The following is a 112,855-nucleotide window of genomic DNA, read 5'->3' as shown; positions in this document are numbered from 1 at the left end:
GTCGGCGAGCACCGCCTCCGCCACGGCGTCGAAGCCGCGGGGCGGGGTCGGCTTGGGATCGAGGTCGATGCCGGTGCCGGCACCGTGCACAACCTCCGGGTGCGGTGCGGGCGTCCGGGGACGAACCGGCTCCGGGCTGCCCGGTATCCGGTCGGCCAGGGGGAGGGGAGACGCCGGAAACCCCGGGGGTGCGGGTGGGATCCGGGAGAAGCCGTCGGCTTCGAGGGCGGGGTGCGGCCGCCCGTCCATGGACGGGGGCGGGCCGAACTCACCCGTCGGGGGCGCGACCGTTCCCGGAGGTGTCGCTCCCGCCGCCCCGGGCGCCGGACGCAGCCGGAAGGTGGGGGTGGAGTCCCGTAGGAGGTCGGGTGCCGGGGCCGGGGCTGCGGAGAAGGGCAGGGCCTCGTCGTGCGGCGCGGCCACCGGCCGCTCCCGGACCACGCCCCGGCCCGGCGCCTGTGCCGACTCCGACGCGGACTCCGACGCGGACTCCGACGCGGGCCTCTGCTCCGGCTCCGGTGTCATCGGCGCCGGCTCCCCCGTGAAGCGGCTGGCGCCGTCCGGGTCGACCTGGAGCGGGACGACGTAACCGATGCGTTCGTCGTGGATGGTGGCCAGGACGGTGTGTCCCGAGGCGACGGCGATGCGGTGGAGCCGGTTCAGCACGGCCTGCTGAACCTCCTCACCGGGTCCGGCGACCACCAGTGCCCCGCCGACGAACGCTCTCCGCGTGCCCGCGCCACCCTCCATGGCGACGGGTACATGGACGTCGATCGGCACTGCCGCAAGATTCGCCGCGTGTGCGGCCTGCTGCTGTTCCCGCTTCTTCTCGCGGCTGAGTCGCGCCATCGTTCCCTCATTCGGGTCGTGAACCTACCGACGAGTCTGTCCGCTGGGCCCCGTTTCTCACGTCACCGCGTTGTCACAGACTCGTCCCAACGGCCCTCCCACGTCCGGCGCCCTCCCCCGCCCCTCTCCTGCCCCTCTCCCGTGTTCTTCTCCTCATGCCCGCTGTCCGCTGTCCGCTGTCCGCCGGGATGAGGACCGGGATGGCAAGGCAGGAGAGTGGGCATGCGTACAGGCATGCGACAGGGACCGGAGATCTGGACCCGAGGTCCGGTGGGAGTACCGGAACCGGGCCCGCCGAAGCCCTCCCACGCCCGTGCGGCAGCCCGGCGCTTCTCCCGGGCCGGCGTTCATGGCGGCGCCGGGGTCTCCACGCTCGCCGCGGTGCACGGCGGTCATGACAGCGACCGCGTCTGGCCCGGACCGGGCGATCCGCGGTCGGTGCTGCTCGTCGCCCGGACACACGCGTCCGGGCTGGAGACCGTCGTCCCGGCCGTGGAGATGTTCCGGCGCGGGGAGGTCCCGTACGGTCTCGATCTCGACGCCGTGGTCCTGGTGGCGGACGCGCCGGGCCGCCTCCCGCGTCCCCTCTCCCAGCGGATCCGGCGCATCGAGTCGGTGATCGACGTCTACCGCGTGCCGTGGGTGCCCGAGTGGCGCCTGGGCGGCCTGGGCGGCCGTCTGCCGCGCGAGGCCGGGCCACTGGCCCGCCTGACGGGATCGGCGGGCTGAAACGCTGAGCGGGGAGGGGACCGGGGCCCGGACGTCCGCCTCGGCGGCGGAGATCGCCTCCGCGGTACGCGCGAGGAGGGTGCGGGCCGTCGATGTGGTCGCGGAGGCACTGGAGCGGATCGAGCGGGCCGATCCGGCGCTGTGCGCGTTCACCGAGGTGTGGGCCGAGGAGGCGCTGCGACGGGCGGGTGAGGTGGACACCCTGATCGAGGCGGGTCCGCCGCGTCCGTCCGGTCCGAACGGGGGCGAAGGGCCCGGGACTCACGCGTGGCTGCCGCTGGCCGGGGTGCCCGTCGCCGTGAAGGGGCGGCACGGGCTGCGGGCGGCGGTTCCGCTGCTCGCAGCCGGTTGTGTCGTGCTGGGGGCCACCGCGGTGCCCGGGCCCGGCACCGCCTGGCAGACCTGGGGTCTCGGGGCACGCGGACGCACCGTCAATCCGTGGCGGGCCGACCGTACGCCGGGCGGTTCCTCGGCCGGGGCCGCGGCCGCGGTGGCAGCCGGTCTGGTGCCGCTGGCGACGGGCAGCGACGGCGCGGGATCGGTGCGCATCCCGGCGGCGTGGTGCGGGGTCGTCGGTCTCAAGGTCACCAACGGTCTGCTCCCGTCGCGCGACCGCACGGGTCTCGCGGCCCCCGGGGTCCTCGCCCGTACGGCGGCCGACGCGGCGGCCTGGTGGCGGGCGGTGTCGCCGCCGTCCGCCGCCGTCGACGCGCGGCCGTCCCTCCCCCGCACCGCTGTCTGGTCCCCCGACCTCGGCTTCGCCGGTCCCGACCCGGAGCCCGTCGCGCTGGCACGGGCAGCGGTCGACCGGCTCGTCGACGCCGGAGCCGTACGGCTCGTACGGCCGTCGGCGCCGCCGCTGCTCCTGGACCCGGCCCCGGCCTGGCCGGCCCTGCGCGCCCCCGGCACGGACCCCGCCGAACTCGCCGACGCCCACCGCGTCCGGGCGGAGAACGACCGACGTCTGGCCCACCTCTTCGCCGGCGCCGAGTTGCTGCTGACACCTACGGCGCCCACCGCGCCGCACGGCCACGAAGGGCCGGGCGATGTCTACTCCACCGCGCTCACCTGGGCGTTCAACCTGAGCGGGCACCCGGCGCTGAATCTCCCGGCCGGGTTCGGCACCGACGGCTGCCCGGCCGGGCTCCAGCTGGTCGCACCGCACGGACGGGAAACACTGCTGCTCGCCGTGGCGGAAGCGGCGGAGAAGCCGAGCGGATGGAAGGGCTGAAGGGCATCCCTCGGAGCCGGGACCGTCGCCTGAACCGTCCTGGACATCCACCTGCATGCGCATATGGCGCCTATGCCTGCAATTGGCATACATCGGTCATATGGGGGTGATCACGACACGCCGTTTCCTCTTCGTTCCGGGAGTGCCCGACGCGACGGCAACTCCGCGTTGCCGGCCCGCTTCCCCTACGAGGCCGGGGCTACGCGGTGATGTCCTTCGTCGTGAATCTCGCCCAGGCCGCCGAGCCGAACACCAGCGCGTACAGGGACTGGAGGCCGAGGTTCCTCGTCAGGTCGTCCCAGTAGACCGGTTCGCGCATCAGGTCGGCGAAGGACAGCCAGTAATGGGAGAAGAAGTACGGGTGGAGGGCGTCGAGCTGCGGTATCTGGTCGAGGATCTGGACGGTGATCAGTAGCCCCACCGTCGTCGCCATCGCCGCGATGCCGCTGCTGGTCAGCGTGGACACGAACAGGCCGAGTGCCGCCACCCCGATCAGCGACGCGGCGACGACCAGGGCGATCAGCAGGGCTCTGCCCAGTCCCTCCGCGAAGCCGATCCGGGTGCCGGAGATGGTCGTGAGGTCGCCGAGCGGGAACAGGAGCGCCCCCACGGCCAGGGCGGAGAGGGCCACCACGAGAGTGGCGGCCAGGCAGAAGGCGAGGACGGTGGCGTATTTGGTGAGCAGCAGCCGGGTACGGCCGGCGGGGGCGACGAGGAGGTAGCGGAGGGTGCCGGCGTTCGCCTCGCCGGCAATGGAGTCGCCCGCGACCACACCGATCGCCATGGGCAGGAAGAACGGCAGCGTGGCCGCCAGTGCGGTGAAGACCAGGAACAGGCCGTTGTTGGTGATCTGCGAGATGAAGGCCGGCCCCGCGCCGCCCCCTCCCCCGCCGCCGGCCGCGGAACCGTCACCGGTCTCGATCTTCACGGCGATCCCGACCAGGACCGGCACGGCGGCCAGGACCCCGAGCAGGGCGAGGGTGCGCCAGCGCCGGAAGGTGATCAGCAGTTCGCTGCGGAAGAGACCGAGGGCCCCGAGGGCACGCACGGTCCGCGTCCGCGTCCCCGGCCTGTCCGGTTCACCCGGTGCTCCCCGTGGCTCCGGCCCCGCTGTCCCCTCCGGCTCCCGGACCACCTCAGCCCGCGACATCGAAGCCCTCCCCGGTCAGCGCCACGAACGCGTCCTCCAACGAGGCCCGTTCGACCCCGAAGCCGCGCACCCGGACACCGCCCGTCACCAGCGCGGTGTTCACCTCGGCGAGGTCGCGCTCGGGCACCTCACCGGTCACCCGGTCGTCGGTGACCACGACGTCGCCGATCCCCTGCTCCTTCAACACCCGCGCCGCGTCCGCCGGGTCCGGTGTGGTCACCACCAGCCGGCCGCGGCTGTCCGCGGCCAGGTCGGCGACGGGTCCCTGGGTGAGCAGCCGGCCGCGCGCCATCACGGCGGCATGCGTGCACACCTGCCCGATCTCGTCGAGCAGGTGCGAGGAGAGGAAGACGGTCGTGCCGTCCGACGCCAACTCCCTTATCAGGGCACGGATCTCCCGCATTCCCTGCGGGTCGAGTCCGTTGGTCGGCTCGTCCAGGACGAGCAGTCGGCGGGGCTGGAGCAGGGCGGCCCCCAGCCCGAGGCGCTGCTTCATGCCGAGGGAGTACGCCTTCGCCTTCTTGCCCGCGGCGGCCGTGAGGCCCACCCGGTCCAGGGCGGCGGCGACGCGGGCGTGCCGGGTGCGCGGATCGGCGGTCGGGTCGGCGGCGTCGTAGCGCAGGAGGTTGTCGCGGCCGGAGAGGAAGCCGTACAGGGCGGGGCCCTCGATGAGGGCTCCCACCTGCGGGAGCACGGCGCGTGCGGAGCGCGGCATGGGCCGGCCCAGGACGTGCGCCGTGCCCGAGGTGGGCTCGATCAGGCCCATCAGCATGCGGATGGTGGTGGTCTTGCCGGAGCCGTTGGGACCGAGGAAGCCGAAGACACTGCCCGACGGAACGGTCAGATCGAGACCGTCGACGGCGAGCTGCCCGCCGCGGTAGCGCTTGGTGAGCGCACGGGTGACGATGACGCCGTCACCCGTACTCCGCGTGGCGGACGCCTCGCCCATCGGCTCCCTCGTTCCCTTCGTGCTGTCCCCCTGGCGCCGTTCCCCGGGTTACTTCCCCTCGTTGGCCGCCTTCACCAGCGCGTCCTTGGTGACGGCGCCCACGTAGACCTTGCCGTCCTCGGTGAACAGGGCATTGACCAGGCGGGTGCTGAACACGGTGCCCGTGCCGAACTCGCCCTTCACCTGGTCGCCGAGCGAGCCGAGGAAGCCGTCGAGGTCACCGCCTCCGGAGCCGGTCGGCAGACCGCCCTCGCCGCCGGTGTCGAAGGTGGCGACGGAGTTCCAGCCCTCACCGAGCACCTTCAGCCCGTCGAGGCCCTTGGCCAGGTCCTCCTCGGACTTCGGGGCGCGCTCCGGCTTCCCGTGCTCCCTGCCCTTCTCAACGCTGCCCTTCTCACCACGCTCCAGCTCACCCTCCTCGGTCACCTTGGCGCCCTTGGGCGGGGTGAAGTCGAAGGTCGACGCGGCCGGCCGGTCGAAGTCGACCTTGGTGAAGCCGACGTCCACGACGGCGGCACCGCCACTCGCCGGGGTCAGCGTGAACTTCAGCGGCGTACCGGTCCTGTGGTCCACCGCGATGCTGATGGCACCGACCGTGGAGCCGGACTGCTTGGGCTTGACGACCAGCTTGTACGCGTCCCGGCCGGCCACCTGCGCGGTGCCGTCGACGGTGACGGACGTGGTGTCGTCGACCGACTTCAGCGCCTCCTCGGCGAAGTCCTTGGGCGTGGCCGGGGGCCGGCGCTCCCGGTCCTTGTCCCCGGCGGACTCCTCGGTGGTGCTGTGGAAGACCTCGTTGGACTCGCTGTCGTAGCCCCAGACGTCCTTGCCGTTGCGGATCAGGCTGTACTCGGAGGCGTTCCCGAGCAGCGACACCTTCTGCCGGTCGGGGCCGTCGGCCGCGATGCGCAGGGTGTGCGTGCCGGAAGCCAGCTCGGTGAGCTTGGCCGTCGGGTCGGCGGAGGAACCGCCGTCCTCACCCTGGCCCATGGCGCCGGAGGTCAGGCTGCTCTCCAGGCCGCCGAGGTCCGGCAGTCCGAGGTCAGTGGTGATCTTCACGGTGCCGGAGAGCTGCTCGACATCCGACTGGGCGATCTTCTCGATCAGCTGCGCTGCGGTGATCTTCGGCAGGTCCGGGTCGCCGGAGTCGGCGAGCGCGGGGACGAGCCCGATGGTCGCGGCCGCCACTCCCATCACCGTGACCGGGACGATGTACCGCGCGGCCCTGCTCCGGCGTGCGCCCGGCTCGCCGGCCTCACGAGCGGTCGTCGTGTCGTCGGATTCGTACGGTGCCATGTGTGCCCTACCTCCGTGGTCGGCGGCGGCCTGCGTCTCGTGTCGCTCGCACCAGTCACACCCTGAGCCGCCATTCTCACCCGAATCGGTGAGGAGTGGTGATGTCCGTCGTGTTCCATCTGACCAAACCAGACGGGCAGATGCGTCAGACCCCGGACTCAACTCCGTGTACTGCTGCGGTATGACACGGGGCGATGTTCCGCCTCCCGACCAGTAGGGGTCGGGGGGAACTGCGGTAAGGGCCGGCGACGACCGATGCGGGTCGATGGCGGGGGAACCCGAAGCGGCGGACAGGGACGGCAGGCGGGTCAGCCTGCCCGGTGCACCACCGCGTCGCACAGCTCGACCAGGGCCGTCTTCGACTCGCACTCCGGCAACGGAGCCAGCGTCGAGCGCGCCTCTTCCGCATAGCGCACGGTGTCCCGGCGGGCCTGCTCCAGCGCGGGGTGGGCGCGCAGCAGCCGCAGCGCCTCGGCGTGCCGGTCGTCGTCGGTGAGGTCGGAGTCCAGCAACTCGCACAGGGCGATGTCCTCGGCCAGTCCCAGCCGGGCCGTCCGCTCGCGCAGCCGCAGCACGGGCAGGGTCGGGATGCCCTCGCGCAGGTCGGTGCCCGGGGTCTTGCCGGACTCGTGGGAGTCGGAGGCGATGTCCAGTACGTCGTCGGCGAACTGGAAGGCGACCCCGAGGCGCTCGCCGTACTGGGTCAGCACGTCCACGACGGTGTCGTCGGCCCCGGCCATCATGGCGCCGAACCGGCAGGAGACGGCGACCAGCGAGCCGGTCTTTCCGCTGAGGACGTCCAGGTAGTGGTCGACCGGGTCCCGGCCGTCCTGCGGCCCCGCGGTCTCCAGGATCTGACCGGTGACCAGTCGCTCGAACGCCTCGGCCTGCACCCGTACGGCCTCCGGTCCGAGGTCGGCCAGGATGTGCGAGGCGCGGGCGAAGAGGAAGTCACCGGTGAGGACGGCGACGGAGTTACCCCAACGGGTGTTGGCGCTGGGCACCCCACGCCGTACGGCGGCGGCGTCCATCACGTCGTCGTGGTACAGCGTGGCCAGGTGGGTCAGCTCCACGACCACGGCGGACGGCACGACGCCGGGCGCGTAGGGATCGCCGAACTGGGCGGAGAGCATCACGAGCAGCGGCCGGAACCGCTTGCCCCCGGCCCGCACCAGGTGCTGGGCGGCCTCCGTGATGAAGGGCACCTCACTCTTGGTGGCCTCGAGCAGCCCCTCCTCGACAGCCGTCATCCCGGCCTGGACATCGGCTTCCAGAGCCTGGTCCCGCACGCTCAGCCCGAACGGCCCGACGACGGTCACGAGAGGTCTCCTGTCTGCTGGTGTCCACTGGCGCTTAGACGTCTTGCACAGTCTGTCGATAGGTCGCTGACATCACTCGAGTCAGCGTATCCGGTCATGTTTCGATCACCGCCAGCACCCACATTCCCCAGACTCACCTGCGCACGCGTGCACGGCGTCTCACGGCACCCTCCGATATCGGATCACAACCAGATCGTTTCTGATCAGTTGGTAACAAAGGATATTCCTCGCCTTTCGGGCGTGACGACCCACCCTCGGGACGCACCCCGAACCACGATCCGAACCATGATCCGACACGCGATCCAGCACGCGGTCCGACACCCGGACCATCCTGCCCGCCCAGGCGCACGATTTGCCGCAATTGCCAAGTAAATCCCTCCTGGTGGCAAATGCGAACGCGCCGTGCGGCCAGTGAAGTGAGTCACGCACCCCCCGGCACACCCACCCCTCACACCCGTCGGCGATTCCCCTTGCCCCGAAAGCGAGTTGACTCTTGGCATCCGCAAAGGGCCAAGTGCCGCAAACGCCCGGATACAAGATCAAACAGCGTGATCCGTGACGGTTGCACTTGTTTCCGACAAGTGCACTCGCATACGTTCCCGGCCTGTCGGGCGGACGCCGAATCCTGCCACCGCCCGCGCCACCCATCGATGAACTCACGCACGGCAGGAGCGGGGGACCCAGGTAAGCCGCCGGACCGGTTCGCACCCGGAACGGCTCGGGGTGAAGCCATGCCCGCAGGGGCACGGCCGGGCACTCTCCCGCCCGAACCCGACAGCTCACCTCGCAGGCGTAGGAGAGGAACACAGACATGACCGCATCCGGTTCGCCCCGCCGCTTCGGCCGCTCCCGCCTCGTCCGCTCCCTCGCCGTCGCCGGCGTCGTGGCAGTCGCCCTCCCGCTGTTCGGCGCCACCGCCGCCTCCGCCGCCACGCCCGCCGCTGCCGCGACGTCCGGCGCCGGCTCCGTGACCGCGTACCCGGACAACCTCGACGGCTGGATCCGCGAGTCGCTGTCCGTCATGGCACAGCACGGCATCCCCGGCAGCTACGACTCCATCCACCGCAACATCCTGCGCGAGTCGTCCGGCAACCCGCAGGCCATCAACCTGTGGGACTCCAACGCCGTGGCCGGCACCCCGTCGAAGGGCCTGCTCCAGGTCATCGACCCGACCTTCCAGGCCTACCACGTGCCCGGCACGACCTTCGACCCGTTCGACCCGGTCGCGAACATCACGGCGGCCTGCAACTACGCGGCGGACCGCTACGGCTCCATCGACAACGTCTTCGGCGCCTACTGAGACACCCGGGCCCATCGGGACGCCGGAACACCGACGGCACCGAGGCCTACCGGGACACCCTCCCGGACCAGGGGCGGGGCAGCACGTGCGGGTGCACGTGCGGCTCCGTTCCGCCGAACAACCGCTCGAGGACGACGGCCACGCCGTCGTCCTCGTTCGACGTGGTGACCTCGTCGGCCACCGCCTTGAGCTCGGGGTGCGCGTTGGCCATGGCGACTCCGTGGGCCGCCCAGTCGAACATCGGGATGTCGTTGGGCATGTCGCCGAAGGCGACGGTCCGCCCGGCTTCCAGCCCCAGGTGCTCGGCGGCCAGCGCGAGACCGGTCGCCTTGGTCACACCGCACGGCTGGAGTTCCACGGTGCCCGGACCCGACATGGTGACCGTGGCCAGCGAGCCGACCACCGAACGGGCCGTCGCCGCCAACTCGTCGTCGGTCAGGTGGGGATGGCGCAGCAGCACCTTGCTGATCGGCCGGACCCACAGATCGTCCCGCCGTTCGACCCGCACGGCGGGCAGCGTCGGGTGCGGCATCAGATAGCCCGGTTCGATCAGGGTGAGTCCGTCCACCCCGTCCTGGTCGACCGCGGCGTACAGCTCCCCGACCTCGGCCTCGATCTTCCCCAGTGCGGTCTCCGCCAGTTCCCGGTCCAGGGTGACCGACCACAGCAGCCGGTCCGTACCGGCCTCGTACACCTGCGCGCCCTGTCCGCACACCGCGAGCCCGGTGGCCCCCAGGTCGTCCAGGAGCGGCCGCACTCTGGGCGCCGGGCGCCCCGTCACCACGAGGTGCCGGGCACCGGCCCGCGCCGCCAGCGCCAGCGCGGCGAGGGAGCGGTCGGAGAGGGTGTCGTCGCCGCGCAGCAGCGTCCCGTCCAGGTCGGTGGCGATGAGCGAGCAATCGGTGGGTGCGGCCATGATCAGAGAATACGGATACCGCACCCGCCCGACTCACCACGCCCGAGCCCACCCGGCCCGGTTCACCCGGCCCGGCCCGCTCCACCCGGCCCGCTCCACCAGAGGCGCGGGTGCCCGAGGCGCGGGTGCCCCGGGCGCCATCTGCGGCCTCTGCACCACTTGGCAACAACATGCTCCGCTACCTACCGCCCTCGTGGTCTTGGGCGGTACCTTCCAAGTGTCCAGGGGGGACTTGATCGGGGGGTCAGGTGAGCAGTGGACGCACGCGTGTGCTGAGGCTCGAGGAGCTCGGCGAGGGAGAGCGGGAACGGTGGCGCGAGCTGCGCGCCGCGACGGAGGCGCCGCGCAGCCCTTTCATGGAACCGGAGTTCGCCACCGCCGTGTCGCGGGTGCGGCCGCAGGCCCGGGTCGCGGTGCTGTACGAGGGGGCGTCCGCCGAGCCGGCCGGATTTCTGCCGTACGAGCGGGGTGCGTTGGGGCAGGGCCGGGCGATCGGGCTCGGCGTCTCGGACTGCCAGGGCGCCGTCCTGAGGCCGGGTCTGGCGCCGGCGACCGATGAACTGCTGCGTGCCTGTTCGGTGTCGAGCTTCGCCTTCGACAACCTGGAGGCGGACCAGGCCCTGTTCGTCCCGCACGCGGCCGAGGAGCACGCCACCTTCGTCATCGACGTGGAGAAGGGGTACGAGACCTACGAGACCGTGCTGCGCGCCCAGTCGCCGAAGTTCCTGAAGACCACCCTGGCCAAGGAGCGCCGGCTCGGCCGGCAGGCCGGACCGGTGCGGTTCGTGTTCGACGAACGCGACCCGGCCGCGCTCCGCGCGCTCATCGGGTGGAAGTCGGCGCAGTACCGCAGGACCGGGCGCCGCGACCGGTTCGCGCAGGAGTGGATCACCCGGCTCGTGGGCCATCTGGCCGGGACCCGGGCTCCGGAGTGCACGGGCACGCTGTCCGTCCTGTACGCCGGGGACCGTCCCGTGGCCGCCCACTTCGGCCTGCGCTCGGCCTCGGTGCTGGCCTGCTGGTTCCCGGCGTACGAACCGGAGTTCGCGAAGTTCTCGCCGGGACTCGTGCTGCATCTGCGGATGGCCGAGGCGGCGGCCGGCGAGGGCATCGGCCTGCTCGACATGGGCCGCGGCCCGGCCGAGTACAAGGACTCCCTGAAGACGGGCGAACGCGCCGTCTACGAAGGGGAGGCGACGCGTCCGGGCCTGGGCGCCGCACTTCAGTTGCTGCGCCGCGAGCCCGCCCGCCGCGCGCACGGCTTCGTCGTCGCCCGGCCGCGTCTCGCCTCGCTGGCGTCGCGGACCTTGAAGGGGACGGCGCGGCTGCGCCGGCCGTGAGGGGTCCCGGCCGCGAGAACCGCTGGGGACGGCAACGGCAGCTCGCGACAACCGTTCGCCGGTTCGATGGTTCAACCGTTCGTGAGGAGGGAGGGCTCATGTCCCGCACAGCGCGTACGCAGGAGGAGATACGGCGGTTCCTGGACATCGGCGCGGTTCAGGTCGCCGAACTGGACCTGAACGGTGAGGAGACCGTCCTGAAACCCGGTCCGGGCAGCCCGCCGGTGACGCACGGCGAGGTGTTCCTGCTGGTCAGGAGAGACGGCCTGCCGGTGGGCACACTGCTGGGAAGGGTCCCGGAGGGGGCCGATCCGACGACGGTCCTGGCGGCGCTCGCACGGCAGGCGCAGGTCCAGGCGCAAGTCCAGGCGCAAGTCCAGGCGCAAGGGCGAGGTCCCGGCACGACGGAGGCGGCCGTGGAGAGCACCGTGCCGCCACCCTTCACCTCGGTCGTCGTGGCCACCCGGGAGCGGGCCGGACAGCTCGCCCGCGCCCTCGACTCGCTCCTCGCGCAGGACCATCCGCACTTCGAGATCGTCGTCGTCGACAACACGCCCGTGACGGACGAGACACGCGACCTGGTGCACCGGAAGTACGGGGAGCGCGTGCGGTACGTGTGCGAGCCGGTCCCCGGGCTCGCGACCGCGCACAACACCGGGCTCGCCCACGCCCTGGGCGAGGTGATCGCGTTCACCGACGACGACGTCGTCGCCGACGCCCGCTGGCTCACCGGGCTGACCGCGCCCTTCGCCACCGACCCGGAACTCGGCTGCGCCACCGGCCTGATCCTGCCCGCCCGGCTGCGCACCCCGGCCCAGGTCCTGCTGGAGAGCCACGGCGGCTTCGCGAAGGGGTTCACGCCGACGACGTACGACCCGCGGAACCCGCCCCGCGACGAACCGCTGTTCCCCTTCACCGCGGGCCGGTTCGGCTCCGGGGCGAACATGGCGTTCCGTACGGAGGTGCTGCGCGCGGTCGGCGGTTTCGACCCGGCCACCGGCGCCGGGACACTCGCCCGGGGCGGCGACGACCTGTACGGGTTCGTCCGGGTCCTCGCCCAGGGGCACCGGCTCCACTACACGCCCCGGGCGCTGGTGTGGCACCACCACCGGGAGACCTGGGCCGATCTGGAGAGCCAGGCGTTCGGCTACGGCGCCGGCCTCACCGCCTACCTCACCGCGATCCTGGTCAACCGGCCCGCGCTGCTGCCCGCGTTCCTCGCCCGGCTGCCCCGCGGCCTGTCCCACGCCCGCGGCCTCACCGCCGTACGGGAGACCGGGGACGCCAGCGACACCGGGCACACCGGGGGCGGTTCAGCCGCTCCGGGCGACCACGACACCCGCACCACCCACCCCTGGCCGCGCCGCCTCTCACGGCTGCAGCGCAAGGGGATGCTGTACGGCCCCATCGGCTATCTGCGGGCCCGGCGGGCGGCGGGCGGTACGTCGGGGAAGGTGTCCCCCGACGGCCGGACGACCAGGGGTGCGCGATGACGGCGTCGTCCCCGCAGGATCCGGCGATGCGAAGAGCCCGGGACGGATCGGGGGACAAGGACGGCGGGGAGGACACGAAGCGTCCGGCCATCCCGGTGTTCCTCTACCACGCCGTGATGGACGACCCGCCCGACTGGATCGCCGAGTTCACCGTCACGCCAAGAGAGTTCGCGGCGCATCTCGACGCCCTCGAAGACAGTGGCCGCACCCCCGTCACCATCAGCACCCTCGCCGGCCATCTCGCCGGGAGGGCGCCCCTTCCGCCCCGGCCGGTGCTCCTCACCTTCGACGACGGCTTCGCCGACCTGCCCGGTCCCACCGCAGACCTCCTGGCCCGGCGCTCCCTGCCGGCCACCGCGTACCTCACCACCGGCGCCATCACCCCGGGCGGCCGCAGCCTGCTGCCGCCGGCGCCGATGATGACCCTGGACCGGGTGACGGAGCTGGAGCGTTCCGGTATGGAGATCGGCAGCCATACGGTCAGCCACGCCCAGTTGGACACGCTGACCGGGAAACAACTGCGCGCCGAACTATTCGATTCCAAAGCCGTGTTGGAGGACGCCCTCGGCCACCCGGTGCCCCATCTCGCCTACCCGCACGGCTACAACAGCCCCCGGGTGAGGGCCATGGCGTCCCGCGCCGGGTACGAGACGGCGACCGCGGTACGGCACGCGCTGAGCTCGGAGCGGGACGAGCGCTACCGCATCGCCCGGCTCATCGTCCGCCGCGGTCACACCGTCGCCGACGTCAGGGCCTGGCTGGCGGGCAACGGCGCCCGCGTCGCCCCCTACCGCGACGGCCCGAAGACGATCGCCTGGCGGTGGTACCGGTACACCCGGGCAGCGGTCCGTGGGCCGGAGTTCGCGGGCTGACTCACGGGCCGATACGGCAGAGCGAACGGATCGGGCGGGTGGGCGTGCGGGCGGGTAGGCGTGCGGGCGGGCAGGTGGGCGGGCGGTCGCGGCCGCCCGCCCGGTCACTTCGTCGGCTGGTTCAGGTACGGGTCGGCCGCCACCTCGCGCAGGCTCTCCCACGCCGCCTCGTCGGCCACGGCCAGGTTGCAGTGCGGCCCGGGGTCGCGGTAGTTCCACTGGAGCGCGGCCTTGACGCCCTCCAGCCCTTTCAGCACGGGCGGCACCTGTGCGTACCACTCGGCCTGCCGCTGCGGCCGGGTGGAGTCGACCGCGCTGCCGAACTCGGAGAGCATCAGCGGCTTGTCGGCGGAGATGTTCTCGCGTATCCACTCGTGCGTGGCCGTCTGGGTCTGCTCGAAGGTCAGCCACTCCGTCTTGTGGCAGCGGTAGTAGTTGTACTGGTTGTAGCCGATCCAGTCGACGTACTCGTCCCCCGGATACATGCCCTTGAACAGGTCTCCGTGGTTCAGGTAGCCGGTGATGATCCAGGTCCACACCACGTTGTCCACGCCGAGCTCCCGGAACCGGTCGTGGATGTGCCGGTACGCCTGCACGTACTGGGCCGGGGTGCCGTTGGCCGGGGTGCGCGTGTCCATTTCGAGGTCGAAGGAGAGGAAGACCTTCTTTCCCGTGCGCTGCCCGTAGTCCTTGATGCGCTGTGCCTGGACGTCGATCACGGTCGCGTCCAGGTCGCCGGCGGCTATCTCCGCCCACCTCGGCTGCTGCCCCTTCGTGCCGCCCCACCACTTGCTCTCCCAGGACAGCAGCAACATGTGATCCTCACCGACCCGTTGCTCCTCCGGACTCAGCAACCGCCCTTCCCTGCGGGTTCCTTCGGACAGGGACATGTCGTGGTACGTGTAGACGATGTCGAGTTTGCGGCCCACCTTCTCCTCGTAGGCCTTCACCTTCTCCTCCAGGTTGGCCCGTTCGTGCGGCACAAAGGCTCCGAACCAGGCGCCGCAGGGTGGTTCGAGCAGTTCCGTGGGCCGGCATTCCTCGTCCGTCCCGGAGGTCTCCGAGGCGTTCCGCAGCGCGAGTACGGCGACCAGTACCGCGCAGACGACCGCGGCCGAGGTGATCAGCGCCCGCCGGCGGCTCGCGGCCGGCCGCCCGTCCTTCGGCTTGCGGCGCCGGCCGATTGCCGTGCTGCCGGCGCCGCCGGTGCCGCCCGTGTCTGCGCGGAATTCGGGGCCGGCAGGAGGGCCGGTGGTCGAGCGGCCGGTAGTCAACGGGCCGGTGGTCGGGCCGGTTCCCTGGCGAACACCGCGCAGGGCGGCGGTGATGCGGCGGAGAGGGCGGGCGAACCTCACAGGACGGAACCCTTCGGTGTCCTCGACGGCGGGGAGGCACGCAGCCGCGGGCAGAACGCGGCGAGCGTGGTCAGCAGGGTCAGGGCCAGCAGTACCCGCTGGGCGCTGAAGGTGTGCGTGGCGATCAGCACCGTCGCGACGATCATCACCGCGGCGACGCTGACGAAAACGGCCAGCATCATCCGTTCCAGCAGGTCGGAGTGGCGGACAAAGCCGGGGTCGCGCCGCTCGACGGGACCCCGTGCGGACCGCACGCGCAGCACGGGACCACAGAGACCGACCAGGGCCGTGCCCGGCCCCGCCGCCAGGAAGACGACGACGGCCGCCCCGCGCAGCGGCGAACCGCCGGGCAGGGCGAGCGCGGCGAGCGCCAGCCAGCCGGCGAACGGCGGGAGCATCCGGATCACGAGATCCTGCGGTGTCATCGCTTCCCTCCCCCTTCTTCTACCTCTGTCCCCTCTGCTTCTTCCGGTTGTCTCAGTTCGTAGACCGCCCCCGCGCTGTTCTCTGTCACCAGCCGGAACCGCGGGGACGCGGCGACGGACTCCAGAACGCTGTTCAACTGGGTTCCGGTGAGCTGACCGTTCATTTCGGAGTTCGCCAACTGGCCCTGGGTGAAGAGGAAGTAGGCCCGGCTCGGGCGGTCCACTCCCGCCATGTCGGTGGCGAGGGTGCCGGCCGGGTCCCGGACGATCTCGTCGACGTGGCTCCGGTCGTCCTCGAGGAACCAGTAGTGGTCGATGCTTCCGTACGAGGCATAGGCGAGCGGGTAGTTGCGGTTGGCGGCGACGACCAGCGAGCCCTCGGGGGCCTCGTCGAAGAGCTGCCCCACCAGGGCCACCTCCTGCGGTGGGAAGTAGTTGATCCGGTCCTTGCCCGAGTAGCTCGGGACGAACGCCAGGGTCCCGGCGAGCAGCACGGGCAGTGGGCCCCAGAACCTGATGCCGAAGCCGGCGCGGAACCGGGCGCCGATGCCGCGGCGCGCGGGCGGCTCGGCCCTCCGGCGGACTCTGCTCTCCGCCGCCGCCTCCGCGGCGGCGAGGGTACGCACCTTGGGCGACAGTGCGGCGGCGGCGAAGAGGGCGACGCCGGGCAGCATGAACATCAGGACCCGGAAGATCATCTCGCTGCCATAGCTGCTCGCGACGAACATCGGCAGCGGTGCCGCCGTGATCACCAGCAGCGGCATCGCGCGGTACCGCAGTACGGGCTGCCGCCAGAGTCCGGCCGCCGCCAGCAGCAGGACGGAGCCCGAGAGCAGCCTCGCCGCCCACGAGGTCGCGATCGCGCCGGCACCGGTCGGGGTGGCACCGTACCCCCTCTCGACGTTGCCGCCGACGTCACCCACGGCGCGGATCATCTCCGGCAGCGCGGCGGACAGGAAGGGCAGCGCGGCCGTCGCGCACCAGGCCAGGAAGATGACGACCGTGGTGGCCACCGGCACCCAGTCCCGGTGGCGGCGGAGCAGGACCAGCGCGAGCAGCGACACGACCAGCATGGCCGGGGTGAGCTGGTGCGAGATGACGATCGCCATCACCAGCACGGTGAGCACGATCGTCCAGACCGCCTGCCCCCGCCGCACACTGCCGCCACCCGCGCCGGAACGGCCGTACCGGCGCAGCACCACGGCCAGCACTCCGAGGTGCAGCGCGAAGGCGACGGACTGCGGGGAGAAGTAGTCCTGGCCCACCCAGTTGGCGACGAAGAAGAGCCAGACCGCGGTCCAGATCAGCCGTCGGTCCTCGGTGAAGGTGCGGTAGATCAGCAGCAGCGGGAACAGCAGCAGCAGACTGGACGCCAGCGGCCACCACGCCATGTACATCGCGGCCGAGTCCACGCCCAGCAGCCGCACCAGCGCCGCCTGCGCGGCGAAGAAGCCCGGCCACTGGTCGTAGACCGCCATGTCACCGATCTGGTCGGCGGTCTGGAGCCCGCCGGCGGTCAGCAGGTGGTCGATGACACCGTCGTGCTTCCACGCCCAGGCGTACAGCGGGGTCGGATAGAGCACGGCCTGCGTGGCCCGCTCCATCACCAGCAGACCGACCACGTACGCCGCCGACCAGCCGCCGGGCCGGCGACGGTCCCGGACCGTGAACCAGAAGCCGGTGGTGAGGACGGCGAGGCCGGCCCAGAAGCTCGGGTGGAGCGCGGTGACCAGGCCGTAGTCGTCGAGCCGCGACACATCGGTGTGCCGTACCGCGTACAGCCACAGTGCGAGCGCCGCGAGCAGCGGCAGGGTGGGCCAGAGCGCGAGGGTACGGCGCGCGGACCAGAAGGGCGGCAGGTCGGAAAGATCCGTCACGGGTTCATGGGCCGGGGTCGACGACTCCGAGGAGGGGTGGGTCCGCGACTCCGTCCGCGAAGGCGGTTCCACGGGGGTGCCCACAGAGGTACCCCCGGAGGTGTCCGCAGGGGTGACGGGCGCCGATGTGCTCTCTGGTGCGGGCGCGGACGCGGATCTCTCGCGTGGAGTGGCTGGCGGACGCACGGTGGTTCCCCCCTGGCGGTTCGGCTCCAAAAGCTTGGTTCGTTCGCTGGTTCAGCCGTTCGGTTGTCTGTGGTCGGGCAGCCCCGCCGCCGGTACGGCACGGCGGAGCGGCGGAAGTCGGAGAAGGAGCAGCAGCAGAAGCAGTGCGGCGAGCAGCGGCGGTGACACGGAGGCGAGCGCGTCCCGCCATACCCAGCCGGCCACGGCGAGGAGGTACAGCGCCCCCCAGCGCCCCGGCCAGGACAGCCGGCCGCCGCCCACCCGCTCGAGCAGCAGCCACAGCGTGACGAGGCACAGCAACTGACACACCGGCGGCGTCCAGCGCAGCAGCGGCTCCGGCCCGTCTGTTCCCACCGCGTCCGCGAGGAGTTCGGCCGCCCGGACGTACCACGCCCCGCCCACCGGCGAGGGTTCCCGGCCGAGCGCGACCGGTGCGGCATACAGGGCGAGCAGGGCCGAACCCAGCGCGGTACCGGGGAGCCAGGGGTCGGGCGCCGTGCACAGCGTCACCGCGGCGACGAAGACCAGGAGCAGCACGCCGCCCGCCGCGAGCGCCACGAGCGGCAGCTCTTCCAGCAACTGCCGTCCCGTCAGTTCGCCCTGTCCCTCCGGCGACGGTCCGCCGAGCCGGTGCAGTGGGCGTGCCGACGCCCAGAAGGCGACGGTGGCGAGTCCGAACAACCCCCAGAGGACGTCCCGCAGCCGTCGGTCGGACCCGTGACCGGCCGGCGACGGGGCGACACGGCCGGCCGTGCTCGCGGACGCTTCGGCGGCACCCGCCTCGTCCCGGCCCCCGCCCTCTTCACCCTGTTCGTCCTGCCCATCGCGCTCGCCGCGTTCGTGCGGTGCCTCGTCCCGGACCGGTGCGTGTGCGTGTGCGTGTGCGTCCCGTGGAGTGGGCCCCGCGTGCTCGCCGGCCTCCTGACCGCCCTCGGTCGCGCGCTCGTGCGCGTCGGCACCCGGGTGCCCCCCGTGCTCGGCGTTCGGACCGACGCCCGCACCGGCGCCCGCGTCCGTAACCGGCTCGGAGTCCCGGTCCGGTCCCCCACCCGGCTCGGGGGCCGCGTGCGGCTCGGGGGTCACGTCCATGGGGCGGGGCCGGACGATGAACGCCATCGTGTCCGTCTGGAGGGCCTCCCGTTCGTAACCGGGGCGGCCGATGAACAGTGTGACGGTGTCCGCGTCGTCCTGTTCCCGGCCCTCGTCCTCGTAGGCGGCCCGGCGGGCCCAGCCCGTGCCGTACCCGGCGGTGGCGTTCAGCTGCGCCCAGCGCGTGCCGTACGCGGGACCGGCCGATACGCCCCCCGTCCGCCCCGTCCCGCTCGTCGTACTCGTCGTACCGTCCTTGCCACCGGCCCCACCCGTCCGGTCGACGAGCCCGCCATGCCCACCGAACCCACCGAGCCCGTCGCGCGTGTCGCGCAGCGCCGAGCGCAGGCCGAACACCGAGACGACGGCGACCACCGTCATGCCGATCAGCACCGCCCACCCGGCGCCCGCGATGCCCGCCGGAGTGAACAGCACGGTCGCGCTGCCCAGGACCAGCACACACATGCTCCCTTGGAGCATCGCGAGCACACCGGTGCGCCCCTGCACCCGCAGCACCCCGATGTACAGCTCCACGACCACCCGGGGCAGCGCCCCGAGCGCGAGCAGCCGCAGCACCATCGAGCCGTGCTCGGCGTAGTCCGCGCTGAACGGCGTGAGGATCAGCGGCGCGAAGACCACCAGCACCAGAACCACCGGCACCAGCAGCAGCGTCATCCGGCGCAGCGCCCCGCGGACCCCGTCCGCGAGCCGGCGCGGGTCGTGCGAGGCGTGGGCGGTGAGCGACGCGGCCATGTTGATGGCCATGAACTCCATGGTTCCGCCGACGGTGTACGCCACGTAGAAGTAGCCGTTCTCGGCGGCGCTGAAGCGGACCGCGACCATCACCGGCAGGAGGTTGATCATCGCCAGGCTGAACAGCGCGCCGAGCGAGTCACCGGCGAGGAAACGGCCCATGTCACGGATCCTGGGCGGTTCCCGGTCGCGGTCGGCGGCGGCCTGACGCGGAATGAGCCGGCGGAAGATCAGCCAGCCGAGCGGCAGCGTGGAGAACGCGATCGCGACGGCCCAGGACACGAAGATGCCCAGCACGGGCAGCGCGCTCGCGAAGACGGCCAGCAGGACCAGCTTCCCGGTGGAGAAGACGGCGTTCCCGACGGGCACCCACGCGGTCCTGCGCAGGCCCGTGAGCACTCCGTCCTGCAGGGTGAGCAGCGCCCACGCCACGCACGCCGCGACGAACAGCGCGCCCGCCAGCGGGGCCCCGAGGGGCTCGTACGACGCGCCCCACAGGTCGAGCGTGAGCAGGAAGACACCCGCGGCCAGCGCGACGACCACTGAACTCGCCCCGTACACGCCCCACACCAGGCGCCCGGTCTCGCGCCCGGCACGCGGCACGAAGCGGACCACGGCACCGATCATCGTGGTCGCGGTGATGCTGGCGAGCAGCCGCATCGCGGCGATGGCCGCGGAGCCCTGGCCGACCGCGTCCTCGGAGTAGTAGCGCGCGGCCACGAGCCAGAAGCCCAGCCCGAGGACGGCGGACACGCCGGTGCTGAGCATCAGGAAGTAGGCGTTCTTGAACAGCGAGTCGGAGCTGTCGGAGCCGGGTTCGTCGTCGGCAGGTCCGGGTCCGCCGCCTGTGCGCACCGCGGCGGGCTCGTGCACCTGGATCTCAGCCACGAGGCGGCCCCGGTCCTCTCGCCGCGGCCCCCTTCGGCGGCTCCGGTGGCTGTGACGCCGATGCCTCCGGTGGCTCCGGTGCCTCCGGTGGCTCGGCCGGCTGTGCTCCGGACCGTTCCAGCGCCTCTGCCGCCTCACGCGCCCGCAGCGGGTCCACCGGCAGCGCGTGCCGCGCGAACCAGCGGGCGTTCCCGGGGGCGGGCGACGGGTCCGTGAACGCTGCTCCCGCATAGTCGTCCAGGGGCGGGTCGTAGAGGTAGCCGACCACGATGCGGCGCCGGGCCAGTGCCGCGATCGCCGCGTCCCGGTCCGCCACCAGCAGGGGCACCCGGAACAGCGGTTGTACCGTGCCGTCCGCCGGCGGACGGGCCCACGGCGTCGACAGCAGCAGTTCCGTGCCCGCCCGTGAGGCCCGTAAGACGTCGTCCAGCCGCCCGAGACTGCGGTGGACACGGCGCAACCGTACGGGGCCGGGCTCCAGCCGGTAGTCGTGCATGTCGACCCGCACCCAGGGGTCGTGCGCACCCAGGTCCGGCGCGGAGCGCACGGCACCGGCCAGCGCGTCCGGACGCAGCGGCATCCGGATCCCCTCGCGCTCCGTCAGCCCCAGCAGCCCCATCGTGGCCCAGGCGGCCCGGCGCAGCCCCAGTCGCCGCACGGCGGCTTCGGCGTACGGCCGTACCGCGTAGGCGAGTTCGGATGCCGTGCGCCGCGGGACGAGCAGTTCGGCGCAGGCCTCCCGCACCGCCGTGCTCCGGTCCGGGTCGGCCAGCGCGAGGATGCCCCCCGTCTGGGCGCCGGCATGCTTGGAAAGGCTGAAAACGGAGGCGTCACCCCAGGCCCCGACCGGCCGCCCGCCGACCTCGCTGCCGATGGCGTGTGCCCCGTCCTCGAACAACGGGATGCCCAACGCATCGCAGCGGGAACGCAGTTCGGGTGCCGGATCCGGGTTGCCGTACAGGTTCGTGGTCAGTACGGCGGACAGCGATCCCCATGTCTCGTCCGGCACCGCGTCGATGTCGATGGACGCGTCGAACGGGTCGAGCGGCGCCTGCACCGGACGCAGGCCCGCCGCGAGCACCACGAAGAAGATGACGTCGTCGTTGACCGGCGACATCAGCACCCTGCCGCCCGGCGGGCACCAGTGGCGCAGCGCCACGAACAGCCCGAACCTGCATGACGGCACATACACACATTCCCGGCCGAGCCGGTCGCGCATGGCATCTTCCAGCCTCTTCGGCCGCATGCCGGAACGCGCCGATCCCGGACCGGCCTCCCCAATGGCCATCCGTCCCCCTGTTGTGCCATCGGAACGCCCCCTCCCCGAGGCCTTCCGGCACCCGCCCAGAGTCGCCCTGTTCGCACCGCTCCGTCAAGATTGCGTATCCGCCCTGTGGACGACTTCCGGTACGCGAGGGGGAGCAGCGCGCGCGTCGGGCCGTCCAGGACGCACACGCCTCCCGCACCCCGGACCTGCCCTTCCGCCTCTGCCCAAGACCACCGCGACACCCGTAACGTGTGGCACGACCACGGATACGTGGAGCACCTGCGCACACGAAAGTGAGGCAGCACCCGATGCCCCCCTTCGATGCCCCCGAGGGCGATCCCTTCGGTCCGCACAATCTGCCGTACGGCGTGTTCTCGCCCCCCGGCTCGTCGGAGCGGAGGGTGGGCGTCCGGCTCGGCGACCACGTCCTCGACGCCGGCGCGGCCGCACACGCCCTGGGTTCCCCGTACGCCTCCCTGCTCGCCCGTCCGACGCTCAACCCGCTGCTGGCGGCGGGCCGTACGGCCTGGTCGGACATCCGGCGCGCCCTCACCGCCTGGGTGACCGTGCCGGCGCACCGGGAGACCGTCGAGCCGCTGTTCCACCCGCTGTCGTCGGTGACCCTGTACCTCCCCTTCGAGGTCGCGGACTACGTCGACTTCTACGCCTCCGAGAACCACGCCCGGAACGTCGGCCGGATCTTCCGCCCGGACGCCGCCGACTCCCTCACCCCGAACTGGAAGCACCTGCCGATCGGCTACCACGGCCGCTCCGGCACGGTGCTGGTGTCCGGTACCGATGTCGTACGCCCCTCGGGGCAGCGCAAGGCGCCCACCGATCCCGCCCCGGTCTTCGGCCCGTCGGTGCGGCTGGACATCGAGGCCGAGGTCGGCTTCGTGGTCGGGGCGCCGTCCGAGCTGGGCCGGCCGGTGCCGCTCGGCGGCTTCCGCGATCACGTCTTCGGCCTCTGCCTCCTCAACGACTGGTCCGCACGCGACGTCCAGGCCTGGGAGTACGTCCCCCTCGGCCCGTTCCTCGGCAAGTCCTTCGCCACCTCGGTGGCGGCCTGGATCACCCCGCTGGACGCCCTGGAGGAGGCCCGGGTGGCGCCGCCGGAGCGCACCCACGCGCTGCTGCCGTACCTGGACGACACGGACGAGGAACCCGGCGGTTACGACCTGCGGATCTCCGTGGCCGTCAACGGGCACGTCGTCTCCGAACCCCCCTTCTCCACGATGTATTGGACGGCTGCCCAGCAGCTCGCCCACATGACCGTGAACGGCGCCTCCCTGCGCACCGGCGACCTCTACGGCTCCGGCACGGTGAGCGGCCCCGCCGAGGGACAGCGCGGGTCCCTGTTGGAACTGACCTGGAACGGTCGCGACGCCCTCGAACTCCCCGACGGCAAGAGGACCTTCCTGGAGGACGGCGACGTGGTGACCCTGTCGGCCTGGGCCCCGGGCCCGGGCGGAGTCCGCGTCGGCCTCGGCGAGGTCACGGGACGGGTGACCCCACGGGCCGACCCCGTGAGCTGACTCCACGAGCCGTTCCTCGGAGCCGACCTGACGGGCCGGCCCCGAGGGACGGCCCGCGGGCTACGTCGTCGAAGCCGTCCGGTCCACACCCGCCCCTGCCTCGCACCGTCCTTCGCCGTCATACTTATGTGGTGTCGAGCGGTGTGCGGCTCCCGCACGTCCCGCACCGCACATTCCGCTCCACACGTACCCCGCACGTTGCGCAGCACGCGGCGCGCGCCTCATGCCCTCCGCACGTCATGCCGGGCCCGCACCGCACGCACGTCCCGCACACACGTTCCGCACGTACGTCCGAAGCTTCCCTCTTCTCACAGGATCCGGAGCCCGTGGCATGACCCTCTGCCTGCTCCTGCTGAGCATTGTCGCCGTGACGGCCGCCAGGCCCGTGCCCCGTGCGCTGACCCGGGCGAAGTGGCCGGAGCGGGAGCCGGTGGTCGCCCTGTGGGTCTGGCAGTGTCTGGTCGCCACGGTCCTGTTGTGCTGCGTGACCGCCCTGGCCCTGGCCGCCGCGGCCGTCTTCGGCACGGTCCGCGCCCAGCTCTTCGCCCCTGCCCCGCCCGCGGTGACCGCGGCGTACGACCTGTCCGCCGCCCCGCCCTGGACGGCCGCCCTCACCGTGCTGCTGGCCTGCGGCGCGGCCTGGACCACGGCCATGCTCGGACGTGAACTGGTCGACGCCCGCCGGCGCCGGGCCCGGGCACGGGCGCATCTGCGGGAGCGCGCCCCCGACCTGCCCGCCGGACTCCCCGCGGCCCGCGGCCCCCTGCTGGTACTCGAGGACGAGTACCCGGACGCCTGGTGGATGCCGGGCAGCCCGCCCCAGCTGATCGTCACCACCGGCGCCCTGCGCCGCCTCACCGACCACCAGATCGATGCCGTCCTCACCCACGAACACGGCCACGCCCGCGCCCGTCACAACTGGCTGCTGCACCTCTCCACCGCCCTGGCCACCGGCTTCTCCCGCGTCCCGCTCTTCGCCCACTTCTGCGACCAGACCCACCGCCTGGTCGAACTGGCCGCCGACGACACCGCCTCCCGCCGCTGCGGCCACCTGACCACGGCCCTGGCACTGATCGAGCTCAACCAGCACCGAGGCGTCCTGTCCTGCGCCTCCAGCCACCGCCTGCTCGGCGAGCGCGTCGACCGCCTCCTGAAGCCCCCGCCCCGCCTCGGCCGCCGCGACCGCGCCCTGACGACGACAGCGGCAGCCCTGGTCCCTCTCCTCCCCCTCCTGATCACCTTCGCCCCGGGCCTCACCGCCCTGCCATAGCCGTCAGAAGCCGGACAGCCGGCGCCTGACGGCTGACAGCTGACGGCTGACGGCTGACGGCTGACGGCTGACGGCTACATCCAGTCCTCGGGCTCCGGCTCGGCGTCCATCTCCGGCCAGTCGTCGTCGGACACCGACCCTGCGCGCTCCCGCCCGGCGCTCCCGCTGCCGGCGCCGCTCCCCTCGGCCGGACCTGAGCCCTGCGTCCCGGCCGATGATCCAGCCGGTGCTCCACCCTGCGGCCCGCCCAGCGCCCCGAGCACCCCCAGCACGCCCTCCCCGTACGTCGCGAGCTTCTTCTCGCCCACTCCGCCGATCCCGCCGAGCTCGGCGACCGAGCCGGGCCAGATCGTGGCGATCTCGCGGAGCGTGGCGTCGTGGAAGATGACGTACGCGGGGACGCCCTGCTCGCGGGCCTGTTCGGCACGCCAGGCGCGCAGCGCCTCGAAGGCCGGGAGGAGTTCCTCGGGCAGCTCGGCCGCCGCGGCCTTGGCCTTTCCCTTCCCCGAGCCCGAGGACCCGGAGGCTCCCGACCGGGAGGTCGCCGGCTTCTTCGGCTCCTTGCGCAGCGGCACCTCCCGCTCGCGCCGCAGCACGGTACCGCTGGCCTCGGTCAGCACCAGCGTGCCGTAGTCCCCCTCGACCGCGAGCAGCCCCTGGGCCAGCAGTTGCCGGACGACGCCCCGCCATTCGCTCTCTTCCAGATCGTCGCCGATCCCGAACACGGAGAGCTGGTCGTGGTCGAACTGGATGACCTTGGCCGTGCGCTTGCCCAGCAGGATGTCCACGATCTGCACCGCGCCGAACTTCTGCCCGCGCTCCCGCTGCAGCCGGACCACCGTCGAGAGCACTTTCTGAGCCGCGACGGTGCCGTCCCACGTCTCCGGCGGGGTGAGGCAGGAGTCGCAGTTGCCGCAGCCCGCCGGGTCGGGGTTGTCCTGGCCGAAGTAGGCCAGGAGCTGTCCTCGCCGGCACCGGACCGTCTCGCACAGGGCGAGCATCGCGTCCAGGTGCTGGCCGGCCCGGCGCCGGAAGGCCTCGTCGCCCTCGCCCGACTGGATCAGCTTGCGCTGCTGGATGACGTCGTTGAGGCCGTACGCCATCCAGGCCGTGGACGGCAGACCGTCGCGGCCCGCACGGCCCGTCTCCTGGTAGTAGCCCTCGACGGACTTGGGCAGGTCGAGGTGGGCGACGAAACGGACGTCCGGCTTGTCGATTCCCATGCCGAAGGCGATGGTCGCCACCACGATCAGGCCGTCCTCCCGCAGGAAGCGGGACTGGTGCGCGGCACGCGTCCCCGCGTCCAGTCCCGCGTGGTACGGCACCGCCTCGACGCCGTTGCGACTGAGGAACTCGGCGGTCTTCTCCACGGAGTTGCGGGAGAGGCAGTAGACGATGCCCGCGTCGCCCGGGTGCTCCTCTCGCAGGAAGCTCAGCAGCTGCTTCTTGGGGTCGGCCTTGGGAACGATCCGGTACTGGATGTTGGGGCGGTCGAAGCTCGCCACGAAGTGCCGGGCGTCCGGCATGGCCAGCCGCTCGGTGATCTCCTGGTGCGTGGCGTGCGTGGCCGTCGCGGTGAGCGCGATCCGGGGCACGTCCGGCCAGCGCTCGCCGAGCAGCGACAGGGAGAGGTAGTCCGGCCGGAAGTCGTGCCCCCACTGGGACACGCAGTGCGCCTCGTCGATCGCGAAGACGGAGATCTTCCCCCGCGACAGCAGCTCCAGCGAGCTGTTCAGCCGCAGCCGCTCCGGCGCGAGATACAACAGGTCCAGCTCACCGGCGAGGAACTCGGCCTCGACGACGCGCCGCTCCTCGAAGTCCTGCGTGGAGTTCATGAACCCGGCGCGCACGCCGAGCGCCCGCAACGCGTCCACCTGGTCCTGCATCAGCGCGATCAGCGGCGAGACGACGACCCCCGTACCCGGTCTGACCAGGGCCGGAATCTGGTAGCACAGCGACTTGCCGCCACCGGTCGGCATGAGCACCACGGCGTCCCCGCCCGCGATCACATGTTCGATCACCGCCTGCTGCTCACCACGGAAGGCGTCAAATCCGAACACCCGGTGCAGCGCCGCCAGCGCCTCGCTCTCCATCACTGCCATCCCACCACTACCGCCCGTCCCACCCATCGTCCCGCCCCGTACGACCACGTGCGGCCGCCGCGTCCACTGCGGCCGCTCTCGACCACTGCGTCCACGATAGGCGCCTCCACCGACATCCCCGGCGTTGTCCACAGACCGCCACCCCGGACGTTTCCACAGGGCCCCGCATCAATCACATCGGCACATCGGCGTTCACGGGCCTGTCACCCTCCGAACAACCGTGACCGACCGCCACGACCGACCACACCCCACCACGACCGAGCACGACCGAGCACGGCAGGGCACGACCGAGCACGACAGGGCGGCCCGGCACCCCCCGAGCGGGTGCCGGGCCGCCCTGTCGTCGGCGGGCGCCGGGTCAGCGCACGAACACTCCCGCGTTGCCCGCCAGCTCCAGGAAGTACTGCGGTGCCACGCCCAGCACCACCGTGACCACCACGCCCATCCCGATCGCCATCATCGTCAGCGGTGACGGCACCGCGACGGTCGGGCCCTCGGGCTTCGGCTCGCTGAAGAACATCAGGACGATCACCCGGATGTAGAAGAACGCCGCGATCGCCGACGCGATCACACCGACCACGACCAGCGGTACCGCGCCGCCTTCCGCCGCCGCCTTGAACACGGCGAACTTCCCGGCGAATCCGGACGTCAGCGGAATGCCCGCGAAGGCGAGCAGGAACACCGCGAACACGGCCGCCACCAGGGGCGAACGGCGGCCGAGCCCCGCCCACTTGGACAGGTGCGTCGCCTCACCGCCGGCGTCCCGCACCAGTGTCACCACCGCGAACGCGCCGATCGTCACGAACGAGTACGCCGCCAGGTAGAAGAGGACGGACGAGACGCCCTCCGGCGTGGTCGCGATGACGCCCGCGAGGATGAAGCCCGCGTGCGAGATCGCCGAGTACGCCAGCAGCCGCTTGATGTCGGTCTGGGTGATCGCGATGATCGCGCCGCCCAGCATGGTGACGATCGCGACGGCCCACATGACCGGCCGCCAGTCCCAGCGCAGGCCGGGGAGCAGGACGTACAGCACCCGCAGCAGGGCACCGAACGCGGCCACCTTGGTCGCCGCCGCCATCAGGCCCGTCACCGGCGTCGGCGCGCCCTGGTACACGTCCGGCGTCCACATGTGGAAGGGGACGGCACCGACCTTGAACAGCAGGCCCATGATCAGCAGACCCGCGCCCACCAGGAGCAGCACGTCGTTGCCCATGGTGTTGACGAGCGCCGGGTCGACCTCCTGGATCGTGCCGTCGACGACCTGCGCGATCGTCGCGTACGACATCGAGCCCGCGTAGCCGTACAGCAGCGCGATCCCGAAGAGGAGGAACGCGGAGGCGAACGAGCCGAGCAGGAAGTACTTGACCGCGGCCTCCTGCGAGATGAGCCGCTTGCGGCGGGCCAGCGCGCAGAGCAGGTACAGCGGGAGGGAGAGGACCTCCAGCGCCACGAAGAGCGTCAGCAGGTCGTTGGCCGCGGGGAATACGAGCATGCCCGCGACCGCGAAGAGCAGCAGCGGGAACACCTCGGTGGTGGTGAACCCCGCCTTGACGGCCTTCCTCTCTCCCTCACTGCCCGGCACGGACGAGGCCTGTGCGGCGAAGGAGTCGACCCGGTTGCCTTCTGCTTCCGGGTCGAGTCTGCGCTCGGCGAAGGTGAACAGGCTGACCAGCGCCGTCAGCAGGATCGTGCCCTGCAGGAACAGGGCGGGGCCGTCGACGGCGATCGCGCCCATGGCCGCGATGCCCGCCTTGGTCGTGCCGTATCCGTCGGCCGCGAGCGCCACGACCGCGGCGAACGCGGCGACGAGCGCGACCGAGGCGACGAACAGCTGTGCGTAGTAACGGGATTTGCGTGGGACGAAGCCCTCGATCAGGATCCCCACGACCGCCGCACCGACGACGATCAGGGTGGGCGCGAGCTGCGCGTACTCGATCTTCGGCGCGTCGATCTTCGCGATCGGATCGACCGCGTTTGTCCACAGGCTGTGGACGGCTGATGCGCTCACTTGGCCGCCTCCACCTCGGGCTGGGGGTCCTTCTGCTGGACGTCTGACATGGTCTGCTTCACCGCCGGGTTCACGATGTCCGTGACGGGCTTCGGGTAGACGCCCAGGAAGACCAGCAGCACGATCAGCGGCGCGGCCACGGCGATCTCACGCACCCGCAGGTCGGGCATCTTGGCGAGCTCGGGCCGCAGAGGGCCCGTCATCGTCCGCTGGTAGAGGACGAGGGTGTAGAGCGCGGCGAGCACGATGCCGAAGGTGGCGATGACGCCGATCACCGGATAGCGGGTGAACGTGCCGACCAGGACCAGGAACTCGCTGACGAACGGAGCGAGTCCGGGCAGCGACAGCGTCGCCAGGCCACCGATGAGGAACGTGCCGGCGAGTACCGGCGCGACCTTCTGCACCCCGCCGTAGTCGGCGATGAGCCGGGAACCGCGCCGCGAGATGAGGAATCCGGCCACCAACAGCAGGACGGCGGTCGAGATCCCGTGGTTGACCATGTAGAGCGTCGCCCCGGACTGGCCCTGGCTGGTCATCGCGAAGATGCCCATGATGATGAAGCCGAAGTGCGAGATCGACGCGTACGCGATCAGCCGCTTGATGTCGCGCTGGCCGACCGCGAGCAGGGCCCCGTAGATGATGCTGATGACCGCCAGCACCATGATCACGGGTGTCGCCCACTTGCTCGCCTCCGGGAACAGCTGGAGGCAGAAGCGCAGCATCGCGAAGGTGCCCACCTTGTCCACGACGGCCGTGATGAGCACGGCGACCGGGGCGGTGGACTCCTGCATGGCGTTGGGCAGCCAGGTGTGCAGCGGCCACATCGGCGCCTTCACCGCGAAGGCGAGGAAGAAGCCGAGGAACAGCCAGCGTTCGGTGCTCGTCGACATCTCGAGCGAGCCGTTGGCCCGCGCCTCGGCGATCTCGGTGAGCGAGAAGTTCCCGGCGACCACGTAGAGCCCGATCACCGCGGCCAGCATGACCAGACCGCCGGCCAGGTTGTAGAGCAGGAACTTGACCGCCGCGTACGACCGCTGTGTCGCCGCCGCCTGCTCGCCGTCCTGGTGGGCCCGGTCCCCGAAGCCGCCGATCAGGAAGTACAGCGGGATCAGCATGGCTTCGAAGAAGATGTAGAAGAGGAAGACGTCGGTGGCCTCGAAGGAGATGATCACCATCGCCTCGACGGCCAGGATCAGGGCGAAGAAGCCCTGCGTGGGCCGCCACCGCCCCTCAGCGATGCTGGTGAGAGGCTCAGTGCCGGCTTCCTTGGGGCCTCCCCCGCTCGAACGAAGTTGAGAGCTTGGGGAAGGATCGGCGTCGTGCCAGCCCGCCAGGATGATGAACGGGATCAGCAGGGCGGTCAGCGCGATCAGCGCGACCCCGATACCGTCCACCCCCAGCTCGTAGCGGACTCCGAAGTCCGCGATCCAGGCATGCGATTCGGTGAGCTGGTAGCGGTCGCCTCCCGGGTCGAAGCGCACCGCAACGACGACCGCCAGCGCCAGGGTGGCGATCGAGACCAGCAGGGCCAGCCACTTGGCGGCGGTGCGTTTCGTGGCCGGTACGGCGGCCGTGGCGATCGCCCCGAGGGCCGGGAGCACCGCCGTCGCTGTCAGCAGAGGAAAGGACATCGGATCAGACCGCCCTCATCAGCAGGGTCGCGGCGACCAGGACGGCCGCGCCGCCGAACATCGAGACCGCGTAGGACCGCGCGAAGCCGTTCTGCAGCTTGCGCATCCGCCCGGACAAGCCGCCGAACGAGGCGGCCGTTCCGTTGACGACCCCGTCGACCAGGGTGTGGTCGACGTACACCAGCGAGCGCGTGAGGTGCTCGCCGCCGCGTACCAGGACCACGTGGTTGAAGTCGTCCTGGAGCAGGTCACGGCGGGCGGCCCGGGTGAGCAGCGACCCGCGCGGGGCGACGGCCGGGACCGGGCGGCGCCCGTACTGGCCCCAGGCGATCGCCACGCCGATGACCATGACGGCCACCGTGGACAGCGTGACCGTCAGGGCGCTGATCGGCGCTTGGCCGTGGTCGTGCCCGGTGATGGGCTCCAGCCAGTGCACGAACCGGTCGCCGATACTGAAGAACGCGCCGGCGAACACGGAGCCGAAGGCGAGCACGATCATCGGAATCGTCATGCTCCTCGGCGACTCGTGCGGGTGCGGCGGAGCGTACGCCTCGCCCGTGCCCGCGGTCGGCTCCACGCCGGGCGCCGAGGACGGGAACGGCTCCGGGGCCTTGCGCCAGCGCTCCTCGCCGAAGAACGTCATCAGCATCACGCGCGTCATGTAGTACGCGGTGATCGCGGCGCCCAGCAGGGCCACGGAGCCGAGGATCCAGCCCTCGGTGCCGCCCTTGGCGAACGCCGACTCGATGATCATGTCCTTGGAGAAGAAGCCGGACAGGCCCGGGAAGCCGATGATGGCGAGGTAGCCGAGTCCGAAGGTGACGAAGGTGACCGGCATGTACTTACGCAGTCCGCCGTAGCGGCGCATGTCGACCTCGTCGTTCATGCCGTGCATGACCGAACCGGCGCCGAGGAACAGCCCGGCCTTGAAGAAGCCGTGCGTCACCAGGTGCATGATCGCGAAGACGTAGCCGATGGGGCCGAGGCCCGCCGCGAGCACCATGTAGCCGATCTGCGACATCGTCGAGCCGGCCAGCGCCTTCTTGATGTCGTCCTTCGCGCAACCGACGATCGCACCGAACAGCAGCGTGACCGCGCCGACGATGGTGACGACCAGTTGCGCGTCCGGGGCACCGTTGAAGATGGCACCGGAGCGGACGATCAGGTAGACACCCGCCGTCACCATGGTCGCGGCGTGGATCAGGGCCGAGACCGGGGTCGGACCCTCCATCGCGTCCCCGAGCCAGGACTGCAGCGGCACCTGGGCGGACTTGCCGCAGGCGGCGAGCAGCAGCAGGAGGGCGATCACGGTGAGCTTGCCCTCACTCGCGGCGCCCGCCAGCCCGGCTTCGTCGTGGCTGCCGAGCACCGGACCGAAGGCGAAGGTGCCGAACCACAGGAACATCAGCATGATCGCGATCGACAGGCCCATGTCGCCGACGCGGTTGACCAGGAAGGCCTTCTTCGCCGCGGTGGCGGCGCTGGGCTTGTGCTGCCAGAAACCGATCAGCAGGTAGGAGGCGAGACCGACGCCCTCCCAGCCGAGGTACAGCAGCAGGTAGTTGTCGGCGAGGACGAGGATCAGCATCGCCGCTAGGAACAGGTTCAGGTAGCCGAAGAAGCGGCGGCGCCGCTCGTCGTGCTCCATGTACCCGATCGAGTACAGGTGGATGAGCGAGCCGACGCCGGTGATCAGCAGGACGAACGTCATCGACAGCTGGTCGAGCCGGAAGGCGACGTCGGCCTGGAATCCCTCCACCGGGATCCAGCTGAACAGGTGCTGCGTCAGGGTGCGGTCGTCGGCGGCCTCGCCCAGCATGCCGGTGAAGAGGACGACGCCGATCAGGAAGGACGCGGCGGCGAGCGCCGTGCCGATCCAGTGACCGACGGCGTCCAGCCGGCGGCCGCCGCACAGCAGGACCACCGCTCCGAGCAGGGGCGCCGCCACCAGCAGCGCAATCAGATTCTCCACGATTCAGCGACCCCTCACAGCTTCATCAGGCTGGCGTCGTCGACCGAGGCCGAGTGGCGGGAACGGAACAGGGACACGATGATCGCCAGCCCGACCACGACCTCCGCCGCGGCGACGACCATCGTGAAGAAGGCGATGATCTGGCCGTCGAGGTTGCCGTGCATACGGGAGAAGGCGACGAATGCGAGGTTGCAGGCGTTGAGCATCAGCTCGATGCACATGAAGACGACGATCGCGTTGCGCCGGATGAGGACACCGGTGGCACCGATCGTGAACAACAGGGCCGCGAGATACAGATAGTTGACCGGGTTCACTTCGATGCCTCCTCGGTCCGCCTCGACGGCGGCGGCTCGATCTCCGTGCGCTCGAGCCGCTCCTCGGAGCGCTGTTCCAACGCCCGCAGGTCGCTGAGCGCCTCCTGGGACACGTCCCGGATCTGGCCGCGCTCGCGCAGCGTGCTGCTGACGGTGAGGTCGGACGTCGTACCGTCGGGCAGCAGGCCCGGAATGTCCACCGCGTTGTGCCGGGCGTACACACCCGGGGCCGGCAGCGGCGGGAGGTGCTTGCCCTCGCGGACGCGCTGTTCGGCCAGCTCCCGCTGGGTCATGGCGCGTTCGGTGCGCTCGCGGTGGGTGAGCACCATGGCGCCGACGACGGCCGTGATGAGCAGGGCGCCGGTGATCTCGAAGGCGAAGACGTACTTGGTGAAGAGGAGAGCGGCGAGGCCCTCCACGTTGCCGTTCGCGTTCGCCTGGCCGAGACCGTTGAACTCGGTGAGCGCGGCGTTGCCGATGCCGCCGACGAGCAGGATGCCGAAGCCCAGCCCGCACAGCAGGGCGAGCCAGCGCTGTCCCTTGATCGTCTCCTTCAGGGAGTCCGCCGCGGTGACACCGACCAGCATCACCACGAACAGGAACAGCATCATGATCGCGCCGGTGTAGACGATGATCTGGACGACGCCCAGGAAGTAGGCGCCGTTGGCGAGGTAGAACACCGCCAGGACGATCATGGTTCCGGCCAGGCAGAGCGCACTGTGCACGGCCCGCCGCATCAGGATCGTGCCCAGGGCGCCGATGACGGCGACCGTGCCGAGGACCCAGAACTGGACGGCCTCTCCGGTGGAGGTGGAGTAGGCGGCGAGCTGCCCGGTCATCCCCGCACCCCCTTGTCCGAGGCCGGTTCGTCCTCGCCGAAGGTCGAGTCCGCCTTCTGGACGACCTCGCCCTCGGAGTGGCCGGCCTGCCGTTCCGTGCCGGGGGCGGCCTCGGTCACCAGGCCCCGGTAGTAGTCCTGTTCGTCGGTGCCCGGGTACATGGCGTGCGGGCTGTCCACCATGCCCTCCTCCAGACCGGCGAGCAGCTGCTCCTTGGTGTAGATGAGGTTGGCGCGGCTGGAGTCGGCCAGTTCGAACTCGTTGGTCATCGTCAGCGCGCGCGTGGGACACGCCTCGATGCACAGGCCGCACAGGATGCAGCGGGCGTAGTTGATCTGGTAGACGCGGCCGTACCGCTCGCCGGGCGAGTAGCGCTCCTCCTCGGTGTTGTCCGCGCCCTCGACGTAGATCGCGTCGGCGGGACAGGCCCAGGCGCACAGTTCGCAGCCGATGCACTTCTCCAGACCGTCCGGATGGCGGTTGAGCTGGTGCCTGCCGTGGAAGCGCGGGGCCGTGGTCTTCTTCTGCTCCGGGTACTGCTCGGTCAGCCGCTTCTTGAACATGGCCTTGAAGGTCACGCCGAAGCCGGCCACGGGGTTCAGGAAACCGGGCTTGGTCTCCTTGGGTTCCTCAGCCATCGGACGCCTCCTTTCCATCCAGAGATCCGTCACTGTGAGTATCGGAGCCACCACTGACAACGAGCTCCCGCTCCTGGCGCGAGCGGCGTCGCGGCACCGGCGGAAGTTCCTGTCCGGGCAGCGGCGGTACGGGGAATCCGCCCGCCATCGGGTCGAAGGCGGCCGGTGCCCCGCCCGGCCCCCCGACCCCTTCGGCCTCCTTGCCGTCCTTACCGTCCTTGCCCTTCGACCGGAACATGTCCGCGACGAAGGACAGCAACAGCAGGACGAGCACTCCGCCGGCGATGTAGAGGGCCGTGTCCGCGAAGCCGTAGCCCTCGTTCCTCAGGGCCCGCACCGTGGCGACGGCCATCAGCCACACCAGGGAGACCGGGATGAGGACCTTCCAGCCGAGCTTCATCAGCTGGTCGTACCGCACGCGCGGGAGCGTGCCGCGCAGCCAGACGAACATGAACAGCAGCAGCTGGACCTTGACGATGAACCAGAGCATCGGCCACCAGCCGTGGTTCGCGCCCTCCCAGAAGGTACTGACCGGCCATGGAGCGCGCCAGCCGCCCAGGAAGAGGGTGACGGCGACGGCGGAGACGGTCACCATGTTGATGTACTCGGCGAGCATGAACATCGCGAACTTGATCGACGAGTACTCGGTGTTGAAGCCGCCGACCAGGTCGCCCTCGGACTCGGGCATGTCGAAGGGGGCGCGGTTGGTCTCGCCGACCATCGTGACGATGTAGATGATGAAGGAGACCGGCAGCAGCAGGATGTACCAGCGGTCGGCCTGCTGCTCGACGATCGTCGACGTCGACATCGACCCCGAGTAGAGGAACACGGAGGCGAAGGCGGCGCCCATGGCGATCTCGTAGGAGATCATCTGCGCGCACGAGCGCAGTCCGCCCAGCAGCGGGTACGTGGATCCGGAGCTCCAGCCGGCGAGGACGATGCCGTAGATGCCGATGGAGGCTACCGCGAGGATGTAGAGCAGCGCGATCGGCAGATCGGTGAGCTGCATCGTGGTCCGCTGGCCGAAGATCGAGATCTCGTTGCCGGCCGGTCCGAAGGGGATCACCGCGATCGCCATGAAGGCCGGGACGGCCGCGACGATCGGCGCGAGGACGTACACCACCTTGTCGGCGCGTTTGACGACGAGGTCTTCCTTGAGCATCAGTTTCACGCCGTCGGCGAGCGACTGGAGCATGCCCCAGGGGCCGTTGCGGTTGGGGCCGACGCGCAGCTGCATCCAGGCGACGATCTTGCGTTCCATCACGATGGCGATCAGTACCGTCACCATGAGGAAGGCGAAGCAGAACACCGCCTTGACGACGACCAGCCACCAGGGGTCGCGGCCGAACATCGAGAGGTCTTCAGCGGCGAAGTACGGGCTCATGCCTCCACCTCCTTGAGGGCCTCGCCGGCGAGTCCCGCCGGGCCGATTCGGACGAGGGAGCCGGGCAGCGCCCCGGTGTCGGAGCCGACACCGCCGCCGGCGGAGTTCAGCGGAAGCCACACCACGCGGTCGGGCATCTCGGTGACGCTCAGGATCAGTTCGACCGTCCCCGCGGGGCCGGTCACGGCGATCGGGTCGCCGTCCTTGACACCGACCTCGGCGGCCGTGGCGGCCGACACGCGCGCGTACGCGGCGTGCCGGGTGCCGGCGAGCGCCTCGTCGCCCTGTTGCAGGAGCCCCTGGTCCAGCAGCAGGCGGTGCCCTGCGAGCACCGCCTCCCCGCCGGCCGGCCGGGGCAGCGTGCCCGCGGTCTCCAGCGGTCCGGTGGCCCGCGGGCCGTCCCAGGCGCCGAGCCGCTCGAGCTCCGCGCGGACGGTGCGCAGGTCCGGCAGGCCCAGGTGTACGTCCATGGCGTCGGCGAGCATCTGGAGCACGCGCGCGTCGGTCGGCGGGAGCGTGCGGGTCAGCTGCTCGGGCTTGAGCGCCGACTCGAAGGGCCGGACCCTGCCCTCCCAGTTGAGGAAGGCACCGGCCTTCTCGACCACGGCCGCCACCGGCAGCACCACGTCGGCGAGTTCGGTGACCTCGCTGGGCCGCAGCTCCAGCGAAACCACGAACCCGGCCTCGGCGAGTGCCGTCCGCGCGCGTGCGGGGTCGGGCAGATCGGTGACCTCCACGCCCGCTACCAGCAGCGCCTGCAGCTCACCGGTCGCGGCAGCCTCGACGATCTCGCGGGTGTCGCGGCCGTAGCGGTGCGGCAGGGCGGCGACGCCCCAGACGGCGGCGACCTCCTCACGCGCGCGCGGGTCGGTCGCCGGGCGCCCGCCCGGCAGCAGCGACGGCAGCGCGCCCGCCTCGACGGCGCCCCGCTCCCCGGCCCGGCGGGGGATCCACACCAGCCGGGCACCGGTCGCGGTGGCGATCCGTACGGCGGCGGTCGGGCCGCCCTCGACGGCGGCGATCCGCTCGCCGACGACGATCACCGCGCCCTCGGCCCGCAGCGCTTCGGCGGCTCTGGCCCCGTCGCCCTCCAGGCCGGCCCCGCTCGCGAGCGCGTCGAGCCATTCGGTCTCGGTGCCGGGAGCCGCCGGCAGCAGCGTGCCGCCGGCCTTCTCCAGTCCGCGCGTGGCGTGCGTGGCCAGCGAGAAGGTCCGCTGCCCGTGCGTACGCCAGGCCTTGCGCAGCCGCAGGAAGACGCCGGGCGCCTCCTCCTCGGCCTCGAACCCGACCAGCAGGACGGCGGGCGCCTTCTCCAGCGAGGAGTACGTGACCCCGCCGGCGGAGTCCGTGCCGGACGCACTCCCGAGGTCATGCCCGCGGCCCGCGACCCGCGCGGCGAGGAAGTCGGCCTCCTCGGCGCTGTGCACACGCGCGCGGAAGTCGATGTCGTTGGTGTCGAGGGCCACGCGCGCGAACTTGCTGTACGCGTAGGCGTCCTCGACGGTGAGCCGGCCGCCGGTCAGGACGCCGGTGCGGCCGCGGGAGGCCAGCAGGCCCTGGGCCGCGATCTGCAGCGCGTCGGGCCAGGAGGCGGGCTCCAGGTCACCCTCGGCATTGCGCACGAGCGGGGTCCCCAGCCGGTCCCGCTGCTGTGCGTACCGGAACCCGAAGCGGCCCTTGTCGCACATCCACTCCTCGTTGACCTCGGGGTCGTCGGCGGCGAGCCGCCGCATGACCTTGCCGCGCCGGTGGTCGGTGCGCGTGGCGCAGCCGCCGGAGCAGTGCTCGCACACCGACGGCGAGGAGACCAGGTCGAAGGGGCGGGAGCGGAACCGGTAGGCCGCCGAGGTGAGCGCGCCGACCGGGCAGATCTGGATGGTGTTGCCGGAGAAGTACGACTCGAAGGGGTCGCCCTCGCCGGTGCCGATCTGCTGGAGCGCGCCCCGCTCGACCATCTCGATCATCGGGTCGCCCGCGATCTGGTTGGAGAACCGGGTACAGCGGGCGCACAACACGCACCGCTCGCGGTCCAGCAGCACCTGGGTGGAGATCGGGACGGGCTTCTCGTAGGTCCGCTTCTTGCCGTCGAAGCGGGACTCGGGGTTGCCGTGCGACATCGCCTGGTTCTGCAGCGGGCACTCACCGCCCTTGTCGCAGACCGGGCAGTCCAGCGGGTGGTTGATGAGCAGCAGCTCCATCACCCCGTGCTGGGCCTTCTCGGCGACGGGCGAGGTGAGGTGGGTCTTCACCACCATCCCGTCGGTGCAGGTGATGGTGCAGGAGGCCATGGGCTTGCGCTGGCCCTCGACCTCGACGATGCACTGGCGGCAGGCGCCGGCCGGGTCGAGGAGGGGGTGGTCGCAGAACCGGGGGATCTCGATGCCGAGCTGTTCGGCGGCCCGGATGACCAGGGTGCCCTTGGGCACGCTGATCTCGGCACCGTCGATCGTCAGCGTGACGAGGTCCTCCGGCGGGACCGCCGCCCCTCCCCCTCCCGAAGGAGTGTTGGTGGTCACGGTCATGCGTGCACCTCCGTACGGTCGGCCCAGGCCGTCGTCCTGGCCGGGTCGAAGGGGCAGCCACGGCCCGTGATGTGCTGCTCGTACTCCTCACGGAAGTACTTCAGCGAGGAGAAGATCGGCGAGGCGGCGCCGTCGCCGAGGGCGCAGAACGCCTTGCCGTTGATGTTGTCGGCGATGTCGTTCAGCTTGTCGAGGTCGGACATCCGGCCCTTGCCGGCCTCGATGTCGCGCATCAGCTGCACCAGCCAGTACGTGCCTTCGCGGCAGGGCGTGCACTTGCCGCAGGACTCGTGGGCGTAGAACTCGGTCCAGCGGGTGACGGCCCGTACGACGCACGTGGTCTCGTCGAAGCACTGGAGGGCCTTGGTGCCGAGCATGGAACCGGCGGCGCCCACTCCTTCGTAGTCGAGGGGGACGTCGAGGTGCTCGTCGGTGAACATCGGCGTCGAGGAGCCGCCCGGCGTCCAGAACTTCAGGCGGTGCCCCGGCCGCATGCCGCCGCTCATGTCGAGCAGCTGGCGCAGCGTGATGCCCATCGGCGCCTCGTACTGACCGGGGCGTACGACGTGGCCGCTGAGGGAATAGAGCGTGAAGCCGGGTGACTTCTCACTCCCCATCGAGCGGAACCATTCCTTGCCCCGGTTCATGATGGCGGGAACCGATGCGATCGACTCGACGTTGTTCACCACGGTCGGGCACGCGTAGAGGCCCGCGACGGCGGGGAAGGGGGGACGGAGCCGCGGTTGACCACGGCGGCCTTCGAGCGAGTCGAGCAGTGCGGTCTCCTCACCGCAGATGTACGCGCCGGCGCCCGCGTGCACGGTGAGTTCGAGGTCGAGTCCGCTGCCCAGCACGTTCTCGCCGAGGAGACCCGCCGCGCGGGCCTCGCGCACGGCCTCGTGCAACCGCCGCAGCACGGGGACGACTTCGCCCCGCAGATAGATGAAGGCGTGGGACGACCTGATGGCGTAACAGGCGATGACAATGCCCTCGATGAGGCTGTGCGGGTTCGCGAAGAGGAGCGGAATGTCCTTGCACGTTCCGGGTTCCGACTCGTCGGCGTTGACAACTAGATAATGTGGTTTTCCATCTCCCTGGGGAATGAACTGCCATTTCATTCCCGTCGGGAAGCCGGCGCCGCCGCGCCCCCGCAGACCGGACTCCTTGACGTACGCGATGACGTCGTCCGGTGACATGGCGAGCGCCTTGCGGAGCCCCTCGTACCCCTCGTGCCTCTTGTAGACGTCCAGCGTCCAGGACCTGTCCTCGTCCCAGAAGGCCGACAGCACGGGTGCCAGCAGGTTCTCCGGGCTGGTGTCCTTGAGTTCGGGTGCCAAGGTCATCACTCCCCCTCCTCGGCGGTGGGTCCGGCCGGATGCGCCGGATCGGAGGCCGCCGTGTCCTGCGGCGCGTCGTGCGAGCTGAGGTGCTCCGCCGGTGACGGGTCGTGCGGCGGGGTGTCCTGGGGTGCCTCGCCCCGCGGGTGCACCACGCGCGCGGGGGCGGTCTCCCCCTTGGCCAGCTTCAGGCCGGCCAGGGAGGCGGGTCCCGCGCTTCCCGTGGCGTCCACGGCACCGTCCCGCTCGTCGGGGAAGCCGGCCAGGATCCGGGCGGTCTCCTTGAACGTGCACAGGGGCGCCCCGCGCGTGGGCGACACCGGGCGGCCGGCCCGCAGGTCGTCGACGAGGTGCTTGGCGCTCTGCGGGTCCTGGTTGTCGAAGAACTCCCAGTTGACCATCACGACGGGCGCGAAGTCGCAGGCCGCGTTGCACTCGATGTGCTCGAGGGTGACCTTGCCGTCGTCGGTGGTCTCGCCGTTGCCGACGCCCAGGTGCTCCTGGAGCTCCTCGAAGATGGCGTCGCCGCCCATGACGGCACACAGGGTGTTGGTGCACACCCCGACCTGGTAGTCGCCGCTCGGCCGGCGCCGGTACATGGAGTAGAAGGTGGCGACGGCGGTGACCTCGGCCGTGGTCAGGCCGAGCACGTCCGCGCAGAACCGCATCCCGGTGCGCGTGACGTGGCCCTCCTCCGCCTGCATGAGGTGCAGCAGCGGCAGGAGAGCGGACCGGGAGTCCGGGTAGCGGGCGATGATCTCGCGCGCGTCGGTCTCCAGCCGGGCCCGGACCTCGTCCGGGTAGGCGGGTGCGGGCAGTTGGGGCATGCCCAGACTGACGCCCCGCTCCGAAGGTGTGGTGGTCACCGGTCGACGCCTCCCATCACGGGGTCGAGGGATGCCACGGCGACGATGACGTCGGCGACCTGGCCGCCCTCGCACATCGCCGCCATGGCCTGCAGGTTGGTGAAGGACGGGTCGCGGAAGTGGACCCGGAAGGGGCGGGTGCCGCCGTCGGAGACGACATGCGCCCCGAGCTCGCCCTTGGGCGACTCGACGGCCGCGTACACCTGTCCCGGCGGTACGCGGAAGCCCTCGGTGACCAGCTTGAAGTGGTGGATCAGGGCCTCCATGGAGGTGCCCATGATCTTCTTGATGTGGTCGAGGGAGTTGCCCAGTCCGTCCGGCCCCATGGCGAGCTGGGCGGGCCAGGCGATCTTCTTGTCGGCGACCATGACCGGTCCGGGCTGGAGCCGGTCCAGGCACTGCTCGACGATGCGCAGCGACTGGCGCATCTCCTCCAGCCGGATCAGGAAGCGGCCGTAGGAGTCGCAGGTGTCCGCGGTGGGGATCTCGAAGTCGTACGTCTCGTACCCGCAGTACGGCTGCGCCTTGCGCAGGTCGTGCGGCAGGCCGGTGGAGCGCAGGACCGGGCCGGTCGCTCCGAGGGCCATGCAGCCGGCCAGGTCCAGATAACCGACGTCCTGCATACGGGCCTTGAAAATGGGGTTCCCGGTGGCGAGGGCGTCGTACTCCGGGAGGTTCTTGCGCAGCTTCTTCACCAGCTCGCGGATCTGGTCCACGGCGCCGGGCGGCAGGTCCTGGGCGAGTCCGCCGGGGCGGATGTACGCGTGGTTCATCCGCAGGCCGGTGATGAGCTCGAAGGCGTCGAGAATGAGTTCACGATCACGGAATCCGTAGATCATGATCGTGGTGGCGCCGAGTTCCATGCCTCCGGTGGCGAGGCACACCAAGTGGGAGGAGAGCCGGTTCAGCTCCATCAGGAGCACGCGGATGACCGAGGCGCGGTCGGGGATCTGGTCCTCGATGCCGAGGAGCTTCTCGACGCCGAGGCAGTACGCCGTCTCGTTGAAGAACGGCGTCAGGTAGTCCATGCGCGTCACGAACGTGGTGCCCTGGGTCCAGGTCCGGTACTCGAGGTTCTTCTCGATGCCGGTGTGGAGGTAGCCGATGCCGCAGCGGGCCTCGGTGACTGTCTCGCCGTCGATCTCCAGGATCAGCCTGAGCACGCCGTGCGTGGACGGGTGCTGCGGGCCCATGTTGACGATGATGCGCTCGTCGTCACTGCGCTGCGCCGTCTCGACGACCTCGTCCCAGTCGCCTCCGGTGACGGTGTAGACGGTGCCTTCCGTGGTCTCGCGCGCGGAGGCGGCGGAGGCCGCGGATGCGTTCGAGGTGCTCATGAGTACGACCTCCGCTGGTCCGGAGCCGGGATCCGGGCGCCCTTGTACTCGACGGGGATGCCGCCGAGGGGATAGTCCTTGCGCTGCGGATGGCCCTGCCAGTCGTCGGGCATCAGGATCCGCGTCAGGGCCGGGTGACCGTCGAAGACGATGCCGAAGAAGTCGTACGTCTCGCGCTCGTGCCAGTCGTTCGTCGGATAGACGGGGACCAGCGACGGGATGTGCGGGTCGCCGTCGGGAGCGCCGACCTCCAGGCGGATCACCCGGTTGTGGGTGATCGAGCGCAGGTGGTACACGGCGTGCAGCTCGCGGCCCTTGTCGCTGGGGTAGTGCACGCCGCTGACGCCGGTGCACAGTTCGAAGCGCAGCGCGGGATCGTCGCGCAGGGTCGTCGCGACCCGGACCAGGTGCTCGCGCTCGATGTGGAAGGTGAGTTCGTCGCGGTCGACGACCGTCTTCCCGATGACGTTCTCGGGGAGCAGGTCCTGCTCCTCCAGCGCGCCCTCCAGCTCGTCGGCCACCTCGTCGAACCACCCCCCGTAGGGGCGGTTCGACGCTCCGGGGAACCGGATCGAGCGGACCAGGCCGCCGTAACCGGAGGTGTCGCCGCCGTTGTTGGCGCCGAACATGCCGCGCTGGACGCGGATCTCCTCGCCCCCCTCGCCCCGCCGGCCGGGGAGGTTCTCGGCGGAGAGGTCCTTCTCGGGGTTCACGCCCTCGCCCGCGGTGCCGTTCGCGTCGCTCATCGCAGCAGCCCCTTCATCTCGATGGTGGGCAGGGCCTTGAGCGCCGCCTCCTCCGCCTCGCGGGCCGCCTCCTCGGCGTTCACGCCGAGCTTGGAACCCTGGACCTTCTGGTGGAGCTTGAGAATGGCGTCCAGCAGCATCTCGGGCCGGGGCGGGCAGCCGGGCAGGTAGATGTCGACCGGGACGATGTGGTCGACGCCCTGCACGATCGCGTAGTTGTTGAACATGCCGCCCGACGAGGCGCAGACCCCCATGGAGATCACCCACTTGGGGTTCGGCATCTGGTCGTAGACCTGCCGCAGCACGGGCGCCATCTTCTGGCTGACCCGGCCGGCCACGATCATCAGGTCCGCCTGCCGCGGCGAGCCGCGGAAGACCTCCATGCCGAAGCGCGCCAGGTCGTAGCGGCCGGCGCCGGTGGTCATCATCTCGATGGCGCAGCAGGCGAGTCCGAACGTGGCGGGGAACATGGACGACTTGCGCACCCAGCCCGCGGCCTGCTCGACGGTGGTCAGCAGGAATCCGCTCGGCAGTTTTTCTTCGAGTCCCATGGTCAAAGGCCCTTCAGTCCCATTCCAGCCCGCCGCGTCGCCATACGTAGGCGTACGCGACGAAGACGGTGAGCACGAAGAGCAGCATCTCCACGAGCCCGAAGATCCCCAGGGCGTCGAAACTGACGGCCCAGGGATAAAGGAAGACGATCTCGATGTCGAAGACGATGAAGAGCATCGCCGTCAGGTAGTACTTGATGGGGAAGCGCCCGCCGCCGGCCGGCGTGGGGGTCGGTTCGATACCGCACTCGTAGGCCTCGAGCCTGGCGCGGTTGTACCGCTTCGGACCGATCAGCGTGGCCATGACCACGGAGAAGATCGCAAAGCCTGCCCCGAGGGCTCCCAGTACGAGGATGGGCGCATACGCGTTCACCGCTCCTCGCTCCTCTCAGTCGGCACTGACTGCTGGCGAGTCGGACTCACTTGCGCCCCACACGTCCCGCGAACCACGCCCGCCCCGGCGAAGATCGAGAACATGTGAAGCAGGTCACAAGCCCAACCGCTCCGCATCCTATGCCCGCCGGTCTGTGATCTGCGACACGGGGCATTGCACAACCTTTGTGATCTCCACCACCTGACGAACGATCATGAAGCCGGAGAAGCGGTGATCTTCGCACGCGAAGCGTCCGAGCGGTCACCAGAAGTGACATTCTGTCGCGTCAGTGCAGGTCAGAGGGATCGCCCCCCTATCAAGAGGGTTCCTCTGCATGCAAATTGGTGCTGGACGTGATCACTTGCTAGAAGCCGCGTTCACACATCGGAGGGATGCGGGGCGCGAAGTGGACGTGTGCACGCGTTCACGAACTCCGCGCGGGGCCGCGGGTCCGCCGCCGGTCGGCACACAAGCCCGAGCCCGGAACCGAGCGTGAGCCCGGCCGGAAATCGAGCGGCGACCTCGCTGACCACTTCGACCGCAAGCCGGCCTCGAACCGGACGCCCTCCGGACGTGATCCACGACAACCCGGATGCGAACCGTCACGACCCGGACGCGCACCGTATCCATTCCGACACTGCCCATACGCGGGCCGTCGCGCCCCGCATTCATTCCGACGCCGCCCACGCGCGGGCCGACGCGCCCCGGAGCGCGGTCCGGGCACACCCCGAACCGAACCCGGCGCAGCCCCCGGGCCCGGATCGGCACGCACCCCCGAACCGGACCCGCAGCCCACCCCGAACCCGACCGGGCCGCACCCCGCATCCGCCCCATGGCCCACCCCGAACCCGTCCCTGGGGGCGCCCCGGGTCCGGCCCTCGTTGCGATCCGGCCGCGCCACCGTCGCAATCCGTCCGCAATCCGCCCGTGGCTCGCACACCGGACGCGACGACAGGGGTGACCGTTCCGTGACCTCCGCCACATCTGACGCGAGGACACAAAAGGAGGGCTTGGCCAATCGTTTCAACCGATGCTAGGTGCGGGGCAATTCGGACGTAAAGACGAAAGGCCGTGATCACGGGCCCATCGCCTCGCGCCCGCAATGTCCGTTACGGCGTCAATAAAGAACGACGCGCCCGGGGTTCGGCGCCACGATTGAACAATTGTGGCGCAGCACACGTTTCTTGTGGATATGAAGGAGCCCCTGGTACCGGTTGTTCCCATGTCCCACACCGCTCACATACGAAGCCACCGGAAACCCCGCCGCACCGCGCAGACCACGATGGCGATGCGAGCCGGAGTTGCCGGTGGCGTCCTCGGCACTCTGGCAGTGGCCGGGGCGTCGGCCTCGGCGGTCGCCGCAGAGCCGGTGACCCAGACCCTCTCACTGCCCACCCTGACGGCCGACCTGTCCACTCAGGTCGCCCAGTCCGCGGAGGCCACCCAGCAGGCCGCCGCGAACTACCAGCTGCAGGCCGAGCGTGACGCCGCCGCCGCCAAGGCCGCCAAGGCGGCCAAGGCCGACCTCGCCGAGGCCAAGGAGAAGGCCGAGGCGAAGAAGAAGGCCGCCGAGGAGGCTCGCAAGGCCGCCGCCGAGCGCGCCACGCGCGACGCCGAGCGCGCCACCCTCACCGCCGACTCGGGCGCCACGAGCACGGCGGCCACCACGACCACCACGACCACCGCCTCCGCGCCGGCCAGTGGCAGCGTCGGAACGGTGATCTCCTTCCTCAAGGCGCAGGTGGGCGATGCCTACGTCATGGGGGCGACGGGCCCCAACGCCTGGGACTGCTCCAGCCTGGTGCAGGCCGCGTTCAAGCAGGTCGGCGTGGACCTCCCGCGCGTCTCGCAGGACCAGTCGACGGTCGGCACCGACGTCTCGCTGTCCAACCTCCAGGTCGGCGACATCCTGTACTGGGGCGGCAAGGGCTCCGCGTACCACACGGGTGTCTACATCGGTAACGGCCAGTACCTGGACGCCGCCAACCCGTCCAAGGGCGTCGTCATCCAGGACCTCTCCGGCTACCCCGCGTCGGGCGCCGTGCGCGTGCTCTGAGCGACGCCCGCACGAACCCGGACAAGGACCCGGACCCATAGCGGTCCGGGTCGTCGGGCCCGGTGCGCACGAATCCGGTGCGCACCGGCCCGGCCGGAATGGGCCGAGGGGCCGCTGCCGCTCGGGGGCAGCGGCTCTCTCCGTCCGCGCTCACGCTCCCCTGCTCACGCGCTTCCCCTCGCGCGCCATCCGCCCGCGCGCTTCCCCCCTCACTCCGGCCGACCGCCCCGGTCGGCCGAGATCGCCCGCATGCCCGAATTGTCGGCTGCTTCGCGAGGATTGACGGGTCGGCACGCGCCGACCGGGCCGCGTACAGCCGCGTGGCGGGCCTTCACGGCGCCCCGGACACGCATCGGCGGCCGCGAGCCCCTCCATCCGGCCCCGGCCGCCCACAGCGCCCCTCACGGCTCTCGCGGCACGGCTCACGCATACGCGAGAGCCGTGATGCGGAACGCATCACGCCTTCGGCGCCACCTTGCTCAGACCGTTGATGATGCGGTCCATCGCGTCGCCGCCCGTGGGGTCCGTCAGGTTGGCGAGCATCTTCAGGGTGAACTTCATCAGCATCGGGTGCGTCAGCCCGCGCTGGGCGGCGATCTGCATGACCTTCGGGTTGCCGATGAGCTTCACGAACGCGCGGCCGAGCGTGTAGTAGCCGCCGTAGGTGTCCTTCAGGACGCGCGGGTAGCGCTGGAGGGCGATCTCCCGCTGGGCCGGTGTCGCCCGCGCGTGTGCCTGGACGATGACCTCGGCGGCGATCTGCCCGGATTCCATGGCGTAGGCGATGCCCTCGCCGTTGAACGGGTTCACCAGGCCGCCCGCGTCACCCACGAGCAGCAGTCCGCGCGTGTAGTGCGGCTGACGGTTGAAGGCCATCGGGAGCGCGGCGCCGCGGATCGGGCCGGTCATGTTGTCCGGGGTGTAGCCCCAGTCCTCGGGCATCGACGCGCACCAGGCCTTCAGGACCTCGCGCCAGTCCAGCTCCTTGAAGGAGTCCGAGGTGTTGAGCACGCCGAGGCCGACGTTGCTCGTCCCGTCGCCCATGCCGAAGATCCAGCCGTAGCCGGGCAGCAGCCGGTCCTGCGGACCGCGCCGGTCCCACAGCTCCAGCCAGGACTCCAGGTAGTCGTCGTCGTGGCGCGGCGAGGTGAAGTACGTACGGACCGCGACGCCCATCGGGCGGTCCTCGCGGCGGTGCAGGCCCATGGCCAGGGACAGCCGCGTGGAGTTGCCGTCGGCGGCCACCACCAGCGGGGCGTGGAAGGTGACTTCCCGCTTCTCCTCGCCGAGCTTGGCCTTCACCCCGGTGATGCGGCCGGTGCGGTCGTCGACGATCGGCGCGCCCACGTTGCAGCGCTCGTACAGGCGCGCGCCGGCCTTCTGGGCCTGCCGGGCGAGCTGTTCGTCGAAGTCGTCCCGCTTGCGGACCAGGCCGTAGTCGGGGAAGGAGGCGAGTTCCGGCCAGTCGAGCTGGAGGCGGACCCCGCCGCCGATGATGCGCAGGCCCTTGTTGCGCAGCCAGCCCGCCTCTTCGGAGATGTCGATGCCCATCGACACGAGCTGCTTGGTGGCGCGCGGGGTGAGGCCGTCGCCGCAGACCTTCTCCCGCGGAAACGCGGTCTTCTCCAGGAGGAGCACGTCGAGACCGGACCTGGCCAGGTGGTACGCGGTGGCGGAGCCGGCGGGCCCCGCGCCCACGACGATCACATCGGCGGTGTTTTCGGAGAGGGGCTCGGTCACGGCGGGATCTCCCCCAGTTCGAAATCTGCGTGCCGACCGGCACTGGACACGGGCAGTCTATGCAGGACAATTGATCACCCGGCTGAAGGGCTGCCTCAATGCACCGAGCTCTGCCCGCTGTACGGCTCCGCGTACCCACTCATGAGGACGCCTTCACCTGGCACCGGCTCTTCGCCGACCCGGACGTCATGGAGTTCCACGGCGGCAGGGCCGCGGAGTTGTCGGTCTACGAGGAGCTCACCGCCCGCCAGCGGCGGCACGACGCCGAACTCGGCTTCTGCCTGTGGACCATGGTCGACGGGGCGGACCGCGTCGTCGGCTTCACGGGCGCCCAGCCCTGGGAGCGGGACTGGGGCCCGACGGGCGAGATCGAGATCGGCTGGCGGCTGGGCCGGGAGCACTGGGGCAAGGGGTACGTCACCGCCGCGGCGCACCAGACGCTGGAACGGGTACGCGCCACCGGCGTGCGGGACGTGGTCGCGATGGTCGACGCCCGCAACACCCGCTCGACGGCGGTCACCCGGCGGCTCGGAATGCGCCTCGCCGAGACGTTCCTGATCCCGGCCTCGCGCCGGGAGGGCCACTGCTACCGGCTGGCTCTCTGAAAACGGAAACGGAATCAGAAACGCTCACTTGAGTCACCCACTGTGATCGATTGTCACAGTAAGCCACGGAGTGCTTCCTTCCGGTGCGTGGTCGTGCCTACGCTGCCGGTACCGCTGGGGGTGACATCCGTGCGTATACAACCCAGAACGCCCGAGGTGCGCGTTCCTCGCCTGGTCGGCCTGATGGCCGTGGACGCGCGCGAGTCGGCCCGTGCGCGCGGCCTGTCCCTCGAGGCGCCGGACCGGCCGGACTTCCACCTGACCGTCGTCGAGTACGTCGTACGCCAGTATCCGCAGCCCGGCACCGAGGTGCCGCGGGACTCCGCGGTGCACGTGTGGTTCGACCTCGGGGAGGGGGACGGCGGAGGAGGAGTGCGTGAGCCGCGCGGAGCGGCACCTCCCGGCGGCGGCCTCCGGCGGGAGCTGGACGAACCGGGTGCCCCTTACTCGGCCGCACCCCGCACGGCGACGGCGACCCTCGGCCCGCCCTGACCGGTCAGTGCCTTCCCCGGCTCATCCTGACCGGTCAGGGCCGCTTCCCCCGGTCCGCCCTGGCCGACCCCGGTCCGGCGCCTCTTCAGGCCCGGCCCGCCTCGCCTCAGCTCGCCTTGAAGCCCCGGTGCAGCGCGACCACGCCGCCCGTGAGGTTGCGCCAGGCCACCTTCGTCCAGCCGACGTCCTGGAGCCGCCCGGCCAGGGCGGGCTGGTCGGGCCAGTCCCGGATGGACTCGGCGAGGTAGACGTACGCGTCGGGGTTGGACGACACCGCGCGGGCGACCGGCGGCAGCGCGCGCATCAGGTACTCGGTGTACACGGTGCGAAACGGCGTCCAGGTGGGCTGCGAGAACTCGCAGATGAGGATGCGCCCGCCGGGCCGGGTCACCCGGTGCATCTCGCGCAGCGCGGCGTCCGTGTCCTGGACGTTGCGCAGCCCGAAGGAGATGGTGACGGCGTCGAAGACGTCGTCCTTGAAGGGCAGCCGGGTCGCGTCGCCGGCGGTGCAGGGCAGCCAGTTCCGGCGCTGCTTGCCGACCCGGAGCATGCCGAGGGAGAAGTCGCAGGGGACGACGTAGGCACCGGCCTGCGCGAAGGGCAGCGAGGACGTCGCCGTACCGGCCGCCAGGTCCAGGACCTTCTCCGCGGGGCGCGCGCCGACCGCCTTGGCCACCTCCTTGCGCCAGAGCCGGTCCTGACCGAGCGACAGCACGTCGTTGGTCAGGTCGTACCGTTCCGCGACGTGGTCGAACATCGAGGCGACTTCGTGCGGCTGCTTGTTCAGGGATGCGCGGGTCACGGTCCCATTGTGGCAGGACGGGCCCGCCACGGCCCCGGAGCCCCCTGCGCGCCGGGCAGCAAGCGGTAGGCGCCGGGCGGCAGGTCCGGGCGCCGGGCGGCAGACAGCGAACGGCGAGCCGGGCTACCGGCGCCGGTACACCAGTCGTCCCGCCAGGACCGTCGCCACGCACGTGCCGGCTCCCCGTTCGCCCAGCGCGGCCTCGTCGGGGACCTCGAAGACGGCGAACGTCGCGTCCACGCCACCCACGCCGTCCGGTGGGAGCGGCAGCAGGATCGCCTCCGCGAGGCTCCGCCCCGCGAGCGGGTCGAGGGTCACCGGGCCGGCCGGGCGCTCGAAGCGCTGTTCCACGCTCAGTCCCGCCCGGTACACGGCGTCCACGACGGCGGGCCTCCACAGGTCTCCCGCCACGGCGACAACTCCGTGCGCCAGCAGGCGCTGCACACCGCGCCGCGCGCTGGCACCCCGGCGGACGTCGGTCATGGCGAGCCCCGCGAGCGCTTCGCCGGTGAGCGGCTCGCCGCCCAGTTCGCCCGCCTCCCGCGGGTCCGGATGGTAGGCCTGCTCCAGCAGTTCGGGCCCGTACGGGTTCAGGAGTCCGGGGGTGAGCAGGCCCGGCCAGCGTCGTACCCGGGCCGTGGGATGCGCGGCCGCCAGTTCGCCGTACGGGCCGACGGCCGCGACCGTCCGCCCGTCGACGAGTACCGCACCCTGCGGCACCGACGACCGCCCGTCTCCCGTGATCAGCAGGTCGGCGGCGTGAAGTGTCGGCACGCGGACCCTAGTTGGAGGCCAGGAGCTTCAGCTCCGGGTGGGCCGTGCCGCCCTCGATGGCCGTCGACGAGATGTGGGAGGCCACCCGGTCGTCGACGGGGTCGTTGGCCGGGTCGTCGTGCACGACGAGGTGTTCGTACGTCGTGGAGCGCTGGGCGGGGACGCGTCCCGCCTTGCGGATGAGGTCGATGATCTCCAGGCGGTTGGAGCGGTGCTTGGCACCGGCGGAGGAGACGACGTTCTCCTCCAGCATGATCGAACCGAGGTCGTCCGCGCCGTAGTGCATGGAGAGCTGGCCGACCTCCTTGCCGGTGGTGAGCCAGGAGCCCTGGATGTGGGCCACGTTGTCGAAGAACAGCCGGGCGATGGCGATCATCCGCAGGTACTCGAAGATCGTGGCCTGGGTGCGGCCCTTCAGGTGGTTGTTCTCGGGCTGGTAGGTGTACGGGATGAAGGCGCGGAAACCGCCCGTGCGGTCCTGCACGTCCCGGATCATGCGCAGGTGCTCGATGCGCTCGGCGTTGGTCTCGCCGGTGCCCATCAGCATGGTGGACGTCGACTCGACGCCCAGCCCGTGCGCGATCTCCATGATCTCCAGCCAGCGCTCGCCGGACTCCTTCAGCGGCGCGATGGCCTTGCGCGGACGCGCGGGCAGCAGCTCGGCGCCAGCCCCGGCGAAGGAGTCGAGACCGGCCTCGTGGATCCGGGTGACGGCCTCCTCGACCGACACCTTCGAGATCCGGGCCATGTGCTCGACCTCGCTCGCCCCCAGGCTGTGGATGACGAGCTGCGGGAACTCCTTCTTGATGGCGGAGAAGTGCTTCTCGTAGTACTCGACGCCGTAGTCCGGGTGGTGGCCGCCCTGGAACATGATCTGCGTGCCGCCGAGCTCGACGGTTTCGGCGCAACGCCGCAGAATGTCGTCGAGGTCGCGGGTCCAGCCCTTGGCGGTGTCCTTCGGCGCGGCGTAGAAGGCGCAGAAGCGGCACGCGGTGACGCAGACGTTCGTGTAGTTGATGTTGCGCTCGATGATGTACGTCGCGATGTGCTCGGTCCCGGCATACCGGCGGCGGCGTACGGCGTCGGCGGCGGCGCCCAGCGCGTGCAGCGGGGCGTCCCGGTAGAGGTCGAGCGCCTCTTCGGGGGTGATCCGCCCACCGGCGGCAGCACGGTCGAGGATGGGCTGAAGGTCGGCCTTCTCGGTCACCGGGCGTCCCTTTCGTCAGGTTCGTAAGGGTTGTGGACGGGCTGGACCAGCCTACGCCAGCGGCCCGGGGCGCCCGACGTCAGGCCGATGGGCACCCCGTCGCACCTGCCCAACCGTCACATCGTGTACGCGTCGGCGGCGGCCGGAGTGCGTCACACCGCTGCCGGATGTGCGTTACGCGGCGGCCCGGCACGCGGTGGGCCGGGTACCCGTCGGAGGGGGTACGCGTCGGAGGGGGTACGCGTCGGAGGGGGTACGCATCGGCCCGGGCACGCACCCGGTCGGTGACACCGGACGCGTCACGCCGTGTACGCGCCGATCAGCAACCCGGCGAACGCCCCGGCGATCAGGAACGGCCCGAACGGGATGGCCGTCCCGCGCCCCGCCCGCCGCGCGACGACGAGGGCACCCCCGTACAGCGCCCCGAACAGGAACCCGGCGAAGGTGCCGAGCATCACCGTCGGCCAGCCGTACCAGCCGAGGACGGCCCCCGCGCCGAGGGCCAGCTTCACGTCGCCGAAGCCCATGCCGGCCGGGTTGATGAGGAACAGGACGAAGTAGCCGGCGCCGAGCGCCAGGGCACCCAGCAGGGCGGTCGTCCAGGTGCCCGCGTGCTCGGGGACGAGGGCGACGACGCCGAGCAGGGCGAGGGCGGCCGCGGCGAAGGGGAGGGTGAGCGGGTCGGGCAGCCGCTGCACCCTGAAGTCGACGACCGCCAGCAGCACGCCGACGGGCGCGAGCAGCAGCCAGACGGCCAGCTCGGGCCGGGTCCCGGTGGCGGCGGCGAGGGCGGCGCACACGAGCACGGTGGCGGCTGCGGGGGCGACGGGCCCGGTGCCGTACGCCGTCCCGGCAGCCTTTCCTCCGTCCCCGTCCCCGTCTCCATCTCCGTCCCCGCGCGAGGCACCCTCCTCGTGCCCGGCGCCTTCTTCACGCCCGGCACCCTTTCCGCGCGGGGCGCACTGTCCGCACCGGGCCCGTCCGAGCCACCCGCGCAGCGGATGCCCCTCGGGGCACCGGGTGTGCCACGCCTCCCCCGCCGGGACGGCGAACCGGTACGCCGCGCGGGGCAGCAGCGCGCCCGTCACCACGCCCCACACCACGGCGACCAGCACCACGACCACGTCCGGCACCGGACCGGCGACCACCGCCGCCGGAAGGCCGCTCACGTGTCCCTCATCCCGCGGCCGCGGCCCCGACCGCCTCGCGCCAGGCCGGCAGCAGTTCGTCGAGCAGTGCCTCGGTGCGCGGCGGTGGCGGTGGGCTGCTGGTTCCCCTCGATTCCCTGCCCCAACTGCGAGAGCCCCGGCGTGAAGCCCTCGGCGGCGGCGCCGACGAGCAGCAGCGCGGCGACGAGTTGACGCGCGAGCGGCTGACTGGGGCCGACCCCGGGCACCCGACCCGGTACCCCGACTCCGGACAGCGCGGCCTTCATCTCGACGAGCACGCAGGCGGTGAACTGGGCCCAGGCGAGCCAGACGAAGAAGACCAGGATGTTCTGGAAGGTCTCGACGGAGACGTCCGCCTTGAGCCACTTCATCAGCTCGAACGTGCGCGGCAACGGCCGGCCCGCCACCGTCGCGAGCACGGCCGACACCCCCACCACCAGGACGAACAGCGCCACGAAAGCAAAGAACGCCTTGCCGAAGTCCCCGAAGGTCCGCCTCCGTATCCGCACCGGCTGAGGCGTCCGGTTCCTCGGAGTCACGACGGAACCCCGCTGCGGTCTCCCGTCGCGCTGGACGAGCTTGAGCTACGGCGTCGTGGCATGGCGGGTGTCCCGGGTCGTGTGGTGGGAAAGGAGCGTGGTGACGGCGTGGGGTGAGACGGGATCAGGTGATGGAGGGCGCACTGAGCGTACTGAGCCCACAGAGATCCTAGGGACTCGCACCGCCCCCTTCGAAGGGCCTTCCTCCCCCTCACCACGCCACACTTCCCGCACAGCCCTCGAGCACCTTCAAGCGCCCGACGTGACAAGGTCACACCACACGTACTCGCCCCGGCTTCCGTCCCTGGCCAGCGGCTGTCAGCCCCAGAGGTCTGCGCAGGCACGGACCAACGCGAGCCCTCGCCCCTCCTCCGCCTCGGCAAGCGGCTCCGGCTTCCCCGGGGGCTCGGGCGAGACGGAGGCGCCCACACCTGCGGTGACGCCGATGTTCCCGGCCTCGACGTGGCCCCCGAGGGCGCGCGGTTCGGCGTGGCCCCCGAGAGCGAGGTTCACGGCGGCACCGGCGCCCGCCTGGCCACCGGAGACGAAGACCAGGTCGGCATCGGGGGTTCCGGTAGTAGTGACCTGGAGGCGGGAATCATGGTGGGCGTTACCCTTCGTAACGGAGCATGAGGATCCTGCCTGTCGGTACGGCGCGCTGCCAGATATCCGTGAGCGCGGGATGATCGTCACCGTGCACGGCCAGGGGGACCTTGAAATGATCCGCTGCCGGAGCCGAAGGTGCCCGTCGGCGGATGATCGCATGCCACGCGGTGACCAGGATCAGGAATGGTCAGCTCCGGCCGGTCGAAAGCACGGTCGGTTGCGCCCCGGCCAGCCATAATGCGGGCAGGAGGTGAGCTGCCGTGTCTGTGATGAGTGAACTGATCGAGCGGGGTGCCATCCCTGAGGGGTACAAGGTCGAGGTGTTCGACGGCAGGGTGATCATGACGCCACAGAGCCCGGAGCAGGACTGGACCGTTTCCGACGTCAAGGATGCGGTCAAAGCCTCCGGTATCGCGCGAGAGCGTGTCTTCGGCGATGTACTCATCACCTTCCCCGGGGAGAACGACGCAGCGCCGGATCTCACGATCATCGACTTCGACGCCGATCGTCGGAGGAACAGTTACTCGTGTCTCGACGTGCTCGCGGTGCTCGAAGTGCCGTCCGAACCGAAGGACGAGAAGGACTACGTTCGGAACGTCCAGAAGTACGGTCGCTTCGGGATCGACTTCTACATGATCGCCGACCCCTTCACGACGACGGTCACCCTGATGTCCGAGCCACACGCCGCGGGGTACGGGCGGGTCGTCGAGATCCCGTACGGCGAGCAGGTCACCTTTACTCTGGCCACTGGGGAGCGGGTCGAGATCGACACAGGCACCTTCCCGACGCGCGACGCGGGCGGAGCGTGACCTCGGACCTACGCACATCAGGTGACGTAGCGGTACGCGGTCTTGGTTCCGACGCCGAATCCGGCCGCGAGTTCGGCCATCCGTGCCTCAGACCGCCGGCAGCGCGTGGATCTCCGGCCCGTGCGTTACCAGCAGCCGGTTTCCGAAGGTGGTGACCTGCCACGGCTCGCCGACGGCCTTGCTGTCTCTGTAGGTCCAACGGAGCTTGCCCGTCTTGACGTCCAGGGCCACGATGCCGCCGTACAGGGATCCGGTGGCGCCGTACAGTGCCGTCCCGGCCCGCAGGAACGTCTCGGGCCCCTCGACGTCCAACTCGTCGCAGAGCCACGTCCGCTTGCCGCTCTTGACATCCACGGCCCACACGCCGTCGTCGTGGTCGCTGGTGCAGAGCAGACCGTCGATGACCGTCGGGTTGTTGAAGCCCCGGCGGCCGTTGGGGGACAACGTCCAGACGGTGCTGCCCGTGTCCGCGTCCACGGCTACGAGTTCATCCCCCGGAAGGAAGACGAGACCTCCCGCGACCGTGGGCCGCCAGGCCCATTCGTCGCCGATCTTCTTCGTCAACAGTTGACCGCCGTGGCGGTGTCCCGGACGGTGAGGTTGCAGTTCGAGTGGAGGGCGCGACGAGCCGCTTCTCCGTGACCTGCTTCAGGGTGAGTACGTCGTCGCAGACGTCGCCGAAGATGTCGGTGTGGCGGAGCGTGGCCGCCTACTCGCCCGCCTTCGCCTGCTTCACCGCCACCCGGAACGTGCCCAGCGGAATGGCGATGCCCTCCCGTGAGTTGGCCTGGCCCTCCCAGGTGCCGAGGTAGACGGTGGGGCGGCGGCCGGGGGCTCGGAGGAGGAGGAGGCGTAACTCACGCTGTTACCTTCGGAGTTGCCCGGCAAGAGGCCCAGGGCGAACACCGTGCCGACGGTCAGGTCACCTCGGCCAACGCACCCGCCACGGCGAGGGCCACCGTGCAGCTCATCCGTCCGACCCGGCCTCCCTCGCCCTGCCCTGGTCGGACGTCGCGGCAACGGAGACCGAGAGCCTGCCGGGACGGGAGGAGCGAGGGGAGCGAGAGGAGCGGGAAGTGCCGGCAGAACGGGGGTCGCCGACGGGCTCGGTCGGCGGGTGCGGGCCCCGGGGGGCGAGGACCGCGGGGGCCGACATGTCCGCCGCCGTGGACACCGGCATCACCGGCGGCGGGCCGAACGCCCCGGCACCGGACGCCTCCGCGGCGTCCGTCAGGGTTGGAGCAGGTCGATCTTCACGTCCGCCGGGAAGCCCGTCGTCGGTCCCACCCTGCGCGCGAACTCCTCGACCGCCGCCAGCTGCGGCGGGCCGAAGCTGAAGTCGAGGGTGGTGAAGTACTGGGCCAGCGTCTTCTCGTCGAAGGCCTCCCAGCGGGACGCCTGCTCGGCGACCTTGCCGACCTCCTCCAGGGAGAGGTCGCGGGAGGCGAGGAACGCCTCGTGCACCTTCCGGGTGATGACCGGCTCGCGCTCCAGGTAGTCGCGGCGTGCCGCCCAGACGGCGAAGACGAACGGCAGCCCCGTCCACTCCTTCCACAGCGCGCCCAGGTCGTGCACGTCGAGCCCGAAGCGTGGCCCGTCGATCATGGTCGCGCGCAGGGCCGCGTCGCCGATAAGGACGGCCGCGTCGGCGTCCTGCATCATCAGGCTGAGGTCCGGCGGGCACGTGTAGTAGTCGGGCTGCACGCCGTACCGCTCGGCGAGCAGGAGCTGGGCGAGGCGTACGGAGGTCCGTGAGGTCGACCCGAGGGCGACCCGGACGCCGTCCAGCCGGTCCAGCGGGACCTGCGAGACGATCACGCACGACATCACCGGGCCGTCGCAGCCGACGGCGATGTCGGGGAAGGCGACCAGTTGGTCGGCGTGCTTGAGGAACTCGACCAGGGTGATCGGCCCGATGTCGAGATCTCCCTGCACGAGCTTCTCGCTGAGCTTCTCGGGGGTGTCCTTCGACAGCTCGAAGTCGAGGAGAGTGCCCGTTCTCGCAAGCCCCCAGTAGAGGGGCATGCAGTTCAGGAACTGAATGTGCCCGACGCGCGGCCGGGTGCGAGAATTGTCCACATCGCGAGGCTAGCCCTCACGCCGCGGGGCGGGTTCTCCGGGCCCCGCCACCGGCCGACTGTCGCGTCGGAGCACGAGGCGGAAGCGACATTCAAACTTTCGGGTGACGTGATCTTGGCCTCTATTGCACGCGGGTGGTCGCGTGCTAGTCTCGTCCGCAAGTTGCAGTTTGGTTTCCCTTGCAGTACAGAGCCTGCGGAGCATGTGACCGCGGGCTCTCGTCGTTCTCAGACGGATGCGATTGTGCAGAATTGGTCTTCACACTTGCTGGGTTCTGGAGCAGGGCAACCCTTTGGGCCCAAGGAGGGCTTATGGCTACCGGAACCGTGAAGTGGTTCAACGCCGAAAAGGGCTTTGGTTTCATCGCCCAGGAAGGCGGCGGCCCCGACGTCTTCGTCCACTACTCCGCGATCAACGCGAGCGGCTTCCGCTCGCTCGAGGAGAACCAGCAGGTGTCCTTCGACGTCACGCAGGGTCCCAAGGGCCCGCAGGCGGAGAACGTCACCCCGGTCTGATCCTCTCCGATCCGGGAACGACTAGCAGTACCCAAGGAGCCCCCCGCCGCCAGGCGAAAGGGGCTCCTGCCTTTTCCCGTCACGGGCCCGCAGCGAACCACCACGGACCCATCACGGCCCCACCGCGAATCCGCACCGGGACGACGTGAGCACGGCTAGGCTCCCCGCCCATGACGGACACCGCTCCCGCTCCCGCCGCCGCTGCTGCCACCCCGGCTCCGGACCACATCGCCGCCACCCGCGCCTTCTACGACGCCGTGGCCGAGGACTACGCCGACCGCTTCCGCGACGTTTTCGCCGCCCAGCCCCTGGAGTTGGCGCTGCTGGCCGGATTCGCCGGGCTCGTCAAAGCCAGTGGCACCGGCGGCGAGGTCGCCGACCTCGGGTGCGGCCCCGGGTGGGTGACGGCCCATCTGGCCTCCTGCGGCCTGAACGTCTTAGGCCTCGACCTGTCGGATTCCATGCTCCGGATCGCCCGCCGCGAGAACCCGGGCCTGTGGTTCGAGCAGGGTTCGATGATGGAGCCCGGCATCCCGGACGGCACCCTGACCGGCGTCGTCTCGTGGTACTCGAGCGTCCACACCCCGCAGGACGAGCTGCCGGCGCTCTTCGCCCGCTTCCGTCGGCTCCTGGCGCCCGGGGGCCATCTGCTGCTCGCCTTCCAGGCGGGCGAAGGGGCCCTCCACCTCGAACGTCCATTCGGCCACCCGGTCGCCCTGGACTTCCGGCGGCGCCGCCCGGACCGGATGGCCGAGGCCCTGGAGGCGGCCGGGTTCACGCTCGTCCTGCGCTCCGAGCGGGCCGCGGACGAGGAACAGGGCGAGTCGACGCCCCAGGCGTTCCTCATCGCCCGCACCCCGCGCATCACCCGCTCGGCCGACCGCCACACGGCCCACCCCTCATGAGCCCGGGTACAGCCCCTCCACCTCCTCCGCGAAGTCGCGGAGGATCGCTTCGCGGCGCAGCTTCATGGACGGGGTCAGGTGGCCCGCGGCCTCCCTGAAGTCGACGGGGAGGACGGTGAAGCGACGGATGGATTCGGGGCGGGAGAGCGTCCTGTTGACCTCGTCGAGGGCGCGCTGCAGGACCGCGCGCAGTTCCTCGTCGTCGACCAGGAGCTCGGCCGGGACCGGGTGCTTGCCGTTCATCCGGCGCCAGTGGGTGATGCCGTCGGGGTCGAGGGTGATCAGGGCGGAGACGTAGGGGCGGCCCTCCCCCAGGACCATGCACTGCGAGATCAGGGGGTGGGAGCGGAGCCAGTTCTCCAGCGGGGCCGGGGCGACGCTCTTGCCGCCCGCCGTGATCAGCAGCTCCTTCTTGCGGCCCGTGATGGTCAGGTAGCCCTCGTCGTCCAGTGCGCCGATGTCGCCGGTCGCGAGCCAGCCGTCGGGGGTCGCGGGGGCGACTCCGCCGGCCTGGGGGTCCCAGTAGCCGCGCAGTACGTGGTCGCCCGCGACGAGGATCTCACCGTCCGCCGCGATACGGATCCGGGTGCCGGGCAGCGGCCAGCCCACCGTGCCGAGCCGGGGCATCAGCGGGGGTGTCACCGTCGACGCGCCGGTGGTCTCCGTGAGGCCGTAGCCCTCGAAGATCTCGATGCCGGCACCGGCGTAGAACGCGCTCAGATCGCGGCCGAGCGGGGAGCCGCCGCAGATGGCGTAGCGGATCCGACCGCCCATGGCGTTGCGGACACGGCGGTAGACCAGGGGGTCGTAGAAGGCGCGGGAGATCTTCAGGGGCCCGCTCGGGCCGGGGCCCGTACCGGTGTGGCGGGCGTCGACGGCCTCGCCGTAGCGGCGGGCCACCGAGGCGGCGCGGTCGAAGGCGGCCGCCCGTCCGCCCGACTCCGCCTTGGCGCGCGCGGTGTTGAAGATCTTCTCCAGCATGTACGGGATGGCCAGCAGGCACGTGGGCCGGAAACTCGCCAGGTCCGGGAGCAGTTCCTCGGGTTTCAGGCTCGGCGCGTGGCCGAGCCGTATCCGGGCCCGGACGCAGGCGACGGCGACCATGCGGCCGAGGACGTGGGACATGGGGAGAAAGAGGAGGACGGAGGCCTCTTCGCTGGTCCGGGCCTTGAAGACCGGGTAGAGCAGCTCGATGGCGTTGTCCACCTCGGCGAAGAAGTTGCCGTGGGTGAGGGCGCAGCCCTTGGGGCGGCCGGTGGTGCCGGAGGTGTAGACGAGGGTGGCGAGGGTGTCCGGGCCGAGGACGCCGCGGCGTACCTCCACCTCCTGGTCCGGAAGGTGGGTGCCTGCCTCCGCGAGCCGTTCCACATGGCCCTTCTCCATGACCCAGACGTGCCGGAGGTCGGTGAGGTGCCCCAGTTCGGGGCCGAGGGCGGCGGCCTGGGCGGCCGTTTCCGTGACCAGGGCGACCGCGCCCGAGTCGTGCAGGATCCAGCGGGCCTGGTAGACGGAGGAGGTCGGGTAGACGGGGACGGTGACCAGTCCCGCCGCCCAGGCGGCGAAGTCGAGGAGCGTCCACTCGTAGAGGGTGCGGGCCATGACGGCGATCCGGTCACCCGGGGTCAGGCCCTCGGCGATGAGCCCCTTCGCCACGGCCATCACCTGGGCGGCGAACTCGGTGGCCGTCACATCCGTCCAACCTCCGTTCCCGTTCTTCCCGTTCTTCCCGCTCTTCCCTCCGTTCCCTCCGTTCCCGCCCTTCCTGTCCTTCCTGTCGACCCCCGGGCCTTTGGGGCGGCGGCTCAGGACCACCGTGTCCGGGGCCGCGTCCGCGTTGTCGAAGGGCAGGTCGGCGAGCGATCCGTGCCGCACCGGCCGTGCGAGCGGCGGTACGGCCGCCTCCCGTACGACCCCGTCCAGCCGCCGTGTCTCGGGCGCGACCGGGACCGGCCCGCCGGAGGCGTCGCTCATGGCGGCGGTGGAACGGACGACGGGCGGGACGACGGGGGACGCGGCGGGCGGGACGACGGGGGACGCGGCGGGCGGGACGGCGGCCGGGCGCCCGTCGTACGCATCGTAGGGAGGGACGGCTGAGGACGGGACTGCGGACACGGACGGCTCCTGGGGCGTGCAGCGAAACTGCTTGCTGCGATGACGTACGTGCCTCGCACGCCGAGGCGCTCACCGGCGCCTTCCGGTGTTCTCCGGCCTCCTCGGAGGACAGGAGTCGCGGAGTCACGGGGTCACCGCCGGTTCGGACTCGGGATCGTACGGGCCCGACGTGGCGGGTTCGTGCGGGTTCGGGAAGGGTCCGGCGCCGGGGATGTGCAGCATCGGGAGATACATGAGGGTGGTTCAGGTTCGTTCCAGAATGGCCGTCACGCCCTGCCCGCCCGCCGCGCAGACGGAGATCAGGCCGCGGGCGGGGGCGTCCCGTTCGGCCAGGAGTTTCGCGAGGATCGCGACGATGCGGGCGCCGGTGGCGGCGAAGGGGCGGCCCGTCGCCAGGGAGGAGCCGGCCACGTTCATCCGGGCGCGGTCGACCGGGCTCAGCCCCCGCTCCTCCCAGGCGGCCAGGGTGGCGATCACCTGGGACGCGAAGGCCTCGTGGACCTCTACCAGGTCGAAGTCCACGATGTCCGGCCCGGTGTGCGCTCCAGCATGCGCGGAACCGCGTACGCGGGGGCCATCAGCAGGCCGTCCTCGCCGTCCGCCACATCGCCGTGCACAAAGTCCACGGCGGCCGTCTCGTAGGCGGTCAGGTATGCCAGCGGCTCCAGGCCCCGCGCCCGCGCCCACTCCTCGCTCGCCGGCAGCACCACCGCCGCGCCGTCGGTGAGCGGGGTCGCATTGCCCGCGGTCATCGTCGGGTCGGGGCCGTCGAACTCCACCGACCGCGCGGACACCACCGGTTCGCGCGAATCCACCGGCTCGACCTGCTTGCCCGGCCCACCCGGCCCGCTCGGTTCGCTCGACCCGCTCGGTTTCCGAGGGCTCATCTCGACCCGCTCCTCACACCGACGTAGAATTACCATCGGTAACCTTACTTTAGAGTAAGTTCCACTGGAACACGTACACCAGCACGCAGACCGCACACAGACCGCACGCGCACAGGGCTGGGAGTCGCACATGGCCGACCGCTATCTGAGCTTCACCGGGACCACGCCCGGCCTCTTCCTGAGCCGTCGGCTGGGCCTCCCCCGGCCGGCCTCGCTGAAGCGCTGGTCAGCGGCGCGGCCGGGCCTCGACAGCGGCCTGCTCCACCTCACCGCGGGCAAGTCCGACCTCAGCCTCGGCCTCGCTCCCGTCCTCGCCCGCACGGGACTCTCCACGGGCGAGCCCGGCGACGCGAACGACACCGGCCGGCCCACCGCCGTCGTTCTGGACGCCACCGGGGTGCGCGACGTGGAAGGCCTCCTCGAGGTGCACGCGGCCCTGCATCCCGTCGTACGGTCGGTCGCCGCGAACGGCAGAGTCGTCCTGCTCGGCTCCCCGCTCGACGCCGCCGACCACCACCAGGCCGCCGCCCAGCAGGCGTTGGAGGGCTTCACCCGCTCCCTGGGCAAGGAGATCGGCCGGGGCAGCACCGTGAACCTGGTCCGTCTCACCGACCCGGACGCCACCGAGTCCACCCTGCGCTTCCTGCTCTCGCCCAAGTCGGCGTATGTCAGCGGCCAGGTGATCGAGGTCGGCACCGACGCCACCGGCACTGGCACTGGCACTGACACCAAGGGGACATCCGCCGCCGCCCCGTGGGACCTCCCCCTCGCCGGACGCACCGCTCTGGTCACCGGCGGTGCCCGCGGTATCGGCGAGGCGGTCGCCGAGACGCTGGCCCGGGACGGTGCCGAGGTCGTCGTGCTCGACGTGCCGCAGGCCGAGGCGGACGCCCGGCGCGTCGCCGAACGGCTCGGTGGCCTCGCCCTCCCCCTCGACATCACGGCCGCCGACGCGGGCGCCCGGATCGCCGAGGCGCTCCCCGACGGCCTGGACGTCCTCGTCCACAACGCGGGCATCACCCGTGACCGGCGGCTGGCCAACATGCCGGTCGAGCGCTGGACCCCGGTGCTGGAGGTGAACCTGGCGAGCGTGCTGCGCACCACCGACACGCTGCTCGCCGCCGGAACCCTGAAGCGGGGCGGGCGGATCGTGGCGACGGCGTCCATCGCCGGGATCGCCGGGAACACGGGCCAGACGAACTACGGGGCCTCCAAGGCCGGTGTCATCGGCCTGGTCCGCTCCCTCGCCCCGCGCGCGGCGGCCGAGCACGGGGTGACGGTGAACGCGGTCGCCCCCGGGTTCATCGAGACGAAGATGACCGCGGCGGTCCCGCTGGTCATCCGCGAGGCGGGCCGGCGCATGAACTCCCTGGCCCAGGGCGGCCTTCCGGTCGACGTCGCCGAGACCACCGCCTGGCTCGCCCACCCGGCCTCGGGCGCGGTCAACGGACAGGTCGTACGGGTCTGCGGCCAGAGCCTGCTGGGGGCGTGACCACCATGGCCTCCGTACCTTCCGTCCCTCCCCCCGCCGCGCCCTTGGCCTCGGTGACCCTCGCCCGCTCCCCCGCCCTCGCCCCCCTGCTGGCGCGCGGTGCGCTGCTGTCGCCGTTCAAACGGCCCCGCCCCGACGCCGCGTTTCCACGGACCCGGCTCGTCCTGCCCTCCCTGCGGGTGGATCCCGCGAGGCTGGCGGCGTACGAGCGGGTGTGCGGCTTCCCCACCGCGGGGACAGGACGAACCGGCGAGACCGGCGAGACCGGGGAGACCGAGAAAGCCAGGGAGGCCAGGGAGGCCAGGGAGACCGGGGAGGGCTCCGGCACGCTGCCGCTGACGTATCCCCATGTGCTGGGCTTCCCGGTGGCCATGCGGCTGATGAGCGGCCTGGACTTCCCCCTGCCGCTGCTGGGGCTCGTCCACACATCGATCGAGATCACCCGGCACCGGACCGTGCCCGTCGCCGGGACGCACGGGCTGAGTGTGCACATCGAGGGGCCGGAACCGCACCGGCGCGGTACGGAGGCCACCGTGGTCACCGGGCTGCGGTCGCCCGGCGGTGACCTCGTATGGGAGTCGCGGAGCACGTATCTGGCCCGGCACCGCACCTCCGGGCCGCCCTCCTCCGGGCCGCCCTCCTCCGAGCCGCACCCCTCCGGCCGGCCGGCCCCGCGTCCGGAGGAGGAATCAGTGACGGCGCGGACGCAGCCGCTGCCCGTCGTCGACGCGTGGCTACTGGCCGGGAACACGGGGCGGCGGTATGGTGCCGCGTCCGGCGACCGCAACCCGATCCACCTGTACCCGCTCACCGCACGGCTCTTCGGCTTCCCCCGCGCGATCGCGCACGGCATGTGGACCGTGGCCCGCTGCCTCGCCGCGCACGGCGCCCCGGAAGCGGTGACGGTCCGGGCCGACTTCAAAGTGCCGGTCCTGCTGCCGGGCACGGTGACGTACGGGGCACGGAACGGGCGTTTCGAGCTGCGCGGCCCCGGCGACCGCCTTCACCTCACCGGGGAGGTCCGCCCGGCGTGAACGGCCGCGCCGGCATCAGCGTCTTCGGCCCCGACACCGGCACCGGTGTCCGAGGCTTCGCCGTCGGGCGGTGACCAGGGGCGGCCCGCCATCAGGTCGCCCAGTCCCGCCCAGGCGAAGTTCATCAGGGTGGCCGACGCCTGCCGGGCGGTGACACCCGGGGTGCTGTTGGCCCAGTCCGCGAGCGCCTCGGCGGCGCCGACCAGTGCTTCGGCGAGCCCGGCGACCTCGCCGCTGGGCAGGTAGGGGTCCCGGTGGGCTTCCCGGGCGGCGGCGAGGATCAGCTCGGTCACGAACGTCACGATGTCCGCGCGCATCACGGTGACTTCGGCGGCGAACACCTCGCCGTGCGTACGGGCCTGGAGATGCAGCACGGCCCAGCCGTCCGGGTGCCGCGCGGTGTGGGTGAAGAACGCCGTCAGCCCCGCCCAGAGCTGGCGGTCCGCGGAGAGCACGGGACGGGCCCCGGCGCGCACCGCCTCGACGAGAGCCTTCGCCTCGCGGCGGATGCACGCGATGAACAGGTCTTCCTTGGAGTTCAGATACAGGTAGACCAACGGCTTCGACACGCCCGCCAGTTCGGCGATCTCGTCCATCGACGCGGCCATGTAGCCGCGCTGGCCGAAGGTCTGCACGGCAGCGTCCAGCATCTGCTGTTCGCGGACCGCACGCGGCATCCGCTTGCTCTTCACAGCACCCATACGGATCAGCCTACGGGGCGGCGGCACCCTCGCCCGCCTGCGCGGGGAACCCACCCCGCCCGAACCGGAAACGCGCCCCCGGGGCCCTACGAGGCCTTCGCCTGCTCCTGGCCCTGCGCCTGCGTGCCGCGGACGTCGTCGGCGGCGTCGTCCTCCTGGCTGCGGTTGGCCTCCAGGTTGGCCTTCGCCCGGTCGACCCGGCGCACGATGTTCTCGGAGGCCACGTCCCGCTGCTTGCGGAGCACGACGAAGCTGATCGGCGCCGAGAACACCAGGGCGAGCAGGATGATCCACAGCCCGTTGGAATCGCCCAGGCCACGCGGGGCGAGGCCGGAGTAGACAAGGCCCCAGACGACCAGGAGGCAGCCCACGAAGATTCCGAAGCGCATCAACGTGTAGCGGAGCATCTTCTTCCACTCTCCCGGACGAACGGCCAGAACGTATCCCAAGGGGTTCCCAATGGGACACCTCCAGTGAAGCACGCCCGTCCTCGTGTGCCTGCGGCGGGGTCCACGAACAAGCGCGTACATGACAACCTCCCCGACCCCGACCCCGACCCGGTGCCGGGGTCAGGTCAGCGACAGCAGCAGGACGACGTCGTCCCGGTCGTCGTCCGGGGCCACCCTGATCGCGCCGGGGACCCGGCCGACCTCCTTGTAGCCGCAGGAGCCGTAGAAGTGCTCCAGGCCGAGGCCGCCGCGGCAGGTGAGCCGGATCGCCTCGACGCCGGGCAGGGCGCGGGCGGCCCGCTCGGCGGCGGCGAGCAGGTCACGGCCGTACCCCTTGCCCTGGTGACGGGGGTGGACCATCACCGTGTACAGCCAGATCCAGTGCGTCATCAGGCGGTGGGTGTTGAGGGTGAGGAACGCCGTCGCGGCGACCCGCCCCTCCTCGTCGAACCCGACGAGGAGCCGGGACCGTTGCTCCTCCATCGCCATGAACTGCCGTAGCAGCTCCGGCCGGACGGCTTCCAGCGTTATTGGCGGCACGAAGCCGACGGCTCCGCCCACGTTGGTGACGTCAACCCACAACTCCAGGATGCTGTCACGGAGTTCGGGAGTGACGGACGGATCCAGCGCGAAAGCCAACGGCATGGGACGGGGACTCTCCGGCAGGGGACGGGAATTCTTCCTCAGACCCGCATCGGCTGCGGGGACTCGCGGCGGGCGGGGTCGGCGGCGTCGTACTCGCGGATGATTTCATACCGCGTGTTGCGCTCCACCGGGCGGAAACCGGCGTCACGGATCAGGTCCAGCAGGTCGTCGCGGGTGAGCTTGTTCGGCGTGCCGAAGTCGTCCGCGTCGTGCGTGATCTTGTACTCGACGACCGAGCCGTCCATGTCGTCCGCACCGTGCTGGAGGGCGAGCTGGGCGGTGTTGACGCCGTGCATCACCCAGAAGACCTTGACGTGCGGGACGTTGTCGAAGAGGAGACGGGAGACGGCGAACGTCTTCAGCGCCTCGGCGCCGGTCGCCATCTGCGTCCTGGACTGGAGGCGGTTGCGGATCTTGCCGTCCTTCATGTCCACGAAGTCGTGCTGGTAGCGCAGGGGGATGAAGACCTGGAAACCGCCGGTCTCGTCCTGGAGCTCACGCAGCCGCAGCACGTGGTCGACGCGGTGGCGGGGCTCCTCGATGTGGCCGTAGAGCATGGTGCAGGGGGTCTTCAGCCCCTTCTCGTGCGCCAGCCGGTGAATCCGCGACCAGTCCTCCCAGTGGGTGCGGTGGTCGACGATGTGCTGGCGGACCTCCCAGTCGAAGATCTCCGCGCCGCCGCCGGTGAGGGACTCGAGCCCGGCGTCGATCAGTTCGTCGAGGATCTCGGAGGCGGACATCCCGGAGATGGTCTCGAAGTGGTGGATCTCGGTGGCGGTGAACGCCTTCAGCGACACGTTCGGCAGTGCGGCCTTCAGCTCGCGCAGGGAGCGCGGGTAGTAGCGCCAGGGCAGGTTGGGGTGGAGCCCGTTGACGATGTGCAGCTCGGTGAGGTTCTCCCCCTCCATCGCCTTGGCGAGCTTCACCGCCTCCTCGATCCGCATCGTGTACGCGTCCTTCTCCCCCGGCTTGCGCTGGAAGGAGCAGTACGCGCAGGAGGCGGTGCACACGTTCGTCATGTTGAGGTGGCGATTGACGTTGAAGTGGACGACGTCGCCGTTCTTCCGCGTCCGCACCTCGTGCGCCAGCCCGCCCAGCCAGGCCAGGTCGTCCGACTCGTACAGCGCGATGCCGTCCTCGCGGGACAGCCGCTCACCGGAGCGGACCTTCTCCTCCAGCTCGCGCTTGAGCCCGACGTCCATGCGGATCCCTCTTTCCTGACTGTCCTGCACTGTCCACTGTCCTGCCCGGCTTGCCCGGCTGACCGTCCCGGCCGGCTCAGCCAACCGTAACGCCCCGGCTACTGGACCTCTTCGGGCAGCTCACCGACACGGTTCTCCCACTTCGTGGAGAGCACGATGGTGGTACGGGTCCGGGAGACGCCCTTGGTGCCGGACAGCCGGCGGATGATCCGCTCCAGCCCGTCCACGTCGGCCGCCCGCACCTTGAGCATGAAGGAGTCGTCGCCGGCGATGAACCAGCAGTCCTCGATCTCGCTCAGGTCCTTCAGCCGCTGCGCCACGTCCTCGTGGTCGGCGGCGTCGGAGAGCGAGATGCCGATCAGGGCGGTCACCCCGAGGCCGAGCGAGGCGGCGTCCACGGTGGCGCGGTAGCCGGTGATGACACCGGCCGTCTCCAGCCGGTTGATCCGGTCGGTGACGCTGGGCCCCGACAGGCCGACGAGGCGCCCCAGCTCGGCGTAGGAGGCCCGGCCGTTCTCTCTCAGGGCCTGGATGAGCTGCCTGTCCACCGCGTCCATGCGATCGAAGCCTTCCGCTGAAGAGGTCTGCACGTGATTGAGAATCGGTGAGTGGTACGTCGGGGTGTACTGGGGTGTATCCGGGGTGTACTGGGGTGCACGGGGAGCGCATCGGGGGTGCGGGTGCCGCTCAGGCGGTACGGGACGGGGACGCCCCACCCCCGAGCTCACCCTTCCAGCGGCGGTACAGCCGGTGCTCGACACCCGCCGCGTCGAGTACGCGGCCGGCGACGAAGTCCACCAGGTCCTGGATGTGCGTCGCGCCCGCGTAGAAGGCCGGCGAGGCGGGCACCACGGTCGCGCCCGCGTCGTCGAGGGAGACCATGTGCCGCAGGGTCTGGCCGTTCAGCGGGGTCTCCCGTACGGCCACGACCAGTGTGCGCCCTTCCTTGAGGGTCACGCTCGCCGCCCGTTGCAGCAGGTCCTTGGACAACCCGAGCGCCACCCCGGCCACGCAGGCCGTGGAGGCGGGCACGATCAGCATGCCCTTGCTCGGATACGAGCCGGAGGAGGGGCCCGCGGCGAGGTCACCGGCGCCCCAGTGGCGTACGCCGTCGAGGTCCACGGTGAAGGTGTCCCGCTTGCCGTCCGCTCCACGGGACAGCCATTCCCGCAGGTCGTCGCGCCAGTGGGCGTCCCGGAAGGAGATGCCGGTCTCGTCCAGCAGGGTGAGCCGCGAGGCACGGCTGACGACGAGGTCGACGCTCTCCCCCGCCTGGAGGAGCGCACGGAGGACCGCTGCCGCATAAGGCGTGCCGGAAGCACCGGACACCCCCAGGATCCAAGGCGTTCGCGTCGTCTCTCCTGGCTTGAGATGGTTCACGACACCGAGCCTATCCGGCATCGTGGGAGGGGAACCGGCCAAGGGGCCCCGTCCGTCTCCCAGGCGGACGGTCGATCCGCCTCCGCGGCGGACGACCGGTCCCATCCCGGGCGGACGAGCGAGTCAAGGGGGTTGCCGTGTCCAACATCGATACGCGGTGGTCGGGGCGCGAGCGGGCGAAGACGGCGGCCGTGGTGATGGTGGCCTGGGTGGCGCTGCTGTGGCTGCTGGAAGTGGCCGACACGGCCTCCGGTCATGCCCTGGACGACTTCGGCGTCGTGCCGCGCACGACCTCGGAACTGGTCGACGTCGTCCCCTCCGCCTTCGTCCACTTCGGCTTCGCCCATGTCGCGGCGAACAGTGTGCCGCTGCTGGTGCTCGGTTTCCTCGCCGCCCTCGGCGGCCTGCGCCGGTTCGCCGCCGTGTGCGCGCTGATCATCGTCTGCGACGGTCTGGGAGTGTGGCTCATAGCCCCCGCGCACACCAACACGGCGGGCGCCTCCGGCCTGGTCTTCGGCCTCTTCGGCTTCCTGCTGTGCAGCGGCTTCGTGGAGCGCCGGCCGATGGGCGTCGTCGTCGCCGTGCTGGTCGGCGCGGTCTGGGGCGGCTCGATCCTCGCGGGCATCGCGCCCGGTCAGACCGGCGTGAGCTGGCAGGGCCACCTCATCGGCCTGCTGGCCGGCGTGGCATCGGCCTTCCTGTTCCGCCGCGGACCCGCCCGCCGGGGCGCACTCACCGCGTGAGGCCGAGTCCTGGTGCGGGGAGAGGCGCGCACAGACCGGTGCGGGGCCCCTGCGGCGGCCAGGACCGGCTGGGAGCCTGCGGACGTATCCCCTCGGTGCAACAGCTCGTAGAGGAGTTCGGCATCGTGACCGCCACCGCCGGGAAGGTGAACGTGGGCCTGAAGAAGGAAGGACTCGTCCACGCCGAAGTGGGCACGGGTTCCTTCGTCACCGCAGACGCGCCGGCCATCCTCGGGGACGCCCGCGCCAAGGAAAAGGAAGAAGCCACCTGACGCACGGGGCCCCGACGCCGGAGCACGACAGCTCCCGGCACGGGGCGGCCGGGAACGTCGTTCTTCGCTCCGGGGGACCCAGCTACCCGAAAAGCGTGAACGATTCGGCCGCCACTGTCCACATCCCGCTCATTCGAGCACGAAAGTGACACTTGTCCGCCGACTGTTCACGCTTTTCAGCAAGACCCTCGCTCCGGTGCGGGCCGTGCTCCTTACGGGCTTTCCGTTACACCGTCAGCCCGCGCACCAGAAGGTCCAGCAGTGCGCAGACGAAAAGCGCGATGCCGATGAAGCCGTTGACGCTGAAGAACGCCCTGTTCAGACGGGTCAGGTCGGTCGGGCGGACGATGGTGTGCTCGTAGACGAAGGCCGCCGCGACGATCACCAGGCCGAGCCAGAAGAACGCGCCGGCGCCGGTGAGCACCGCGTACCAGACGAACAGGGCCGTCGTCACGGCGTGGCAGGCGCGGGCGCCCCAGACGGCGGCCGGGATGCCGAAGCGGGCCGGGACCGACTTCACGCCGACCTCGCGGTCGGTGTCGACGTCCTGGCAGGCGTAGATGAGGTCGAAGCCGCCGATCCAGATGCCGACCGCGAGGCCGAGGACGACCGCGTCCCAGGACCAGGAACCGGTGACGGCCAGCCAGCCGCCGACCGGGCCCATGGCCTGGGCGAGCCCGAGGATGGCCTGCGGGAAGTTCGTGAACCGCTTGCCGTACGGATAGACCACCATCGGGATCACCGCGACCGGCGCGAGGATCAGGCAGAGCGGGTTGAGCAGCGCCGCCGCGCCCAGGAACACCACCAGGGCGATGATCGCACCGGTCCACGCGTGCCTGACCGACATCGCGCCGGTGACCAGCTCGCGGTGGGCGGTGCGCGGGTTACGGGCGTCGATCTCGCGGTCGATGATCCGGTTGGCGGCCATCGCGAAGGTGCGCAGTCCGACCATGGCGACCGTGACCAGGAGCAGCCGGCCCCAGTGGATGTTCTCGTCCCACTCGTACATCGCGGTGAGTGCGGCGATGTAGGCGAAGGGCAGCGCGAACACGGAGTGCTCGATCATCACCAGGCGCAGGAAGGGCTTCACGCGGCCGGCCGGCCGCGGTGCCGCGCCCGAGCCCACGACCCCGTCGGCGGTGGTCATCATGCGAGGCTCCCGAGGAACGTGTCGAGGTCGGCCAGGAGGCCGGCGACGGGCAGCGGACCCGTCTCCACGGTCAGCGGTGTCCCGGCGTCGTCGCCGGACGGATCGTCGGCGTCGGGCGGGGTGACGTGCGCGGTGAAGGCGTACGCCTCCGCGCCCCCGCCCGTGCCGCCCGCGTCCGTCGCCGTGCCGACCGGGCGCGCGTCCAGCCGCAGCAGCGCGCCGCCGTCGACCGTGAACGGCCCGCCCGTCGCGGCGGCCAGCTCGGCGCGCAGCCGCTCGGCGAAGTCGGCGGGTTCCGTGTCGCGCACCCCGGGCAGTTCGAAGCCGCCGCCCTCGCCGTCGTGCTCGATCAGGACCGCCCAGGTGTCGCCGGCACCCGCGAACTCCTCCGGCGTGACGCCCGCCTGCTCGGCGGCCTGCCGGACTCCGGGGTCGGCCGGGTCCAGCTCGGGGCGCACGAGGGCCACGTAGTCGGTGTCGGTGCCGATGAAGAGGGCCGGGCCGCCCACGGCGACGGGACTCACAGTCCGTACTCCTTCCAGCGGCGGTCGACCAGCGCGGCCGTGTCCGGGTCGGACTCGACCATGTCGGGCCAGCCGCCGTCGCGCGTGTACCCCTCCTCGGGCCACTTCTTCGTCGCGTCGATGCCCGCCTTGCCGCCCCAGAACTGCTGGTAGGAGGAGTGGTCGAGGTGGTCGACCGGGCCTTCGACGATGCTGAGGTCGCGGGCGTAGTCGGTGTTGCCGAGGGCCCGCCAGGCGACTTCGTGCAGGTCGTGGACGTCACAGTCGGAGTCGACGACCACGATCAGTTTGGTCAGCGACATCATGTGGGCGCCCCAGATCGCGTGCATCACCTTCTGCGCGTGCTTGGGGTACTTCTTGTCGATCGAGACGATCGCGCAGTTGTGGAAGCCGCCGGCCTCGGGGAGGTGGTAGTCCACGATGTCCGGGATGATGATCTTGAGGAGGGGCAGGAAGAAGCGTTCCGTCGCGCGGCCCAGCGGCCCGTCCTCCGTCGGCGGCCGGCCGACCACGATCGACTGGATCAGCGGCCGCTTGCGCATGGTGACGCAGTCGATCGTGAGGGCGGGGAACGGCTCCTGCGGGGTGTAGAACCCGGTGTGGTCGCCGAACGGTCCCTCCGGGAGCATCTCGCCCGGCTCCAGCCAGCCCTCGATGACGACCTCGGCGTGCGCCGGGACCTGGAGCGGAACCGTCTTGCAGTCGACCATCTCGATCCGCTTGCCCTGCAGGAACCCGGCGAAGAGGTACTCGTCGATGTCGCCGGGGAGCGGCGCGGTGGAGGCGTACGTCACGGCGGGCGGGCAGCCGAAGGCGATGGCGACCGGCAGCCGCTCACCGCGCCGGGCGGCCACCTGGTAGTGGTTCCGGCTGTCCTTGTGGATCTGCCAGTGCATGCCGATGGTGCGCTTGTCGTGCCGCTGGAGCCGGTACAGGCCGAGGTTGCGGATGCCCGTCTCGGGGTGCTTGGTGTGAGTGAGGCCCAGGTTGAAGAAGGAGCCGCCGTCCTTGGGCCAGGTGAACAGGGCGGGGAGCTGATCGAGGTCCACGTCGTCGCCCTGGAGGACGACCTCGTGCACCGGGGCGTCCTTCACCTTCTTCGGCGGTACATGGGTCATCGAACCGAGCTTGCCGAACGCCTCGCGCATGCCCACGAAGCCGTTCGGCAGCTCGGGCTTGAGCAGACCGCCGATCTTCTCGCTGATCTCGGTGTACGACTTCAGACCGAGCGCCTTCAGCAGACGGCGGTCGGTGCCGTACACGTTCATCGCGAGGGGCATGCTCGAGCCGCGCACGTTCTCGAAGAGCAGCGCGGGACCGCCGGCCTTCTGCACCCGGTCGACGATCTCACCGACCTCGAGGTACGGGTCGACCTCGGTCTTGACTCGCTTGAGGTCGCCCTCGCGGTCCAGGGCCCTCAGCAGGGAGCGAAGATCGTCGTAAGCCATGAGGTCAAGTATCCCCGAGCGGCTACCCTTGCCCTGTACCTGGGGGCTGTGGCCGAGCCGACGTCCCCGACGACCCCTTCTCTGGAGAGGCCCATGCTCCGGGTGCTGATGTTCCTCATCCCCCTCGCGCTGAGCGTCTACGCGTTCATCGACTGCATCAGCACGACGGACGAGGACATTCGTCACATGCCCAAGCCGCTGTGGGCGATCCTCGTGCTGCTGTTCCCGCTCGTCGGTTCGATCTCGTGGATCATCGCCGGCAAGAAGCGGCACCCCGTGGGCGCCGGCGGCGGCGGCGCCTGGAGCCGGGGCGGCGGCCGGCAGCAGTGGGTGGCCCCGGACGACAACCCCGACTTCCTGAAGTCACTCGGCGAGGAGAAGAACGGACCCGGGGAGAAGACCACCGACCCGGACCCGAGCAAGGACAAGGGCAAGGAACGGGACGAGAAGCCCGAGACCGACTGAGGGACGGGCCGGTCTGCATCCATGAGGGCTGGGGTCACTCGCCTTCGAAGATCTCCTCCGCCTCCGACACGACGACCGCCCGGACGAGCCACGCTCGGAGAAGCTCCGCGTCACCGCATCCGGTGATCCGCCCGCGCACCTCGTCGGTGACCTCGAGACCGCGCTGCTCGAGGACGAGCAGCACGTCTTCGGCCGCCCGCTGCACGTGCCCCTGCTCTAGGCCCTGCTCGATCCCCTGCGCGCGCCCTTCGTCCCGGATTTCCTCGGAGAGGGAGGACTTGTAGAAGGAGAGGTCCACGGCCACCAGATTCCTCCAGAGGTGCTCGGCCGGGCGGTTGCCCAGCCCTTGTACGGTGCTGAGCGTAGGAGGGTGAGGGCCCAAGATCCGGTTCGGGCGGTGATGTCCATCCACTCGAGTGAGTACGGGGAAGGGGTGGGCCGTGGGGGGTGAGGCGCGGTTGCGGTCTGTCGACCTGGCGCGGCTGGCCGGGGTGTCGACGCAGCAGATCCGGAACTACGAGGAGTCCGGGGTGCTGCCGTTCGCTCCGCGGACCGAGTCGGGGTACCGGGTGTTCGAGGAGGTGCACCGGCAGGCGCTGCTGGCGTTCCGGGCGCTGATGAAGGGGTACGGGCCGGTGACCGCGACGCCGGTGATGCGGCGGGTGCACGGCGGGGACGTGCCGGGCGCGCTGGCGCTGGTGGACGCCGCGCACGCCGCGCTGCACGAGGAGCGGGTGTCGCTGCGTGCCGCGGACGAGGCCCTGCGGGCGTTGGCCGGTGCCGAGCCCGCCGCGTCGGCCCGCCCGGCGCTGCGCATCGGGGAGGTGGCCGGGCTGCTGGGCGTACGGACGTCGGCGCTGCGGGTGTGGGAGGCCGCCGGGCTGCTGACGCCCCGGCGGGAGCACGGCACCGGGTACCGCCTGTTCGATCCCGCCGACGTCCGCGACGCCCGGCTCGTCCACACCCTGCGGAGCAGCCACTACCTGTTCGACCGGATCCGCCCGGTGCTGGACGGGCTGCGCCGGGAGGGCAGCAGCGAGGCGTTGCGGGTGGCCCTCGTCGCGCGCGGCGAGGCGCTCACCGCGCGCACGTGGGCGATGCTGGAGGGTGCGGGGGCCCTCCACGCCTACCTGGGGCTGGTCACTGCCGGGGGTTCTGCCGGGGGCCACGCCGGGGGTCCTGCGTGGGATTGACTTCCGTCGCCCGGCCGGCCCGTCACCGGCCGGGGGACCGCACGGGTTCGGGGAGACTGGCCGCCATGGAGTCGATCGACGCGGAAACGGCCCGTGCCTGGCTCGCCACCGCCGTCGCGGAGGCCCGCGCCGGTCTCGCCGAGGGCGGCGTCCCCGTCGGCGCCGCGTTGTACGGAGCGGACGGGGCCCTGCTCGGCCGGGGCCGCAACCGCCGCGTGCAGGACGGTGATCCGTCGGTGCACGCGGAGACGGCCGCCTTCCGGGCGGCGGGACGGCAGCGTTCGTACCGCGGGACGACGATGGTGACGACCCTGTCACCGTGCTGGTACTGCTCCGGGCTGGTCCGGCAGTTCGGCATCTCGCGGGTGGTGATCGGCGAGGCGGTCACCTTCCACGGCGGGCACGACTGGCTGGCCGAGCACGGCGTACGGATCGTGCTGCTGGACGATCCGGAGTGCGCCGCGATGATGCGGGAGTTCGTCGCGCGTCATCCACAGCTGTGGAGCGAGGACATCGGGGACTGAACCGCGAAGGCCGGTTCCCGTGACTCAGGTCAGGGGAACCGGCCTTCGCGGTACGCGGTTCGTCAGAAGCCGATGGCGGTGAGGGCGCTCATGCCGACGTCGGCGTAGGAGTGCTTGCCGGAGACGAAGATGTTCACGCCGTAGTAGTTGAACAGCCAGCAGCCGAAGGCGGCCAGGGCCAGGTAGGCGGCCTTGCGGCCCTTCCAGCCGGCGGTGGCGCGGGCGTGCAGGTAGCAGGCGTAGGCGACCCAGGTGATGAAGGACCAGGTCTCCTTGGGGTCCCAGCCCCAGTAGCGGCCCCAGGCGTCGCCGGCCCAGATGGCGCCCGCGATGATCGTGAACGTCCACAGCGGGAAGACGGCCGCGTTGACGCGGTAGGAGAACTTGTCGAGCGAGGCGGCGGCGGGCAGCCGCTCCAGGACCGAGGTGGCGAAGCTGCCGGGCTCGCCGCCGCGCGCGAGCTTGCTCTCGTAGGAGTCCTTGAACAGGTACAGGATCGTGCCGACCGCGCCGACGTAGAAGACCGCGCCGCACAGGATCGCGGTGGAGACGTGGATGTACAGCCAGTACGAGTCGAGCGCGGGGACCAGCTGGTCACTCTCGGTGTACAGGACGGTGACGGCCAGACCGAGGTCGAGGAGAACCGTCGTGGTCAGGAACAGGCCGAGCCAGCGCACGTTCTTCTTCAGCGCCAGCAGCAGGACGTACACGCCGACGGCGGTCGTGGTGAAGGTGATGTTGAACTCGTACATGTTGCCCCAGGGCGCCCGCTGCACGGACAGCGCCCGGGTGAGCACTCCGCCGAACTCGACCAGGAAGGCGAGCACGGTCAGGGAGACGGCGATCCGCCCGAAGAGGTCGCCCTGTGCGTCCCCGCCGTGTGCTCCCGGCCCGTCGGGCACGTCCCGCGCGCCGGCCGCGGCCCGTACGACGACCTTCGGCCGCTCCAGTACGGCGGTGCCACCCTCCTGCTTCACGGTGACGGCGGGTGCCTTCTTCGCCGCCTCCCCGCGGGGGGTGAGCGCGGCGGCGGTGCGGGCGACCTTGCTGCGGCTGCCGAAGATCCATTCGGCGATGTACGCGAAGAAGGCCAGGGTGTAGACCGCCATCGCGGAGTAGATCAGGACGTTGCTGATCTCCGCGAGGTTCTCGTTCTGCGCGGCGGCCAGGCTCGTGGCGGTGACCAGATCGGATGCGGCGGCGAGAGTCACGGCTTCTCAGCCCCTTCGGCAGGTACGGCTTGAGGGTCGGGGGATTCGGAGGGCTCGGGAGAATCGGGCGGATCGGAGGAAAGCTCCGGGTCCGGGTCCGGGTCCGGGGCGCCCGGGGCCTGGTCGTAGAGGATTCCGGCGAGGTCGCCGAGTTCCTCGGGCACGGTGGCGGACTCGCTGCGGCCGAGCCCGGCCATCTCGACGACGGTGACGCCGTCGGGGCCCTGGACCGCGCGCACCCACACCCGGCGCCGCTGGATGAACAGGGAGCCGGCCAGGCCGGCGATGGCGACGAGGGCACCGCCGAGGGCCCAGCCGCCGCCCGGCTCCTGGACCATCTGGAAGCCCGCCCATTCCCTGACGTCCTTCTCGAAGGTGACCGAGCCCGCCCCTCCCGGGAGGGTCATGGTCTCACCGGGCGTCAGCAACTTCTTGAACAGCTTGCCGTCGGAGTCCTTGAACTCCTTCATCTTGGTCTTGTCCATCTGGTACACGCTCTGCGGAATGCCGGAGTCGGCCTTCAGGTCGCCGTGGTAGGCGGACAGGGCGAGTACGGGATAGTCGAGGGCCGGGAACTGGGAGAGCATCGTGCCGCTCTCCGAACCACCGAAGGTGGGCACGAAGAAGGCGTTGAAGCCGAGCTGTTCCTTCTTGCCCTGGGCGTCGCGGTAGCCGTCGAGGACCTTGACCACACCGGAGGAGGTGACGTTGGAGTCGAGCGGCAGCAGGGGCACGGCGTCCTTGAAGACGACCTTGCCGTCGCCGTCGCGGACGGTGATCACGGGCGCGTAGCCGTGGCTGACGAGGTAGACCTTGGAGTCGCCGATCACCAGGGGCTCGTTCACCTTGACGGTGGTCGTCTTCTCCTCGCCGTACGCGCCCTGGGTGTGGACGAGCTCGGTCTCGTAGGTGCGCGGCGTTCCCTTGTTGGGGCCGCTGCGCTCGTAGGTGCCGGTGAAGGACTTCACGTCGAAGCTGAACGGTTCCAGGTCGGCGACGTCGAAGAGGTTGCCGGACTTGAAGTCGTCGTACTGCGTGAGCGTGTTGGCGAAGCCGTTGCCCTCGACGATCAGCTTGTTGCCCTCGGACTTGAACAGCTGGCCCCAGGCGAAGGCGATCAGCATCACGATCAGGGCGAGGTGGAAGGCGAGGTTGCCCGCCTCGCGCAGATAGCCCTTCTCGGCGGCGACGGCGTCACCGGCGAGGTGGGCACGGAAGCGGCGCTTGCGCAGCAGGGCGAGCGCGGCCTCACGGACCTGTTCGGGGTCGGCCTCGGTGCGCCAGGTGGTGTACGCGGGCAGCCGGGTCAGGCGCTTGGGGGCGCCCGGCGGGCGCCCGCGCAGCTGGCCCACGAACTGCAGGGTGCGGGGCGCGATGCAGCCGATGAGGGAGATGAACAGCAGGATGTAGATCGCCGAGAACCACACCGAGCTGTAGACGTTGAACAGGCCGAGCTTGTCGTAGACCGGCGCGAGGAACTCGTGCTGCTCGCGGAAGTCGGCGACCCGGGTCTCGTCGACACCGGTCTGCGGGATCAGCGAGCCGGGGATCGCGGCGAGCGACAGCAGCAGGAGCAGCAGCAGCGCGACCCGCATGGAGGTGAGCTGCCGCCAGAACCAGCGGGCCCAGCCGATGACGCCCAGGGCGGGCAGGTTCGGCAGGTCCTCCTTGGGCGCGGTGGACAGCTGGGAGCCGGCCTCGCCCAGATCCTGGTCCTGCTCCCGGTCCTGGTCCTGCTCCCGGGCGGCGATGTCGGCCGCGTCGCCCTCGGATCCCGCCGGAGTGTGTCCCGGCCCGGTTTCGGATGTCGTGCTCATCGCCGTCAGATCCCCACCGTGAAGCCGTTGGACCAGGTCTGCATCTCCATCACGAGGCTGTCCCACACGCCGGTGAGCAGCAGCACTCCGGTCACGATCATCATCGTGCCGCCGATCCGCATGACCCAGACGTAGTGCCGCTTGACCCAGCCGAAGGCGCCGAGCGCCTTGCGGAAGGCCACGGCCGCGAGGACGAAGGGCAGACCCAGCCCCAGACAGTACGCGACGGTCAGTACGGCCCCGCGTCCGGCGCTCTCCTGCTGTGCGGAAAGCGTCAGTACGGAGGCGAGGGTGGGGCCGATGCAGGGCGTCCAGCCGATGCCGAAGAGGGCGCCGAGGACGGGCGCGCCGGCCAGTCCGGCCGCCGGACGTTTGTGGAAGCGGAACTCACGCTGGGTCAGCCAGGGCATCATCCCCATGAAGAAGACGCCCATGAGGATCATGAGGACGCCGAGCACCTTGGTGAGGATGCCCGACTGTTCCTGCAGCGTCTGCCCGAAGTAGCCGAAGAAGGCCCCGCCGGAGACGAACACGACGGTGAAGCCGAGGACGAAGAGCGAGGCGCCGGCGACCATCCGGCCGCGCCGGGCCTCGGCCAGGTCGGTGCCGGACACGCCGGTGACGTAGGAGAGGTAGCCGGGGACCAGCGGCAGGACGCAGGGCGAGAAGAAGGAGACGAGCCCGCCGAGCAGGGCGATGGGCAGTGCCACCAGCAGGGCGCCGTTGAGCACCGTGCCGTTGTAGACCGGATCGGCGGCGAGGTGCCCTGTCCCGGCGGAGAGGGCGCCCGCCCCGGTCGCGAGCGTGGTGAGGACGGTCATGTCACTTCTCCGCGACGACCGGCTCGAGCATCTTCAGCAGCCGTTCCTCGCTGAGCGCGGTCAGCGAGCGGGCCGCGATCCCGCCGTCCCGGTCCAGGATCAGCGTGGAGGGGATCGCCTGCGGGTTGAGGGTGCCCTTCTCGAAGCGGAGCATCAGCTTGCCCGTGGGGTCGTACAGGCTCGGGTAGGTGATGCCGAAGTCCTTCTCGAAGGCGAGCGCCGAGCCGGTGCTGCTGTCGCGGGTGTTGATGCCGACGAACTGCACGTCCTGGTCGGCGTAGTCCTCGGACACCTTGGCGAAGTACTTGGCCTCCGCGCGGCACGGGTTGCACCAGGAGCCCCACATGTTGAGGACGACGACCTTGCCCTGGAAGTCGGCGACGTCGAGGTGTTCGCCCTCGAGCGTCTTGCCGGACAGTTCGGGCGCGGCGGCGCGCTCGCCCTTGGCGGCGGTGGAGATGCCGTCGGTGCCGGTGACGAAGTTGGTGTTGCCGCCCCCGCCGGACGTTCCGCCGGAACCGCACGCGGTGAGCAGCAGTGCGGCCACCGCGGCGCCGGCGGTCAGGGCGGCACGGCGGCGGGCGCGGACGCGCGGGGTACGCACGCGGGCGGCGCGGACACCGGCGTCACGGACGCCGGTGGCGCGGTTCGAGCGCTGGGGGGCGCGGCTGGCGGCACTCATGTGAAAAGTTTCGCATGTCCGTTCCGGGGATCTTGGGCACCCCCCTTACGGACGGAAACCCGCATATCAGGCGCCGCCCACGGCTCCCGCCCCCGCGCCCGTCCCGGCCCCCGTCCCCGCGGTGTCGCCGGAGCCGCCCGTACCACCGGGGCCGCCCAGGAAACCCTTCCAGCCACCGGCCGGTTCCTGCCCGACCCCCAGCGTGCGCAACTGCTCCAGCACCTCGGGCTTCTGCACGTCCAGCCAGTCGGTGAACTGCCGGAAGGAGACCATGCGGACGTCGCCGCCCTTCTCCTTCTCCCGTGCGATGTGCTTGATGGCGCCCTCGACGGCGTCCATGTAGATGCCGCCGTTCCACTCTTCGAAGTGGTTGCCGACGAAGAAGGGTGCCCGGTTCGTCTCGTATGCCCGCTTGAAGCCCGATATGAGCGCCTGGGTGGCCTGTTCCCGCCAGGCGGGGTGGTTGCTCGCGGGCGCGTTGGTGGAGTTTACGGACTGGTTGGCGAGGATGTTGTAGTCCATCGACAGGACCTCGAAGGACCGTCCGGGGAACGGTATCTGCTGCAGGGGCAGGTCCCATATGTCCTGGTGCTTCGCAGGCCAGACCTGGAGGCCCCCGGGCGAGGAGGCGTCGTAGCGCCAGCCAAGGTCGCGGGCGGTGGTCAGCAGGTTGTCCTGGCCGAGCAGACAGGGCGCACGGCCGCCGACGAGTTCCTTGTCGTAGTCGAACGGCAGCGACGGCAGGTCCGTCCAGCCGGAGTTGGTCCGCCACTCCTTCACGAACGACTTCGCCTGGTCTATCTCGCTGCGCCACTGCTGCGGCGTCCAGTTGCCGACGCTGCCGGAGCCGGCGCAGAAGTGGCCGTTGAAGTGGGTGCCGATCTCGTGGCCCTCGAGCCAGGAACGGCGGATGTTCTTCAGCGTGTCCTTGATGTGGTCGTCGGTCAGGTAGCCGATGTCGGAGGCGCCGCGTGGGTTGTTCGGCGGGTCGTACAGCCGTTTCTTCGACTCGGGCAGCAGATAGACACCGGAGAGGAAGAACGTCATGTGCGCGTCGTGCTCCTTGGCGAGGTCCAGGAAGCGCGGGAAGAGCCCGTTGCCGACCTCGCCGGCCCCGTCCCAGGAGAAGACGACGAACTGCGGCGGGGCCTGACCCGGCTCCAGCGGCACCGGCCGGGAGGGCTGGTGGGGCTGCTTACCGGTGAAGGCGGTGGAGCCGTCGCCGATCGGCCGGGCGGTCTTCGTCGGCTCGGACTTCCCCGGGCGTTCGCCGCCCTTGGAACCGCCCGTTCCCCCCGTTCCCCCCGAGCCTCCCGAGCCCCTGTCGCCGCCGCAGCCGGCCAGCGAGACGGCAGCGGCGGCCCCTGCGCCGAGTCCGAGCATTCCCCTGCGGGTGAGCGCACGCATGACATCCCCGATCGTCACGTCCTCCGGTATTCACTCCTTCAGAGGACGCGACGGGAACAAAAGTTCCCCACCCCGTGCGAAGGTTCGGCAACGAACGTCACGAGAGCGTGCCGGGCCGCCGGCGCGGGCCGCGCGGGCGGACGGGCCCACCCGGGTGGGCCGCGCCGGCGGCTACGCCCCGAAGGCCTTGCCCTGGGGGGCGCCCTTGCCCTTCACCGGCTTGGCGCCGGCGAGGAGATGGGCGGGGACGAGGTCGCGGGCCGGCTCGCTGTAGCCGACGGAAACGATTTTGTCGCCCAGGTAGGTGAAGGTGGTCAGCGAGGCGAGGGTGCACTGCCGCTTGCGCGGGTCGTGCCACAGGCGCCGCTTCTCGACGTAGGACCGCACGATCCAGATCGGCAGCTGATGGCTGACCAGCACCGCCTCGTGACCGCGCGCCGCGTCCTTCGCCGCGTCGAGCGCGCCCATCATGCGGACGACCTGCTCGACGTACGGCTCCCCCCAGGACGGCTTGAACGGGTTGACGAGGTGCTTCCAGTTCTCGGGCCGGCGCAGCGCGCCGTCGCCGACGCCGAAGGTCTTGCCCTGGAAGACGTTCTCGGCTTCGAGGAGCCGGTCGTCGGTGGCGATGTCCAGGCCGTGGGCCTTGGCGATGGGCTGGGCCGTCTCCTGAGCCCGCTCCAGCGAGGAGGCGCCGACGTGGACGACATCGCGGGAGGCGAGGTGCTCGCCGACCCGGTCGGCCATCCGCCGGCCCAGCTCGGAGAGCTGGTAGCCGGGGAGCCGGCCGTAGAGGACACCCTCCGGGTTGTGGACCTCGCCGTGCCGCATGAGGTGGACGACGGTGAGGTCCCCGTTCCCCGTGCCTCCCGTACCCGTGCTGCTGCCCGTGTTCTTGTCCATGCCGTCGCTCATGCCGTCGCCTCCGCTGCCGCTCGGGCCGCCGCGGGGAGGGCGTCGGCGATCCGCTGGACGGCCCGGTCGTCGTGCGCGGTGGACACGAACCAGGACTCGAAGGACGAGGGCGGCAGGTAGACGCCGTTCTCGAGGAGGGTGTGGAAGAAAGCGGTGTAGCGGAACGACTCCTGCGTCTTGGCGTCCTCGTAGTTCTTCACCGGCCGGTCGGTGAAGAAGACGGAGAACATGTTGGAGGCGTTCTGCAGCGTGTGCGCGACGCCCTCCTTGGTGAGTGCCTCGGTGACGAGGGAGCGGATCCGCTCCGATACGGCGTCGACCTTGTCGTAGGCGGCGTCGTCGAGCAGCCGCAGCTGGGCGAGCCCGGCGGCGGTGGCGACGGGGTTCCCGGAGAGGGTGCCCGCCTGGTAGACGGGCCCGGCGGGGGCGAGGTGGGCCATGACGTCGGCCCGCCCGCCGAAGGCCGCGGCCGGGAAGCCGCCGCCCATCACCTTGCCGAAGGTCATGAGGTCGGGCCGTACGCCGTCGACGCCGAACCATCCGGCGCGGCTGGTACGGAACCCGGTCATGACCTCGTCGGAGATGTACAGCGCGCCGTTCGCGGCGCAGGCGTCCTTGAGCCCCTGGTTGAACCCGGGCAGCGGCGGTACGACGCCCATGTTGCCCGGGGACGCCTCGGTGATCACGCAGGCGATCTCACCGGGGTGCGCGGCGAAGGCGGCGCGTACGGCGTCGAGGTCGTTGTAGGGCAGGACGATCGTGTCGCCGGCCTGGGCGCCGGTGACCCCGGGGGTGTCCGGCAGCGCGAAGGTGGCGACACCCGACCCGGCGGCGGCGAGCAGTGCGTCGACGTGGCCGTGGTAGCACCCGGCGAACTTGATCACCTTGGCGCGCCGCGTGAAGCCGCGGGCGAGCCGGATGGCCGACATGGTGGCCTCGGTGCCGCTGGACACCAGCCGGACCTGCTCCAGCGGCTCGATCCGGGCGACCATCTCCTCGGCGAGCGTGACCTCGCCCTCACCGGGCGTCCCGAAGGAGGTACCGCGCGCGACGGCGTCCTGCACGGCGGCGATCACCTCGGGGTGCGCGTGCCCGAGGATCATCGGGCCCCAGGAGCAGACGAGGTCGACGTACTCCCGCCCGTCGGCGTCGGTGAGGTACGGGCCGGTGCCGGACACCATGAACCGGGGCGTGCCGCCGACGGCCCGGAAGGCACGCACCGGCGAGTTCACGCCACCGGGAGTGACGGCCGCGGCGCGATCGAACAGCGCCTGCGAGGCTTGGGCTTCGTACGGGTAGGGCAGTTCGCTCATGACCTGCGACTTCTCCGGCATCTCCGACATCTCGGACTCGGGCTGCGAGTGACCTGTTCAGGGTAGGCCAGGCGCGTGCGGAGGGCCGGAGGCCCGGCCCCTTCCGGGGCTCGGGGCGGGGCCGGCGGCCCCGCCCGAAGCCCTCCGCGGGGCCGGGTGGGAGCCGTGTGGGAGCCGGGTGAGTAATCCGGCCCCACCTGCCCGTACCACCCCTTCGTACGGCCATTTCGTACACCTGTTTCGCACGGTCGCCCCGCGCGGCCGTTCACGGACGCGGGTATTCGGCCCCCCACAAGGGCATCCGGTCCCGATTCGCCCGTGATCTGCGAAACTGGCGTGGGAGTGCACACAGCTCACCCGATCCGGGGCGGCCGGGCACTGAGAGGGACCCGCGGGCAGATGCAGCACCGCACGTTTCGGCGGGCGGCCGTGGGGGAGGTCACTGACACGATGATCGGGTTGCGCGGCGGGGCCACGCGGCCTAGAAAAGCAGTCGGGTGGAGATATGCATCGCGGTGGCGGACTGGGCGAGGGGACTGACGACCTCGGTCCTCGACGTTCCCGGCGGGGTAGGCACCGGCGCGAGGCGGAAGAGGCGGACGCGGCCCGTCGGGCACACGGTGCTCCGGGCGAGGCCGAGTCGATCGACCCGTCGAGCGCGGGGAGCAGGAATGGTGGGCGAGTGGGGGTGACCTACAAGTACTTCGGCGCGCCGGACGGCGCCACCGCCGCCCGCGTCCCGATCTCGATGCGCCCCGAGGAGCTCGGCGGCGACGAGCTCGGCATGGGCGGCATGTTCACCAAGATCAAGCCGGAGACGATGGCCGCCATGGTCCTCACCGGCATAGAAGGTGTCCCCCTGCACAAGGTGCCGCCGCTGGAACTGGTCGTCCTGCACCCCGACTACGCGGTCGTGAAGCTCCCGATGACGGCCGTCGACCCCCTCCGCGACATAGGCGAGGAGGCGGTGGGCGCGGCCGCCTTCATCTGGTCCACGGTCCCCGACCGCGGCGGCCCCAGCGACGCGTTCAACGTCTACCAACTGCTCCACGAGTGGCAGGACTTCTCGCACCGCCTCCACGAGGCGGGGCACCAGCCGTACTGCCTGGTCTGGCCCTGACCTGGGGTTTCACGGAGTTCGGGCGGGGCTTTCGGGTCCCGCCCTCGTCATGTGCCGGGAGGGGCAGTCAGGCGGTCAGGGCACATTGAGGGCACATTGGTTTTGCTGGGGGTGCTGATGCGCCCTGGGCGGCGGGCGGGCCGCCACGGCGGTGCGACGGGCCAGAGCGGCGTACAAGGTGCGGCCGAGGGTTTGTCCGGCCCCGCCGAGTCCGAGGGCCCAGGCCGCCTGGTTGGTGGTGTAGCCGCGTTCCAGGAGAAGCGGGACGAGGGCGACGACGACGGCGTACATCGTGAACGCCGACAGTGTGAAGGCGGCTGCGAGATGACGGCGCGCGGGCCATGCCGGTCGAGGATGCGCCCGACGCGGATTCCAGCGAGCGCGGAGACAACGAGACCGAGCGAAAACGCCGCGGTGGTCGCTCCGGCTGACCAGTTGGTCGCCTGTGTGATCTGTGGGTTGAGGACCGGGAAGGCGTAGTAGACGATGCCCCAGCTCACGATCTGCGTCAGGCAGAGGGCGGGTAGGGCGGCGCGGGGCCGCGACCGGTCCCCTGCTCCGGTCGCAGCCCCACTGTCACGGGTGTTGAGGTCGGTCACGAGCCGCAGCAGCCGCCCGCCGGAGCCTCGTCGGCAGCCGCGCCTGCTGCCGGGGGCGCGCCGAGCTGGACGAGCTGAGGCTCGGGCGCGGCGCAGCAGCCACCACCGGCCTGTTCGGCGTCGGGGGCGTCGAACAGGCCCGCGCCGCCGCAGACTCCGGTCTCGGGGAGGGTGAGCTCAACGCGGTCGGCGGACTCCAGGTCGCCTGCGATCGCCGCGACGATGGAGCGGACCTGCTCGTAGCCGGTCATGGCGAGGAAGGTCGGGGCGCGGCCGTAGGACTTCATGCCGACCAGGTAGACCCCTTGTTCGGGGTGGGAGAGCTCGCGGTGGCCGTGGGGGTAGACGGTGCCGCAGGAGTGCTGGTTGGGGTCGATCAGCGGGGCGAGCTCCACCGGTGCCTGGAGACGTTCGTCGAGGCCCAGGCGGACCTCGGAGAGGAGGGACAGGTCGGGGCGGAATCCGGTCAGCACGATCACCTGGTCCACGGCGTCGAGGCGGCGCCCGTCCTCGGCGACCAGTACCAGACGTCCGTCGCCGTCGCGTTCGATCGCCTCGGTGCGGAAGCCCGTGACGGCGTCGGCATGGCCGTCGTCGACGGCGGCCTTGGCCGCCAGACCCAGGGCTCCGCGGGCGGGCAGCTGGTCGGCGGTGCCGCCGCCGAAGGTGGAGCCGGAGATGCCCCGGCGCAGGATCCACACCGCCTTCGTCCCTGCGCCGTCGTCGGATTCGGCGAGGTCGGCGAGGTAGGCGAGCGCGGTGAAGGCAGAGGCGCCGGAGCCGATGACGGCGGTGCGCCTGCCCGCGTACCGGGCGCGGACGGCCGGGTCCTTCAGGTCCGGGACGCGGTAAGTGACGCGGTCGGTGGCCGCGCGCTCGCCGAGGGCGGGCAGGCCGCTGCCGCCGGCCGGGCTGGGGGTGGGCCAGGTGCCGGAGGCGTCGATGACGGCGCGGGCGGACAAGCGCTCCTCGCGGCCGTCGGCGTGGGCGACGTGGACGACGAAGGGCTGCGTGTCGCGGTCGGCGTCGACGATCCGGTCCCGGCCCGCGCGGGAGACGCCGGTGACCCGGGCGCCGGTGCGGACCTTGTCGCCGAGGACGTCGGCCAGGGGCTGGAGGTACTGCTCGGCCCAGTCGCCGCCGGAGGGGTAGGTCGCCGGGTCGGGCCGCGTCCAGCCGGTGGGGGCAAGGAGCTTCTCGGCGGCCGGGTCGACCACTTCGCCCCAGGTGGAGAACAGCCTGACGTGCGACCACTCGCGCACCGCCGCGCCGGCGGCCCGGCCGGCTTCCAGGACCAGGGGTTCGATGCCGCGGCCGGTGAGGTGGGCGGCGGCGGCCAGACCGGCGGGTCCGGCTCCGATCACGACGACGGGCAGGTCGGTGGTGGCGGGCGCGGTCACGGCGACCCCTTGCGTGTTTCGATATTTGTCGATGGCTTGCGCGGCCCAGCATGACACCTGTATCGATAGACATCAACATAGACATTCATCGAAACCACGGGGTTTACTCATGGAGCACGTCGACGTCGCGGTGATCGGCGGCGGCCAGTCCGGCCTCGCCGCCGCCCACGCCCTGCTGCGGCAGGGCCTGCGGCCGGTGATGCTGGAGGCGTCCGACCGGGCGGCCGGATCCTGGCCGCGGCACTACGACAGCCTCACACTGTTCTCCCCGGCCCGGTACGCCTCCCTGCCCGGCATGCCGTTCCCCGGCGGCGATCCGGACCGCTACCCGCACCGGGACGAGGTCGTCGCCTACCTGACCGCCTACGCCGCCCACCTTCGGCGAGGGTGGCCCTCACCCACCTGGTTCGACGTATGTCAACATAGATGCATGTCGAATGCGAAGGTGTTGCCGCTGCTCGAAACCGACGGCCAGGGCGTGGCGCCGTGCTGCCCGCCGCTGACCGAGCGCCCCATGACGGCCCAGGAGGCCGAGACGGCGGCGCGGATGTTCAAGGCGCTCGGCGACCCGGTGCGGCTGCGGCTGTTCTCCGCGGTCGCCTCGCACGAGGACGGCGAGGCGTGCGTGTGCGACATCTCCGACGTGGGCGTCTCCCAGCCGACCGTCTCCCACCACCTGAAGAAGCTGCGCGAGGCCGGGCTGCTCACCTCCGAGCGGCGCGGCACCTGGGTGTACTACCGCGTCGAGCCGTCCGTGCTCGCAGCAATGGGCAAGCTGCTGGCTTCTCCGGCCGCGGCCTGACCACGGAGGCGGACGGGGGATGGTGAGCAGTAGCGCTGTGGTGGTCCCGCTGGTGGTGGAGCACGCCAAGCAGGTCCTGGCGATCTACCAGGCGGGGATCGACGAGGGGAACGCCACCTTCGAGACCACCGCGCCGTCCTGGGCGGTGTTCGATGCCGCGAAGTTGCCCGAGCATCGCTTTGTCGCACTGGATGAGACCGGGGTGGTGCTGGGCTGGGTCGCGGCGAGCGCCGTCTCGGACCGCTGCGCGTACGCGGGTGTGGTCGAGCATTCCGTCTACGTCCACCCCGGCGCCCGGGGCCGCGGTGTCGCGGGCGCGCTGCTGAAGGCGCTCATCGACTCGACCGAGGCGGCCGGGATCTGGACGATCCAGTCCGGGATCTTCCCGGAGAACGCCGCCAGCCTCGCCCTGCACGAGCGGGCCGGGTTCCGCGTCATCGGCACCCGCGAGCGGATCGGCCGCCGCTTCGGCGTCTGGCGGGATGTCGTCCTGCTGGAGCGCCGCAGCCCGCTGGTGGACTGAGCCGGTCAGCGGATGGCGGCCGGAACGAGGCGGGGGACCGCTCGGACGTAGATGACCATCCCGACGACTTCGACCAGGGTCTGGGTGACCACGACCACGGCGGCCACGGCCAGTTCGTCCGGCAGGGCCAGGGTGAGCGGGAGGACGACCAGGGAGTTGCGGGTGGCTCCGGTGAAGACGATCGCCCGGCTGTCGGGGGCGTCGAGGCGGAAGAGGCGGGTGACGGCGAGCCCCGCGAAGGCCATCACGGCAAGGAATGCGGCGTAGACGGGCACCACCGCGGCCACGTCGCCGAGGCTGCCGCCGAGCTCGGGCACCTGGGAGGCGACGACCGTGAACAGCGTTGCGGCCATCAACGGCACCATGGCCGCCGACGCGACATCCGAGGTCTTCTGTCCGCCGGGGCGGCGGGCGGCCCAGCCCTGGGTGAGCCAGGCCAGCGCGAGCGGGATCACGATCAGGAAGACGAACGCCTCAAGGAACGGCCCGGCCTCCACGACCTCGCCGAGGTCCGGGCCCATGAACAGCCACAGCAGCGGTGGCAGGAGCAGCATCTGCGCGAGCAGCAGCAGCGGGGTCGCGGCCAGGAGCCGCTGGCTGCTGCCGCCTGCCAGACCGCTGAAGACGATCACGTAGTCCACGCACGGCGCGAGCAGCACCAGCAGCACCCCGATCCGCACCGCCTGGTCGCCGGGGAGGAACGCGAACAGGATGGCGACGACGGCCGGCACCACCACGAAGTTCACCACCAGGGCGGCGGCCAGGAAGCGGCCCGCGCGCAGGGAGCGCAGCAGCTCGGCGGCCGGGACCTGGAGGAAGGTGACATACAGCAGGGCGGCGAGCACGGGGTTGATGGCGTGCTCCAGGCCCGGCCCGGCCGACGGGGCGGTCAGGCCGACCGCACCTCCTGCGGCGATCGCCCCGAGGTAGACGGCGACCTGGCGCCGCTCCATCGCCGCCACCAGGCCCTCGTCCTGCTGCTGTGCCACTACCGCCTTCCCCACACGATCCCTCTTCCGTCCCACCGGCCCGGCCGACTCGGGCACATCGACCCTATGCGTCCGACGACGACCGGGCCGTCGCGGGGGCGGACGCCTTCACACAACCGCAGCCCGGACCGCCGGCGCTGGCGCTGGTGGTGCAGGAGCAGGATCGGCGGCGCCGGCCGGCCCACCAGGTGCCGGCCGCGAGGGCGGCCAGAGCGATGGCCAGGGCGGGCAGCCAGGCCCCGCCCGGCGCGGGATCGGCGTGGAGGATGGTGCAGTCGATGCCCTGGCGACGCAGGTGGTAGCCGGCGGCGAGCCCTGCCTGGCCGCCGCCGACCACCACCACGTCCGTGTGCTGTGCCATGAACCCAGCTGTGCGGCGGTGAACCTCTTGCGCCAGGCCAGCGACACGTAGACCAGGCCGACCAGCACCGGCACTTCGATCAGCGGGCCCACGACACCGGACAGGGCCTGGCCGGAGGTGACGCCGAAGGTGGCGATGGCGACCGCGATGGCCGGCTCGAAGTTGTTGCCCGCCGCGGTGAAGGCGAGGGTGGTGGTCCGGTCGTAGGCGAGGCCGATCGCCTTGCCCAGGGCAAAGGTGCCCATCCGCGACGAGATCAGGAAGCGCATCGAGGACCTGATCGCCGAGATCAACGCCACACGGGAGGCGTGACCTCAGTGGCGCCGTGGGGGCAGCCAGCGGTCGAGATACGCGCGCAGCCCTTCCAGGTGTGCCCCGCGAGCGACGTAGCCGAAGTAGCCGTCGGGGCGTACGAGTCCGTGAGCCACGGCGGGCCACGGGCTCTCCCGGCCGATGCGGTGGACGCTGATCAGGTCGTCCCGTCCGCGCACCACTGAAGCGAGCAGCTTGTCGCTCCACAGCGTGGGCGGCCCGGACAGGAGCAGGTGCCAACCCGGACCGGCTGTTCGCGCCTGCAGCCCGCTCGGCAGGTCCGGTAGCCGGTCGCCCGCCCGCGGACCGCGTCTCGGCAGCTGCGGACCTGCGACCGTGGCAGGGCTGCGCCGGTAGTGGATGCCCAGCTCCGACACCGTACGGAAGACGCGTCCCCGCGGGCCGCTCGCCCGCAGCGCCAATGGAGCCAGGCGCGGCGCAAGTCGGGTGCGGGCGAAGCGGATGACCGGGTTGCCGCTGGTACCGATGGTGAAGGCGCGGTCGGTGAAGCGCAGCACACTGCGGCCGACCGGAGCGCGTTCGGCCTCGTACGTCCCCAACAGCTCCTCCGGCGCTTTTCCCTGGCACACGAGGGCGAGTTTCCAGCCCAGGTTGAGTGCGTCCTGGATGCCGGTGTTCATGCCCTGCGCGCCGGCCGGGCTGTGGATGTGTGCTGCGTCCCCGGCGAGGAAGAAAGGCCCCGAGCGGTAGTGGGCGGCGCCGCGGTTGTGGAGCCGGAAGTCGGTCATCCACGCCGGATCCCGCAACACCAGCCGGTCCGCCGTGTACTCATCCGCGATGTCCTGCAGGAGCCTCAGACTCACCTCGGTATCCGAGGCGTTCGGTGGGCGCATGGCGAGCATCCGCCAGGTGGCCGGTGAGCCGAGCGGGAAGAAGAAGAGCATCCCGGCTCCGGTCAGGTAGGTGTGGACGGCCCCGGGCTCCAGCCCGTCGGCCTCCAGGTCGGCGAGCAGGAAGGTCTGTGGATAGGTGGACCCCTGGAAGCCGATGCCCGCCTGGACCCGCACGGTGCTGTGCGCGCCGTCGCAGCCCACGACGTACCGCGCGGCCACCGTCTCCTCGTGCCCGTCACCGCGCCGCAGCCGGCACGAGACGAACGAGCCCGTGCGCTCCATACGGACCAGCTCGGTGCCGCGTTCCGCAGCCACGCCCAGCCCCGCCAGATACTCCGAGAGAATGCGCTCGGTCTCCGCCTGGGAGAGGAACAGCAGGAACGGGTAGGCGGTATCGGCCAGCCCGATGTCGAACAACGGCATCCGCACCACCCGCCGCGGCAGATGCATCCTGAGTTGCATCGCAGGGTTGCCGCATGCGACGAGTTCGTCCGTCACCCCGAACCCGGCGAGCGCCTCCAGCGTGCGCGGCTGGATGCCCAGCGCGCGCGACTCACGGACCCGGTCCAAGGAGCGGTCGACGATCCGGAAGGACGTGCCGTAGGTGCGCAGTTGTGCGGCGAGCGCGAGCCCGGTGGGTCCCCCGCCGACCACCAACACGTCCAAGGGTGCCGTCATGGATCCACGGTAGTGCTCCACCGTCTCACCTGTGACCCACCCGACCTCGTCCTCGCCCTTGCTGTCACTTGCCTGCCGGGCCGTCGAGGTCACGGGCGAGGCGCAGGCCGCACAGCTCGGCATGACCGGCTCCCCCACCATTCTCATCGACCGGAACCGACCCCTTCGCAGCCCCGGAGGCAACCGCCTCCGTCTCCTGCCGCCTGTACCGGAGGAGGTCTTGGTCGCCTCGCCCCCATCAGCGGAGGGCTGCGTGCTGTACGGCAGGCCGTCCTGCGGTCAGCCGAACTCCTCGACCCCCACCTCGGAGACGCCACCTCGGAGACGCCGCCTCGGGGCCAGCCGCCGCTGTCCGCCCGGCGCGCCGCGCGGGTCCGCTGCCGACCGTGCCGGTTTCCGCTTCGTGCGGCTTCGTGATCGGCGTCGCGGTCTCCACCGCCCCGGCCGGTCCCTGAGTTCCCGTCCCTGCCGGACGCAGCCGACCGAGAGGTTCCCCCTCCGAGAAGCTCCGGCAGGTACGGGCCGCGAACCCCGTACCGGACGGATCGACCAGCCGGCCCCCTCCGTATCGAGGGTGGCGAGGCGGACGGTGCGCCGCTCCTTCGGCGATGCGGGCACCCTGCCCTCGATGCCGCGGCGGGCTCCCGGAACCTTGGAGGAAATGCCGGAAACGGGATCCTTCCACCTCAAGAAATACCCCCCTGGGTATTGCTGTTAGAGTGAGAGACAGATACCCCCGGGGGTACACCGTTCCGGGAAGGAGCCATACCTGTGTTCTTCATCGACACTCTGGAGTTCGAGGGCCTGGGCAACCGCAGCTACCTGGCCGGCGGTCCACAAGCCGCGGTCGTCGTCGATCCGCCGCGTGACGTCGACCGAGTGATCGCGGCCGCTGCCCGGCGGGGGGTACGGATCGCGTACGTGGCGGAGACCCACGTGCACAACGACTACGTCACCGGCGGCCTGGAGCTGGCCCGCGTCACCGGCGCCTCCTATCTGGTCCCGGCCGCGGCCCACGTGTCCTTCGCCCGCACCCCGGTCGCCGACGGCGACACGGTGACGGTGGACGTGGGTCTGGCGCTGCGGGCGCTCGCCACTCCAGGGCACACCCCGCACCACACCTCCTACGCACTCGAGGAGAACGGACGTGCGGTGGCGGTGTTCACCGGCGGCTCGCTGCTGATCGGCTCGGTGGGCCGTCCGGATCTGGTGGAGCCCCGGCTGACCGAGCAGCTGGCCCGCGCCCAGCACGCCTCCGCCCATCGGCTGGCCGATGAGCTGGACGACGAGGTGCCGGTGCTGCCCACCCACGGCTTCGGCAGCTTCTGCTCCTCCTCCCAGGCCGAGGGGGACACGACCACGATCGGCAGGGAGCGCAAGACCAACGACGCGCTGACCCTGGACGTGGACATCTTCGTCGCGCGGATACTCGCGGGCCTGGACGACGTGCCCGCGTACTACGCGCACATGGGTCCGGCCAACGCCGACGGCCCCGCGCCCGTCGACCTGACCCCGCCCGGGCCCGCCGACGCCGCACGGATCGCGAAGCGGTTGGCGGCGGGCGAGTGGGTGGTGGACCTGCGCAGCCGGGTCGCCTTCGCCGAAGGGCACGTGGCCGGATCGTTCAATTTCGAGGGCGAGGGCAAGCTCGCCACCTACCTGGCCTGGCTGATCCCGTGGGGCAAGCCCGTCACCCTGCTCGCCGATACAGCCGCGCAGATCACCGACGCGCAGCGTGAGCTGGTCAGGGTCGGCATCGACCGGCCGGCCGCAGCCGCCACCGGCGACCCGGCGGACTGGGTGCGCTCCGGCGAGGAGCTCGCCTCGTTCCCGCGCGCCCGCTTCGCCGACCTCGCCGAAGTGCACGAGCGCGGCGAGGAGATGGTGGTGCTGGACGTGCGCCGGAATTCCGAACGCGCCGCGGGATACGTCGAGGGGTCGGTGCACATCCCGATCCACGAGCTGCACGGCCGGATCGGTGAGGTGCCGCCCGGGACCGTGTGGGTGCACTGCGCAGGCGGGATGCGCGCGGCGATCGCCGCCTCCCTGTTGGACGCCGCCGGGCGGGACGTGGTCGCCGTCGACGACGGCTTCGACGCCGCCGGCGAGGCGGGCCTGACCGTGGCCCACCACTGACCAGCCAATCCGCTCACCCAAGCCGAGGGCACGACCATGTTCCTTTTCCGACGCGGCACAGGCCGCCTCACCCCCGAGCAGGCCCGCACCCGAACCGGCGACGGCACCGCCGTACTGCTCGACGTGCGCGAGGCGCCGGAGTGGAAGGCCGGGCACGCACCCGGCGCCGTCCATCTGCCCCTGACCCGGCTGCCGGCCGGAGCCGCCCTGCCGCCGGACGCGCAGGGCCGGCCGGTGGTGGCGATCTGCCGCTCCGGGCACCGTTCGCGGCAGGCCGCCAAGCTCCTGGCCTCCCGCGGCGTCGACGCCGTCGACGTGACCGGCGGCATGAACGCCTGGGCGAAGGCCGGACTGCCGGTCGTCGACAAGCGCGGGCAGGGCGGCCGGATCGCGTGAGCGCCCTGATCCTGGCCCTGATCGCGGGGGCCGTGGTCGGCCTGGCGCTGGGTGCCCTCGGCGGTGGAGGCAGCGTCCTGGCCGTACCGGCCCTGATCTACCTGCTCGGCTTCACCCCCGCCGCGGCCACCACCGCCGGCCTCGTCATCGTCACCGCCACCTCCCTGACCGCCCTGTACGCCCACGCCCGCGCCGGGCACGTGCGGTGGAAAGCCAGAGCGGCGTTCGCCGCCGCCGGTCTCCTGCCCGCCGCTCTGGCGGGAGCCGCCGCCGCCCGCCTGCCCCAGGCCGCCCTCACCCTCGCCTTCGCCGCCGTCGCAGCCCTCGCCGCACTCAGAATGCTCCGGCCCGCCGGCACGGTCGGCGCCGGACGCAGCGCGGTACGACCGGGCAGGGCAGCCGGGGCCGGGGCGGGGCTGGGCGCGCTGACCGGACTGCTGGGCGTGGGCGGCGGTTTCCTCGCCGTCCCCGCCCTGGTCACCGTCCTGGCCTTCGAGATGCAGGCCGCCGTCGGCACCAGCCTGCTGGTCATCACGGCCAACTCCCTGGCCTCGCTCGCCACCCGTTCGGGCGCCGCCGTCTCCCTCGACTGGGCGGTGATCGGTCCCTTCATCGCCGCCGCGGTCCTGGGCGCCTGGGACGGCAAGCGCCTCGCCGTGAAGGTCTCCGGACCCCGTCTGCAGCGCGCCTTCGCGGTGGTCCTACTGGCCGTGGCCGCCTTCATGCTCGTCGACGCCGCGACGTGAGGTGGGGCTCAGGCCAGGGACAGGAACAGTTTCTCCAGGCGGGCGCGCATCCGGTCCCGGTCACCGTCCACCTGTCCGCCCTCGGCCATGCAGTGCTGCAACCCCGTCGCGATGATCGCGAACCCGGCCCGGTCCAGCGCCCTGGAGACCGCGGCGAGCTGCGTGATCACGTCCTCGCAGTCCCGGCCGTCCTCGATCATCTTGATGATCCCGGCGATCTGCCCTTGGGCCCGCCGCAGCCGGTTGAGCACGCTCTTGAGCTCATCGGCCGCCATCTCCAGCTCCACGCTTCCTCCTGAATCGATACCCCCTCGGGTATTCTAGTCCGTTTGGCGCCCTCCGAGAAAAGGAATCCCAGCACGTGAACACCCCCACCGCCCTCCACCCCGCCCAGGCCGCCGACGAGCTGCACCACTACACCGTCATCGACGTACGCACTCCCGGCGAATACGCCTCCGGCCACCTCCCCGGCGCCCACAACATCCCCCTCGACCACCTGCGCACCGCACTCCCCGCCCTCAAGACGGCAGCCGCCCGCGGCCGACTGCTGATGGTCTGCGCCTCCGGCAACCGCTCCGCCACCGCCTGCGAACAGCTCGCCGCCGCCGACATCCCCGCCGCCACCCTCACCGGCGGCACCACCGCCTGGATCCAACAGGGCCACCCCGCCCACCGCGACACCAACAAGGTCACCTGGCCCATGGAACGCCAGGTGCGCCTCGCCGCCGGAGCCCTCGTCGTCGCCGGCCTCGCACTCGGCACCCGCTACCGGCCCGCCCGCTGGCTGTCCGCCGCCGTCGGAAGCGGCCTGGTCTTCTCCGCCGCCACCAACACCTGCGGCATGGCCGCCCTGCTCGCCAAACTCCCCCACAACCAGCCCCGCACCACCGACCTCGACGCCACCCTCGACACCCTCGGCCGGTAACGCCCACCGGCGGAGAAGCCGGACCCGGGCGGTGGACACCGCCGCGCCCGGGACACCCCCGCCGGTGCAGGCCGGCCCGGGCGCGGCCCCGGCGGGGGTGGGCGTCAGTGGTAGGCGTGGACGACGGCGTGTCCCCTGCCGCGGCCGATCATCCACCTCGTCGGCGCCGGTCCGCGGGGGCCTGCGTCCTTCGCCCGCGAGCCGGGTTTCCGCATGCGGTCGCGTGGCATCGGTTCGCTCCCGATCGCTCCACGAGCGGCAGGACTTCTCGCACCGCCTCCACGAGGCAGGACATCAGCCGTACTGCCTGGTGCGGCCCTGACCCGGGGTTTCACGGAGCGCCGGCGGGGCTTTCGGGTCCCGCCCTCGTCATGTGCCCGGCGACAGGGCCTCGGCCCCGGGGGCAGAACGGTCGCCGTCGGGCTCCGAGGCCGCCGTCAGGCTCCGAGGCCGGCGTCCCGGGCCAGTAGTGCGGCCTGGACCCGGTTCTCGCACTCCAGCTTGGCGAGTATGCGGCTCACGTACGTCTTGACCGTGGCCTCGCTCATGTGGATCCGCTGACCGGCGTGCGCGTTGGACAGGCCCTCGCCCAGCAGGGCCAGGACCTCGCGTTCGCGGTCGGTCAGTTTCTCGAGCCGGCGGCGGGCCTGCTCGGCACGCCGTGCCGTTCCGCCGGAGGCCAGCGAGTCCACGACGTGCCGAGCGGCGCCGGGGGACAGGTACGCCTCGCCGGCCGCCGCCGCCCGTACCGCGCGCATGAGTTCCGCGGGCGCCGAGTCCTTCAGCAGGAAACCCGCGCTTCCCTCGGCCAGGGCGCGCAGCACGTTCCGCTGTTCGCCGAACGTCGTCAGGATCAGCACGCGCACCCGGGGGGCGGTCCGGTGCAGCTCGGCCAGGGCCGTCAGCCCGTCCATGACCGGCATCTGGAGGTCGAGCAGCGCGACGTCGACGCGCTGGGTGCGGGCGAGTTCGACCGCCTCCCTGCCGTTCGCCGCCTCGGCAACGACCTCGATGTCATCGGCCGAGGCGAGGATCATCCTGATTCCTGCCCGAATGAGCGGTTCGTCATCCGTGACGAGAACCCTGATCACGACTCTCCTGTGCGGTCCTGAGCGGCCATACCTGCGAGCACCCGGTCATCATCCCCGATCCGGACGCTCGCCGTACGGCGAGGCATCAGGTTTCCGCCCGCCAGAGCCGCCGCGCAAGCCACGCCGTCCGTCCATCCGTCCGTCCGTCCATCCGTCCCTCCGTCCGCAGGGCGGGCGGGAACTTCATCCCGCGTTCTAGACCTCGGCTTCGAAGGTCTTCTTCTCGATCAGCTTTCCGTCCTTGAAGCAGAACCGGTACGCCGGTTCCGTGTCCCAGTCGTCCCCGACCTCCGTGGAGAGGAGGCTGAGGCATTCCGCCCCCGCGGGCACGGGGGGCGCGTCCTTCTCCAGGTCCTCGGCCAGGAACGAGTCGCCGTCGGGCAGCCGGTCGCGGACCTCCGTCTCGGACTGGCCGACCTTGATGGCGTCGTACTCCTTCGGCTCGATCATGCTCTTGTCCGCCTCGCGGAAGAGGAGTACCACTCCGACGACCGCCGCGATCGCCAGCAGCAGGACGGCCAGGGCCGCCACTCCGCATCCGACGGCCACTCCGTTGCGCGTCTTGTTCCTGCTCATTGCCTTGGCCAACTCCTTGGGGAGAGCGATCCGTTCGAGGACCGGATCACTCTGACCGGAGAGGCCCGCCGAGTTCTTCGCCCGGAAGTCGTCCGTGCGTGCGACGAACGTCGTCGTGGCCGCACCGGGTGCCGGCTTCGGAAAGCCGTCACCCGGTGACGTGTACGGCAGTACGCCCGCCAGCCGGAACCCGCCGTCCTCCGTGGGGCCCGCGTGCACCATGCCGCCGACGAGCCGGGCCCGCTCCCCCAGCCCGGTCAGCCCCTGGCCGCCGCTCGCCACATCGTGGTGCGCGGGCTCCACCGCCGGGCCGTTGGCGACCTCGACGACCAGCGAGTCCGGCTCGTACCGCAGGCCGACGGTGATCGAGGCGCCGGGGGCGTGCTTGTGCGCGTTGGTCAGGCCCTCCTGGACCAGCCGGTACGCCGCGTGGCCGGCGGTGGGGTTGAGGGGATGCGCTTCGCCCGAGCACAGCAACTCCACGGGCGTACCCGCTTTTCGGGAGGTCTCCACCAGGCTGTCGATACCGGCCACGCCGCGTGACCGCGGTGTGGGGTTCTCACCGTCCGGTTCCGCGGCCCCCGGGGCGCCCTCGGGGTCGGACGCCTCGGCGTTGTCCCGCAACACCCCGACCACGTCGCGCAGTTCGTGCATAGCGGCCACCGAGGCCTCGCGCAGCACTCCGACCGCCTCGTGCTGCCGTCCGGTCAGTGACGGGTCGACCTCCAGCGCGCCGGTGTGCACCGCGATCAGCGCGAGCTGGTGGCCGAGGCTGTCGTGCATGTCGTGCGCGATGCGCTGACGCTCCCGTATCCGGGCGTGCTCGGCGATGATCTCGCGCTCACGGAGGAGTTGGGTGCGGTACTCGCCGAGGATGTCGGCCAGTGTCCGGCGCTGCGCCCAGTAGCGTCCGGCGAGACCCGGCACGAAGATCATGACCAGCACCAACAGGGCGCCGAAGGTCAGGAAGGACAGGGAGTAGTGAGGCAGGTTCCACAGGTCGGAACCGAAGGCGAGGGCATAGGCCAGGGCGAAGACACCGGAGGCCCTGCCAAGTCCGCCGATCCGCCGCCCGGCCGACCAGGCGGCGACGAGAAGAAGCGCTGTCAGCCCGCTGATCACCGCGGAGCCGACGGCGGTCGCCAGCAGTACGGTCGCGGGCAGCACCCGGCGCAGCGGCGAGAGCAGCCCGATCGCCAGTCCGACGCCGACGGCCCACATCAGGCTTCCGTTGTCCAGTAGTTCAAGACCCATCGCCAGCAGGGCCAGGGCCGAACTCAGCAGCGACTCGCCCACGATGCGCCGGGCGGGCCACATGCCGGGAGCAAAGAGGTTCCGCACCGGTGCGGCCGACCGGGATGCCCAGCGCGCCCTCACCACCGGTGCCCGCAGAGCCGACGCTGCCGAAGTCATGGATTCCACACGAGTCACGCGCTCACGTTAGGGCCCCCGGACGGCCGGCGCAGTGGCCCTTGGTCGCACCGGCCGACGACGAAAGTCGCCCGATGGCCTTGGCGGGACTGCTGACGAACGAGCATGTCCGATGGCTTCGGTCGTCGTGCGGCGGGGCACTCATGGGACGGTTCGCTGAATGAGCAGGGCGTTGTCGGTGACGTTGCCGGTGGCGGTGGCGGTGGCGGTCAGGAAGTGGCCACGCCGCCGTGAGGGGTGAAGCAATGTCACGTCCCTCGCACGTGCCCGCGGTCACCGCGGTTCCGGCGCCGGGAGGGCGACGGCCGGGCACCGTGCCGCCTCCGCCCGGCCCCGCCGTTCCGGGACCTTCACAGAACCCTTCTACTGGCGCATTCCTCCCCGTATCGCCGTCGCAGGGGGTGACCAACCCCCACTTTCGGGGCAACGGGCTGACGTGCGAGCAACGGGAGCACGCTGAGCCTGCCTCGGCGTCGGCGTGGGGCCGAATCCACCTGCCACCAACAGGGTGGTCAGCGGCCGAAGACCTGGGTCCAGGTCCAGTCGCTCGTGACCACTCCGACGCCCATCGTCTTGAGCGAGCAGTTGAGGATGTTCGCGCGGTGGCCCTCGGAGTTCATCCACGCCTCCATGACGCTCTCGGCGGAGCTCTGGCCGCGGGCGATGTTCTCGGCACCCGGGCTCGGGTGGCCCTGTGCCGTGACACGGTCGACGAAACTGCTGCCGTTCTGCCCGGTGTGCGAGAAGTAGTTGTTGGCGGACATGTCCTCGCTGTGCAGCTGGGCCGCCTTGTTCAGCCGGTTGTCGAGCGTCACCGGTGAGCAACCCGCCGCGGCACGCTCGGTGTTGGTGAGGGCCAGGACCTGGGTGGCCTGGGTGCCTCCCGGGGCGGCCGCGGGTGCGGTGGGCGGTGTCGTCCCGGGGCGCGCCGACGTCTTCTCCGGTTGTGCGGGGGCCGCGGGGGCGGACTTCGTACGGGTCGCCTCGGAGCTCGGTGTGGCCGAGGACTTCGGCCCCCGTGAGGCGTCCGGCGAGGCGGAGGCGGAGGCGGAGGCCGAGGGTGAGGGTGAGGGTGAGGACGACGCGGAGGCGGAGACGGAGGCGGAGGCAGACGCGGAGGGGGAAGGGTTCGGTGACGCGGGCTCGGACGTGGTGGACTCGGGGCGGCCGGTGGAGGCCGACTGCACCTTGTCCGCTTCGCCGTCCGGTGTCAGGAGGACCCATCCGGATATCGCGCCGCCGGTGACGAGCAGCGCCGCGGCCACGGCCGCGATGTTCCTGCTCCGCCGGCGCCGTGCGCGGCTCTGTGCGCGGCTGCCCGCGGGGACGTCCGTACGGCCGTGGCCGTTGCCGTGGCTGCTGGTGTGGCGGTTCGCGCGGCGGCCCACCTCCACCGTTGCGAGGGTCTCGGCCGGGGAGCCGGCGGGCGCCGGGCCGCCCGTGTCCCCGTACGACCCTGTCGGTATGTCCTCCGAGCCCGCCGTCGCGTGGCTCGCGAAGGACACCGGCACCGCCTTCGTCGTTCCGGCCCCGGTGCCGAGAGCGGCGAGCAGGCCCGCCGCCACCGGCACCAGGCCCAGTCCGACCAGCAGGCCCTCCGCCGGGACCAGCCCCGACTGGAAGCCCGCGCAGACGGTGCAGTCCCGGGCGTGGCGTGCGATGCGCTTGCGCCACAGCGCCGAGGGGACGCCGTCCCAGGCCTCCGTCATGTCGTCCAGCAGTACGCAGCGCGACTGCGCGGACAGCGCCCGCACCACCAGCCGGGCCGTCTCCAGCTGGGCCTTCATCCGCTGCACGCGCACCGCGGTGTGCTGCGGCGGCAGTTCCAGTGCGGCGGCGACCTCCGCCCGCGTCAGCTCGCCCGCCGCCTCCAGCCACCACAGCGACAGCAGGGCCTGGTCGTCGGGGTCCAGCCAGCGGGTGGCCTCGGCGGCCTCCCGCCGCTGGCCCTCCAGCCCGAGCCGCAGGATCGTCAGGTCCACGAAGTCGGCGCCCGGGTCGGCGACGTCGTACGCGTCGTGCAGGCCCGAACGGACCGGCGCCGCCCCGCCGTGGCTCTCACTGCGCCAGTGGTGACGTATCTGGTTCATGGTGATGGCGACCAGCCAGGACCGGAACCTGTCGGGGTCCTTCAGCGAGCCGAGCGAGCCGAGGGCGCGGAGCATGGTCTCCTGCACCACGTCCTCGACGTCGGGGTGGCCGTTCAGGGCCCGGCCCACGATGTTGTAGACCAACGGGAGGTGGGCGGCGACGAGTTCGTCCTGGGCCCGCATGTCGCCGCGCTGTGCGGCCTCGACCGTCTCCCTGCCGGGTTCGCTGCTCGCTGCCACGCTCGTCCACGCTCCTTCTCGGTCCTGGCTCGTACTGCGCTGTCACAGGAGGAGAGCCGTCACCGAGGGCCGGATAACAAAAAGCGCGGGAGTCATTCCGGCACGCGCGGCCCCCATGCACGTACGCGCGACTCCTCATGCACGTACGCGCGTTCGACCACGGCGGGGCGAGTGTGGCACAGGACCCCGCGTGTGACAGTGAGCGCCGTCACCGTCCGCCTCACGCGGTCCCCCTCACCTGATCCACCTCACCTGGTTTCCTCATTTGGTCCCCACCGTCCGCAGCACCGTGAGCACCAGGGTCCGGGCCGCCGCCACCGTCTCCCGCAGGGACACGTGCTCGCGCGCGCTGTGCGCCACCGTGATGTCCCCCGGCCCGAACTGCAGCGTCGGTATCCCCGCGCCGGTGTAGTGCCGCAGGTCGCTGCCGTACGTCGCACCGCGCTGCCGGGGTGCCGGGCCGCCCGTGGCGTCCGTGTACGCGGCGCCGACGAGGTCCGGCAGCGGGTGGCCCTCCTCCAGCCGGCCGCTCGCGAACTGCCCGCCCGGCCAGGTCACCGTCGCCGGGTGGTCGCGCAGCCAGGGGTCGGCGGCGCAGGCCCGCGCCACGCACCGCTCCAGGTCGGCGCGCGCCTCGGCCGGGTCCTCGCCGAGGCGTACGCCGAGCCGGCCCTCGGCGACCAGCAGGTCCGGCACACTGCTCGCCCAGTCCCCGGACCGTACGGTGCCCACCGACAGCGCGTACGGGATCGGGTACTCGGCGAGCAGCGGGGACGGGTCCCGGTTCCGCTCGGCCTCCAGGCCGGCAAGCGCCCGGTGCAGGGGCAGATACGCGTCGACCGCGCTCACCCCCTGCTCCCGCGCGCTGCCGTGCGCCGCCTTGCCGGGCACCGCGAGCCGGAACGTCAGGGCGCCCGCGTTCGCGGTGATCAGGGTGGATCCGGTGGGTTCGGCGATGACGCAGGCGTCACCCCCGTGTCCGCGCTCCAGGGTGCCGAACGCGCCGATGCCGCCGTCCTCCTCGCCGACGACGAAGTGGGCGGCGACCCGGCCGCGCAGCCGTATCCCGGCCGTCCGTATCGCGGCGAGGGCGGCGAGGTGCGCGGCGAGCCCCGCCTTCATGTCGCAGGCACCGCGCCCGTGTACGACGTCCCCGGTCACACGCGGGACGAACGGGTCGCCGTCCCCCCAGGCCTCGAGGTCGCCGGGCGGTACGACGTCGACATGGCCCTGGAGGATCAGGGTGGGCCCGTCACCGCCGTCGGGGGTGGTCCCGACCAGGCCCCACGCCTCCTCGCGGGGCACCTCCATGCCCGGGAAGCCGGGGCGGGCGCGCAGCGCGGGCAGGTCCATGGACCACAGGTCGACCTCCATCCCCAGCCATTCCAGCCGGCCGGCCAGTTGGTGCTGGAGTTCGGACTCGGCGGCGCTCCCGGTCACGCTCGGCGCACCGATCAGTTCCAGCAGGGTCCGCCCCAGGGCCGCCTCGTCGATCGCCGCCAGCGCGGCGGCCTCCTCATCGGTCAGCACGTCGCCACTCCTCCCCTCCCGGGACGCGTACGGAGCGCCCCGCTCGCATACATGCTCACCTCCGGCGGTCCGTACGCGGCGACCGCGGCGGCGGCGGCGGTGGCGGTGGCGGTGGCGGTGGCGGTGGCGGTGGCGGTGGCGGTGGCGGTGGCGGTCGCATGACACCGGCATCGGCACCGGCGTGTCAGGGGCCCGGGCCCTCGTCGTCGGGATCCGTCAGCGGGCCGCCGCCCACCGTGAAGCCGATCACCGTTCCGCCGCCGGGCCGGCGGACGGCGTACGGGGCGCCCCCGTGGGCCAGGGCCACCTCGCGGACGATGGACAGGCCGAGGCCCGAGCCGGGGAGGGAGCGGGCGTCGGCGGCGCGGAAGAAGCGGTCGAAGACGCGGACCAGATCGCCTGCGGCGATGCCGGGCCCCCGGTCGCGGACCTCCACCCGTACCGTGCCCGACCGCGCGGGCCCGGCAACCGTGATGTCGATGGGCGCGGTGCCGTTCCGGTCGAACTTGACGGCGTTCTCGACCAGGTTGGACACCGCCCGCGTCAGCATTCCGGGCCGTCCGTCGGTCGTGGTGTCGCCGCTCGCGTGGACGGTGATCTCGCGGCCGCCCCGGCGCCGGGCCAGTTCGGCCACGTCCTCGGCGAGGTCGGCGAGGTCGACCCGGCACGGCGGCTCGGTGTCGGACTGGCCGGCCGCGAGTTCGACGAGTTCGTTGACCAGGTCGGTCAGCTCACGGGCCTCCTGGGTGAGGTCGGTGACGAGTTCCTCACGGGTGTCGGAAGGAAGTTCGTCGATACGGCGCAGCAGGGAGATGTTGGTCCGCAGGGAGGTGAGCGGGGTACGCAGTTCATGGCCCGCGTCCTGGACGAGCCGGCGCTGGTCGTCCTCGGACTGGGCGAGCCGGCCGAGCATCCGGTCGAAGGCGCGGCCGAGCCGCCCCACCTCGTCGTGACCGGTGACGGGCACCTGGATGCCGAGCCTGCGGGTGCGGGCGACGTCCTCGGCGGCGGCGGTGAGGACGACCAGGCGGCGGGTGATCCGCCGGGCCAGCCACCAGCCGAACAGACCGGCCGCGATCACCACCGCCGCCATCAGGACGAGCGTGCGCCGCTGGAGGGCCCGCAGCAGGTCCTCGATATCGCTGAACTCCTGCGCGACCTGCACCGCGCCCCGGCCTTCGCCCAGCGCGACAGTCGCGACGCGGTAGATGTCGTCGCCGACGGCGACGTCCGCGTGTTCGACCACCCGCCCGGCCGTGGCGGCGCCCGCGACCGCGCGGTCGACGGCGACCACCGGCAGCCCCGGGTCGCCCGGGTCGACGATCCGGCCGTCCGGCCCGAGCACCTGGACGTCCGTCCGGGCGGGCCGCACCAGGTCGTGGCCGGGGGCGGCGGAGGAGAAGTCGACCGGTGACATCCGGTTCGCCCGGACCTCGCCGCGCAGATCCTGCACGACCTCGTCGAACACCATCTGCTGGTCCACCCGCAGCAGCCGGGCGGCGGCGCCGTACGACAGGATGCCGACCAGAACGGTGACCGTGGCCGTCACGGCGGCGAAGGCCACCGCGAACTTGGCGCCGAGCGACAGCAGCCGCAGCCGACGCCGTCCGGCCGGGGTACCCGAAGTATGCGACGCACCCGGAGTGCGCGACGCGCCCGGGGAACGTGAGATGCCCGGGGTATGTGAGACGCCCGGGGAACGTGAGACGCCCGGGGAACGTGAGACGCCCGGGGAACGTGAGGCGCCCGGGGTATGTGAGACGCCCGAGGCGTCGGCGGTGTCGCGCGCCACTCAGTCCTCCCGCAGCACGTAACCCACCCCGCGCACCGTGTGGATCAGCTGCGGCGCCCCGGGTTCGTCGAGTTTGCGGCGCAGATAGCCGACGTAGACGGCGAGGTTCTTTGAACCGGGACCGAAGTCGTAGCCCCAGATGCGGTCGTAGATGGTCGAGTGGTCGAGGACGATGCCCGCGTTGCGGACCAGCAGCTCCAGCAGCTCGAACTCGGTCCGGGTCAGCTCCAGCTCCCGCCGGCCCCGCCAGGCCCGGCGCGCCCGCGGGTCCATGCGCAGCCCGGCCGCGTCGACGAACCGCCCTGCCACCGGATCGTCCGGTCGCCCGCCCGACGTCCTGGGTGTCCCGGAGTTCCTGGGTGTGGGTGTCCCAGGGGTCCCGGACGACGGCTGCCGCCCCGACGACTCGGCGGACTCGGGCGCGGGTGCGGACTCGGGCGTGGGTGCGGGTGCGGACTCGGGCGTGGGTGCGGGTGCCACCCGGCGCAGCAGGGCGCGCAGCCGGGCGAAGACCTCCTCGACGTCGAACGGCTTGACGACGTAGTCGTCGGCGCCCGCGTCCAGCCCCGCGATCCGGTCGGCGGTCTCCACCAGCGCCGTCAGCATCAGTACGGGGGTGCGGTCGCCCTCGGCGCGCAGCACCCGGCACACCTGGAGCCCGTCGATGACGGGCATCATCACGTCCAGCACGAGGACGTCGGGCCGGCTGCGGTGGACCTGCGCCAGCGCCTCGGCGCCGTCGGCGACCGCGGTGACCCGGTAGCCCTCCAGGGTCAGGGCACGCGCCAGGGCGTTGCGGATGGCACGGTCGTCCTCGGCGAGCAGCACGGCGGGGGTACGGGGCACGGTAGGGGGCACGGTGCCAGTCTGCCAAGGACCGCCGCCCCGGCGGACGACCGGTGGCCCGGACACCGCCGTCTTCTTGTTCCCCCCGCTCTCTCCCCCGGACTGCCGTACGACCCCGTGGTCCGGTCGCGGTCCGACGCACGGCCTCGCCCGCGGTCCGGTCGCAGGCGTCCCCACCCGCGACCGGCTCCTCGCGAGCGACCGGAACCGGACGGAACCGGTCGCCTCACCCGACGGCCGCTGTCCAGAGAAGACCGCCGGGAGTTCTGTACTCGGCGCCGTCGGCACGTTCGCGCCTTCGGCACCCTCGGCGCGCTCAGCGCCCTGGCGCGCTCAGCCCGCCGACCGCAGCGCGGCCAGCTGCTCCTCGAACGGCACCACATTGCGCGCGTCGAACTTGTCGGCGGCCGCGCCCCCGCGCGTGACGCTGATCGCGTCACCGCCCGTACCGCCGTCCGTAACGCCGTCCGTAGCTACGGAAGCACCGCCGGAGGCGGCCGACAGCGCGCCCGTCAGGGCGGCCAGTTCGCCCGCCGCCCGCTCGATCCGGGCGTCCAGGCCCTTGTCACCCCAGTCCTGGGACGCGGCGTACACCCCCGTGGGGACGACGATCGCGCGCAGGTGGGCGAAGAGGGGGCGCAGGGCGTGCTCCAGTACCAGCGAGTGCCGGGGCGTGCCCCCGGTCGCGGCGATCAGCACCGGCTTACCGTCCAGGGCCTCCCGGTCCCGTACGCCGAGCACGTCGAAGAACGACTTGAACAGCCCGCTGTACGACGCCGAGAACACCGGCGTGACCACGACCAGCCCGTCCGCCCCGGTCACCGCGTCCATCGCGTCGGCGAGCGCCGGTGCCGGGAAACCGCTGGTGAAGTTGTGCGCGATGTCGACCGCGAGGTCCCGCAGCTCGATCACCCGCACGTCCTCCGGGGCCTGCCCGGTGGCCGCGGCCGCGAGCCGCTCCCCGAGCAGGCGGGTGGACGACGGCACGCTCAGGCCGGCCGACACGACGACGACGCTCATACGGTGCTCACCTCTCGGGCGGCCAGCCGCGAGGCGTGGGTCGGCGCGTCCGGCACGCCGGCCGGGCGCCCCTTGGCGAACTCCTTGCGCAGCACCGGCACGACTTCCTCGCCCAGCAGGTCGATCTGCTCCAGCACGGTCTTCAGCGGCAGCCCCGCGTGGTCCATGAGGAACAGCTGGCGCTGGTAGTCGCCCGCGTAGTCGCGGAAGGACAGCGTCTTCTCGATGACCTGCTGCGGGGAGCCCACGGTCAGCGGGGTCTGCTGGGTGAATTCCTCCAGCGAGGGCCCGTTCCCGTAGACGGGGGCGACGTCGAAGTACGGACGGAACTCGCGCACCGCGTCCTGCGAGTTCTTCCGCATGAACACCTGGCCGCCGAGGCCGACGATGGCCTGCTCGGGCGTGCCGTGCCCGTAGTGCGCGTACCGGGCGCGGTACAGCTCGATCATCCGCTTGGTGTGGTCGGCCGGCCAGAAGATGTTGTTGTGGAAGAAGCCGTCACCGTAGTACGCGGCCTGCTCGGCGATCTCGGGCGAGCGGATCGACCCGTGCCAGACGAACGGCGGTACGTCGTCCAGCGGGCGGGGTGTGGAGGTGAAGCCCTGCAGCGGGGTGCGGAACTTGCCCTCCCAGTTGACGACGTCCTCGCGCCACAGGCGGTGCAGCAGGGCGTAGTTCTCGATGGCGAGGTTGATGCCCTGCCGGATGTCCTGCCCGAACCACGGGTACACCGGCCCGGTGTTGCCCCGGCCCATCATCAGGTCGACCCGGCCGTCGGCCAGGTGCTGGAGCATCGCGTAGTCCTCGGCGATCTTCACCGGGTCGTTGGTGGTGATCAGGGTGGTGGCGGTGGAGAGGTGCAGCTTCTCCGTCTGCGCCGCGATGTAGCCGAGCATGGTCGTCGGCGAGGACGGGACGAACGGCCGGTTGTGATGCTCACCGGTCGCGAAGACGTCCAGGCCCACCTCTTCGGCCTTCAGCGCGATGGCGACCATGGCCTTGATCCGCTCACGCTCGGTGGGGGTACGTCCCGTGGTCGGGTCGGGCGTGACATCACCGATGGTAAAAATCCCGAACTGCATGGCCGCTCACCCTCCAGGTTGTTTACGGTTCAACTATACCCGTGAACGGGTCGCCTGCTCCCGTTATTCCGAAACCCCGCGTGCGAAGCTGCCCACATGCTGATCGCCCGCTCCGCAGCCCTCTTCATCCTCGCCGCGATCCTGGAGATCGGCGGCGCCTGGCTGGTCTGGCAGGGCGTACGGGACAACCGCGGCTGGATGTGGGCGGCCGGCGGTGTCCTCGCCCTCGGCGCGTACGGATTCGTCGCGACCTTCCAGCCCGACGCGCACTTCGGCCGCGTCCTCGCCGCGTACGGGGGCATCTTCGTCGCCGGTTCGCTCCTGTGGGGCGCGGTCGCCGACGGCTACCGCCCGGACCGCTGGGACATCGCCGGCGCGCTCATCTGCCTGGCCGGGATGGCCGTGATCATGTGGGCCCCGCGCAACGGCTGACCCCACGGGCCCACCACACCCAACACACCCACCGCACCCACACGGCCACCGCCCCCGCGCAGCCACCACCCTCACGCAGCCGCAGCCGCAGCCGCATCCGCGCGGGCCGGGGCGGCCCCGGTGGACCGCCCGCTCCCGCTTATCCTGGCCGGGCCCGGCACCGCAGTCGCCCGCATGGAGGAGCCCCATGGCCGCCGCAACACCGTCCGTAGCGTCGCGTATCGCCGTCGTCACCGGCGCGAGCAGCGGGATCGGGGCCGCCACGGCACGCGGACTCGCCGAGGCCGGTTACCGCGTCGTCCTCACCGCCCGCCGCAAGGACCGGATCGAGGCGCTCGCCGAGGAGCTGAACGCGGCGGGCCACACGGCCACCGCGTACCCGCTCGACGTCACCGACCGCGCCGCCGTCGACGAGTTCGCCACCGCGTTCAAAACCGTCGGCGTCCTGGTCAACAACGCCGGCGGCGCGCTGGGCGCCGACCCGGTCGCGACCGGCGACCCGGAGGACTGGCGCCGGATGTACGAGACCAACGTCATCGGCACCCTGCACCTCACCCAGGCCCTGCTGCCCAGGCTGGAGGCGAGCGGCGACGGCACGGTCGTCGTCGTGTCCTCGACCGCCGGGCACTCCACCTACGAGGGCGGCGCCGGCTATGTCGCCGCCAAGCACGGCGCCCATGTCCTCGCCGAGACCCTGCGCCTGGAGATCGTCGGCCGGCCCGTGCGCGTCATCGAGATCGCGCCCGGCATGGTGAGGACCGACGAGTTCGCCCTCACCCGCTTCGGCGGCGACGAGGCGAAGGCCGCCAAGGTGTACGAGGGCGTCGCCGAGCCCCTCACCGCGGCGGACGTCGCCGACACCATCACCTGGGCGGTGACCCGCCCCAGCCACGTCAACATCGACCTGCTGGTCGTCCGCCCCCGCGCCCAGGCGTCGAACAGCAAGGTCCACCGGGAGCGCTGAGAGCGGCGCCGATGCCCAAGTCGGGCCCCTGTCCGGCACATCACGTCGGATCGGGCCGGACAGGCCCCGGTCAGCCCTTCACACAGACGACCTGCTTCAGCTTCGCCACGACCTCCACGAGGTCCCGCTGCTGGTCGATGACCTGCTCGATCGGCTTGTACGCGCCCGGAATCTCGTCCACGACACCGGAGTCCTTGCGGCACTCCACGCCCCGCGTCTGCTCCTCCAGGTCCTTGGTCGAGAAGCGCCGCTTCGCCGCGTTGCGGCTCATGCGGCGGCCGGCGCCGTGGGACGCCGAGTTGAAGGAGTCGGCGTTCCCGAGACCCTTGACGATGTACGAACCCGTGCCCATGGAGCCCGGAATGATCCCGAACTCGCCGGAGCCCGCGCGGATCGCGCCCTTGCGGGTGACGAGCAGGTCCATGCCGTCGTAGCGCTCCTCGGCCACGTAGTTGTGGTGCGCGCTGATCTCCGTCTCGAAGGCCGGCTTCGCCTTCTTGAACTCCTTGCGGATCACGTCCTTCAGGAGCGCCATCATGATCGAACGATTCCGCTTCGCATACTCCTGCGCCCAGAACAGGTCGTTCCGGTAGGCCGCCATCTGCGGGGTGTCCGCCACGAAGACGGCGAGGTCGCGATCGACCAGGCCCTGGTTGTGCGGGAGCTTCTGGGCCACGCCGATGTGGTGCTCGGCGAGTTCCTTGCCGATGTTCCGGGAACCGGAGTGCAGCATCAGCCAGACAGCGCCGGTCGTATCCGTGCAGATTTCGACGAAATGATTTCCGCCGCCCAGCGTTCCCATCTGCTTACCGGCCCGCTCGTGACGGAACCTGACCGCTTCCGCCACCCCGTCGAACCGCCCCCAGAAGTCGTCCCAGCCGCCGGTCGCGAACCCGTGCAGGCGGGCCGGGTTCACGGGGGTGTCGTGCATCCCCCGCCCGACCGGGATCACCTGCTCGACCTTCGAGCGCAGCCGGGACAGGTCGCCCGGCAGCTCGTTCGCCGTCAGGGACGTCTTCACCGCCGACATGCCGCAGCCGATGTCGACCCCCACCGCCGCCGGGCACACCGCGCCCCGCATCGCGATGACCGAGCCGACCGTCGCACCCTTGCCGTAGTGCACGTCCGGCATCACGGCGAGGCCCTTGATCCAGGGCAGGGTCGCCACGTTCCGCAACTGCTGGAGGGCGACCTCCTCCACCGACGCCGGGTCCGTCCACATGCGGATCGGCACCTTCGCGCCGGGCATCTCCACGTACGACATATCTTCCTCATTCCCCCGGAAAACAACATAAGAACAAAAGAGCAAAAACCGTCGCCAGGGTCGACGAAAGGGACTTCGGACCGGCGCTCACGGCAGTGCGTGCGATACACATTGTCTGCCGGGGGTGCCCCCGTGCGGCAAGCGATTAAGCAGCGGGGACACTGGTAGACCCGGCGGGCCGAGGCCCGCGCCCACCGTCGAGAGGAGCCCGGTCGTGCAGCGGAGGGCCTACGTACCCGGCGTCGCCGCGCTCCTCGCGGCCCTGCTGGCCGGATGCACCGGCGGTTCGGGCGACGGGAACCGGTCGGACAACTCCAACCCGGGCAGTGCCGGGACGGTGTCGCAGGCGGCCCAGCCCGGCAGATACGCCACGCTTCCGGAGCCCTGCGGCGTGGTCGGCACCGGCATACTCGACGAACTCCTGCCCGGCATCGGGGAGATGACCGACGAGGCCCAGCGGGTGAAGGCGTACGCGGGCGAGGCGACGCTCACCTACGACACCGACCGCAAAGTGGGCTGCAGTTGGAAGGTGGAGTCGGCCGAGGCCACCAACCGTCTGGTGATCGACTTCGAGCGGGTCGTCTCCTACGACAACGCCGTCAGCGACGACAGCCAGGCCAAGGAACTCTTCGCGACGAAGCGGGCGGCGGCGGACCTTCCGGAGCCGACGGCCACCGAGTCCGGTTCCGCGGACACGGACGACGACTCCGGCGAGGACGGCGGCAGCGCGTCCACGGGTCCGGACGCGTCCTCATCCCCTTCGGCCCGCCCCTCCGCATCCTCCGATCCCTCCGAATCCACCGGTTCTTCCGGTGTCGACTCCGCCGCGGTCGCCAAGACCTCCGGCTCCGGCTCGCCGTCCGAGGGCGGGTCCTCCCCCGCGTCGCCGTCCGTCCCGCCCGCCGACCTCCAGCCCCGTCTCCTGGACGAATTCGGCGAGGAGGCCTTCATCGACGATGAGCTGAGCAGCTCCGGATCGACCGTCAAACAGCGCTCGGTGACTGTGGCGTTCCGCACGTCCAACGTGGTCGTGACGATCGAGTACGCGGAGCAGTCGGCGACCGTCGGCACCGTCCCGGACAGTAAGGAAATGCAGGACAGGGCGCGGAAACTGGCCTCACTGCTGGCCGATTCGCTGGGCGGTTGAGCCCCGTACACGCCTCCTCCACCGCCCTGCACAAAGCGTCCGAAGGAAGACCACACGGTCGGCTCACCGCGTACGGTGACCCCTTGGCCTCCGTTTTGACCGCAGGGAACACAAGCGTCATGAGTGAAGGAACCATGCAGCGACGAGCACAGCGAGACGTGGGGGAACCGCCCACGCCGTCCAGCCCGTGGGGGAGCGCGAAGCGCCTCCACCGCGTCCTTGTCGGCGCGGCGGTCCTCCCCGCGATGCTGATCGTCGCCGGCTGCTCCTCGGACTCCGGCTCCGACGACGGCAAGGGCAGGGCGGCCGACAGTTCGGCGTCGGCGTCCGCGTCCGCGAGCCCGTCCCCGACGGTGCGGGCGGCGGTGTACAAGGACCTGCCGGACGCGTGTGACGTCCTGTCGAAGAAGACCCTGGACGATCTCGTACCGGAGGCGAAGTCGGGCAAGGAGAGCCAGTCCGAGGACATCTCGACGCGCGCCGGCTGCTCCTGGGACAGCCTCGCCAACAACGGTGTGGACGGTTCGCAGTTCCGCTGGCTGAGCGTGTCGATGCTGCGCTTCGAGTCGGACACCACGCGGGGCGCGGGCGACGAACTGGCCAAGGCCTACTACGACAAGCAGGTCAAGGACGTCCAGGCCGCCGAGGGCGCCAAGGACACGAAGGCCGAACCCGTCACGGACACCGGCGACGAGGCGACGGCCGTGCGCTACGACCTGAAGAAGAAGGAAGGCACCTTCAAGCAGCAGACGGTCGTGGCCCGCGTCGAGAACGTCGTCCTCACCCTCGACTACAACGGGGCGGGTCTCGCCGGCGACAAGTCGCCGAGCGCCGACGACCTGATGAAGGACGCGAAGAAGGCGGCGAAGGAAGCGGTGAAGACCGTCACCGAGTCCAACGGCGGCAAGAGCTCCGGCGGGGCCGCCGAGAGCGGTTCGCCGTCGGAGCCGGCGTCCTCCTCGGCGCCGGCACCGGCGAAGGACTGAGGTCCGGGGGCCGCGGCGACGTGCCCCAGGACGGGCACGAAGGCGGGTGCGAAGGCGGGTGCGAGACGACCCGAGGACGGGCCTGAAGACGGGCCCGAAGACGGGCGGTGAAACTCCGATACGGAACCGGCCACTCGTTCTCCGCACACATGTGCCACTCTGTTGCGCGCAACAACACGCTAGAGGAGGGGAGTACGGGTGGCCGCGCCCATTCAGCTGACACGGACACACCGGATTCTCATCGGCGTGGTCGTCGCCGGAGCCGTGGTCATCGCCGGCATCGGCTTCGCGGGGTCCTACGCGGCCGTCCGCGAACTGGCCCTGCAGAAGGGCTTCGGGAACTTCAGCTATGTGTTCCCGATCGGCATCGACGCGGGCATCTGCGTCCTGCTGGCCCTGGACCTGCTGCTGACCTGGATCCGTATCCCCTTCCCGCTGCTGCGTCAGACGGCGTGGCTGCTGACGGCGGCGACGATCGCCTTCAACGGTGCGGCCGCCTGGCCGGACCCGCTCGGCGTGGGGATGCACAGTGTGATCCCCATCCTGTTCGTGGTGTCCGTGGAGGCCGCCCGGCACGCGGTCGGCCGGATCGCCGACATCACCGCGGACAAGCACATGGAGGGCGTCCGCCTCACCCGGTGGCTGCTCTCGCCGATACCCACGTTCCTGCTGTGGCGGCGGATGAAGCTGTGGGAACTGCGGTCCTACGAGCAGGTCATCAAGCTGGAGCAGGAACGCCTCGTCTACCAGGCCCGGATGCGCTCCCGCTTCGGCCGGAGCTGGCGCCGCAAGGCCCCGGTGGAGTCCCTGATGCCGCTGCGCCTGGCCAAGTTCGGCGTCCCCCTCGCCGAGACGGCCCCGGCGGGTCTGGCGGCGGCCGGTATCGAACCGGCGGTGCTGCCGCCGGCACCGGAGCAGCGGGCCACCATGGATGACCCGGCCACCGGAGCTACCGCGCTCTCCCTGCAGAAGGCGGCCCCGCCCGCCGATCAGCGCCCCGAGCTGACGGGCGGACCCGGCAACCGCGGCGGCCGCGGGGGCCACGGCGCCTTCGGCGACCAGAACGACGGCGGCGCGTACGACGAGGACCACCGCGACGGCGGCCATCGCGAGGCCCAGGACCCCCGGGCCTTCCGCGACGCCCGCAATACCCGCGACCCCCGGGGCGTTCCGGACGCGCAGGTCATGCCCCCGTACGAGCAGTACGGCCCGAACGCGCCGTACGAGCAGCAGCCGCCCGACCCGGACCAGAGCTCGTGGCTGCACGCCCGGGACCCGCAGTCCGTCGAGTACCACGGCGGCTACGACCCCACCTACGACCCCGCCGACGACCCGCAGTACGCCGAGTGGGCGGCGGAGCAGGAGCGGGCCGAGCAGTACCGCGGGCAGTTCGAGGAGGCACCCCCGGCGCAGGAGCCGTCCCCGGAGGACACCGGCACGTTCCCCATCCCGGTCGGCCCCGGCCGCACCCGCGAGCTGGGCGAGGGCGGCGGCACTCCGGCTGCCGAGCCGGACGAGGAAGCGTATTACCAGGTCTTCAAGAAGTCGATCAACGGCAGTTACCCGACGCCCCGGGAGTTCGGTGACAACGTCGAGGCCGAGTTCAGCCGGACCCTTCCCCCGGAGGAGACCAAGCGCATGGTCAGCCGCTTCACGAACCGCCACACCGCGGAACTGACCGAGGACCACATCGCCTGAGACGCACACACGGCGGTGGGGGCGCCCGGCGAGATGTTCGCCGGGCGCCCCCACCGCCGTTGGATCCTTCCTCCTACTGCCCGAGCAGCCGTCGCACCCGCTCCTGGCCCACCGCGAGCAGCAGGGTGGGCAGCCGCGGACCGGTGTCCCGCCCGACCAGCAGGTGGTAGAGCAGCGCGAAGAACGACCGCTGCGCGGTCTTGATCTCCGCCGGCAGCTCCTTGGGCGTGGCGTCGGCGGGGAAGCCGGCCTGGACCTTGGGAACGCCGTACACGTGGTGGGTCAGCCCGTCCAGCGACCAGTGGTCGGCCAGCCCGTCGACCAGCAGCCGCAGCGACCGGCGGCCCTGCTCGTCGAGGGACTTCAGCAGCTCCCGGCGCCGCCGTCATCAAGTCGACCAGCCTTGCGCTGTGGTGAACGGTCTGCGAAGCCGCATGAGCGAACCGCCGTCCACAAGCACAAGGCTTCTGGACGGCGGTCACGATCCATTGGAGGGATACCGGTGCCTACGGCTTCACCGGATCACCGTCCCCCATGCTCAGCCACCACACATCGTCGTCGCGGGTGAGGTCGAGTACCTGCTGCCCGCCGTCACTGAAGCGGAGTTCCACGGTGGCCAGGCCCGGTGCGACGGGGTCGGCCACGACTGCTTCGACCGGCTTGTCGGCGTGTGCGCCGAACTCGACGATCAGGCGTTGTGCGGCCTTCTCCCGGCCGGTGTACCACGGGGCACCGACCCCGGCCAGGTCCGCAGCGTCACCGCCCCGAAGGCGTTGGACGTATACCTCGAGGACCAGTTCGACCTCGCGGGCGACCTCCTCGACCTCGGGGTAGGTGGACTCCGCGGCGCGGACCGTCACATTCACCTCGGGGGTGTCCCGCAAGGCGTAGGGCGCCGGTTCACGGAGCAGCCACCATACGAGGACGCCTCCGCCCAGACACAGGGTGACGAGTGCCGCCATGAGCCACTTGGCTCCTGAGGTCTTGAGCATCAGTACCACTCCGGCCTGACGCGATGGATGTTCGCCCACGTGCCCCTCTGGCTTCGGATGTAGGTGTCGAGGCGCTGGTTCAGGCGGTTGTTGTTGTGCGCGCTCACGTAGGCCTTCCCCTTCGCCATCTTGGTGATGACACCCGCGTGGCCCCAACCCCGGGTCTGTTTCTTTTCTTCATACTGGATCCCCTCATTCACAAAAAAGAATAAGGATCTTCACAGTTTTCCCCCGCGCATACAGACAGTGAGATGCAGGACACAACGCCCTCCTGGCCGCATCCGCCGTTGTCGCTGCCTCCTCCAGCGCCCGCGGACGTCCTGAGCGGCATCGTGCGCGCGACGCTAGTGTCATGAGTCTTTGATTCGGTTCAGATATCCGGCGAGGCGTTCGAGGATCTCGTCGGCGGTCTTGGTCCAGACGAAGGGCCGGGGGTTCT

At 71.3% G+C, this 112,855-nt stretch carries 100 protein-coding genes, 8 pseudogenes and 1 riboswitch (1 of these 109 cut by a window edge); of the genes and pseudogenes, 35 read left to right on the top strand and 73 right to left on the bottom strand.

Annotation, left to right across the window (positions count from 1 at the left end):
• Positions 1-849, bottom strand: partial view of a tetratricopeptide repeat protein gene (locus tag ACFYQA_RS00540; protein WP_388909527.1) — the 5' portion only. 480 nt of this gene lie to the left of the window's left edge; the window shows 849 of its 1,329 coding nt (coding positions 1-849); it begins with the start codon at positions 847-849; its stop codon lies beyond the left edge, outside the window.
• 222 nt (positions 850-1,071) lie between these two features.
• Between ACFYQA_RS00540 and ACFYQA_RS00535 the strand changes: the two genes are divergently transcribed.
• Positions 1,072-1,578: a DUF6668 family protein gene (locus ACFYQA_RS00535; RefSeq protein ID WP_388909524.1), complete on the top strand. Its 507-nt coding sequence runs from the start codon at positions 1,072-1,074 to the stop codon at positions 1,576-1,578.
• Between the two features lie 4 nt (positions 1,579-1,582).
• Complete coding sequence (locus tag ACFYQA_RS00530; RefSeq protein ID WP_388910268.1) at positions 1,583-2,809, top strand: amidase family protein; 1,227 nt, start codon at positions 1,583-1,585, stop codon at positions 2,807-2,809.
• A gap of 199 nt (positions 2,810-3,008) precedes the next feature.
• On the opposite strand, the gene ACFYQA_RS00525 is transcribed toward ACFYQA_RS00530, so the two are convergent.
• The 4 genes from ACFYQA_RS00525 to ACFYQA_RS00510 form a co-directional block, all read right to left on the bottom strand.
• Complete coding sequence (locus ACFYQA_RS00525) at positions 3,009-3,959, bottom strand: ABC transporter permease (RefSeq protein WP_388909521.1); 951 nt, start codon at positions 3,957-3,959, stop codon at positions 3,009-3,011.
• Positions 3,946-4,908 (bottom strand): ATP-binding cassette domain-containing protein, encoded by a 963-nt coding sequence (locus ACFYQA_RS00520; protein ID WP_388909518.1) that lies wholly within the window; start codon positions 4,906-4,908, stop codon positions 3,946-3,948. The genes ACFYQA_RS00525 and ACFYQA_RS00520 overlap by 14 nt, the downstream gene beginning before the upstream one ends.
• 48 nt (positions 4,909-4,956) lie before the next feature.
• Positions 4,957-6,204: an outer membrane lipoprotein carrier protein LolA gene (locus tag ACFYQA_RS00515; protein WP_388909515.1), complete on the bottom strand. Its 1,248-nt coding sequence runs from the start codon at positions 6,202-6,204 to the stop codon at positions 4,957-4,959.
• Between the two features lie 308 nt (positions 6,205-6,512).
• Positions 6,513-7,523, bottom strand: a complete 1,011-nt coding sequence (locus ACFYQA_RS00510) for a polyprenyl synthetase family protein (protein ID WP_388909512.1) — start codon at positions 7,521-7,523, stop codon at positions 6,513-6,515.
• Between the two features lie 638 nt (positions 7,524-8,161).
• Positions 8,162-8,329, top strand: a riboswitch (cyclic di-AMP (ydaO/yuaA leader).
• A 5-nt stretch (positions 8,330-8,334) separates the two neighbouring features.
• Here ACFYQA_RS00510 and ACFYQA_RS00505 point away from each other — a divergent pair.
• Positions 8,335-8,823 carry a transglycosylase SLT domain-containing protein gene (locus tag ACFYQA_RS00505; RefSeq protein ID WP_388909509.1) on the top strand — a complete coding sequence of 163 codons (489 nt, stop codon included), beginning with the start codon at positions 8,335-8,337 and terminating at the stop codon, positions 8,821-8,823.
• A 46-nt stretch (positions 8,824-8,869) separates the two neighbouring features.
• Here ACFYQA_RS00505 and ACFYQA_RS00500 read toward each other — a convergent pair whose 3' ends face one another.
• Entirely contained in the window at positions 8,870-9,739 is an 870-nt protein-coding gene (locus ACFYQA_RS00500; protein WP_388909506.1) for an HAD family hydrolase, read from the bottom strand.
• Between the two features lie 248 nt (positions 9,740-9,987).
• On the opposite strand from ACFYQA_RS00500, the gene ACFYQA_RS00495 reads away from it, so the two are divergent.
• The 3 genes from ACFYQA_RS00495 (at position 9,988) to ACFYQA_RS00485 (ending at position 13,444) form a co-directional block, all read left to right on the top strand.
• A complete protein-coding gene (locus tag ACFYQA_RS00495; RefSeq protein WP_388909503.1) occupies positions 9,988-11,079 on the top strand; it encodes a GNAT family N-acetyltransferase in 1,092 nt (363 codons plus the stop codon).
• 98 nt (positions 11,080-11,177) lie between these two features.
• Complete coding sequence (locus ACFYQA_RS00490; protein ID WP_388909500.1) at positions 11,178-12,572, top strand: glycosyltransferase; 1,395 nt, start codon at positions 11,178-11,180, stop codon at positions 12,570-12,572.
• Between the two features lie 116 nt (positions 12,573-12,688).
• On the top strand, positions 12,689-13,444 hold the full coding sequence (locus ACFYQA_RS00485; RefSeq protein WP_388910265.1) for a polysaccharide deacetylase family protein: 756 nt from the start codon (positions 12,689-12,691) through the stop codon (positions 13,442-13,444).
• A gap of 104 nt (positions 13,445-13,548) precedes the next feature.
• Here the strand turns inward: ACFYQA_RS00485 and ACFYQA_RS00480 are convergent, their stop codons facing one another.
• The 5 genes from ACFYQA_RS00480 to ACFYQA_RS00460 all read right to left on the bottom strand — a co-directional run bounded on the left by ACFYQA_RS00480 (position 13,549) and on the right by ACFYQA_RS00460 (position 21,263).
• Positions 13,549-14,799: a glycoside hydrolase family 26 protein gene (locus ACFYQA_RS00480; protein ID WP_388909497.1), complete on the bottom strand. Its 1,251-nt coding sequence runs from the start codon at positions 14,797-14,799 to the stop codon at positions 13,549-13,551.
• On the bottom strand, positions 14,796-15,224 hold the full coding sequence (locus tag ACFYQA_RS00475; RefSeq protein WP_388909494.1) for a hypothetical protein: 429 nt from the start codon (positions 15,222-15,224) through the stop codon (positions 14,796-14,798). Before ACFYQA_RS00475 ends, ACFYQA_RS00480 begins: the two co-directional genes overlap by 4 nt.
• Positions 15,221-17,101 (bottom strand): glycosyltransferase, encoded by a 1,881-nt coding sequence (locus ACFYQA_RS00470; protein WP_388909491.1) that lies wholly within the window; start codon positions 17,099-17,101, stop codon positions 15,221-15,223. Before ACFYQA_RS00470 ends, ACFYQA_RS00475 begins: the two co-directional genes overlap by 4 nt.
• Positions 17,102-17,338: 237 nt before the next feature.
• Positions 17,339-20,017, bottom strand: a complete 2,679-nt coding sequence (locus ACFYQA_RS00465) for a lipopolysaccharide biosynthesis protein (protein WP_388909488.1) — start codon at positions 20,015-20,017, stop codon at positions 17,339-17,341.
• The gene (locus tag ACFYQA_RS00460; protein ID WP_388910262.1) at positions 20,010-21,263 is read right to left on the bottom strand and encodes a DegT/DnrJ/EryC1/StrS family aminotransferase; all 1,254 of its coding nucleotides are present in this window, start codon (positions 21,261-21,263) and stop codon (positions 20,010-20,012) included. Before ACFYQA_RS00460 ends, ACFYQA_RS00465 begins: the two co-directional genes overlap by 8 nt.
• A 329-nt stretch (positions 21,264-21,592) precedes the next feature.
• Here ACFYQA_RS00460 and fahA point away from each other — a divergent pair, with 329 nt between their 5' ends.
• Positions 21,593-22,819 carry a fumarylacetoacetase gene (gene fahA / locus ACFYQA_RS00455; protein ID WP_388909485.1) on the top strand — a complete coding sequence of 409 codons (1,227 nt, stop codon included), beginning with the start codon at positions 21,593-21,595 and terminating at the stop codon, positions 22,817-22,819.
• A 331-nt stretch (positions 22,820-23,150) separates the two neighbouring features.
• On the top strand, positions 23,151-24,089 hold the full coding sequence (locus tag ACFYQA_RS00450; RefSeq protein WP_388909482.1) for a M56 family metallopeptidase: 939 nt from the start codon (positions 23,151-23,153) through the stop codon (positions 24,087-24,089).
• Between the two features lie 74 nt (positions 24,090-24,163).
• On the opposite strand, the gene recQ is transcribed toward ACFYQA_RS00450, so the two are convergent.
• The 15 genes from recQ to ACFYQA_RS00375 form a co-directional block, all read right to left on the bottom strand.
• Positions 24,164-26,218, bottom strand: coding sequence for a DNA helicase RecQ (gene recQ, locus ACFYQA_RS00445; RefSeq protein WP_388909479.1), 2,055 nt, complete (start codon positions 26,216-26,218; stop codon positions 24,164-24,166).
• A gap of 331 nt (positions 26,219-26,549) precedes the next feature.
• Positions 26,550-28,199, bottom strand: coding sequence for an NADH-quinone oxidoreductase subunit NuoN (nuoN, locus tag ACFYQA_RS00440; protein ID WP_388909476.1), 1,650 nt, complete (start codon positions 28,197-28,199; stop codon positions 26,550-26,552).
• Positions 28,196-29,830, bottom strand: a complete 1,635-nt coding sequence (locus ACFYQA_RS00435) for an NADH-quinone oxidoreductase subunit M (RefSeq protein ID WP_388909473.1) — start codon at positions 29,828-29,830, stop codon at positions 28,196-28,198. The genes nuoN and ACFYQA_RS00435 overlap by 4 nt, the downstream gene beginning before the upstream one ends.
• A gap of 4 nt (positions 29,831-29,834) precedes the next feature.
• Positions 29,835-31,802 carry an NADH-quinone oxidoreductase subunit L gene (gene nuoL, locus ACFYQA_RS00430; protein WP_388909470.1) on the bottom strand — a complete coding sequence of 656 codons (1,968 nt, stop codon included), beginning with the start codon at positions 31,800-31,802 and terminating at the stop codon, positions 29,835-29,837.
• Positions 31,803-31,816: 14 nt separating this feature from the next.
• Positions 31,817-32,116 (bottom strand): NADH-quinone oxidoreductase subunit NuoK, encoded by a 300-nt coding sequence (nuoK, locus tag ACFYQA_RS00425; RefSeq protein WP_003974374.1) that lies wholly within the window; start codon positions 32,114-32,116, stop codon positions 31,817-31,819.
• Positions 32,113-32,955, bottom strand: a complete 843-nt coding sequence (locus tag ACFYQA_RS00420; RefSeq protein ID WP_388909467.1) for an NADH-quinone oxidoreductase subunit J — start codon at positions 32,953-32,955, stop codon at positions 32,113-32,115. The genes nuoK and ACFYQA_RS00420 overlap by 4 nt, the downstream gene beginning before the upstream one ends.
• Positions 32,952-33,593, bottom strand: coding sequence for an NADH-quinone oxidoreductase subunit NuoI (gene nuoI / locus ACFYQA_RS00415; protein ID WP_388909464.1), 642 nt, complete (start codon positions 33,591-33,593; stop codon positions 32,952-32,954). Before nuoI ends, ACFYQA_RS00420 begins: the two co-directional genes overlap by 4 nt.
• Complete coding sequence (nuoH, locus tag ACFYQA_RS00410; RefSeq protein ID WP_388909461.1) at positions 33,586-34,977, bottom strand: NADH-quinone oxidoreductase subunit NuoH; 1,392 nt, start codon at positions 34,975-34,977, stop codon at positions 33,586-33,588. The genes nuoI and nuoH overlap by 8 nt, the downstream gene beginning before the upstream one ends.
• Positions 34,974-37,499, bottom strand: coding sequence for an NADH-quinone oxidoreductase subunit G (locus ACFYQA_RS00405; RefSeq protein WP_388909458.1), 2,526 nt, complete (start codon positions 37,497-37,499; stop codon positions 34,974-34,976). Before ACFYQA_RS00405 ends, nuoH begins: the two co-directional genes overlap by 4 nt.
• Complete coding sequence (gene nuoF, locus ACFYQA_RS00400; protein WP_388909455.1) at positions 37,496-38,842, bottom strand: NADH-quinone oxidoreductase subunit NuoF; 1,347 nt, start codon at positions 38,840-38,842, stop codon at positions 37,496-37,498. Before nuoF ends, ACFYQA_RS00405 begins: the two co-directional genes overlap by 4 nt.
• Positions 38,842-39,702, bottom strand: coding sequence for an NADH-quinone oxidoreductase subunit NuoE (gene nuoE / locus ACFYQA_RS00395; RefSeq protein ID WP_388909452.1), 861 nt, complete (start codon positions 39,700-39,702; stop codon positions 38,842-38,844). The genes nuoF and nuoE overlap by 1 nt, the downstream gene beginning before the upstream one ends.
• Complete coding sequence (locus ACFYQA_RS00390; RefSeq protein ID WP_388909449.1) at positions 39,699-41,039, bottom strand: NADH-quinone oxidoreductase subunit D; 1,341 nt, start codon at positions 41,037-41,039, stop codon at positions 39,699-39,701. The genes nuoE and ACFYQA_RS00390 overlap by 4 nt, the downstream gene beginning before the upstream one ends.
• Positions 41,036-41,785 carry an NADH-quinone oxidoreductase subunit C gene (locus ACFYQA_RS00385; protein WP_388909446.1) on the bottom strand — a complete coding sequence of 250 codons (750 nt, stop codon included), beginning with the start codon at positions 41,783-41,785 and terminating at the stop codon, positions 41,036-41,038. Before ACFYQA_RS00385 ends, ACFYQA_RS00390 begins: the two co-directional genes overlap by 4 nt.
• Positions 41,782-42,336, bottom strand: coding sequence for an NADH-quinone oxidoreductase subunit B family protein (locus ACFYQA_RS00380; protein ID WP_055595532.1), 555 nt, complete (start codon positions 42,334-42,336; stop codon positions 41,782-41,784). The genes ACFYQA_RS00385 and ACFYQA_RS00380 overlap by 4 nt, the downstream gene beginning before the upstream one ends.
• Positions 42,337-42,349: 13 nt before the next feature.
• Positions 42,350-42,709, bottom strand: a complete 360-nt coding sequence (locus ACFYQA_RS00375) for an NADH-quinone oxidoreductase subunit A (RefSeq protein ID WP_055570452.1) — start codon at positions 42,707-42,709, stop codon at positions 42,350-42,352.
• Between the two features lie 1,192 nt (positions 42,710-43,901).
• On the opposite strand from ACFYQA_RS00375, the gene ACFYQA_RS00370 reads away from it, so the two are divergent.
• The gene (locus ACFYQA_RS00370; protein ID WP_388909442.1) at positions 43,902-44,765 is read left to right on the top strand and encodes a C40 family peptidase; all 864 of its coding nucleotides are present in this window, start codon (positions 43,902-43,904) and stop codon (positions 44,763-44,765) included.
• 456 nt (positions 44,766-45,221) lie between these two features.
• On the opposite strand, the gene ACFYQA_RS00365 is transcribed toward ACFYQA_RS00370, so the two are convergent.
• Positions 45,222-46,505: a geranylgeranyl reductase family protein gene (locus ACFYQA_RS00365; protein WP_388909439.1), complete on the bottom strand. Its 1,284-nt coding sequence runs from the start codon at positions 46,503-46,505 to the stop codon at positions 45,222-45,224.
• A gap of 98 nt (positions 46,506-46,603) precedes the next feature.
• Here ACFYQA_RS00365 and ACFYQA_RS00360 point away from each other — a divergent pair, with 98 nt between their 5' ends.
• Both ACFYQA_RS00360 and ACFYQA_RS00355 read left to right on the top strand, forming a co-directional pair.
• Positions 46,604-47,110 carry a GNAT family N-acetyltransferase gene (locus ACFYQA_RS00360; RefSeq protein ID WP_388909436.1) on the top strand — a complete coding sequence of 169 codons (507 nt, stop codon included), beginning with the start codon at positions 46,604-46,606 and terminating at the stop codon, positions 47,108-47,110.
• A 129-nt stretch (positions 47,111-47,239) separates the two neighbouring features.
• Complete coding sequence (locus tag ACFYQA_RS00355) at positions 47,240-47,602, top strand: PASTA domain-containing protein (protein ID WP_388909433.1); 363 nt, start codon at positions 47,240-47,242, stop codon at positions 47,600-47,602.
• A 106-nt stretch (positions 47,603-47,708) separates the two neighbouring features.
• Here the strand turns inward: ACFYQA_RS00355 and ACFYQA_RS00350 are convergent, their stop codons facing one another.
• The 6 genes and pseudogenes from ACFYQA_RS00350 to ACFYQA_RS00325 all read right to left on the bottom strand — a co-directional run.
• Positions 47,709-48,404, bottom strand: coding sequence for a demethylmenaquinone methyltransferase (locus ACFYQA_RS00350; RefSeq protein WP_388909430.1), 696 nt, complete (start codon positions 48,402-48,404; stop codon positions 47,709-47,711).
• Between the two features lie 123 nt (positions 48,405-48,527).
• The gene (locus tag ACFYQA_RS00345; RefSeq protein WP_388909428.1) at positions 48,528-49,178 is read right to left on the bottom strand and encodes a hypothetical protein; all 651 of its coding nucleotides are present in this window, start codon (positions 49,176-49,178) and stop codon (positions 48,528-48,530) included.
• Positions 49,179-49,185: 7 nt separating this feature from the next.
• Complete coding sequence (mqnC, locus tag ACFYQA_RS00340; protein ID WP_388909425.1) at positions 49,186-50,385, bottom strand: cyclic dehypoxanthinyl futalosine synthase; 1,200 nt, start codon at positions 50,383-50,385, stop codon at positions 49,186-49,188.
• A gap of 299 nt (positions 50,386-50,684) precedes the next feature.
• Entirely contained in the window at positions 50,685-51,554 is an 870-nt protein-coding gene (locus tag ACFYQA_RS00335) for a prepilin peptidase (protein ID WP_388909422.1), read from the bottom strand.
• Positions 51,551-52,063, bottom strand: a complete 513-nt coding sequence (locus tag ACFYQA_RS00330) for a hypothetical protein (RefSeq protein ID WP_388909419.1) — start codon at positions 52,061-52,063, stop codon at positions 51,551-51,553. Before ACFYQA_RS00330 ends, ACFYQA_RS00335 begins: the two co-directional genes overlap by 4 nt.
• Positions 52,064-52,342: 279 nt before the next feature.
• A pseudogene (locus tag ACFYQA_RS00325) lies at positions 52,343-52,507 on the bottom strand (ATP-binding protein); the annotation flags it as partial.
• Positions 52,508-52,968: 461 nt separating this feature from the next.
• On the opposite strand from ACFYQA_RS00325, the gene ACFYQA_RS00320 reads away from it, so the two are divergent.
• A complete protein-coding gene (locus tag ACFYQA_RS00320) occupies positions 52,969-53,508 on the top strand; it encodes a Uma2 family endonuclease (RefSeq protein ID WP_388910259.1) in 540 nt (179 codons plus the stop codon).
• A gap of 87 nt (positions 53,509-53,595) precedes the next feature.
• Here the strand turns inward: ACFYQA_RS00320 and ACFYQA_RS00315 are convergent, their stop codons facing one another.
• Positions 53,596-54,072: a PQQ-binding-like beta-propeller repeat protein gene (locus ACFYQA_RS00315; protein WP_388909416.1), complete on the bottom strand. Its 477-nt coding sequence runs from the start codon at positions 54,070-54,072 to the stop codon at positions 53,596-53,598.
• 74 nt (positions 54,073-54,146) lie between these two features.
• Between ACFYQA_RS00315 and ACFYQA_RS00310 the strand changes: the two genes are divergently transcribed.
• Positions 54,147-54,320, top strand: a complete 174-nt coding sequence (locus ACFYQA_RS00310) for a hypothetical protein (RefSeq protein WP_388909413.1) — start codon at positions 54,147-54,149, stop codon at positions 54,318-54,320.
• Positions 54,321-54,738: 418 nt separating this feature from the next.
• Here the strand turns inward: ACFYQA_RS00310 and ACFYQA_RS00305 are convergent, their stop codons facing one another.
• Positions 54,739-55,587, bottom strand: a complete 849-nt coding sequence (locus ACFYQA_RS00305; RefSeq protein ID WP_388909410.1) for a menaquinone biosynthetic enzyme MqnA/MqnD family protein — start codon at positions 55,585-55,587, stop codon at positions 54,739-54,741.
• 311 nt (positions 55,588-55,898) lie between these two features.
• Here ACFYQA_RS00305 and ACFYQA_RS00300 point away from each other — a divergent pair, with 311 nt between their 5' ends.
• Entirely contained in the window at positions 55,899-56,102 is a 204-nt protein-coding gene (locus ACFYQA_RS00300; protein WP_003992177.1) for a cold-shock protein, read from the top strand.
• 170 nt (positions 56,103-56,272) lie between these two features.
• Positions 56,273-57,007, top strand: a complete 735-nt coding sequence (locus ACFYQA_RS00295) for a class I SAM-dependent methyltransferase (RefSeq protein ID WP_388909405.1) — start codon at positions 56,273-56,275, stop codon at positions 57,005-57,007.
• On the opposite strand, the gene ACFYQA_RS00290 is transcribed toward ACFYQA_RS00295, so the two are convergent.
• Together ACFYQA_RS00290 and ACFYQA_RS00285 are read right to left on the bottom strand one after the other, a co-directional pair.
• On the bottom strand, positions 57,002-58,978 hold the full coding sequence (locus ACFYQA_RS00290) for an AMP-dependent synthetase/ligase (protein WP_388910256.1): 1,977 nt from the start codon (positions 58,976-58,978) through the stop codon (positions 57,002-57,004). The genes ACFYQA_RS00295 and ACFYQA_RS00290 overlap by 6 nt on opposite strands.
• A 384-nt stretch (positions 58,979-59,362) precedes the next feature.
• A pseudogene (locus ACFYQA_RS00285) lies at positions 59,363-59,889 on the bottom strand (acetyl-CoA C-acyltransferase); the annotation flags it as partial.
• A gap of 247 nt (positions 59,890-60,136) precedes the next feature.
• Between ACFYQA_RS00285 and ACFYQA_RS00280 the strand changes: the two are divergent.
• Complete coding sequence (locus ACFYQA_RS00280; protein ID WP_388909401.1) at positions 60,137-61,498, top strand: 3-oxoacyl-ACP reductase; 1,362 nt, start codon at positions 60,137-60,139, stop codon at positions 61,496-61,498.
• Between the two features lie 5 nt (positions 61,499-61,503).
• Complete coding sequence (locus ACFYQA_RS00275) at positions 61,504-62,532, top strand: MaoC family dehydratase (RefSeq protein ID WP_388910253.1); 1,029 nt, start codon at positions 61,504-61,506, stop codon at positions 62,530-62,532.
• On the opposite strand, the gene ACFYQA_RS00270 is transcribed toward ACFYQA_RS00275, so the two are convergent.
• The 6 genes from ACFYQA_RS00270 to ACFYQA_RS00245 form a co-directional block, all read right to left on the bottom strand.
• Complete coding sequence (locus ACFYQA_RS00270; RefSeq protein ID WP_388909398.1) at positions 62,502-63,233, bottom strand: TetR/AcrR family transcriptional regulator; 732 nt, start codon at positions 63,231-63,233, stop codon at positions 62,502-62,504. The two genes, ACFYQA_RS00275 and ACFYQA_RS00270, sit on opposite strands and share 31 nt — an antisense overlap.
• Before the next feature lie 86 nt (positions 63,234-63,319).
• Positions 63,320-63,640: a DUF4229 domain-containing protein gene (locus ACFYQA_RS00265; RefSeq protein ID WP_388909395.1), complete on the bottom strand. Its 321-nt coding sequence runs from the start codon at positions 63,638-63,640 to the stop codon at positions 63,320-63,322.
• A 162-nt stretch (positions 63,641-63,802) separates the two neighbouring features.
• A complete protein-coding gene (locus ACFYQA_RS00260; protein ID WP_388909392.1) occupies positions 63,803-64,327 on the bottom strand; it encodes a GNAT family N-acetyltransferase in 525 nt (174 codons plus the stop codon).
• A gap of 38 nt (positions 64,328-64,365) precedes the next feature.
• The gene (gene mqnE, locus ACFYQA_RS00255) at positions 64,366-65,529 is read right to left on the bottom strand and encodes an aminofutalosine synthase MqnE (RefSeq protein WP_386403184.1); all 1,164 of its coding nucleotides are present in this window, start codon (positions 65,527-65,529) and stop codon (positions 64,366-64,368) included.
• A gap of 98 nt (positions 65,530-65,627) precedes the next feature.
• Entirely contained in the window at positions 65,628-66,086 is a 459-nt protein-coding gene (locus ACFYQA_RS00250; RefSeq protein ID WP_326757122.1) for an Lrp/AsnC family transcriptional regulator, read from the bottom strand.
• A gap of 130 nt (positions 66,087-66,216) precedes the next feature.
• The gene (locus ACFYQA_RS00245; RefSeq protein WP_388909389.1) at positions 66,217-66,909 is read right to left on the bottom strand and encodes a UbiX family flavin prenyltransferase; all 693 of its coding nucleotides are present in this window, start codon (positions 66,907-66,909) and stop codon (positions 66,217-66,219) included.
• Between the two features lie 197 nt (positions 66,910-67,106).
• Between ACFYQA_RS00245 and ACFYQA_RS00240 the strand changes: the two genes are divergently transcribed.
• Both ACFYQA_RS00240 and ACFYQA_RS00235 read left to right on the top strand, forming a co-directional pair.
• Positions 67,107-67,652, top strand: a complete 546-nt coding sequence (locus ACFYQA_RS00240; RefSeq protein ID WP_388910250.1) for a rhomboid family intramembrane serine protease — start codon at positions 67,107-67,109, stop codon at positions 67,650-67,652.
• A 95-nt stretch (positions 67,653-67,747) separates the two neighbouring features.
• On the top strand, positions 67,748-67,924 hold the full coding sequence (locus ACFYQA_RS00235) for a hypothetical protein (RefSeq protein WP_388909386.1): 177 nt from the start codon (positions 67,748-67,750) through the stop codon (positions 67,922-67,924).
• A gap of 226 nt (positions 67,925-68,150) precedes the next feature.
• On the opposite strand, the gene mqnP is transcribed toward ACFYQA_RS00235, so the two are convergent.
• From mqnP to ACFYQA_RS00220, 3 genes are read right to left on the bottom strand one after another with little or no spacing between them, the layout of a single operon-like run.
• The gene (gene mqnP, locus ACFYQA_RS00230; protein WP_388909383.1) at positions 68,151-69,074 is read right to left on the bottom strand and encodes a menaquinone biosynthesis prenyltransferase MqnP; all 924 of its coding nucleotides are present in this window, start codon (positions 69,072-69,074) and stop codon (positions 68,151-68,153) included.
• Complete coding sequence (locus tag ACFYQA_RS00225) at positions 69,071-69,598, bottom strand: hypothetical protein (RefSeq protein WP_388909380.1); 528 nt, start codon at positions 69,596-69,598, stop codon at positions 69,071-69,073. The genes mqnP and ACFYQA_RS00225 overlap by 4 nt, the downstream gene beginning before the upstream one ends.
• Positions 69,595-71,046 carry a menaquinone biosynthesis decarboxylase gene (locus ACFYQA_RS00220; protein WP_388909377.1) on the bottom strand — a complete coding sequence of 484 codons (1,452 nt, stop codon included), beginning with the start codon at positions 71,044-71,046 and terminating at the stop codon, positions 69,595-69,597. The genes ACFYQA_RS00225 and ACFYQA_RS00220 overlap by 4 nt, the downstream gene beginning before the upstream one ends.
• Positions 71,047-71,139: 93 nt before the next feature.
• Between ACFYQA_RS00220 and ACFYQA_RS00215 the strand changes: the two genes are divergently transcribed.
• Positions 71,140-71,511, top strand: coding sequence for a PLD nuclease N-terminal domain-containing protein (locus ACFYQA_RS00215; RefSeq protein WP_388909375.1), 372 nt, complete (start codon positions 71,140-71,142; stop codon positions 71,509-71,511).
• Positions 71,512-71,545: 34 nt separating this feature from the next.
• Here the strand turns inward: ACFYQA_RS00215 and ACFYQA_RS00210 are convergent.
• Positions 71,546-71,866, bottom strand: a pseudogene (locus tag ACFYQA_RS00210) (hypothetical protein); the annotation flags it as partial.
• A gap of 85 nt (positions 71,867-71,951) precedes the next feature.
• Between ACFYQA_RS00210 and ACFYQA_RS00205 the strand changes: the two are divergent.
• Both ACFYQA_RS00205 and ACFYQA_RS00200 read left to right on the top strand, forming a co-directional pair.
• Positions 71,952-72,704, top strand: coding sequence for a TioE family transcriptional regulator (locus ACFYQA_RS00205; RefSeq protein WP_388909372.1), 753 nt, complete (start codon positions 71,952-71,954; stop codon positions 72,702-72,704).
• A gap of 65 nt (positions 72,705-72,769) precedes the next feature.
• Complete coding sequence (locus ACFYQA_RS00200; RefSeq protein WP_388909369.1) at positions 72,770-73,228, top strand: nucleoside deaminase; 459 nt, start codon at positions 72,770-72,772, stop codon at positions 73,226-73,228.
• Between the two features lie 62 nt (positions 73,229-73,290).
• On the opposite strand, the gene ccsB is transcribed toward ACFYQA_RS00200, so the two are convergent.
• The 7 genes from ccsB to hemL all read right to left on the bottom strand — a co-directional run bounded on the left by ccsB (position 73,291) and on the right by hemL (position 81,394).
• Positions 73,291-74,439, bottom strand: a complete 1,149-nt coding sequence (gene ccsB, locus ACFYQA_RS00195) for a c-type cytochrome biogenesis protein CcsB (RefSeq protein WP_388909366.1) — start codon at positions 74,437-74,439, stop codon at positions 73,291-73,293.
• Positions 74,436-76,256: a cytochrome c biogenesis protein ResB gene (locus ACFYQA_RS00190; RefSeq protein ID WP_388909363.1), complete on the bottom strand. Its 1,821-nt coding sequence runs from the start codon at positions 76,254-76,256 to the stop codon at positions 74,436-74,438. Before ACFYQA_RS00190 ends, ccsB begins: the two co-directional genes overlap by 4 nt.
• A 5-nt stretch (positions 76,257-76,261) precedes the next feature.
• Positions 76,262-77,077 carry a cytochrome c biogenesis CcdA family protein gene (locus ACFYQA_RS00185; RefSeq protein WP_388909360.1) on the bottom strand — a complete coding sequence of 272 codons (816 nt, stop codon included), beginning with the start codon at positions 77,075-77,077 and terminating at the stop codon, positions 76,262-76,264.
• A 1-nt stretch (position 77,078) separates the two neighbouring features.
• Positions 77,079-77,759, bottom strand: a complete 681-nt coding sequence (locus ACFYQA_RS00180) for a TlpA family protein disulfide reductase (RefSeq protein ID WP_388909357.1) — start codon at positions 77,757-77,759, stop codon at positions 77,079-77,081.
• Between the two features lie 66 nt (positions 77,760-77,825).
• Positions 77,826-79,166, bottom strand: a complete 1,341-nt coding sequence (locus ACFYQA_RS00175; RefSeq protein WP_388909354.1) for a hypothetical protein — start codon at positions 79,164-79,166, stop codon at positions 77,826-77,828.
• A 171-nt stretch (positions 79,167-79,337) separates the two neighbouring features.
• Positions 79,338-80,069, bottom strand: a complete 732-nt coding sequence (locus tag ACFYQA_RS00170) for a histidine phosphatase family protein (RefSeq protein WP_388910247.1) — start codon at positions 80,067-80,069, stop codon at positions 79,338-79,340.
• 8 nt (positions 80,070-80,077) lie between these two features.
• Entirely contained in the window at positions 80,078-81,394 is a 1,317-nt protein-coding gene (gene hemL, locus ACFYQA_RS00165; protein WP_386406052.1) for a glutamate-1-semialdehyde 2,1-aminomutase, read from the bottom strand.
• Positions 81,395-81,899: 505 nt separating this feature from the next.
• On the opposite strand from hemL, the gene ACFYQA_RS00160 reads away from it, so the two are divergent.
• Positions 81,900-82,514 carry a hypothetical protein gene (locus ACFYQA_RS00160; protein WP_386406021.1) on the top strand — a complete coding sequence of 205 codons (615 nt, stop codon included), beginning with the start codon at positions 81,900-81,902 and terminating at the stop codon, positions 82,512-82,514.
• Between the two features lie 135 nt (positions 82,515-82,649).
• Here ACFYQA_RS00160 and ACFYQA_RS00155 read toward each other — a convergent pair.
• Both ACFYQA_RS00155 and ACFYQA_RS00150 read right to left on the bottom strand, forming a co-directional pair.
• Positions 82,650-83,113 (bottom strand): annotated as a pseudogene (locus ACFYQA_RS00155) (MFS transporter); the annotation flags it as partial.
• On the bottom strand, positions 83,110-84,513 hold the full coding sequence (locus ACFYQA_RS00150; protein WP_388909351.1) for an NAD(P)-binding domain-containing protein: 1,404 nt from the start codon (positions 84,511-84,513) through the stop codon (positions 83,110-83,112). The pseudogene ACFYQA_RS00155 and the gene ACFYQA_RS00150, both read right to left, overlap by 4 nt.
• Here ACFYQA_RS00150 and ACFYQA_RS00145 point away from each other — a divergent pair.
• The 3 genes and pseudogenes from ACFYQA_RS00145 to ACFYQA_RS00135 form a co-directional block, all read left to right on the top strand.
• Positions 84,419-84,739 (top strand): annotated as a pseudogene (locus tag ACFYQA_RS00145) (NAD(P)-binding protein); the annotation flags it as partial. The gene ACFYQA_RS00150 and the pseudogene ACFYQA_RS00145 overlap by 95 nt on opposite strands.
• Positions 84,740-84,943: 204 nt before the next feature.
• Entirely contained in the window at positions 84,944-85,315 is a 372-nt protein-coding gene (locus ACFYQA_RS00140) for an ArsR/SmtB family transcription factor (protein WP_388910244.1), read from the top strand.
• Between the two features lie 19 nt (positions 85,316-85,334).
• Positions 85,335-85,838 (top strand): GNAT family N-acetyltransferase, encoded by a 504-nt coding sequence (locus ACFYQA_RS00135; RefSeq protein WP_388909348.1) that lies wholly within the window; start codon positions 85,335-85,337, stop codon positions 85,836-85,838.
• Between the two features lie 5 nt (positions 85,839-85,843).
• Here the strand turns inward: ACFYQA_RS00135 and ACFYQA_RS00130 are convergent, their stop codons facing one another.
• From ACFYQA_RS00130 to ACFYQA_RS00115, 4 genes and pseudogenes are all read right to left on the bottom strand, one after another.
• The gene (locus ACFYQA_RS00130) at positions 85,844-86,791 is read right to left on the bottom strand and encodes an arsenic resistance protein (protein ID WP_388910241.1); all 948 of its coding nucleotides are present in this window, start codon (positions 86,789-86,791) and stop codon (positions 85,844-85,846) included.
• A gap of 268 nt (positions 86,792-87,059) precedes the next feature.
• Positions 87,060-87,188: pseudogene (locus tag ACFYQA_RS00125) on the bottom strand (FAD-dependent oxidoreductase); the annotation flags it as partial.
• A gap of 17 nt (positions 87,189-87,205) precedes the next feature.
• Positions 87,206-87,430, bottom strand: a pseudogene (locus ACFYQA_RS00120) (arsenic resistance protein); the annotation flags it as partial.
• A gap of 72 nt (positions 87,431-87,502) precedes the next feature.
• The gene (locus ACFYQA_RS00115) at positions 87,503-89,032 is read right to left on the bottom strand and encodes an FAD-dependent monooxygenase (RefSeq protein ID WP_388909345.1); all 1,530 of its coding nucleotides are present in this window, start codon (positions 89,030-89,032) and stop codon (positions 87,503-87,505) included.
• A 771-nt stretch (positions 89,033-89,803) separates the two neighbouring features.
• On the opposite strand from ACFYQA_RS00115, the gene ACFYQA_RS00110 reads away from it, so the two are divergent.
• From ACFYQA_RS00110 to ACFYQA_RS00100, 3 genes are read left to right on the top strand one after another with little or no spacing between them, the layout of a single operon-like run.
• Positions 89,804-91,168 (top strand): rhodanese-like domain-containing protein, encoded by a 1,365-nt coding sequence (locus tag ACFYQA_RS00110; protein ID WP_388909342.1) that lies wholly within the window; start codon positions 89,804-89,806, stop codon positions 91,166-91,168.
• 36 nt (positions 91,169-91,204) lie between these two features.
• Complete coding sequence (locus ACFYQA_RS00105; protein WP_388909339.1) at positions 91,205-91,564, top strand: rhodanese-like domain-containing protein; 360 nt, start codon at positions 91,205-91,207, stop codon at positions 91,562-91,564.
• On the top strand, positions 91,561-92,310 hold the full coding sequence (locus ACFYQA_RS00100; protein ID WP_388909336.1) for a sulfite exporter TauE/SafE family protein: 750 nt from the start codon (positions 91,561-91,563) through the stop codon (positions 92,308-92,310). The genes ACFYQA_RS00105 and ACFYQA_RS00100 overlap by 4 nt, the downstream gene beginning before the upstream one ends.
• A gap of 8 nt (positions 92,311-92,318) precedes the next feature.
• On the opposite strand, the gene ACFYQA_RS00095 is transcribed toward ACFYQA_RS00100, so the two are convergent.
• Positions 92,319-92,597, bottom strand: coding sequence for a metal-sensitive transcriptional regulator (locus ACFYQA_RS00095; RefSeq protein ID WP_388909331.1), 279 nt, complete (start codon positions 92,595-92,597; stop codon positions 92,319-92,321).
• A gap of 74 nt (positions 92,598-92,671) precedes the next feature.
• On the opposite strand from ACFYQA_RS00095, the gene ACFYQA_RS00090 reads away from it, so the two are divergent.
• Positions 92,672-93,235: a rhodanese-like domain-containing protein gene (locus ACFYQA_RS00090; protein WP_388909328.1), complete on the top strand. Its 564-nt coding sequence runs from the start codon at positions 92,672-92,674 to the stop codon at positions 93,233-93,235.
• Positions 93,236-93,672: 437 nt separating this feature from the next.
• On the opposite strand, the gene ACFYQA_RS00085 is transcribed toward ACFYQA_RS00090, so the two are convergent.
• The 8 genes from ACFYQA_RS00085 to ACFYQA_RS00050 all read right to left on the bottom strand — a co-directional run bounded on the left by ACFYQA_RS00085 (position 93,673) and on the right by ACFYQA_RS00050 (position 104,933).
• Entirely contained in the window at positions 93,673-94,326 is a 654-nt protein-coding gene (locus ACFYQA_RS00085; protein WP_388909325.1) for a response regulator, read from the bottom strand.
• 195 nt (positions 94,327-94,521) lie between these two features.
• Entirely contained in the window at positions 94,522-96,219 is a 1,698-nt protein-coding gene (locus tag ACFYQA_RS00080) for a histidine kinase (protein WP_388910238.1), read from the bottom strand.
• Positions 96,220-96,845: 626 nt separating this feature from the next.
• Positions 96,846-98,606, bottom strand: coding sequence for a sigma-70 family RNA polymerase sigma factor (locus tag ACFYQA_RS00075; RefSeq protein ID WP_388910235.1), 1,761 nt, complete (start codon positions 98,604-98,606; stop codon positions 96,846-96,848).
• Between the two features lie 318 nt (positions 98,607-98,924).
• On the bottom strand, positions 98,925-100,193 hold the full coding sequence (locus ACFYQA_RS00070) for an ArgE/DapE family deacylase (protein ID WP_388909322.1): 1,269 nt from the start codon (positions 100,191-100,193) through the stop codon (positions 98,925-98,927).
• Between the two features lie 184 nt (positions 100,194-100,377).
• Complete coding sequence (locus tag ACFYQA_RS00065; RefSeq protein WP_388909319.1) at positions 100,378-101,757, bottom strand: ATP-binding protein; 1,380 nt, start codon at positions 101,755-101,757, stop codon at positions 100,378-100,380.
• A 228-nt stretch (positions 101,758-101,985) separates the two neighbouring features.
• Positions 101,986-102,831: a response regulator gene (locus ACFYQA_RS00060; protein WP_388909316.1), complete on the bottom strand. Its 846-nt coding sequence runs from the start codon at positions 102,829-102,831 to the stop codon at positions 101,986-101,988.
• Between the two features lie 333 nt (positions 102,832-103,164).
• A complete protein-coding gene (locus ACFYQA_RS00055; protein ID WP_388909313.1) occupies positions 103,165-103,851 on the bottom strand; it encodes a CE1759 family FMN reductase in 687 nt (228 codons plus the stop codon).
• Entirely contained in the window at positions 103,848-104,933 is a 1,086-nt protein-coding gene (locus ACFYQA_RS00050) for an LLM class flavin-dependent oxidoreductase (RefSeq protein ID WP_386405943.1), read from the bottom strand. Before ACFYQA_RS00050 ends, ACFYQA_RS00055 begins: the two co-directional genes overlap by 4 nt.
• Before the next feature lie 96 nt (positions 104,934-105,029).
• On the opposite strand from ACFYQA_RS00050, the gene ACFYQA_RS00045 reads away from it, so the two are divergent.
• Together ACFYQA_RS00045 and ACFYQA_RS00040 are read left to right on the top strand one after the other, a co-directional pair.
• Positions 105,030-105,365, top strand: coding sequence for a YnfA family protein (locus ACFYQA_RS00045; protein WP_388909310.1), 336 nt, complete (start codon positions 105,030-105,032; stop codon positions 105,363-105,365).
• A gap of 187 nt (positions 105,366-105,552) precedes the next feature.
• Positions 105,553-106,329: an SDR family NAD(P)-dependent oxidoreductase gene (locus ACFYQA_RS00040; RefSeq protein ID WP_388909307.1), complete on the top strand. Its 777-nt coding sequence runs from the start codon at positions 105,553-105,555 to the stop codon at positions 106,327-106,329.
• A gap of 70 nt (positions 106,330-106,399) precedes the next feature.
• Here ACFYQA_RS00040 and ACFYQA_RS00035 read toward each other — a convergent pair whose 3' ends face one another.
• Complete coding sequence (locus tag ACFYQA_RS00035; RefSeq protein ID WP_388909304.1) at positions 106,400-107,593, bottom strand: RtcB family protein; 1,194 nt, start codon at positions 107,591-107,593, stop codon at positions 106,400-106,402.
• A gap of 214 nt (positions 107,594-107,807) precedes the next feature.
• Here ACFYQA_RS00035 and ACFYQA_RS00030 point away from each other — a divergent pair, with 214 nt between their 5' ends.
• From ACFYQA_RS00030 to ACFYQA_RS00020, 3 genes are all read left to right on the top strand, one after another.
• A complete protein-coding gene (locus ACFYQA_RS00030) occupies positions 107,808-108,740 on the top strand; it encodes a DUF3558 domain-containing protein (RefSeq protein WP_388909301.1) in 933 nt (310 codons plus the stop codon).
• Between the two features lie 119 nt (positions 108,741-108,859).
• On the top strand, positions 108,860-109,726 hold the full coding sequence (locus tag ACFYQA_RS00025) for a DUF3558 family protein (protein WP_388909298.1): 867 nt from the start codon (positions 108,860-108,862) through the stop codon (positions 109,724-109,726).
• Positions 109,727-109,924: 198 nt separating this feature from the next.
• Positions 109,925-111,424, top strand: coding sequence for a DUF2637 domain-containing protein (locus ACFYQA_RS00020; RefSeq protein ID WP_388909295.1), 1,500 nt, complete (start codon positions 109,925-109,927; stop codon positions 111,422-111,424).
• A gap of 73 nt (positions 111,425-111,497) precedes the next feature.
• On the opposite strand, the pseudogene ACFYQA_RS00015 reads toward ACFYQA_RS00020, so the two are convergent.
• From ACFYQA_RS00015 to ACFYQA_RS00005, 3 genes and pseudogenes are all read right to left on the bottom strand, one after another.
• Positions 111,498-111,797 (bottom strand): annotated as a pseudogene (locus tag ACFYQA_RS00015) (lysine--tRNA ligase); the annotation flags it as partial.
• 133 nt (positions 111,798-111,930) lie between these two features.
• Positions 111,931-112,416, bottom strand: coding sequence for a hypothetical protein (locus ACFYQA_RS00010; RefSeq protein ID WP_388909292.1), 486 nt, complete (start codon positions 112,414-112,416; stop codon positions 111,931-111,933).
• Positions 112,416-112,544, bottom strand: a complete 129-nt coding sequence (locus tag ACFYQA_RS00005; RefSeq protein WP_388909289.1) for a hypothetical protein — start codon at positions 112,542-112,544, stop codon at positions 112,416-112,418. Before ACFYQA_RS00005 ends, ACFYQA_RS00010 begins: the two co-directional genes overlap by 1 nt.
• Positions 112,545-112,855: the final 311 nt, after the last annotated feature.

It is taken from the genome of Streptomyces sp. NPDC005774, assembly GCF_042871645.1.
GTDB lineage: Bacteria > Actinomycetota > Actinomycetes > Streptomycetales > Streptomycetaceae > Streptomyces > Streptomyces pratens.
The sequence above is the reverse complement of the archived record's forward strand: the minus strand, read 5'-3'. Positions and strand labels throughout refer to the sequence as shown.

Coding starts and splice junctions, on each gene's coding strand:
- nuoF (WP_388909455.1), bottom strand. CDS start 38,842: ATGACCTTGGCACCCGAACTCAAGGACACCAGCCCGGAGAACCTGCTG.
- ACFYQA_RS00385 (WP_388909446.1), bottom strand. CDS start 41,785: ATGAGCGACGCGAACGGCACCGCGGGCGAGGGCGTGAACCCCGAGAAG.
- ACFYQA_RS00215 (WP_388909375.1), top strand. CDS start 71,140: ATGCTCCGGGTGCTGATGTTCCTCATCCCCCTCGCGCTGAGCGTCTAC.
- ACFYQA_RS00200 (WP_388909369.1), top strand. CDS start 72,770: ATGGAGTCGATCGACGCGGAAACGGCCCGTGCCTGGCTCGCCACCGCC.
- ACFYQA_RS00370 (WP_388909442.1), top strand. CDS start 43,902: ATGAAGGAGCCCCTGGTACCGGTTGTTCCCATGTCCCACACCGCTCAC.
- recQ (WP_388909479.1), bottom strand. CDS start 26,218: ATGGGTGGGACGGGCGGTAGTGGTGGGATGGCAGTGATGGAGAGCGAG.
- ACFYQA_RS00045 (WP_388909310.1), top strand. CDS start 105,030: ATGCTGATCGCCCGCTCCGCAGCCCTCTTCATCCTCGCCGCGATCCTG.
- ACFYQA_RS00500 (WP_388909506.1), bottom strand. CDS start 9,739: ATGGCCGCACCCACCGATTGCTCGCTCATCGCCACCGACCTGGACGGG.
- ACFYQA_RS00295 (WP_388909405.1), top strand. CDS start 56,273: ATGACGGACACCGCTCCCGCTCCCGCCGCCGCTGCTGCCACCCCGGCT.
- nuoH (WP_388909461.1), bottom strand. CDS start 34,977: ATGAGCCCGTACTTCGCCGCTGAAGACCTCTCGATGTTCGGCCGCGAC.
- ACFYQA_RS00115 (WP_388909345.1), bottom strand. CDS start 89,032: ATGACGGCACCCTTGGACGTGTTGGTGGTCGGCGGGGGACCCACCGGG.
- ACFYQA_RS00380 (WP_055595532.1), bottom strand. CDS start 42,336: ATGGGACTCGAAGAAAAACTGCCGAGCGGATTCCTGCTGACCACCGTC.
- ACFYQA_RS00130 (WP_388910241.1), bottom strand. CDS start 86,791: ATGGAGCGGCGCCAGGTCGCCGTCTACCTCGGGGCGATCGCCGCAGGA.
- ACFYQA_RS00040 (WP_388909307.1), top strand. CDS start 105,553: ATGGCCGCCGCAACACCGTCCGTAGCGTCGCGTATCGCCGTCGTCACC.
- ACFYQA_RS00220 (WP_388909377.1), bottom strand. CDS start 71,046: ATGGCTTACGACGATCTTCGCTCCCTGCTGAGGGCCCTGGACCGCGAG.
- ACFYQA_RS00475 (WP_388909494.1), bottom strand. CDS start 15,224: ATGACACCGCAGGATCTCGTGATCCGGATGCTCCCGCCGTTCGCCGGC.
- ACFYQA_RS00435 (WP_388909473.1), bottom strand. CDS start 29,830: ATGTCCTTTCCTCTGCTGACAGCGACGGCGGTGCTCCCGGCCCTCGGG.
- ACFYQA_RS00035 (WP_388909304.1), bottom strand. CDS start 107,593: ATGTCGTACGTGGAGATGCCCGGCGCGAAGGTGCCGATCCGCATGTGG.
- ACFYQA_RS00260 (WP_388909392.1), bottom strand. CDS start 64,327: ATGCCGTTGGCTTTCGCGCTGGATCCGTCCGTCACTCCCGAACTCCGT.
- ACFYQA_RS00275 (WP_388910253.1), top strand. CDS start 61,504: ATGGCCTCCGTACCTTCCGTCCCTCCCCCCGCCGCGCCCTTGGCCTCG.
- ACFYQA_RS00525 (WP_388909521.1), bottom strand. CDS start 3,959: ATGTCGCGGGCTGAGGTGGTCCGGGAGCCGGAGGGGACAGCGGGGCCG.
- ACFYQA_RS00005 (WP_388909289.1), bottom strand. CDS start 112,544: ATGGCGAAGGGGAAGGCCTACGTGAGCGCGCACAACAACAACCGCCTG.
- ACFYQA_RS00140 (WP_388910244.1), top strand. CDS start 84,944: ATGTCGAATGCGAAGGTGTTGCCGCTGCTCGAAACCGACGGCCAGGGC.
- hemL (WP_386406052.1), bottom strand. CDS start 81,394: ATGAGCGAACTGCCCTACCCGTACGAAGCCCAAGCCTCGCAGGCGCTG.
- fahA (WP_388909485.1), top strand. CDS start 21,593: ATGCCCCCCTTCGATGCCCCCGAGGGCGATCCCTTCGGTCCGCACAAT.
- ACFYQA_RS00320 (WP_388910259.1), top strand. CDS start 52,969: ATGAGTGAACTGATCGAGCGGGGTGCCATCCCTGAGGGGTACAAGGTC.
- ACFYQA_RS00490 (WP_388909500.1), top strand. CDS start 11,178: ATGTCCCGCACAGCGCGTACGCAGGAGGAGATACGGCGGTTCCTGGAC.
- ACFYQA_RS00075 (WP_388910235.1), bottom strand. CDS start 98,606: ATGCGGGCCCAGGACGAACTCGTCGCCGCCCACCTCCCGTTGGTCTAC.
- mqnP (WP_388909383.1), bottom strand. CDS start 69,074: ATGATGACCACCGCCGACGGGGTCGTGGGCTCGGGCGCGGCACCGCGG.
- ACFYQA_RS00485 (WP_388910265.1), top strand. CDS start 12,689: ATGGACGACCCGCCCGACTGGATCGCCGAGTTCACCGTCACGCCAAGA.
- mqnE (WP_386403184.1), bottom strand. CDS start 65,529: ATGGACGTCGGGCTCAAGCGCGAGCTGGAGGAGAAGGTCCGCTCCGGT.
- ACFYQA_RS00250 (WP_326757122.1), bottom strand. CDS start 66,086: ATGGACGCGGTGGACAGGCAGCTCATCCAGGCCCTGAGAGAGAACGGC.
- ACFYQA_RS00190 (WP_388909363.1), bottom strand. CDS start 76,256: ATGAGCACGACATCCGAAACCGGGCCGGGACACACTCCGGCGGGATCC.
- ACFYQA_RS00025 (WP_388909298.1), top strand. CDS start 108,860: ATGAGTGAAGGAACCATGCAGCGACGAGCACAGCGAGACGTGGGGGAA.
- ACFYQA_RS00180 (WP_388909357.1), bottom strand. CDS start 77,759: ATGAGTGCCGCCAGCCGCGCCCCCCAGCGCTCGAACCGCGCCACCGGC.
- ACFYQA_RS00010 (WP_388909292.1), bottom strand. CDS start 112,416: ATGCTCAAGACCTCAGGAGCCAAGTGGCTCATGGCGGCACTCGTCACC.
- ACFYQA_RS00420 (WP_388909467.1), bottom strand. CDS start 32,955: ATGACCGGGCAGCTCGCCGCCTACTCCACCTCCACCGGAGAGGCCGTC.
- ACFYQA_RS00290 (WP_388910256.1), bottom strand. CDS start 58,978: ATGAGCGACGCCTCCGGCGGGCCGGTCCCGGTCGCGCCCGAGACACGG.
- nuoI (WP_388909464.1), bottom strand. CDS start 33,593: ATGGCTGAGGAACCCAAGGAGACCAAGCCCGGTTTCCTGAACCCCGTG.
- ACFYQA_RS00240 (WP_388910250.1), top strand. CDS start 67,107: ATGGTGGCCTGGGTGGCGCTGCTGTGGCTGCTGGAAGTGGCCGACACG.
- ACFYQA_RS00265 (WP_388909395.1), bottom strand. CDS start 63,640: ATGCTCCGCTACACGTTGATGCGCTTCGGAATCTTCGTGGGCTGCCTC.
- ACFYQA_RS00185 (WP_388909360.1), bottom strand. CDS start 77,077: ATGACCGTCCTCACCACGCTCGCGACCGGGGCGGGCGCCCTCTCCGCC.
- ACFYQA_RS00160 (WP_386406021.1), top strand. CDS start 81,900: ATGCATCGCGGTGGCGGACTGGGCGAGGGGACTGACGACCTCGGTCCT.
- ACFYQA_RS00405 (WP_388909458.1), bottom strand. CDS start 37,499: ATGACCGTGACCACCAACACTCCTTCGGGAGGGGGAGGGGCGGCGGTC.
- ACFYQA_RS00460 (WP_388910262.1), bottom strand. CDS start 21,263: ATGCGGCCGAAGAGGCTGGAAGATGCCATGCGCGACCGGCTCGGCCGG.
- ACFYQA_RS00280 (WP_388909401.1), top strand. CDS start 60,137: ATGGCCGACCGCTATCTGAGCTTCACCGGGACCACGCCCGGCCTCTTC.
- ACFYQA_RS00105 (WP_388909339.1), top strand. CDS start 91,205: ATGTTCCTTTTCCGACGCGGCACAGGCCGCCTCACCCCCGAGCAGGCC.
- ACFYQA_RS00270 (WP_388909398.1), bottom strand. CDS start 63,233: ATGGGTGCTGTGAAGAGCAAGCGGATGCCGCGTGCGGTCCGCGAACAG.
- ACFYQA_RS00535 (WP_388909524.1), top strand. CDS start 1,072: ATGCGTACAGGCATGCGACAGGGACCGGAGATCTGGACCCGAGGTCCG.
- ACFYQA_RS00175 (WP_388909354.1), bottom strand. CDS start 79,166: ATGCGTGCGCTCACCCGCAGGGGAATGCTCGGACTCGGCGCAGGGGCC.
- ACFYQA_RS00520 (WP_388909518.1), bottom strand. CDS start 4,908: ATGGGCGAGGCGTCCGCCACGCGGAGTACGGGTGACGGCGTCATCGTC.
- ACFYQA_RS00050 (WP_386405943.1), bottom strand. CDS start 104,933: ATGCAGTTCGGGATTTTTACCATCGGTGATGTCACGCCCGACCCGACC.
- ACFYQA_RS00505 (WP_388909509.1), top strand. CDS start 8,335: ATGACCGCATCCGGTTCGCCCCGCCGCTTCGGCCGCTCCCGCCTCGTC.
- ACFYQA_RS00055 (WP_388909313.1), bottom strand. CDS start 103,851: ATGAGCGTCGTCGTCGTGTCGGCCGGCCTGAGCGTGCCGTCGTCCACC.
- ACFYQA_RS00080 (WP_388910238.1), bottom strand. CDS start 96,219: ATGTGGCCCGCCCGGCGCATCGTGGGCGAGTCGCTGCTGAGTTCGGCC.
- ACFYQA_RS00515 (WP_388909515.1), bottom strand. CDS start 6,204: ATGGCACCGTACGAATCCGACGACACGACGACCGCTCGTGAGGCCGGC.
- ACFYQA_RS00360 (WP_388909436.1), top strand. CDS start 46,604: ATGCACCGAGCTCTGCCCGCTGTACGGCTCCGCGTACCCACTCATGAG.
- ACFYQA_RS00300 (WP_003992177.1), top strand. CDS start 55,899: ATGGCTACCGGAACCGTGAAGTGGTTCAACGCCGAAAAGGGCTTTGGT.
- ACFYQA_RS00390 (WP_388909449.1), bottom strand. CDS start 41,039: ATGAGCACCTCGAACGCATCCGCGGCCTCCGCCGCCTCCGCGCGCGAG.
- ACFYQA_RS00170 (WP_388910247.1), bottom strand. CDS start 80,069: ATGGACAAGAACACGGGCAGCAGCACGGGTACGGGAGGCACGGGGAAC.
- ACFYQA_RS00450 (WP_388909482.1), top strand. CDS start 23,151: ATGACCCTCTGCCTGCTCCTGCTGAGCATTGTCGCCGTGACGGCCGCC.
- ACFYQA_RS00135 (WP_388909348.1), top strand. CDS start 85,335: ATGGTGAGCAGTAGCGCTGTGGTGGTCCCGCTGGTGGTGGAGCACGCC.